General features: G+C 58.7%; 98 protein-coding genes and 1 other RNA gene (1 of these 99 running past the window's edge). 46 read left to right on the plus strand and 53 right to left on the minus strand.

Going from position 1 to position 115343, the window contains the following annotated elements:
- Positions 1 to 389 precede the first annotated feature (389 nt).
- A complete protein-coding gene (locus BXY39_RS00910; protein ID WP_170163524.1) occupies positions 390 to 1751 on the minus strand; it encodes an ATP-binding protein in 1362 nt (453 codons plus the stop codon).
- Between the two features lie 2 nt (positions 1752 to 1753).
- The gene (locus tag BXY39_RS00915) at positions 1754 to 2473 is read right to left on the minus strand and encodes a response regulator (RefSeq protein WP_121937672.1); all 720 of its coding nucleotides are present in this window, start codon (positions 2471 to 2473) and stop codon (positions 1754 to 1756) included.
- A gap of 287 nt (positions 2474 to 2760) precedes the next feature.
- Here BXY39_RS00915 and BXY39_RS00925 point away from each other — a divergent pair, with 287 nt between their 5' ends.
- A complete protein-coding gene (locus BXY39_RS00925; RefSeq protein WP_121936967.1) occupies positions 2761 to 3579 on the plus strand; it encodes a DUF2306 domain-containing protein in 819 nt (272 codons plus the stop codon).
- A gap of 77 nt (positions 3580 to 3656) precedes the next feature.
- On the opposite strand, the gene BXY39_RS00930 is transcribed toward BXY39_RS00925, so the two are convergent.
- Positions 3657 to 4475 carry a hypothetical protein gene (locus BXY39_RS00930; RefSeq protein ID WP_147453417.1) on the minus strand — a complete coding sequence of 273 codons (819 nt, stop codon included), beginning with the start codon at positions 4473 to 4475 and terminating at the stop codon, positions 3657 to 3659.
- Between the two features lie 126 nt (positions 4476 to 4601).
- On the opposite strand from BXY39_RS00930, the gene BXY39_RS00935 reads away from it, so the two are divergent.
- The 8 genes from BXY39_RS00935 to BXY39_RS00970 all read left to right on the plus strand — a co-directional run bounded on the left by BXY39_RS00935 (position 4602) and on the right by BXY39_RS00970 (position 10824).
- Positions 4602 to 5174, plus strand: a complete 573-nt coding sequence (locus BXY39_RS00935; RefSeq protein ID WP_121936969.1) for a DUF2975 domain-containing protein — start codon at positions 4602 to 4604, stop codon at positions 5172 to 5174.
- Between the two features lie 5 nt (positions 5175 to 5179).
- Complete coding sequence (locus BXY39_RS00940; protein WP_121936970.1) at positions 5180 to 5392, plus strand: helix-turn-helix domain-containing protein; 213 nt, start codon at positions 5180 to 5182, stop codon at positions 5390 to 5392.
- 96 nt (positions 5393 to 5488) lie between these two features.
- Complete coding sequence (locus tag BXY39_RS00945; RefSeq protein ID WP_211332025.1) at positions 5489 to 6607, plus strand: patatin-like phospholipase family protein; 1119 nt, start codon at positions 5489 to 5491, stop codon at positions 6605 to 6607.
- A gap of 58 nt (positions 6608 to 6665) precedes the next feature.
- Positions 6666 to 7961: a glycosyltransferase family 4 protein gene (locus tag BXY39_RS00950; RefSeq protein WP_121936971.1), complete on the plus strand. Its 1296-nt coding sequence runs from the start codon at positions 6666 to 6668 to the stop codon at positions 7959 to 7961.
- Between the two features lie 203 nt (positions 7962 to 8164).
- Positions 8165 to 8923, plus strand: a complete 759-nt coding sequence (locus BXY39_RS00955; protein ID WP_170163525.1) for a DUF1499 domain-containing protein — start codon at positions 8165 to 8167, stop codon at positions 8921 to 8923.
- Positions 8920 to 9237: a hypothetical protein gene (locus tag BXY39_RS00960; protein ID WP_121936973.1), complete on the plus strand. Its 318-nt coding sequence runs from the start codon at positions 8920 to 8922 to the stop codon at positions 9235 to 9237. Before BXY39_RS00955 ends, BXY39_RS00960 begins: the two co-directional genes overlap by 4 nt.
- Positions 9234 to 10406: a mechanosensitive ion channel family protein gene (locus BXY39_RS00965; protein ID WP_121936974.1), complete on the plus strand. Its 1173-nt coding sequence runs from the start codon at positions 9234 to 9236 to the stop codon at positions 10404 to 10406. Before BXY39_RS00960 ends, BXY39_RS00965 begins: the two co-directional genes overlap by 4 nt.
- A gap of 4 nt (positions 10407 to 10410) precedes the next feature.
- Positions 10411 to 10824 carry an acyl-CoA thioesterase gene (locus BXY39_RS00970; RefSeq protein ID WP_121936975.1) on the plus strand — a complete coding sequence of 138 codons (414 nt, stop codon included), beginning with the start codon at positions 10411 to 10413 and terminating at the stop codon, positions 10822 to 10824.
- Between the two features lie 34 nt (positions 10825 to 10858).
- Here the strand turns inward: BXY39_RS00970 and BXY39_RS00975 are convergent, their stop codons facing one another.
- Together BXY39_RS00975 and BXY39_RS00980 are read right to left on the minus strand one after the other, a co-directional pair.
- Positions 10859 to 11212 carry a hypothetical protein gene (locus BXY39_RS00975; protein ID WP_121936976.1) on the minus strand — a complete coding sequence of 118 codons (354 nt, stop codon included), beginning with the start codon at positions 11210 to 11212 and terminating at the stop codon, positions 10859 to 10861.
- A 77-nt stretch (positions 11213 to 11289) separates the two neighbouring features.
- On the minus strand, positions 11290 to 11760 hold the full coding sequence (locus tag BXY39_RS00980) for a transcriptional repressor (protein WP_121936977.1): 471 nt from the start codon (positions 11758 to 11760) through the stop codon (positions 11290 to 11292).
- Positions 11761 to 11908: 148 nt separating this feature from the next.
- On the opposite strand from BXY39_RS00980, the gene BXY39_RS00985 reads away from it, so the two are divergent.
- The gene (locus BXY39_RS00985) at positions 11909 to 14062 is read left to right on the plus strand and encodes a TonB-dependent receptor domain-containing protein (protein WP_121936978.1); all 2154 of its coding nucleotides are present in this window, start codon (positions 11909 to 11911) and stop codon (positions 14060 to 14062) included.
- Positions 14063 to 14183: 121 nt separating this feature from the next.
- Here the strand turns inward: BXY39_RS00985 and BXY39_RS00990 are convergent, their stop codons facing one another.
- From BXY39_RS00990 to miaA, 13 genes are all read right to left on the minus strand, one after another.
- Positions 14184 to 15089: an acyl-homoserine-lactone synthase gene (locus BXY39_RS00990; RefSeq protein WP_147453418.1), complete on the minus strand. Its 906-nt coding sequence runs from the start codon at positions 15087 to 15089 to the stop codon at positions 14184 to 14186.
- A 316-nt stretch (positions 15090 to 15405) separates the two neighbouring features.
- Entirely contained in the window at positions 15406 to 16128 is a 723-nt protein-coding gene (locus tag BXY39_RS00995) for a LuxR family transcriptional regulator (protein ID WP_121936980.1), read from the minus strand.
- A 224-nt stretch (positions 16129 to 16352) separates the two neighbouring features.
- Positions 16353 to 17507, minus strand: a complete 1155-nt coding sequence (gene rodA, locus BXY39_RS01000; RefSeq protein WP_121936981.1) for a rod shape-determining protein RodA — start codon at positions 17505 to 17507, stop codon at positions 16353 to 16355.
- Positions 17507 to 19423, minus strand: coding sequence for a penicillin-binding protein 2 (gene mrdA, locus BXY39_RS01005; RefSeq protein WP_121936982.1), 1917 nt, complete (start codon positions 19421 to 19423; stop codon positions 17507 to 17509). The genes rodA and mrdA overlap by 1 nt, the downstream gene beginning before the upstream one ends.
- Positions 19424 to 19429: 6 nt before the next feature.
- Entirely contained in the window at positions 19430 to 19939 is a 510-nt protein-coding gene (mreD, locus tag BXY39_RS01010) for a rod shape-determining protein MreD (RefSeq protein WP_121936983.1), read from the minus strand.
- On the minus strand, positions 19936 to 20829 hold the full coding sequence (gene mreC / locus BXY39_RS01015) for a rod shape-determining protein MreC (protein ID WP_170163526.1): 894 nt from the start codon (positions 20827 to 20829) through the stop codon (positions 19936 to 19938). The genes mreD and mreC overlap by 4 nt, the downstream gene beginning before the upstream one ends.
- Positions 20830 to 21016: 187 nt before the next feature.
- Positions 21017 to 22051, minus strand: coding sequence for a rod shape-determining protein (locus tag BXY39_RS01020; RefSeq protein ID WP_121937674.1), 1035 nt, complete (start codon positions 22049 to 22051; stop codon positions 21017 to 21019).
- Positions 22052 to 22367: 316 nt separating this feature from the next.
- Complete coding sequence (locus BXY39_RS01025; RefSeq protein WP_121936985.1) at positions 22368 to 23966, minus strand: 2-isopropylmalate synthase; 1599 nt, start codon at positions 23964 to 23966, stop codon at positions 22368 to 22370.
- Positions 23967 to 24121: 155 nt separating this feature from the next.
- The gene (locus tag BXY39_RS19245; RefSeq protein WP_170163527.1) at positions 24122 to 24277 is read right to left on the minus strand and encodes a hypothetical protein; all 156 of its coding nucleotides are present in this window, start codon (positions 24275 to 24277) and stop codon (positions 24122 to 24124) included.
- Between the two features lie 116 nt (positions 24278 to 24393).
- Complete coding sequence (gene ilvC, locus BXY39_RS01030; RefSeq protein WP_121936986.1) at positions 24394 to 25413, minus strand: ketol-acid reductoisomerase; 1020 nt, start codon at positions 25411 to 25413, stop codon at positions 24394 to 24396.
- Between the two features lie 54 nt (positions 25414 to 25467).
- Positions 25468 to 25998, minus strand: a complete 531-nt coding sequence (gene ilvN, locus BXY39_RS01035; protein ID WP_121936987.1) for an acetolactate synthase small subunit — start codon at positions 25996 to 25998, stop codon at positions 25468 to 25470.
- A gap of 108 nt (positions 25999 to 26106) precedes the next feature.
- Positions 26107 to 27933 carry a biosynthetic-type acetolactate synthase large subunit gene (gene ilvB, locus BXY39_RS01040; RefSeq protein ID WP_121937675.1) on the minus strand — a complete coding sequence of 609 codons (1827 nt, stop codon included), beginning with the start codon at positions 27931 to 27933 and terminating at the stop codon, positions 26107 to 26109.
- 144 nt (positions 27934 to 28077) lie between these two features.
- Positions 28078 to 29022 (minus strand): tRNA (adenosine(37)-N6)-dimethylallyltransferase MiaA, encoded by a 945-nt coding sequence (miaA, locus tag BXY39_RS01045; protein ID WP_121936988.1) that lies wholly within the window; start codon positions 29020 to 29022, stop codon positions 28078 to 28080.
- A 30-nt stretch (positions 29023 to 29052) separates the two neighbouring features.
- Between miaA and serB the strand changes: the two genes are divergently transcribed.
- Entirely contained in the window at positions 29053 to 29964 is a 912-nt protein-coding gene (gene serB, locus BXY39_RS01050; RefSeq protein WP_121936989.1) for a phosphoserine phosphatase SerB, read from the plus strand.
- Positions 29965 to 30139: 175 nt separating this feature from the next.
- Here the strand turns inward: serB and BXY39_RS01055 are convergent, their stop codons facing one another.
- The 3 genes from BXY39_RS01055 to hflK form a co-directional block, all read right to left on the minus strand.
- Positions 30140 to 31678, minus strand: coding sequence for a DegQ family serine endoprotease (locus tag BXY39_RS01055; protein ID WP_211332026.1), 1539 nt, complete (start codon positions 31676 to 31678; stop codon positions 30140 to 30142).
- Between the two features lie 315 nt (positions 31679 to 31993).
- Complete coding sequence (gene hflC / locus BXY39_RS01060; protein WP_121936991.1) at positions 31994 to 32866, minus strand: protease modulator HflC; 873 nt, start codon at positions 32864 to 32866, stop codon at positions 31994 to 31996.
- 5 nt (positions 32867 to 32871) lie between these two features.
- Positions 32872 to 33978: an FtsH protease activity modulator HflK gene (gene hflK, locus BXY39_RS01065; RefSeq protein ID WP_121937676.1), complete on the minus strand. Its 1107-nt coding sequence runs from the start codon at positions 33976 to 33978 to the stop codon at positions 32872 to 32874.
- A gap of 212 nt (positions 33979 to 34190) precedes the next feature.
- Here hflK and BXY39_RS01070 point away from each other — a divergent pair, with 212 nt between their 5' ends.
- Positions 34191 to 35348 (plus strand): Mrp/NBP35 family ATP-binding protein, encoded by a 1158-nt coding sequence (locus BXY39_RS01070; RefSeq protein ID WP_121936992.1) that lies wholly within the window; start codon positions 34191 to 34193, stop codon positions 35346 to 35348.
- A gap of 48 nt (positions 35349 to 35396) precedes the next feature.
- Here the strand turns inward: BXY39_RS01070 and folA are convergent, their stop codons facing one another.
- The 4 genes from folA to BXY39_RS01090 all read right to left on the minus strand — a co-directional run bounded on the left by folA (position 35397) and on the right by BXY39_RS01090 (position 39447).
- On the minus strand, positions 35397 to 35879 hold the full coding sequence (folA, locus tag BXY39_RS01075; RefSeq protein ID WP_121936993.1) for a type 3 dihydrofolate reductase: 483 nt from the start codon (positions 35877 to 35879) through the stop codon (positions 35397 to 35399).
- Complete coding sequence (locus BXY39_RS01080) at positions 35879 to 37843, minus strand: ATP-binding protein (protein WP_121936994.1); 1965 nt, start codon at positions 37841 to 37843, stop codon at positions 35879 to 35881. The genes folA and BXY39_RS01080 overlap by 1 nt, the downstream gene beginning before the upstream one ends.
- Complete coding sequence (locus BXY39_RS01085) at positions 37840 to 38634, minus strand: thymidylate synthase (protein WP_121936995.1); 795 nt, start codon at positions 38632 to 38634, stop codon at positions 37840 to 37842. The genes BXY39_RS01080 and BXY39_RS01085 overlap by 4 nt, the downstream gene beginning before the upstream one ends.
- A gap of 207 nt (positions 38635 to 38841) precedes the next feature.
- Positions 38842 to 39447, minus strand: a complete 606-nt coding sequence (locus BXY39_RS01090; RefSeq protein WP_121936996.1) for a fatty acid desaturase family protein — start codon at positions 39445 to 39447, stop codon at positions 38842 to 38844.
- 182 nt (positions 39448 to 39629) lie between these two features.
- Between BXY39_RS01090 and ssrA the strand changes: the two genes are divergently transcribed.
- Positions 39630 to 40004, plus strand: a transfer-messenger RNA (tmRNA) gene (ssrA, locus tag BXY39_RS01095).
- A gap of 25 nt (positions 40005 to 40029) precedes the next feature.
- Here the strand turns inward: ssrA and BXY39_RS01100 are convergent.
- The gene (locus tag BXY39_RS01100) at positions 40030 to 41148 is read right to left on the minus strand and encodes an NAD(P)/FAD-dependent oxidoreductase (protein ID WP_121937677.1); all 1119 of its coding nucleotides are present in this window, start codon (positions 41146 to 41148) and stop codon (positions 40030 to 40032) included.
- 106 nt (positions 41149 to 41254) lie between these two features.
- Between BXY39_RS01100 and BXY39_RS01105 the strand changes: the two genes are divergently transcribed.
- The 3 genes from BXY39_RS01105 (at position 41255) to BXY39_RS01115 (ending at position 43937) form a co-directional block, all read left to right on the plus strand.
- The gene (locus BXY39_RS01105; protein ID WP_121936997.1) at positions 41255 to 41878 is read left to right on the plus strand and encodes an SspB family protein; all 624 of its coding nucleotides are present in this window, start codon (positions 41255 to 41257) and stop codon (positions 41876 to 41878) included.
- A gap of 100 nt (positions 41879 to 41978) precedes the next feature.
- On the plus strand, positions 41979 to 43625 hold the full coding sequence (locus BXY39_RS01110; RefSeq protein ID WP_121936998.1) for a fumarate hydratase: 1647 nt from the start codon (positions 41979 to 41981) through the stop codon (positions 43623 to 43625).
- Positions 43626 to 43652: 27 nt separating this feature from the next.
- Positions 43653 to 43937 (plus strand): ribbon-helix-helix domain-containing protein, encoded by a 285-nt coding sequence (locus BXY39_RS01115; RefSeq protein ID WP_245998934.1) that lies wholly within the window; start codon positions 43653 to 43655, stop codon positions 43935 to 43937.
- On the opposite strand, the gene BXY39_RS01120 is transcribed toward BXY39_RS01115, so the two are convergent.
- Complete coding sequence (locus BXY39_RS01120) at positions 43934 to 47644, minus strand: AsmA family protein (RefSeq protein WP_121937000.1); 3711 nt, start codon at positions 47642 to 47644, stop codon at positions 43934 to 43936. The genes BXY39_RS01115 and BXY39_RS01120 overlap by 4 nt on opposite strands.
- Positions 47645 to 47940: 296 nt before the next feature.
- Here BXY39_RS01120 and BXY39_RS01125 point away from each other — a divergent pair, with 296 nt between their 5' ends.
- The 3 genes from BXY39_RS01125 to BXY39_RS01135 all read left to right on the plus strand — a co-directional run bounded on the left by BXY39_RS01125 (position 47941) and on the right by BXY39_RS01135 (position 53229).
- Positions 47941 to 49734, plus strand: a complete 1794-nt coding sequence (locus BXY39_RS01125; protein WP_121937001.1) for a chloride channel protein — start codon at positions 47941 to 47943, stop codon at positions 49732 to 49734.
- 130 nt (positions 49735 to 49864) lie between these two features.
- Entirely contained in the window at positions 49865 to 52276 is a 2412-nt protein-coding gene (locus tag BXY39_RS01130; protein ID WP_121937002.1) for an ATP-dependent helicase, read from the plus strand.
- A gap of 35 nt (positions 52277 to 52311) precedes the next feature.
- Complete coding sequence (locus BXY39_RS01135; RefSeq protein ID WP_121937003.1) at positions 52312 to 53229, plus strand: 50S ribosomal protein L11 methyltransferase; 918 nt, start codon at positions 52312 to 52314, stop codon at positions 53227 to 53229.
- A gap of 47 nt (positions 53230 to 53276) precedes the next feature.
- Here BXY39_RS01135 and BXY39_RS01140 read toward each other — a convergent pair whose 3' ends face one another.
- From BXY39_RS01140 to BXY39_RS01155, 4 genes are all read right to left on the minus strand, one after another.
- The gene (locus BXY39_RS01140) at positions 53277 to 53477 is read right to left on the minus strand and encodes a hypothetical protein (protein WP_121937004.1); all 201 of its coding nucleotides are present in this window, start codon (positions 53475 to 53477) and stop codon (positions 53277 to 53279) included.
- A gap of 242 nt (positions 53478 to 53719) precedes the next feature.
- A complete protein-coding gene (ligA, locus tag BXY39_RS01145) occupies positions 53720 to 55810 on the minus strand; it encodes an NAD-dependent DNA ligase LigA (RefSeq protein ID WP_121937005.1) in 2091 nt (696 codons plus the stop codon).
- 4 nt (positions 55811 to 55814) lie between these two features.
- Entirely contained in the window at positions 55815 to 57509 is a 1695-nt protein-coding gene (gene recN / locus BXY39_RS01150; RefSeq protein ID WP_121937006.1) for a DNA repair protein RecN, read from the minus strand.
- Positions 57510 to 57648: 139 nt separating this feature from the next.
- A complete protein-coding gene (locus tag BXY39_RS01155; protein WP_245998935.1) occupies positions 57649 to 58440 on the minus strand; it encodes an outer membrane protein assembly factor BamD in 792 nt (263 codons plus the stop codon).
- A 273-nt stretch (positions 58441 to 58713) separates the two neighbouring features.
- Between BXY39_RS01155 and BXY39_RS01160 the strand changes: the two genes are divergently transcribed.
- Positions 58714 to 59121 carry a helix-turn-helix domain-containing protein gene (locus BXY39_RS01160; RefSeq protein ID WP_121937007.1) on the plus strand — a complete coding sequence of 136 codons (408 nt, stop codon included), beginning with the start codon at positions 58714 to 58716 and terminating at the stop codon, positions 59119 to 59121.
- Positions 59122 to 59189: 68 nt separating this feature from the next.
- Here the strand turns inward: BXY39_RS01160 and BXY39_RS01165 are convergent, their stop codons facing one another.
- Positions 59190 to 60068 (minus strand): branched-chain amino acid aminotransferase, encoded by an 879-nt coding sequence (locus BXY39_RS01165; protein WP_121937008.1) that lies wholly within the window; start codon positions 60066 to 60068, stop codon positions 59190 to 59192.
- Positions 60069 to 60181: 113 nt separating this feature from the next.
- On the opposite strand from BXY39_RS01165, the gene BXY39_RS01170 reads away from it, so the two are divergent.
- The 3 genes from BXY39_RS01170 to BXY39_RS01180 all read left to right on the plus strand — a co-directional run bounded on the left by BXY39_RS01170 (position 60182) and on the right by BXY39_RS01180 (position 61801).
- Positions 60182 to 60670, plus strand: coding sequence for a MarR family winged helix-turn-helix transcriptional regulator (locus BXY39_RS01170; RefSeq protein WP_121937009.1), 489 nt, complete (start codon positions 60182 to 60184; stop codon positions 60668 to 60670).
- 141 nt (positions 60671 to 60811) lie between these two features.
- Positions 60812 to 61399 (plus strand): PAS domain-containing protein, encoded by a 588-nt coding sequence (locus BXY39_RS01175; RefSeq protein ID WP_121937010.1) that lies wholly within the window; start codon positions 60812 to 60814, stop codon positions 61397 to 61399.
- A gap of 96 nt (positions 61400 to 61495) precedes the next feature.
- Complete coding sequence (locus BXY39_RS01180; RefSeq protein ID WP_121937011.1) at positions 61496 to 61801, plus strand: nucleoside triphosphate pyrophosphohydrolase family protein; 306 nt, start codon at positions 61496 to 61498, stop codon at positions 61799 to 61801.
- A gap of 135 nt (positions 61802 to 61936) precedes the next feature.
- Here the strand turns inward: BXY39_RS01180 and BXY39_RS01185 are convergent, their stop codons facing one another.
- Genes BXY39_RS01185 through petA form a run of 3 tightly spaced genes read right to left on the minus strand, consistent with a single transcriptional unit; the run spans position 61937 to position 64616 of the window.
- The gene (locus BXY39_RS01185; RefSeq protein WP_121937012.1) at positions 61937 to 62743 is read right to left on the minus strand and encodes a cytochrome c1; all 807 of its coding nucleotides are present in this window, start codon (positions 62741 to 62743) and stop codon (positions 61937 to 61939) included.
- A gap of 11 nt (positions 62744 to 62754) precedes the next feature.
- Positions 62755 to 64035 carry a cytochrome b gene (locus BXY39_RS01190; protein WP_121937013.1) on the minus strand — a complete coding sequence of 427 codons (1281 nt, stop codon included), beginning with the start codon at positions 64033 to 64035 and terminating at the stop codon, positions 62755 to 62757.
- An 11-nt stretch (positions 64036 to 64046) separates the two neighbouring features.
- Positions 64047 to 64616 (minus strand): ubiquinol-cytochrome c reductase iron-sulfur subunit, encoded by a 570-nt coding sequence (gene petA, locus BXY39_RS01195; RefSeq protein ID WP_121937014.1) that lies wholly within the window; start codon positions 64614 to 64616, stop codon positions 64047 to 64049.
- A 357-nt stretch (positions 64617 to 64973) separates the two neighbouring features.
- On the opposite strand from petA, the gene BXY39_RS01200 reads away from it, so the two are divergent.
- From BXY39_RS01200 to BXY39_RS01210, 3 genes are all read left to right on the plus strand, one after another.
- Complete coding sequence (locus BXY39_RS01200; protein WP_121937679.1) at positions 64974 to 65450, plus strand: TrmH family RNA methyltransferase; 477 nt, start codon at positions 64974 to 64976, stop codon at positions 65448 to 65450.
- Between the two features lie 2 nt (positions 65451 to 65452).
- Complete coding sequence (gene hemF, locus BXY39_RS01205; protein WP_121937015.1) at positions 65453 to 66337, plus strand: oxygen-dependent coproporphyrinogen oxidase; 885 nt, start codon at positions 65453 to 65455, stop codon at positions 66335 to 66337.
- Between the two features lie 83 nt (positions 66338 to 66420).
- On the plus strand, positions 66421 to 67338 hold the full coding sequence (locus tag BXY39_RS01210; protein ID WP_121937016.1) for an NAD(P)H-dependent flavin oxidoreductase: 918 nt from the start codon (positions 66421 to 66423) through the stop codon (positions 67336 to 67338).
- On the opposite strand, the gene BXY39_RS01215 is transcribed toward BXY39_RS01210, so the two are convergent.
- The 11 genes from BXY39_RS01215 to BXY39_RS01265 form a co-directional block, all read right to left on the minus strand.
- Complete coding sequence (locus BXY39_RS01215) at positions 67302 to 68678, minus strand: globin-coupled sensor protein (protein WP_170163530.1); 1377 nt, start codon at positions 68676 to 68678, stop codon at positions 67302 to 67304. The genes BXY39_RS01210 and BXY39_RS01215 overlap by 37 nt on opposite strands.
- A 119-nt stretch (positions 68679 to 68797) precedes the next feature.
- On the minus strand, positions 68798 to 69967 hold the full coding sequence (locus BXY39_RS01220) for a CCA tRNA nucleotidyltransferase (protein WP_170163531.1): 1170 nt from the start codon (positions 69965 to 69967) through the stop codon (positions 68798 to 68800).
- A gap of 46 nt (positions 69968 to 70013) precedes the next feature.
- The gene (locus tag BXY39_RS01225; RefSeq protein WP_147453419.1) at positions 70014 to 70376 is read right to left on the minus strand and encodes a hypothetical protein; all 363 of its coding nucleotides are present in this window, start codon (positions 70374 to 70376) and stop codon (positions 70014 to 70016) included.
- 5 nt (positions 70377 to 70381) lie between these two features.
- Positions 70382 to 71062: a CoA pyrophosphatase gene (locus BXY39_RS01230; RefSeq protein WP_121937020.1), complete on the minus strand. Its 681-nt coding sequence runs from the start codon at positions 71060 to 71062 to the stop codon at positions 70382 to 70384.
- Positions 71059 to 71640 carry a DUF1285 domain-containing protein gene (locus BXY39_RS01235; RefSeq protein WP_342779406.1) on the minus strand — a complete coding sequence of 194 codons (582 nt, stop codon included), beginning with the start codon at positions 71638 to 71640 and terminating at the stop codon, positions 71059 to 71061. The genes BXY39_RS01230 and BXY39_RS01235 overlap by 4 nt, the downstream gene beginning before the upstream one ends.
- 191 nt (positions 71641 to 71831) lie before the next feature.
- Positions 71832 to 72389, minus strand: a complete 558-nt coding sequence (locus BXY39_RS01240; RefSeq protein WP_121937021.1) for a GNAT family N-acetyltransferase — start codon at positions 72387 to 72389, stop codon at positions 71832 to 71834.
- A gap of 460 nt (positions 72390 to 72849) precedes the next feature.
- Positions 72850 to 74034: a tetratricopeptide repeat protein gene (locus BXY39_RS01245; protein WP_121937022.1), complete on the minus strand. Its 1185-nt coding sequence runs from the start codon at positions 74032 to 74034 to the stop codon at positions 72850 to 72852.
- Between the two features lie 222 nt (positions 74035 to 74256).
- On the minus strand, positions 74257 to 75903 hold the full coding sequence (gene groL, locus BXY39_RS01250) for a chaperonin GroEL (RefSeq protein ID WP_121937023.1): 1647 nt from the start codon (positions 75901 to 75903) through the stop codon (positions 74257 to 74259).
- Between the two features lie 66 nt (positions 75904 to 75969).
- Entirely contained in the window at positions 75970 to 76257 is a 288-nt protein-coding gene (groES, locus tag BXY39_RS01255; RefSeq protein WP_121937024.1) for a co-chaperone GroES, read from the minus strand.
- A gap of 240 nt (positions 76258 to 76497) precedes the next feature.
- A complete protein-coding gene (locus BXY39_RS01260; RefSeq protein WP_121937025.1) occupies positions 76498 to 78684 on the minus strand; it encodes a PAS domain-containing hybrid sensor histidine kinase/response regulator in 2187 nt (728 codons plus the stop codon).
- Positions 78685 to 78966: 282 nt separating this feature from the next.
- Positions 78967 to 81498 carry a TonB-dependent receptor plug domain-containing protein gene (locus BXY39_RS01265; protein ID WP_211332028.1) on the minus strand — a complete coding sequence of 844 codons (2532 nt, stop codon included), beginning with the start codon at positions 81496 to 81498 and terminating at the stop codon, positions 78967 to 78969.
- A gap of 390 nt (positions 81499 to 81888) precedes the next feature.
- On the opposite strand from BXY39_RS01265, the gene BXY39_RS01270 reads away from it, so the two are divergent.
- Positions 81889 to 83265, plus strand: a complete 1377-nt coding sequence (locus BXY39_RS01270) for an FAD-dependent oxidoreductase (protein ID WP_121937027.1) — start codon at positions 81889 to 81891, stop codon at positions 83263 to 83265.
- Between the two features lie 117 nt (positions 83266 to 83382).
- On the opposite strand, the gene BXY39_RS01275 is transcribed toward BXY39_RS01270, so the two are convergent.
- Genes BXY39_RS01275 through BXY39_RS01285 form a run of 3 tightly spaced genes read right to left on the minus strand, consistent with a single transcriptional unit; the run spans position 83383 to position 85772 of the window.
- Positions 83383 to 83712, minus strand: coding sequence for a hypothetical protein (locus tag BXY39_RS01275; protein ID WP_121937028.1), 330 nt, complete (start codon positions 83710 to 83712; stop codon positions 83383 to 83385).
- A complete protein-coding gene (locus BXY39_RS01280; protein WP_121937029.1) occupies positions 83705 to 84877 on the minus strand; it encodes a sialidase family protein in 1173 nt (390 codons plus the stop codon). Before BXY39_RS01280 ends, BXY39_RS01275 begins: the two co-directional genes overlap by 8 nt.
- 43 nt (positions 84878 to 84920) lie before the next feature.
- The gene (locus BXY39_RS01285; protein WP_121937030.1) at positions 84921 to 85772 is read right to left on the minus strand and encodes a TIGR00266 family protein; all 852 of its coding nucleotides are present in this window, start codon (positions 85770 to 85772) and stop codon (positions 84921 to 84923) included.
- 186 nt (positions 85773 to 85958) lie between these two features.
- On the opposite strand from BXY39_RS01285, the gene sppA reads away from it, so the two are divergent.
- The 3 genes from sppA (at position 85959) to BXY39_RS01300 (ending at position 89071) form a co-directional block, all read left to right on the plus strand.
- A complete protein-coding gene (gene sppA, locus BXY39_RS01290; RefSeq protein ID WP_147453420.1) occupies positions 85959 to 87848 on the plus strand; it encodes a signal peptide peptidase SppA in 1890 nt (629 codons plus the stop codon).
- An 11-nt stretch (positions 87849 to 87859) separates the two neighbouring features.
- Positions 87860 to 88291: a peptide-methionine (R)-S-oxide reductase MsrB gene (gene msrB / locus BXY39_RS01295; protein ID WP_121937681.1), complete on the plus strand. Its 432-nt coding sequence runs from the start codon at positions 87860 to 87862 to the stop codon at positions 88289 to 88291.
- A 123-nt stretch (positions 88292 to 88414) separates the two neighbouring features.
- Positions 88415 to 89071, plus strand: coding sequence for an FMN-dependent NADH-azoreductase (locus BXY39_RS01300; RefSeq protein ID WP_121937682.1), 657 nt, complete (start codon positions 88415 to 88417; stop codon positions 89069 to 89071).
- A gap of 111 nt (positions 89072 to 89182) precedes the next feature.
- Here BXY39_RS01300 and BXY39_RS01305 read toward each other — a convergent pair whose 3' ends face one another.
- The 3 genes from BXY39_RS01305 to BXY39_RS01315 all read right to left on the minus strand — a co-directional run bounded on the left by BXY39_RS01305 (position 89183) and on the right by BXY39_RS01315 (position 92610).
- Complete coding sequence (locus tag BXY39_RS01305; RefSeq protein WP_121937032.1) at positions 89183 to 90256, minus strand: NAD(P)H-dependent flavin oxidoreductase; 1074 nt, start codon at positions 90254 to 90256, stop codon at positions 89183 to 89185.
- 167 nt (positions 90257 to 90423) lie between these two features.
- Positions 90424 to 91851 carry a DUF3667 domain-containing protein gene (locus tag BXY39_RS01310; RefSeq protein WP_170163532.1) on the minus strand — a complete coding sequence of 476 codons (1428 nt, stop codon included), beginning with the start codon at positions 91849 to 91851 and terminating at the stop codon, positions 90424 to 90426.
- Positions 91852 to 91953: 102 nt separating this feature from the next.
- Positions 91954 to 92610, minus strand: a complete 657-nt coding sequence (locus BXY39_RS01315) for an MBL fold metallo-hydrolase (RefSeq protein ID WP_121937034.1) — start codon at positions 92608 to 92610, stop codon at positions 91954 to 91956.
- A 543-nt stretch (positions 92611 to 93153) separates the two neighbouring features.
- Here BXY39_RS01315 and BXY39_RS01320 point away from each other — a divergent pair.
- From BXY39_RS01320 to BXY39_RS01390, 15 genes are all read left to right on the plus strand, one after another.
- On the plus strand, positions 93154 to 95976 hold the full coding sequence (locus BXY39_RS01320) for a hypothetical protein (RefSeq protein ID WP_170163533.1): 2823 nt from the start codon (positions 93154 to 93156) through the stop codon (positions 95974 to 95976).
- Positions 95977 to 96072: 96 nt separating this feature from the next.
- Entirely contained in the window at positions 96073 to 98697 is a 2625-nt protein-coding gene (locus BXY39_RS01325) for a TonB-dependent receptor domain-containing protein (RefSeq protein WP_170163534.1), read from the plus strand.
- A gap of 512 nt (positions 98698 to 99209) precedes the next feature.
- Entirely contained in the window at positions 99210 to 100088 is an 879-nt protein-coding gene (locus tag BXY39_RS01330) for a type II secretion system protein N (protein ID WP_170163535.1), read from the plus strand.
- Positions 100089 to 100140: 52 nt separating this feature from the next.
- Entirely contained in the window at positions 100141 to 102114 is a 1974-nt protein-coding gene (gspD, locus tag BXY39_RS01335; RefSeq protein WP_170163536.1) for a type II secretion system secretin GspD, read from the plus strand.
- A gap of 88 nt (positions 102115 to 102202) precedes the next feature.
- Entirely contained in the window at positions 102203 to 103693 is a 1491-nt protein-coding gene (gene gspE / locus BXY39_RS01340; protein WP_121937039.1) for a type II secretion system ATPase GspE, read from the plus strand.
- A 5-nt stretch (positions 103694 to 103698) separates the two neighbouring features.
- Positions 103699 to 104916, plus strand: coding sequence for a type II secretion system inner membrane protein GspF (gene gspF / locus BXY39_RS01345; protein ID WP_121937040.1), 1218 nt, complete (start codon positions 103699 to 103701; stop codon positions 104914 to 104916).
- Positions 104917 to 104999: 83 nt separating this feature from the next.
- Positions 105000 to 105467: a type II secretion system major pseudopilin GspG gene (gene gspG, locus BXY39_RS01350; protein ID WP_121937683.1), complete on the plus strand. Its 468-nt coding sequence runs from the start codon at positions 105000 to 105002 to the stop codon at positions 105465 to 105467.
- The gene (locus BXY39_RS01355) at positions 105448 to 105999 is read left to right on the plus strand and encodes a GspH/FimT family pseudopilin (protein WP_281269989.1); all 552 of its coding nucleotides are present in this window, start codon (positions 105448 to 105450) and stop codon (positions 105997 to 105999) included. Before gspG ends, BXY39_RS01355 begins: the two co-directional genes overlap by 20 nt.
- A gap of 11 nt (positions 106000 to 106010) precedes the next feature.
- The gene (gene gspI / locus BXY39_RS01360) at positions 106011 to 106397 is read left to right on the plus strand and encodes a type II secretion system minor pseudopilin GspI (protein WP_170163537.1); all 387 of its coding nucleotides are present in this window, start codon (positions 106011 to 106013) and stop codon (positions 106395 to 106397) included.
- The gene (gene gspJ, locus BXY39_RS01365; RefSeq protein ID WP_121937043.1) at positions 106394 to 107035 is read left to right on the plus strand and encodes a type II secretion system minor pseudopilin GspJ; all 642 of its coding nucleotides are present in this window, start codon (positions 106394 to 106396) and stop codon (positions 107033 to 107035) included. The genes gspI and gspJ overlap by 4 nt, the downstream gene beginning before the upstream one ends.
- Entirely contained in the window at positions 107032 to 108030 is a 999-nt protein-coding gene (gene gspK / locus BXY39_RS01370) for a type II secretion system minor pseudopilin GspK (protein WP_121937044.1), read from the plus strand. Before gspJ ends, gspK begins: the two co-directional genes overlap by 4 nt.
- Before the next feature lie 5 nt (positions 108031 to 108035).
- Positions 108036 to 109238 (plus strand): type II secretion system protein GspL, encoded by a 1203-nt coding sequence (gspL, locus tag BXY39_RS01375; protein ID WP_121937045.1) that lies wholly within the window; start codon positions 108036 to 108038, stop codon positions 109236 to 109238.
- Complete coding sequence (gene gspM / locus BXY39_RS01380; protein ID WP_121937046.1) at positions 109235 to 109744, plus strand: type II secretion system protein GspM; 510 nt, start codon at positions 109235 to 109237, stop codon at positions 109742 to 109744. The genes gspL and gspM overlap by 4 nt, the downstream gene beginning before the upstream one ends.
- Positions 109741 to 110490 (plus strand): type II secretion system protein N, encoded by a 750-nt coding sequence (gene gspN / locus BXY39_RS01385; RefSeq protein ID WP_121937047.1) that lies wholly within the window; start codon positions 109741 to 109743, stop codon positions 110488 to 110490. The genes gspM and gspN overlap by 4 nt, the downstream gene beginning before the upstream one ends.
- A gap of 9 nt (positions 110491 to 110499) precedes the next feature.
- Positions 110500 to 111021: a hypothetical protein gene (locus BXY39_RS01390; RefSeq protein ID WP_121937048.1), complete on the plus strand. Its 522-nt coding sequence runs from the start codon at positions 110500 to 110502 to the stop codon at positions 111019 to 111021.
- A 37-nt stretch (positions 111022 to 111058) separates the two neighbouring features.
- Here BXY39_RS01390 and BXY39_RS01395 read toward each other — a convergent pair whose 3' ends face one another.
- Positions 111059 to 112042, minus strand: a complete 984-nt coding sequence (locus BXY39_RS01395) for an NAD-dependent epimerase/dehydratase family protein (RefSeq protein ID WP_121937049.1) — start codon at positions 112040 to 112042, stop codon at positions 111059 to 111061.
- Between the two features lie 568 nt (positions 112043 to 112610).
- Here BXY39_RS01395 and BXY39_RS01405 point away from each other — a divergent pair.
- A protein-coding gene (locus BXY39_RS01405) for a CheR family methyltransferase (RefSeq protein WP_121937051.1) crosses the window boundary here: on the plus strand, positions 112611 to 115343 show its 5' portion. Its footprint extends 1026 nt past the window's final position; the window shows 2733 of its 3759 coding nt (coding positions 1–2733); the start codon lies at positions 112611 to 112613; its stop codon lies beyond the right edge, outside the window.

Consider the following 115343-nt stretch of genomic DNA (forward strand, 5'->3'; position numbering starts at 1 on the left):
GTCTGCTTGCTTCTCTTAAGAGATCCGAAAACAATGATCATAAACAGACCACCGTCCTCATCTCCCTTCCCATCAAACTATGTCAAAGAACAAAACGGAGCCCGGAGGCTCCTGCCGTTGCCGTGTCGAAGCGCTTGGCTGCGTCGCGGCGACGGAGGCGGGTTATATGGGTCATCCACGCCCCTGTCAAACGTCTTTTTGCACTTTTATGAAAAAAACGCCCCCAAGCATTGATTGATCGCAAAGTCGTGCGGAAACAGCCTGTTTTTGTCACAATCGGTACCCTTGGCGCATGATCTGAAAAGCCAGTGCTCAAATGCCGTTTTTGAGGCCCGCATATCCATGCTGAAAGCCATCGGAACCGCCGGAATCACACCGCCAAAAGGATATCAAACAGCGGGAAAGCGGATCGCGGCAATCAGGCCGGTCGGCGTGTTGGCGGCAAGGCGCAGCGTGCCGTCATGCCCTTCGGCCACCGCCATCGCGATAGCAAGGCCGAGACCATGGCCGCCGAGGCCGCTTTCCCGCGCCGGGGACAGGCGCTCGAACGGCTGCACCACCCTTTGCCGGTCCTCCGCCGAGATGCCGGGACCGGAATCAGCGACGGCGATGTCGACCGTGCCGTCCACGCATGTCACGGTGACCTCGGCGCTTCCTGCATATTTGACGGCGTTCTCGACAAGGTTTCTGACCGCCCGCGCCAAGGCGTCGGGCCGGCAGCCCTGGCGGACGGGGTGCGGGCAGCGACAGGTGACGCGGGCACCCATCTCGGCAATGTCAGTGCATTCGCTGTCCACAAGCGCGCCGATATCGACCCGCCGCATGGGCTCGGTACGCGATTCCCCTTTCAGGAATGCCAGCGCGGAGGCGGTGATTCCCTCCATCTTGTCGACGCTGGCGATCAGGTCGGCGCGGACAGCGTCATCCCCGATCAATTCGGCCTTCAGGCGCAGGGCGGTCAACGGCGTGCGTACATCATGACTGATCGCCGCCAGTGTCTGGTCGCGCCGCGCCATCTCCGCCGTGATCTGCCGCTGCATGGCGTTGAAGGACCGCACCGCCTGCCTGACGTCCGGCGGGCCGCTCTCGCTGACCTCCGCAACCTTGAGCCCGGTGCCGAAACTGCGGGCGGCCCGTGTCAACTGACGCAATGGCTTGCTGATCTGCCGTATGAACACCAGTGCGATGCCGCCGACAATCAGGAATGCGGTGCCGGAGCGCACCAGCCAACTGGTCATGTCGGCGTCCCAGGCCCAGGGGTGGGGATGGATTTCGGCGTTCAGCCACCGCCCCTCGGCCAGACGCAGACTGACGACGATCCCCTCGACCGGGAAGTTTATTTCGGACGGTCCACACGTGCTGTAGGAAAAATCCTGCCTGTCCAATAGGGCGAAACCGGCACGCAGGTCTGTCGTATCCAGGGAGAGTTCAGTCCGCAGGCGTCCGGCCAGCCTTTCGGTGTCCTCGCTGGTGCGATCCACCGGATACGGCGCGGCGGACAGTGTGTATCCACTGTGACAGCCGGAAAAGCGATCGACAAAGCGCCTCAGCCGTCGTTCGGACAGGCGGCTGGCCCACCGGTTGACCCGCTTGAAACGGCGTAGGGTGCGGTCCGTTTCCGCGACTTCGACCACGCCGGGCTGGTCCAGGACCTCAAACACCGTCAGCGTGCCGAGCAGAACGCCGAAAGACAGGACAAGAATGGCCAGAATCCGGCCTTCGAGATTTTGCGGCATGAGACGCACACGCACGCCTAGCCGTCCCAGGACAGGCGTGCGGCGAACTGGTATCCACCGCCCCATTCCGTCAGGATGATACGGGGTTTTTTGGGGTCCTGCTCCAGTTTTCGGCGCAGACGGCTGATCTGATTGTCGATACTGCGGTCAAAAAGCTGAGCTTCCCGTCCGCGCGTCAGGTCCAGCAACTGATCGCGGGACAGCGTCAACCCGGCATGGTCGATCAGCGATGTCAGCAGCAGATGTTCGCCCGAACTGAGACGTATGACGGTGCCGTCGGGACCAACCACTTCCTTCTGGGCAAAATCGAAGCGCCAGCGGTCAAAGCGGACGACACCGCGCGCCATGCGCTGGCGCGGCGGCAGCATGCGGCTGCGCCGCAGGACGGACTTGATGCGCGCCAGCAGTTCCCGGGGATTAAACGGCTTGGTGACATAGTCGTCAGCCCCCAGTTCCAGGCCGACGATACGGTCGGTTTCATCCGACAGGGCGGTCAGAAGAATGATGGGAATACGGGCGGATTGCTGCAGCCGTCGGCAGATGGAAAAACCGTCTTCATCCGGCAGCATGATATCCAGCACAATCAGGTCAACCCCAGTGCTCGCAAGCTGCCGGTCCATTTCACGGCCATTGGCGGCAACACTGCAGCGCAGACCGTTCCGGCCAAGATACTTTGCCAGCGGCAGACGGATGTCATTGTCGTCATCAATCAGCAGAATGTGCGCTTTGTCAGACATCTCGCCCAATCAATAGTGCCGCCCTTGCATCGGTTCAAAGCCATTCTGCCGCGCTCCACGCCGTATGCGGGTGTAAAAAATGTAACAAAGTGTGCCAAAGGGCCGCTTTGACGCATCCGGATACACTTTCAGCCCGCCGGCGATGAGACCCCGTTGAAACGCAATGATAAAACCATGCCGCATCCCCGCGCGTGCGCGGCAATGGCGCAGAAACGGTGTCGCCCGGCGGGGCATACCGTTGGCGATGTGTCAGCGCACAATAAAAACGACAGATGAGGAGAGGCCCCATGACAGATACAATATTTTCCAGCCAGCCGGCACCGGCCGCATTGGCAAGAAATGCCCTGAAAGCGGCGGCCCAGCTTTGGTTTGTGGTCGCGACCGCCGGCTTGTGGATGTTCACCTTTTACATCATAGCCTATTTCATCGTGCCGATTATACAGAACGGTCTTGGCAGTCTGGCGAACACGCATCTGCCCAAAGGATTTGTGCCGGGCGACGGCGTCGGCAATCTGGCGGTGGGCGTTCATGTTTTCCTCGCCGCCCTTGTCATCGGTGGCGGACCGCTGCAACTGATACCGCAAATCCGCGACCGGTTTCCACGCATCCACCGCTGGTACGGGCGGATATATATGGTGACAGCCGTGCTGATCAGTCTGGCCGGATTGTATATGATCTGGATGCGGGGCGGCGCATTCGGCAATACGGTCCAGCATATCGGCACCAGCGTGGACGGTGTGCTGATCATCCTGTTCGGTGCCATGGCGTGGCGTACCGCGATGGCCCGCAATTTCACCGCACACCGGCGCTGGGCCCTGCGCCTGTTCATGGCGGTGAACGCCGTCTGGTTTCTGCGGCTGGGATACCGTTTCTGGGCCTTCGTCAATGACGGCAGCCTTGGCAATATGGAAGTCCTCTTCAATATCCTGAGTTATGCCCAGTATCTGGTGCCGCTGGCGATCCTTGAACTGTATTTCATCGCGCAGACGCGCGGCGGCGTGGGCGGCCGGTTTGCAATGGCGGGTGGCCTAGTCGCCGTCACCATGGTCATGGCCATCGGCATTTATTCCGCGACCACGGGCATGTGGCTGCCCCGGCTTTCCTAAATGATAAAGGCCGGACTTTTGAAATACAGCCGCCGACATGCCGCATGGCGGCGGTCAGACCGATACCGGTCAAGGCCTTACTTATCCTGTTCCCACGGCTTGGGAAGCTCTGCCTGGTCATAGAACAGGCTTTGGAAGCGTGCGTCCTGAACATGGACTTCGAGTGATTCCGTGAGCGGTCTGCGGGCAAACCCCGGTGTCATGCCATCCGCCACACTGACGGAGGCGGAGGCAAGCTGCGTCCCGTCCGGGGCCTTGATCTGGCTGGCATGGGTAAAATAGGCGTCGAGGAAGTCGATGAGGAAAAAGCGTGGCGGCAGCGCCTTCGGCGTCACGGCGGTCGGACGGGGGACCGGGCGGCGGTCCACCATGCCCTCGTCCAACCCCGCCATGGCGCGGGCCACCTGCCCCAGAAACAGACGGTTGTCATAATCGCCCATGTCCGCGCCGATATTTTTATTCAGCGCGCCCAAGACCCAGTCGGCCATGGACACGACAGAACCGTCATCCATAACGATGTAGCTGTCTTTCAACGCAGCCGCCCCTTCCGGCAGCTTGCTGCCACGCGGGAAAACCGGCACCACCAGCGGCTGACCGTCGCCACCGCCGGCTCCCCCTGCATCCGCCGCGACGGGCTGGATAGCGGGTGGAATGTCCAGAGGCGGCAATGTATCGGCTGAAACTGTGTCGATCATCACGGGTACGGGGCTTGGGACAGCCTCTTGCGCACCGGTATCCTGGGCACCGTCCTGCCCAAGGGCCGCCTTGACCATTACAAAAAACAACATGACCGCCGCCAAAACGATCAGCAGCCCTGACAGTACAGGTCTGCCGGCACCGCGGCCGGGTGTGGGACCTTGGCTCAAAGGCTTGGCGATGAGAGGCTGTCGTGACACGGGCTTGATCCTGTATCGTCGTGGGGAAGTTTTTTTAAAAGAGGATGATTTTGTTCTCCATCTTGCAAGCCACTATAAGCCAGCGTATTCTTTCTGTAAAACAATAATTTTTAGGATTTTGAAATCATGTCTTCCGAACAGAGTTCCACGGCTGGCGACACGCCGGCATCCAAGGTCCGGCACAGCCGGCTGTATTATCTGTGCCACGGGCTGCTGTGGCTTTTCATGGGATTGCAGCCGGTCGGCCTGCTGTGGCTGTTGCTTTTCCCGGACAGTTTGTCGGATGTATCGTCCGACCCCCTTTGGGGAATCCGGGACCTCGCGGAACTGAGCCTCTGGCAACGGATCACGATGACAGCGGTCGGAAGCGCCACGGTTGCCATGATGATGCTGGCGGCCTGGAATATGCGCACGGTGGCAATGCAATTTGCGCGCGGGCTGTTTTTCTCGGCCCTGTCCGTGCAGGCCACGCGGCGCATGGCTTTGCTGCTGGCATTTTTCCCGCTGGTCAAAATGGTTGAGCAGGCCATCCTGTCGGTGGTTATGACGATCGACCGGGGCCCCGGTGAAAAGATGCTGGTCATCAATACCTCGAACCATGATTTGGCCGCCCTGTTGGTCGGTATCATGATGCTGCTGTTTGCCGAGGCTCTGGCCCATGCAAAAGCGCAGCGTGAGGAACTGGAAGAGATTGTCTGAGCCCGATGCCGATTCGCGTCACACTGGACCGCATACTGGAAGACAGGGGGGTGAAATCGAAGGATCTCGCCGCCCATGTGGGCATAACCGAGGCAAATCTGAGCCTGTTGAAACAGGGCAAGGTCAAGGGGGTGCGCTTTGCAACGCTTGCGGCGATCTGCCGCTATCTCAACTGCCAGCCGGGCGATATCCTGATATTCGAGGACGATGAGGTGTAATGCCGTGCCTGACGCACGGCTTGATCCGAACGCTGAATTGCCGTGAGATGCCTCCCCACAAGGACTGAGGCAAAACATTAAGGGCCCCGGACACCCATGTTTGAAAGCATCCGCAAGAAAGACGGCAGGCAGCGGCCGTCGCAAGCCGGCAAGGATGGCGATATCCCGCCCAGCACACCGGCAGATCCAGCCCCCAAAAGCATGGATGCGGGCAAGGAAACGGGGCGCATACCCCCAGATTCCAAAGACGGAAGCGATGACATCGTCGCCCTGCCCCCCGGCGTGCGACGCCCAAAGATCGGCCTGGCGCTCGGTGCCGGTGTCGCACGGGGCTGGGCGCATATCGGCGTGATCCGCCGCCTGCACGAAGAAGGCGTGCCCGTCGACATGGTGGCCGGCACATCCATCGGTGCGGTTGTCGGCGGCGCCCTGGCCGCCGGGCAGTTGGATACGCTGGAAGACTGGGCTCGGTCCCTGAAAGAATATAACTTTTTCCGGTTCCTTGACATCGGCCTAAAAGGCGGCCTATTCGGTGGAGACCGCCTGAACCGGCTGATGATGGAGAATTTCGGCGGCGCGACCTTCGACAATCTGACCATCCCGTTCACCGCGGTCGCCTGTGAGCTGAAAACAGGACATGAAGTCTGGCTGTCGGAAGGCGACATGGCCGATGCCATACAGGCCAGCTTCGCCCTGCCCGGCGTCTTCGAGCCAAAACGGATCAAACGGCGGTGGCTGGCCGACGGCGCCCTGGTCAACCCTGTTCCGGTGTCCGTTTGCCGAGCCGCCGGATGCGAAATCGTGATCGCCGTCAATCTGGCGGAGGATCTGTACGGACGGCGCAAAGCTACCAAAGCCGGCGCCATGGAAGATAGTGATTACGGCGTTTTTTCCAGCATCATGAAAGATCCCGCAGCATTGGGCAGTCAGTCGCGCAGCAGTTTCCTGCGCCGTATTTTCGGCAAGAAAGAAGACTCCCCCAGTATGTTCACAAGCATGGTGGCCAGTCTGAACATTCTACAGAACCGTCTGTCGCGGTCGCGTTTGGCCGGCGATCCGCCGGATATCACCATCAATCCGCGTGTCGGGCATCTGGGTCTGATGGATTTTCACCGTGCGCCGGAGCTGATTGAGGAAGGCGTGCGGGCCTTTGACGAAACGCTGCCGCTGATGAAGGATGCGATCGCCATTATCAGTCACAGGCTGAACAGTTGAGACACCCGGCCGTGATTGCCCCACCGACGGTCAAAACATTCCGGAACGGTGATCAGCCATGAGCCGGTCGCTGACCATCCTGTATCATTACCGCGTGGCCGCGCTGGACGGACAGTCCGTGCATATACAGGCCATTATCTCCGCTCTTGAAGTACAGGGACACACCGTCATCCCGGTCGGGCCGCGCCACGGCATCGCCAGAACATCGCAAAATGCCGCACAGACAGGCAACGGTGGCTTGCTGGCGGCCGTCCGCGCCCGCCTGCCCCGCTGGATGGCAGAATTACTGGAACTGGCTTACGCGCTGCGTGCATACGGCAAACTGAAAACAGCCGTTGCCCGCCACAAACCCGACCTGATCTATGAAAGATACAATCTGTTCCTGCCGGCGGGTGCCTGGCTGGCCCGGAAAACCGGCCTGCCCCTGGTGGTGGAAGTCAACGCCCCCCTGTCCGAGGAGCGCGCAGCCCATGGCGGACTGGCCTGGCATCGTCTGGCCAGGCGCATTGAACGGTTCACCTGGATATCCGCAGACCGTGTGATCGCCGTCAGTACCGTACTGGCCGACCGCGTCGCCGCGGCCGGGGTTGCACGGGACAGGATCCTGGTTCTGCACAATGGTATCAATACCGCCCCGTTCGATGCCGCACGGGCCCAGCGCAAACAGACACGGGACCGTTTGGGACTGACGGACACGGACATTGTGCTTGGCTTTGTGGGGTATGTGCGGACCTGGCATGGGCTGGACCAGATTGTCCGCCTGATTGCCGCGCAGCGGGATATCCAACTCAAACTGCTGGTCATCGGCACCGGCCCCGCACTGGAGGCATGCCGGACACTGGCCGATGATCTGGATGTGTCTGACAGATTGACCTGCCTTGGACCACAACCGCATGAGGATATCCCCATATTGACGACAGCGATGGATATCGCCTTGCAACCCTCCGCCACAGCCTATGCCAGTCCGCTGAAACTATTCGATTATATGGGAGCAGCGGTAGCCATTGTTGCCCCCGATCAACCCAATATCCGGGAGATTTTGACCCATGGGCGGGATGCATTGCTGTTCACACCGCCCACGGACGGCCTAACAGATAATGGCAGCCTAAAAGATACTGATAACACGAAAGATACTGGCGATATGCAAGATACCGGTTCGGATGCGGCACACGCCCCCTGCCATCATGGCGCACGTCCCGATACCCCGGCTCTGTCCATGCGTGACGCCGTGGCAACACTGGCGGGTGATCCGGACCTGCGCAGGCGGCTGGGCCAAACAGCACGCCAAACCATAGACGACAGACGTTTTCGCTGGGTGGATAACGCCATGCGGGCTATTGCGGATTTATGCTGACAGGCGTGGCCGGCGCATCATACAGGGGTCGCCATCACCGACGCGGCGTATGATCGGAAGACGACCCTTTTCATGCCCCTCATAAGCCAGTAAAAGGAATTCAACCGGTTTGAAAGGGGCGCTAAACAACCGCTATGTCTAGGATTTTCTTTAAAAAAGACGAAAAAAAATCATCGCTTTTCATTACATTGGCGTTTTTGCTTGTGATGCTGACCGCCATCGGCGCGGTGCTGGCCGGCCCTGTCCACACCAGCAATCTGTTAAACCTGCTGCCGGTTGATACGGGGGCCTTCAGGGCAGAACTCATAACGCTGACCCGTCTTGCAGTGGCGGGGGCCGTAATCCTGCTTCTGGTGGGCATTGTTCATGTACTGGCAAGCCGCAGCAGCCGTTTCGGTTGGCGCGGTTTACTGAGCCTGGTTGCCGTACCGGGACTGGCTGCCCTGTTTTTTCTGTATGGACCACCGCTGCAGCCGGCCCCTTACCTGCACGAACTGACAACCGACCTTGCCACCCCGCCGCGTTTCCACATTATCCCCGAGCGTGTGTATGACCCGCTGCTCGCCCGCGATGTGGCCGGCAGCCCCTTGATGGATGATTATGCGGCCCGTCACGATACCTATTTCGCCGATCTGACGACGGCATATTTCGACCAGGCACCGGCGATCCTGCGGCCCCGGATTCTGCTGACTGTCCGCAGTCTTGGCTGGACACTGGTCAGCGAAGGGGCCGGCAATGGTCCGGTTGAAGCTTATACCGTCACCCCCTGGTTCGGCGACCGGTCGAATTTCGCCATTCGTATCCGTGAGAACGGTGACGGGAGCCTTCTCGACATCCGCGCCGTCTCCAGCGAGACAGGGACGGAAGCCGTCAGAAATGTCGAACGCATCAGGAAATTCCTTGCAGCGCTGAGAAGCAGCGCCACCGGGACCGAAAGTGCGGGTTCGGAGAACAACCGATGATCAAACGCGTTATTCTCGGTCTTGTCCTGCTTGCCATTCTCGGTGCGATCACCTTCTGGGGCGTGCGCATGGCAGGCAGCATGGAAGGCGTGGAAATCAGCGGCCACGGTACGGCCGCCCTGATCATCGGCGTGGTGTTGACCGTTGCCGTGGGCTTCGCACTGATGGGACTGTTATTCCTGAGCAACCGTAGCGGCCATGACGACAGTGTCTACGGGCACGGTGTACTGGACTCCGAACCGCGATCGTTTGAAACCAGCCGCGAAGACAAAAACGGGACTGTTCAGAACACTCCTGAGGCCGACAAAGAATGACCGAGGCTGAGTTACGGGATTTCTGGGCTCTGGTTACCGACGTCTGGAACAACGGCCTGTACGGTATCGATATCGGTCATATCCTGCTGGCTCTTCTTATCCTCGCCGGGTTTCTGCTGACACGGGATATCATCACGCGGTTCATCCTGAACCGCGTTCGCGCCTGGGCCGAGCGTACGGAAACCACTATCGACGACGCGATCATTGACTCCCTGCATGGTCCCATACGCCTCGTTCCCGTCATCATGGGCGTTTTTTTCGCAACTTCGACATTGCAACTGGATGATACGGCTTATGATTTCGCCAACCGGATCAACCGGTCGCTGATCGCTTTTGCCATTTTCTGGAGTCTGTATCGTGCATCCGACCCCGTCGGCCAGTTGCTGCAAAAAGCCGAACGATTCCTGACGACGGCGATCATTCAGTGGCTGACCAAAGCGCTGAAAGTCGCTTTCATCCTCATCGGTGCCGCCACCATTCTGGAGATATGGGGCATACAGGTGGGACCGCTGGTCGCCGGCCTAGGCCTGTTTGGTGTGGCTGTCGCGCTTGGGGCGCAGGACCTTTTCAAGAATCTGATCGCCGGTCTGTTTTTACTGGGCGAACGGCGTTTTCACCCCGGTGACTGGATTCTTGTAGCCGGCGTCGTAGAAGGCACGGTGGAACATATCGGTTTCCGCACGACAAAGGTACGGCGCTTCGACAAGGCACCGGTTTATGTGCCGAATGCAGCGCTGGCGGATGCCGCGGTGACCAATTTTTCCCGAATGACATACCGTCGCATCAAATGGATGATCGGTCTGCGTTACGACAGCACCGCCGAACAATTGGAGACCGTCAGGACGGCCATTGAAGACTATATTTTCGGGTCACAGGATTTCGTATCGCCCGAGGACACGACCACGATGGTGCGCATTGACCGTTTCGGTGCCAGCTCCATCGATATCCTGATCTATTGTTTTACCCGTACGACCAACTGGCTGGAATGGCTGGCGATCAAGGAAACATTGCTTCTGGCCATCAAGAGGATCGTCGAAGAGGCTGGGACCGATTTTGCCTTTCCCAGCCAGTCGCTTTATGTGGAAGCTCTTGGGACCGATTTTCAGCCGGCGCCGCTTTCTCCCCGGACAGGTGGCACGCAACCGGCACCCGAGACTGTAGAGAGTTGAAACCATGCCCTCAAAAAATCAACAGGAGCCCTGCGGTGAACCGGCGGGACCTGTAACCATCCGCACCGTACCGCAGCAACGCGACCTGAATATTAACGGGAATATTTTCGGGGGCTGGGTGCTGAGCCAGATGGATATTGCCGGAGCCCTGATCGCAGGTGAACATGCTGCGGGCCGGGTGGCGACAGTGGCCGTGGAAGCGATGAAATTTTATCAGCCCGTCAATCTGGGCGATACGGTCTCGGTCTATGCGGAACTGGAAAAAGTGGGCCGGACCTCGCTCACCGTGGCCATCAATGTCTTTGCCGAGCGTCCCGGAAAATCGGACCGTCGCCGCGTGACAGAGGGGCGTTTCGTTTTCGTCGCCATCGATGAAAACGGGCAACCGCGCCCGGTTATTCAAACCCATCCGGCATGACAGGCATCCGCCATCCTCAACAGGGGCAAATCCATCAACGGTCAGAGGTGCCGGGCGCGGCTCCTGCATTATCCGGTAGCGCTTTATCCGCGCAGTATTTTGCAATGGTGTCAAGCAACTGGCGGTTCTGGGCACCAACCTGCGTACTGGCCAGTTCACTCCGCAACGACAGATATTGATCAAAATTCAGCCGCTTTTTGAATTCGGCCACGGTACATGTGCACAGCGGTGTACAGGTTTCCTCACCATATCCGGGGGTGCAGCTCTGCATGCAGCGCTGAAAATCCACCTGAAGCAAATCTTCAGGAATTTCCTGGGCTGCAAGCGGCACGGTCATGCCCATAAAAATCCCCACAATCCGGAAGATGCTCTGCCGCGGTGCCTTCATATCCTGTCTCCCCGATTGTTTGCCCGGATCCCTGAGGGGCGCTGCTTTTAGGCGTTAAAAGGCGATTACGGCCCTTTTCAGGCAGACACGCCCGCATGACAATCGCTACATATCCCCCGTAATTCAATCGTACGACCAAGGACCTGAAAGCCCACCTTGGCTGCGGCTTGTTCAATCGCATCGTCCAGTATGGTGGAATTCGTTTCCTCAATACCGGCACATCGTTCACAGATGAGAAACTGGCTGACATGAGGCCGACCGGGATGCGGGCACCCGACATAGGCATTGAGGCTTTCAATCTTGTGAACAAAGCCTTCCGCAATCAGGAATTCAAGCGCACGATAAACGGTGGGGGGCTTGGCCGATCCGCCTTCCTCGGCCAGCTGGTCCAGCAGATCATAGGCCTTGACCGCCTTATGGCCCTGCCAAACCATTTCCAATATACGCCGCCTGAGAGAGGTAAAACGCACACCTCTCGCCGTGCACAGGTCGTCCGCCTTGCGCAGCGCATCTTCAATACAATGCTGATGATTATGTTGTGCGGTCATACCGCCGCGTCTCCTTTTGTTTTTTGTAACGTGACCGTCGGATCACCGCCAGCCCAAATGAAAGCTCCGACTATCGATTGACGGAAATGATATAATATAACATTATGCCGGCCAAATTTAATCGCGCGCAGTTTTCAGGGAGAATATCATGCAATTGACCGCGGTTCGTTTAGCGACGCTTCTAGGCGGCATAAGCCTACCCGTCGTTGCCAGTCATGCTGCCATATCGCAGAATGAAGGGGCCGAAGACACACATGTCGAGGAAATCATTGTTTCCAGCCGACCGTTCCAAGAACAGTCAACCGATGTGGCCCAGGCGATCAGTATTGTCGCGGACGAAGCCCTGGACCGGTTACGCACCCGCACACTCGGTGAAACGCTGGATAGTCTGCCAGGCATATCGCAGACCTATTTCGGGCCGGCCGTATCGCGTCCAATCATCCGGGGCCTGGGCGGAGACCGCATCCGTGTTCTGATCGGCGGCATCGGTTCGATCGATGCCTCCAGCACAAGTGTGGATCATGCCGTGGCCATCGATCCGGAAACGGCCGATAAAATCGAAATTCTACGCGGCCCCGCGACACTGCTTTTCGGTAACAATGCCGTGGGCGGTGCGGTCAACGTCTTTGACGGCCGCATCCCGTCAACAGCGCCGGAAGACGGTTTTGAAGGCCGCCTGCATGCGCATTATGGCACCAATGGCGATGAATTGAATGGATCCGCCGGCTTTACCGCCATGGTGACGGACACAATCGCCTTTCATGCCGATTTCAATGCTCTCGACCGTGGTGACCTGGAAATCCCGGGCTTTGCCGAGTCCGATGCGCTCCGCGCCCTGGAAGACGACCATGACCACGACCATGATGATCATGACGATGACCACGGTCATGACGAAGAGCATGGGGACGAGGAAATGGAAGGCACGGTGGAAAACACCGACTTGCGCCGTCTGTCGGGCGCCGGCGGTTTCTCCTGGATCGGCGAGAATGGATTTCTCGGTTTCTCCGTCAGTTTTTTCGACACGGAATATGGACTGCCCGGTCATGACCACGATCACGGCCATGACGAGGAAGGCGAGGATCATGACGACGATCATGATGAGGATCATGGTCATGATCACGAAGGCGAAGAAGAGGTCATGATCGACCTGGAACAGATTCGCTTTGATCTGATGGGTGAATTTCGTGGTGATTTTGGCATTTTCGAAAAAACCAAGATCCGTTTCGGCTATGCTGATTATGAGCACAGTGAGCTGGAAGGCGGCGAAATCGGTACCACCTTTACCAATGAAGGTTGGGAAGGCCGTATAGAGATGGTCCAGAAAACCTATGGCGGGCTGAACGGCGCCATCGGTGTGCAAGTCCGCAACAGGGATTTTTCGGCTCTTGGCGAAGAAGCCTTCGTGCCGCCCAACGATACGACCCAGTACGGCGTGTTCGCACTGGAGACCTATGAAACCGGCATGTGGCGGTTTGAGGCCGGTGCGCGTCTGGAGCTTCAGGACATTTCATCGGACGAATTGGCTTTCGATGAAAGTTACACCGGCATTTCCCTTTCCGCCGCCACCATCGCCCGCCTGGGCAATGGCTGGCAGGTGGCCGTCAATGGCTACCGCACGGAAAGAGCACCGAATGCCGAGGAATTGCTGTCCAACGGGCCGCACCTTGCAACAGGCCTGTTTGAACTCGGCGATCCCACACTGGAAGAGGAAACCGCTCTTGGCTTTGATATCAGGCTTGCCAAAACGGAAGGGCCTGTCACGGGCTCGGTTTCCTTTTTCTATACGGATTATGAGGACTTCATCTTCCAGAATCTGACGGGAGAAGAGGATGACGATCTGCCGATTGCGGCTTTCCAGGCGACGGATGCCCGTTTCTGGGGGGTTGAAGTGGAGATGGGGTGGCGTACCTGGCAGGACGGCGATCGCAGCTTTGACGTAACGGCAACGGCAGACTGGGTTCGGGCAGAAGACACTGACAACGACCTGGATTTGCCGCGCATCCCTCCGTTAAGCGCGACGGTTGGAGGTATTTTCCAGTCGCGTCTGATCGATGCCCATGTGGAACTGACCTATACCGACGAACAGGACAGGGTCGCACCGTTTGAGCTGATAACAGACGATTTCTTCGCGCTTGCCGCCGGCATCACCGTTCATCCCATGGGACCGAACGGTCCGCTGCATCTCTTTGCCGAAGGCCGCAACCTGCTGGATGAGGAAATCCGCTTCCACACCAGTTTCCTGAAGGATCAAGTACCGGCCCCCGGCCTCGATGTAAGGTTTGGCGCCCGCTACACCTTCTGATGCCACATAAAAAACGGTGGCTTCCGAGAGGAGGCCACCGAGTGTCATGAGAGAGTAGTGTGGGTCGTTCAAGAAACCAGGGGACGGATAACTGCCATCCCCTGCCATCGGTGCCCTAACGTCAGTTGAGGACCGATATGTTTGGCTGCTCATATTGCGGTGTGCGGACAGGTGTGGTGCGCACTTTTTCCAGCATCTGATGGACATGAAGTGTCAGATGATCCAGTTCCGCTTCAACAGCCTTAATGCTTGTTTCATCGGCATCGCCGAGACGCTTGACCAAGTCAAGGAAAACCAGGCCGACATTCCGTTCTCCCATCTGAGCGGCCAAATCCAGAAGCTGTTCCGCTTCGGCCTGCTTGATTGGGGAATCCTGACTCAGATGGTGCAAAGGATACGGCATTTCATACTCCTCTATGATGGGATGCTTGACGGCGAACAATTCACGGACTTTGTGGATGGCGTTGCGTTCGACAGGCATGCTCACGGCAACCACGTCTTCCTCACCGATCTGGCGCGGCAATCCGAGGGGCTTGACCCCCAACGGCAACGCCAGAAGACGAGGCAGGAATGTCATGTCACAGACCATGGTTAAGAGTTTCGCCCCCATGGAAGATGCGTAATCGAGCAAGCCAACAAGAATCTCGCCTTTAATCAGCGTGCCCCTGGGGGTCGTCCGGATAGGTGCATCGACAAAGAAGCGGGAGATTTCGAATATGCCCTTGCCGCGGGGCAGCTTTCCCTCTTTGGACAGACTGGGAAACAGCTTATCCAGCAGAATGGGACGGTCCGTGGGCAACAACCGCAATCCACCCTGTACCTCACGGCCGATATCATCAAGCGCCATCAGATAAATGGCGTCTTCACCGTCGAACTCATCAACATCACGGCCATCGGCCCGGCGCAGATCTTCCCACCCCATATGGTCGACAAAAACCCTATGGCGTTTTTCGAACATTTTTTCCATCTGGGGCCGATAAAGAGCACGGTTAAGCTTGTGTACAGCGTGGATCATGGTCGTCTCCAATTCCTATGGAGAGACCTTATTCGGGAAAACCCTAGGCGCGCACTGGATCAATCAGTCCATTGACCATCTAGCACATTGAAAAATATGAATTTTATTCCCAAGCCGCACATTACTTCAAACATGCGTTTGCAATCATGCGTAATGATCGCCACACGCGAAAAGTGAATACGGCGTCACATATGGCGACGAAATCGCATTTTGCAAAGCTGTAGGCAGGATGACTGAAAGGAATATCCGAGACAGTCGCACAGCCGACCGCGCTGCGCATGAGCGATTTAAACCGAAATCGAATGAAAATGAAGAAAGATCGGGATCTTCACTGGAGAATGATCAGACGATCCCAAACGGCTTTCGCCACGGCCTGTTGACGGGTCTGAACGCCAAGACGGGTTTTCGCCGCCTCTATATGTTTGTGAACCGTACCCTCGGCAAGTCCCATGATTTCACCGATAGCCCAATTCGATTTTCCTTCAGCCGCCCATTGCAGGCACTCAAGCTGCCGGTCGGACAGTTCGGCAGGGTCTTCTTTTGGAATCTGGACAGCCTGTTCGTGCAGTTCCAGCATGCGCATAACAAAGAAGTTGGTCGCCAGACGCAGGGCACCGATATGATCTTCGTCCTCGGAGACCTTTTCCCCGGCAAGTGTAAGCATGACCAAGCCGCCACTTGGCACATCCATGGGGATCACCAGGCCCTCATTCAGTTTGAATTCGCTGGCCTCATCGAGGATCCTGCGTGCCGTCCCCATCAACTTGCGGCCATTGAGCACGTCGATCCAACGAAAGGGCTTCTGCCGACGCAGGCCAATCCGCACGATGGGATCAAATCTGTAATAATTGTTCTCGACATAGTGACGGCACCAATCGTGGCCACCAGAGGCCAGAACGAGCCTTTGCTGACGATGGCGGGGCAATATGACCTCACCGCCCAGGAAACAGTCATATCCGTATTTAAGTGTGAAGTCCTGAAACAGGCTTAAAGCCTCGTCAGCTGACTCGACCTTAGCCAATTTCTCCACGAAGGAGCCTACTTCCGTCACTGGTCACCCCACAACCGCTTGAGACGCTGCCTGATTTGCACCGTTCGCACCAGCACACCCCCAGACCGTAGCACTCGCTTGAACATTTACAACAGGCTAGAGTGGAAAATGATTCCGTCAACAAGGCAGTTATAATAGTAGTTTTAGGCCAAACGGCAAGGTAAAGCAGCATTTTACCCTGCACACAGTAGCATTCTGCGAATATTGATTTTCTTTTTCCACTATTAAGCGAGACCACTGCCGCGTGGCGCCAGACTGACATCACGGTTTGTGGCCACACATAAAATCAGGCCAAAGGCCACCATCCATGTCAGCATGGCTGATCCGCCATAAGACACAAGCGGAAGCGGGACCCCGACCACGGGAACGACACCCATAACCATGGCAACATTGATACAGATATAAAGAAACAGGGAGACAGCCAAGCCTGACGCCAGAAGCCTGCCGAACTGACTTCTGCATCCAAGTCCCATAAGCAGGGCCCATGTCAAGGCGACACCGTAAAGCAGCAAAAGGACAAAGGCACCAATCAGACCGAATTCTTCCGCAAGAACAGTAAAAATAAAGTCTGTCTTCATTTCAGGCAGGAAATTAAGCTGGCTTTGCGTTCCTTCCAGAAACCCTTTGCCGGTCCAGCCGCCGGATCCGATCGCGATCTTGGATTGTGTAATCTGATAGCCCGCGCCGAGAGGGTCGGATTCAGGATTGAGAAACGTCAGCACCCTTTCCCGCTGATAATCCCTGAGTTGCCGCCACACCAAAGGGACGGCCGCCATCACGGCCACCACCCCGACAATAAAGACTCGCGCCCGCACTCCGGCGAGGAAAAGAACCGCGGCTCCGCCGGCAACGATCATCAGTCCGGTGCCCAGATCCGGTTGTCTGATAACGAGAACCACAGGCAGTATTATCATCAGGACGGGCGGTATCATGGTGAAAATCTGCCGTGCCTGCATTTCGTCGCGACTGTGATAGTAACGCGCCAGTGCCAGCACCACCGCAATTTTCATCAGTTCGGACGGTTGCAGCCGCATGATGCCGAGGTCCAGCCAGCGCTGTCCGCCCATACCGGTTGCCCCGACGAATTCAACCGCCACCAAAAGCACAAGCCCCAACAGCCACATAGGATATGCAAGCGCCATCCAAACGCGGAAATCGGTGACGGCGATGCCCAGCATGAGCAATAACATCAGCAGAAAACGCAAAGCCTGGCGGGACGCCCATGGGTCCCACTGCCCCCCTGACACCGAGTAGAGGAGAGCAAACCCTATCCCGGCAATTACACAAACCACAAGAATGACCAGCCAGTTCAGTCCCATGAGACGCTGCACGGCCGATTTGTCAATCCGGCGCGGACCAAAGATGCGTGTGGCAACCATCACGCCTCTCCCATATCCGGAGCCATGGCATCCCCTTCCGGTGATGCATCATCGCGGTCACCCTTTTCGTCCTTAAGGGCTGTTCTGTCATCGGCCGCCAGAATATCCAGCGCCCTGTCCAGAAGACGGCGCCCTATGGGCGCCGCCGCTCTTGAACCGCCACCGCCGTGCTGAACCAGAATGGATACGGCAACACGCGGCGCCTCCGCCGGTGCATATCCGACAAAAAGCGCATGGTCCCGCGCATTCCAGGGAAGTTCGTTGTTGTCCAAAACCCCTTGCTGGCGTTCCTGTTCGGTAATGCGGCGCACCTGTGCCGTACCGGTCTTACCGGCCTGCTTGGGCGCCGATTTGCGGCGACTGTAATCATGGGCCGTGCCGCCCCGTTCCATCACCATTTCCATGGATCGCCGCATAAGAGCCAGATGAACGGGGTTCACATCCATGGGGTCAAAGTCGGGGCCGCCTCTGTAACTGCCGAAAACATCATCTTCGAGCGGACGGACAATGCGCGGTTTCAGACGTCGACCGGTGGCGACCCGACCGGTCATGATCGCCAATTGCAGCGGTGTCGCCAGCATTGCCCCCTGACCGATTGATGCAATCAAGGTCTCTCCGCCCTGCCAGGGCTCATTCATCACAGCCTGCTTCCAGGCCCTGTCGGGTACAAGCCCCTGCTTCTCGCCGTCCAGCGCCAGACCATGCGTTTCACCAAAGCCGAAACGGCGGGCCATATCGGCAATAACGTCAATATCGATCCGTTCGGCAAGTTTGTAGAAATAGACATCGCAGCTTTGCGCGATGCCCCGAACCAGATCGAGGCGACCATGCCCGCGCCGCTTCCAGCAATGAAAAGTGTGATTGCCGAGACGATGTTTGCCGTTGCAATAAAATTCCGTCTCGGGGCTGATCGCTCCCTGTTCAAGGGCCGCCAGTGCGACGATCATCTTTATGGTGGACCCTGGCGGAAACTGGCCGCTTAGACATTTATTGAGCAAGGGCTTGCGCGGATCCTGAAGAAGGGCGTTCCAGTTTTCCTCGCTCATACCGAAGGTGAATTCGTTTGGGTCGAACGCAGGCGTCGAGGCCAGGGCCAAAAGGTCACCGCGTTCCAGGTCCAGGACAACGGCACCGGCGGCTGTTTCACCCAATTGGCTGGCCGCATAGCGCTGCAGATCCAGATCAACGGTCAGAGCCAGATCATTGCCGCGAAGAGCGTCACGGCGCGGGGGCAACTCGCGGATTTCGCGACCGACAGCATTAACCTCAACCCGGCGCGTGCCCGGACTGCCACGCAAGATATCCTCAAAACGGCTTTCCAGCCCCTCTCGTCCGACTTTTACCCCCGGCAACTGATAGAGAGGGCTGTTTTCGATGACATCTTCGCCCGGGCTGCCCAAATAACCGACCAAATGCGCCACAAGATTCCCGTCCGGATAATAGCGGGAAAGTCCTGAGTCCGGCAGCACACCGGGCAGTTCGGGAATAGAGACATTGATGCGGGCGAATGTTTCCCAATCCAGACCTTCCGCCACGGTGACAGGCACGAATTGTCGCTGGCGTTCCATACGGCGCTGAATACGCATCAGGCGCTGATCACTCAAGGCAACCATGTCTCCCAGATGACGCAGGGTCCCGACCGGGTCGCTTGCCTGTTCAGGGATCAGAAAAACGCGGAAATCCTGGCGGTTTGTCGCCAGCTTGCGGCCCTTTCTATCAAGAATTTCACCACGTTGCGGAGCGATGAGACGCAGGGATATACGATTTTTTTCCGCGCGCAGACGGTATTGCTCACCCTGTATAACCGAAAGGTAATAGAGACGGGCTCCAAGACCTGTCAAAACGAGGCCCTGCCCCCCGGCAAGCAGGAAGGCACGGCGGGAAAAAGTCTGATATCGGGCGCTTTCACGGGCCATGACGTATTACACCATAACGCGACGCAAGCGGCCAATCACAAGCGCGACCGGTGCATAGGACAATGTTGTTACAAGCCACTGGGTAAACAGCGGCTCAACCGGCAGCCAGTCACGCTTCGCCAAAGCGACCGCAAACCAGCTTAGAGTATAAAGAATCAAGGTAAAAAGTGCGAAAACCAACCATTGCACAAGCCGGGTCTGACCCCGCAGATACTTGATCTGACTTAGAATGAAGAGACGGGTGGACAACAGCATCAGCATGTTCAGACCGAGAGGTACATCCAGCCACAAATCCAGTAGAAATCCGATGGCCGCGCACGCGCCATAGGGCATCAGTACCGGCCGGCGCAGCAGCCAGTAAAATGTCGCAATGAGCACGAAATGCGGCATCATCACATTGGCGACGCCGGTGCCGACCGGCAACAGCATGACCAAAGCCAGAAAAACCGTCGCAGCCAAAGGTGCAAAATTGGCAATGCCGTTTTCGACTGATCCACCACCCCGCGCAGCGTTCATCGGCCGTCTCCCTCAGGCGGCAAGGCCGGGCCATCAACCATTTCCGGCACCGGTATCTCATATGCCATGACACGCACATAATCGATGCGGTCGACAAGCGCCGCCGCATCCAGAAAAACACGGTCATCGTCAACTTCGACCACGCGTCCCACCGGGAGGTCAGGCGGGAACACACCGCCATGACCGGAGGTCAGAATACGGTCTCCCACACGCACTTCACTGCCTTGGGGAATATAGGTCAGGGCTATTCGCTCACTATTCTGGCCCTCGGCGATTGCAAGGGCTCCGGTCCGTTCCACTCTCACAGGGATACGACTGTTCAGGTCACTGACAAGGAGAACACGGCTGCTCCATTGGCCGACCTGGATGACCCGGCCGACAACGCCCGCCTCGTCAACCACGGGCCATTGCCGGCGTACACCGTCGCCCGCCCCCACATTGATGATGACGCTGCGCTCAAAAGCGCCGCCCCCGACCCCCACAACGCGGCCTGTGGCGGCTGTCGGCACCTCACGCCCCGGCACCTTCATCATCTGGCGCAGGCGCTCATTCTCGCGGGCCAACTGCAATGCGGCTTCCCGCCATTGGCGCAGGCGATCATTTTCAGAACGAAGATCCTGATTTTCCACATAAATATCGGACACGCCGGCAATACGTTCAAGGCCGTTCTGCGCCCCCCGGATCGGCCTTTCCAGAACCGAGAGGACCGGCGCCACCAGGTCGTTTGCATGGGCGCGCACACGCTGCGGCAAATCACTGCCCGCCACCTCGAGAAGAAAAAGTGCGGCCGCGGCAGCAAAATAAAGCCAAAAAGCCAGACTTCCGCGGGATGCGCGCCGTGGGCTCAATCCGCCCGCAAGGGCACCGGCGCTGCGCAACCCCTGACTCACACGCCACCTCTTTCGCGCCATTCCGGACTTTTTGCACCGCCCATGCCGCTCATGGTTCCGCCTTGCTCCCGGCCACCGTCGCAATGGCCAAGTTTTTCTGAATCATCCTGGCTATGGTCTATGGCATACCGCAGAGAGAAATCCCGTAGGTTTCCGAAAAACCATCAGGCAGCGCACCCAACGGCAATCAATAGCTTTCGGTCAGAACCAGGCGCAGGGATTCATCTTCCAGTGCGCGCCCGGTACCAAGTGCCACGCATGTCAATGACTCTTCCGCAACCGAAACCGGCAGCCCGGTCGCACGGCGGATCACAGTGTCCAGATCTCCGAGAAGCGCCCCACCGCCCGTCAGTACAATACCGCGATCAACGATATCGGCCGCCAGTTCGGGCGCCGTCCGCTCCAGTGCGACCTTGACACCTTCGACGATGGCACTGACCGGTTCGGAGAGCGCTTCGGCAACCTGTGCCTGGTTCACCTCGAGTTCCTTGGGAACACCGTTCATCAGATCACGTCCTTTGATGATCATCGACTTGCCGATGCCGTCTTCGGGGACCATGGCCGTCCCGATCTCTTTCTTGATCCGTTCGGCGGTTGCCTCACCGATAAGCAGATTGTGGTTACGGCGGATATAGCCGATGATGGCTTCATCCATCTTATCGCCGCCGACACGCACGGATGTGGCATAGACGATCCCGCCCAGTGAAAGAACCGCCACTTCCGTGGTACCGCCCCCAATGTCCACCACCATGGACCCCTGGGGTTCCGTGACAGGCAGGCCGGCACCAATAGCCGCCGCCATGGGTTCGTCAATCAGATATACCTTGCGGGCACCGGCCTGTTCCGCCGATTCCTGAATGGCTTTCCGCTCAACCGCCGTCGATCCGGACGGCACGCAAACCACCACCTGCGGGCTGGCAAAGGAACGATTGTGAACTTTCTGGATGAAGTGCTTGATCATCTGTTCAGCGACATGAAAATCGGCGATCACGCCATCCCGCAAAGGGCGAATGGCCTGAATGCCGCTAGGCGTACGTCCCAGCATCAACTTGGCCTCGTCGCCGACTGCCAGCACACGGTCCCGGCCATGTTCGCTTTGAATGGCAACCACCGAGGGTTCGTTGAGGACAATGCCACGCCCTTTTACATAAACCAGAGTGTTTGCGGTCCCCAGATCGATAGCCATGTCCGACGAGAACATGCCGAGCAACTTGGAAAGCATGGACGATTGATCCTTTAATTTAACATACCCGGCCATACTGCCGGGCTTCCCCTAGGGCGGTTATGGGGCAGTTATGCGCCCGAGACAAGAGGTCTCGCGCAGGATTGCGGCGGATTTAGGGAGGCGGAAGGGTAATTTGGTACCATTCGTGGCTTCAAACCCACACAGGACGGCGCTGTCTGTCCACGAGAGCAGACATTGCCCCTCCGCCGGCGTTTGGCAAACTGCAAACCTTACCGGTGGTTACCATTGCCGGACGTCTGCCGTACCGAATGCCTGCCGCCTGGTGATCGCACGCCGGTTTCCGAGTTTAGGGTCACCCGTCCCCCGCGGCCACATCCGGCGTAACCGAGGCCACCGGCTGCGGTGCGGTCTTCTCGCGTTTGACCATAAGCTTGTTCACTGCCGCCACATAAGCCCGCGCCGCCGCTGTCACCGTATCCTCATGCGCGCCCTGACCATTGGCGGTACGGCCGCTCTCCTCAAGGCGGACAGTGCACTCGGCCTGGGCATCCGTCCCTTGTGTCACGGCATGTACCTGGAAAAGCTGAAGATGCGGCCTGTACCCGATCAGATCCTTGATCGCATTGAAAGCCGCATCGACCGGGCCTTCACCGTAAACGACCGTTGATCTTTCCTCGCCGTCGATGTCCAGTGTCACGTCAGAAACAGCTTTGGCCCCCGACGAGGAATGGGTTGTCACACTGACAACACGGATCCGGTTGCTGGCGGTCGCCACCTCATCGTCCACCAGAGCAATGATGTCCTCGTCGTAAATATGCTTCTTGCGATCACCAAGTGCCTTGAACCGCTTGAAGCATTCCTGAAAGGCGTTTTCCCCCAGGGTATAACCCATTTCCCGGAGCTTCTCGGCAAAAGCATGCCGGCCGGAATGCTTGCCCATAACCAGGGAAGACCGGTTAAGGCCGACGCTTTCCGGTGTCATGATTTCATAGGTTTCCGCCGCTTTCAGGACCCCGTCCTGGTGAATACCGCTTTCATGAGCAAAAGCATTCGCGCCAACGATGGCCTTGTTGTTCTGCACGGCGAACCCGGTTACGGCGGAAACGAGACGGCTCGCCTTTGTGATTTCCGTTGTCTCAACCCGGGTCGTCACCGGCACGACATCGCCGCGCGTGCGGATCGCCATGACGATTTCTTCCATCGCGGCATTGCCCGCACGTTCGCCGATGCCGTTGATCGTGCATTCGACCTGCCGAGCCCCGGCTTTCACCGCAGCAAGCGAATTGGCCACCGCAAGACCAAGATCGTTATGGCAATGCGCGGACAGTATGACACCGTCCGCGCCCGGAACGCGGGCCAGAATATCGGCAAACATGGCCGAATATTCCTCCGGCGTGGCATAGCCCACCGTGTCCGGCAGATTAACGGTGGTTGCCCCGGCACGGATCGCCGCCTCCACCGCACGGCACAGAAAATCGGGATCGGACCGGGTGGCATCTTCCGCACTCCACTCGACATCGTCGACATGACCGCGGGCTTTCGAAACCGAAGCGTGAATCGCTTCCAGTACGGCCTCGGGCTGCATCTGCAGCTTGACCTTCATATGAAGGGGACTTGTGGCTATGAAGGTATGGATGCGCGGCCGGATCGCCGGCACGAGGGCCTCGGCCGCGCGTTCGATATCGCCGGGTGCCGCACGCGCCAGCGAGGCGACGGTGCACCCGCGCACCTGTTCGGCAACCGCTTTCACGCATGCGAAATCGCCTTCCGAGGCAATGGCGAAACCGGCTTCGATGACATCAACCTTTAACGCATCCAGCGTTTCGGCGATGCGCAGTTTTTCCTCCAGGGTCATGGAAGCGCCCGGTGACTGCTCGCCGTCCCGCAAGGTGGTGTCGAAAATATATAAATGATCCTGCCCGCTCCCGGTGGCAGTCTTTTCCTGAGACATGACCGTTACGTCCTTTGCAAAAATTATCGGCGCTAATTCCGTGAAACAGGCAGGGCGCAAAATGCGCACATGACGACTCTGCCATGTTTGCAACGGATGGAAACTCAAAAACCCTTAAGCGTCCGTCCTTGTCACTGTGTGGATAAAGACGGTGCTTAAGGGCCGATAAGTCGGCCCGCAGCGATAAGAAGCACCAGAAGAAGCAGTCCCCCACCTGTCAGGCCGGCAAGACGGGCATAAGCCCCCGTTTGCACGGACCGGGTGGTGGCAATGGCTTTGGCGCGGTGCGCCGTGCTTCTTCTTGGGGTCATTTTTCTGCCCTCTGGACGTCTATACTCATGGCAAAACTATGCAAGACAACATATTATGATATCAAGCGTTAATTTCCGGTAATTTTATTACTCGGCCATTTTGCCAACAGACTGGATCAGTTGCGCTCCCGGTCGATCATTTTGTCAGCCTGCATCCAGGGCATCAGGGCCCTCAGGCGTGCTCCGACCGGCTCAATGGGATGCTTGGCCGCCAGGCCGCGCTCTGCCTTCATTTCCGGATTGCCCGTCATATTGTCGGCGATGAAGTCGCGCACAAAACGGCCACGCTGGATATCGTCCAGAACCCGTTTCATTTCAGCCTTGGTTGCCTCGGTGATGATACGCGGCCCGGTTTTGTAATCGCCATATTCCGCAGTGTTGGAAATGGAGTAGCGCATGTCGGCAATGCCGCCTTCATATATCAGATCAACAATAAGCTTCACCTCGTGAAGGCATTCGAAATATGCCATTTCAGGCGCGTACCCGGCCTCGACCAGCGTTTCGAAACCGGCTTTGATCAATGCTGTCACACCGCCACACAAAACCGCCTGCTCTCCGAACAGATCGGTTTCGCATTCCTCACGGAAATTGGTTTCCAGAATACCGGATCGACCGCCCCCTATGGCGCCGGCATATGCAAGCGCCCTGTCCTTTGCCTGCCCGCTGGCATCCTGATGCACGGCGATCAGGCAGGGCACGCCGGCACCGCCCTCATAAAGCGCGCGCACCGTGTGACCCGGCCCTTTGGGCGCGACCATGATCACGTCCAGATCGGCACGGGCTTCGATCAGGCCAAAATGGATATTCAGGCCGTGGGCAAACATCAATGTGGCCCCATGCTTGAGGCTGTCTTTCAGATCGTGCTCATAAATGGCCGCCTGATGCTCATCGGGGGCCAGCATCATGACGATGTCGGCACGGGCGGCCGCCTCACCGGCGGTCATGACGGTAAAACCGGCGGCTTGTGCCTTTTGGCGGGTACGGGAGCCCTCTCTGAGGGCAACAATCACTTCGGCGACACCGGAATCCCGGAGATTGGCGGCGTGGGCATGGCCCTGGCTGCCATAACCGACAACCACGATTGTCTTGTCCTTGATAAGGGAAAAGTCGGTGTCCTTGTCCGTGTATACTTGCATGAAACAATCCTTTTGCGTTTGATCCGGATCATCCTGAACGGATGAGACAATGGTTCAAGGGTGGGGAGCATCCTCAAGTCCCTGCCCGCCCCGCGCCAAAGCGGCGGCACCGGTACGCGCCACCTCCACCAGACCCAGTTCGGACATGAGATCGATAAAGGCATTCAGCTTGTCAGCCGTGCCGGTCAGTTCGAAAACAAAACTGCTGCGCGTGGAGTCAACGACACGGGCCCGGAAGACATCGGCCAGGCGCAGTGCCTCAACCCGTTTTTCCCCTTCGCCCGCGACTTTCACCAATGCCAGATCGCGGGCGACAAAAGGTCCATCCATGGTCAGATCGGCCACCCGGTGAACCGGCACCAACCTGTCAAGCTGTGCCTTAATCTGTTCAATCACCATGCGTGTCCCGGATGTCACGACCGTCACGCGGGATCTCTTTCCGGAAACATCCATTTCCGCGACGGTCAGACTTTCAATATTATAGCCGCGTCCTGAAAACAGCCCAATCACACGGGCAAGGACGCCAGCCTCATTGTCAACGATGGCACTGATGGTATGCCGCTGGATAGGGCCCTGTTCCTTCATGGCAAATCCGCCCGCTTTCTGGTGATCAGCAAAGTTTGAGGTGTGAATGTCAGCGCGCCGGCTTACAAACCGGCCACACTGCCTGACAGGCCGATACTCACGGCAGGCTCATACAACGGCAAGGGCTTCCTCGTCCCTGGGTTCGGAGATATGATCGCCCGCCAACAGCATTTCGTTATGCGCGGCGCCCGCCGGGACCATCGGAAAACAGTTTTCCAGCTTGGCCACCTGACAATCCACCAGAACGGGGCCGTCATGAGCGATCATACCGGCCAGACCGGCCTCAAGATCGGCCGGATCTGAAATCCGCATCCCTTTTATACCGTAAGCCTCGGCGAGCGCGACAAAATCGGGCAATGCCTCGGAATAGCTTTCCGACCGGCGCCCGTCATAGCTGAGGTCCTGCCATTGACGGACCATTCCCATATACTCGTTGTTCAGGATCAGAATCTTCACCGGCAGACCGTACTGCTTCAGGGTTGCAAGTTCCTGAATGTTCATCTGGATAGAGGCCTCACCCGCCACGTCAATCACCAAGGCATCCGGGAAGGCAAGCTGCGCCCCGTAAGCCGCCGGCAAGCCGTATCCCATGGTACCGAGCCCACCGGACGTCAGCCAAAGATTGGGCTTTTCAAAGTCCAGATACTGGGCCGCCCACATCTGGTGCTGCCCGACCTCGGTACTGACGATGGCCTGCCGGTCGCGGATCAGGCCGTTGAGCGCCGTCAGGACATGTTGCGGCATGATCACGTCATCGCGCGCCTCAAAACCGAGGCAATCGCGCGCGCGCCACCGTCCGATCATGGCCCACCAATTATCCAGCGAGGGCCTATCACCGTCCGCGTACCGTGCAAGCCATCCATCCAGCAACTGGCGCAGCACCCGTCCGGCATCGCCGATAATAGGTACGTCGACCGCCACATTCTTATTGATGGATGACAAATCAATATCGATGTGAATTTTCTTGGATGCCGGCGAAAAGGCATCCAGCCGGCCCGTCACCCGGTCATCAAAGCGGGCGCCGACAGCCAGCATGACGTCGCAGTCATGCATGGCATGATTGGCTTCCCAAGTGCCGTGCATACCCAGCATGCCGAGAAATTGCGGGTCACTTGCGGGAAATGCGCCAAGCCCCATCAGGGTATTGGTCACCGGAAACCCGGTCTGCCGCGCAAAAGCCGTCAACACGGCAGACGCCTCAGGACCGGAATTGATAACACCGCCGCCGGCATAGATGATCGGCCTCTTTGCCTGCGCCAACAGGGACAGAGCTTCGTCCACCGCCGCCGCATCCCCTTCAATACGCGGACGATAGGTACGATGGCGCACTTCAGCGGCCGGCAGGTCCTTCGCGGGCGTGAAAGGAGCCTTTTCCACCTGAATATCCTTTGGCAGGTCGATAACGACGGGGCCCGGCCGGCCATTTGTTGCCACATAATGGGCTTCGCGCAGGATACGCGGGATATCAGCGGTTTCCTTGACCAGATAATTGTGTTTCGTACACGGGCGTGTAATGCCGACCGTATCCGCCTCCTGAAAAGCGTCATTTCCGATCAGGTGGCGTGCCACCTGCCCGGTCAGGCAAATAACGGGAATGGAATCAAGCATGGCATCCGTCAGACCGGTCACCACATTGGTTGCACCCGGCCCCGATGTCACCAATATGACCCCGGGCTTGCCTGTGGCACGGGCATAGCCTTCCGCAGCATGAGCGGCCGCCTGCTCATGGCGCACCAGAATGTGGCGGATGGATGACTGGCTGAAAAGCGCGTCATAAATGGGCAGGACAGCCCCACCGGGATAGCCGAAAATCAATTCGACACCCAGTTCCTCAAGGGTACGTACGATCATGTCCGCACCGCTTAGAAGATCGGCTTTTCCGCCGGGAGTTTTCCCATTGCCAGGTGTGCGAACCGCCGGCTTTGCCTTATCCATCAATGCCGTCATCGTCATTGTGTCCTGTTCCCGCTGCGCACCCCTTGTCCGAGAGGTCCACATCCTTTCCAAAGATACAGAGGCCGCGCCCAACTGATGTTGCGGCGCGGCATAAGACGACCATATGATAACAAAATTACTCAGTCAATTGATTTTTCTTGTCATAAATGATATTAAATCCGGTGTTTTTGTTTCCATATCTTGCGCATCAACAGCCTGCCAATCCGTGCACTGATGCCGGAACCACGTCAGCTGCCGTTTGGCAAAGCGTCTTGTCTGGACCTTGGCGCGTTCAATGGCCACGGACAAATCCCGATGCCCGGACAGGTAGTCCGACAGACTCGGAACACCCAGGGCGCGCATGACCGGCCTGTCGTCAGGCAGCCCGCGCGCCAGAAGCGCCTTGACCTCCTCCAGGGCCCCCTGGTTTATCATCATTTCGAACCGGGCATCACACCGTGCATAAAGGCCCGCCCGTGGCCAGTTCAGCACCCAGCGTGTCAACAGTCCCTGATCAAGGAGCGGCTTTAAAGGACCCGGCGCGGTTCTTTCCTGATAATGGGACAGAGATTTGCCGGTCGCCTCGATCACTTCGAGGGCACGGGCGATACGCTGGCTGTCGGCGGCGTGTAACTTTTCCGCCATGGCCGGATCCGCGACGCGCAAACGATTATACATGTGACCCACGCCATAGGCAGCCATATCGGCACGCACCTGCGCCCTTACATCCACGGGGATATCCGGGACCGTGGCGATCCCTTCGACAATTGTCCGGAAATAGAGCCCCGTGCCGCCAACGAGAATAGGCAAACGGCCCTCTTTCCAGGCCGCTTCAACCTCAATCATCGCATACTGACACCAGGCACCGGCGGAAAATGCCTCGTCACCGTCCACAGTCCCGTACAAGGCATGGGGAATACGAGCCGTTTCCGCCGGTCCGGGCCGCGCCGTGAGCACGGCAAGGTCACGGTAGACCTGCATACTGTCGGCGTTGATGACAACGCCGCCCAGCGCCTCGGCCACCCTCAGCGCCAGAGATGACTTGCCGCTGGCCGTCGGGCCTGCAATAAAAAGGGCGCTTTTTCTCAAATCAACACTCCATCAGGGATAATGGGTCTTATGAAGCGGGTGCTGAGCCTGATCGTCAACCCCGCGCATGGTCATGCATCGGATGCACTGCGGGCCGCCATGGAACGCGTCGGCACCTTGCTGGCAAAAGAGGGACATACCCCCGACTGGAAGACCCTGAGCACGGGAGAAGCGGTTGAAACCATATTTGAGACAAGCGAGGAAAACCTTGACCATGTCAGGGCACATCTGCCGCCACTGCTGCATGATCTGCCAGTAGACCGGGCTCTGCTGCCCCCGGACCAGCGCCGCAAGGCGCTGTTTCTGGCGGACATGGATTCGACCATGATCATGATCGAATGCATCGATGAACTGGCCGATTATGCCGGCGTCAAGGATCAGGTCGCGAAAGTCACGGAAGCCGCCATGCGCGGGGAGCTTGATTTCGCGGCTTCCCTGCGGGCCCGCGTCGCCCTGCTATCGGGCCTGAATGCAGATGTTCTGGAAGCCTGTTATACGGAGCGTGTCCGCATAACACCCGGCGCGGAAACCCTCGTAAAAACCATGACGGCGCATGGAACGCACACGGTTCTTGTATCGGGGGGATTTACATTTTTCACCGGCCGGGTTGCCGCACGGCTTGGTTTTGACGAACACATTGCCAACCGGCTGGATATCAGGGACGGGCGATTGACCGGAGAGGTCCTGCCGCCAATCAGCGATGCCAACACCAAACTGGCGACCCTGGAAGACAGACGCAGCAAAATGCAACTGACGAAACATCAGACGCTGGCGGTGGGAGACGGAGCCAATGACGTGCCGATGATCCATGCCGCGGGACTGGGTATTGCCTTCCGCGCCAAGGAAAAAGCGGTACAGGCCGCCGACGTTGCCCTGTCACACACGGACCTCGGGGCCGTGCTGTTCTTGCAAGGCTATTCCAGACCTGAGTTCGCGGCCTGAGCACGTCGCCTTGGGCTCGTCGGCCCTGAACATGCTGACAACGGCACGGTGCCCACGCTGGCAACATTGCCGGTCACCCGCATATCCCTTTCAGCCCCGTATCTCTTCGAAAAAAGCAAAAAGGGCCGGAAATCCAGCCCTTTTCGTAATTTTGAAAGACGCAGGCAGACAGCGGTCAGCGCTTACCGTCTCCAGTTTCATCCGCATCACCGTCGCTGACGAGCGGCAGCAAGATATGAACGGTGTTGCCCCGGAAATGGACAAGGAGCAAAGCGTTCTCACGACCGTCTTCCAAGGCTTCATCCAACAGCTGGACCACCTCGACAGGTTCGGAAACCGGGCGCTGGTTGACACGGATGATCACGGTACCGGGTCGTATACCATTACGGGCCGCAGGGCTGCGGCGTACGACGCGGGTAGCCACCACGCCGTCCACATCCTCGTCGATGCGGTAACGGCGGCGCAGGTCAGCGGTGATGGGAGACAGTTCCATGCCCTGGACAAGGGCACGATCCCCAAACGGGTTTTCCTCATCATCCTTCCGGCCTGCGGAATCCTCGTCATCCTCGAAATCGCTGTCATCCCGCTCGCCGGTTCTGACGCTCAGGGTTACACGCTCACCGGCTCGGATCAGGATCATATCGACATCGCGGTCAATCTCGGTCCGGCCGACCAGACGGGACAGCATGGCCGAGTCCTTGATCGGTTTGCCATCCCACTCGGTGATGACATCGCCGGGCTGCACACCCGCCGCCGCGGCAGGGCTATCCGGAAAAACACGGCTGACCAAAGCACCCTCATCCGTTTCAAGCCCCAGACTTTCAGCGTATTCCTTGGTCATGGCCTGGATGGATACACCCAGCCAACCGCGCCGCACGCGGCCGAATTCGCGAATCTGATCGATGATGTAACCGGCATAATTGGACGGAATGGCAAAGCCAATCCCCACATTGCCGCCCGATGGCGAGAAGATCAGCGTGTTCACACCGATGACCTCGCCCTCCATGTTGAACATCGGTCCACCGGAATTGCCCCTGTTGATGGGGGCATCCGTCTGTATGAATTCCACATTGGAATTGCCGATTTGACGGTTGCGCGCGGAGATGATCCCCGCTGTCACCGTACCGCCCAGACCATAAGGGTTTCCAATGGTCATCACCCAGTCACCAATACGGTCACCGTCACTGTTCCCCCACCCCACATTGGGCAAAGGCTCGTCGGCCTCGATCTTCAGCAGGGCCAGATCGGAACTTCTGTCACGGCCAACGATGTCAGCCTCATATTCGTCACCGTCAATGGTGATAACCGTGATTTCGTCGGCTTCCTCGATCACATGGTAGTTGGTCACCACATAGCCGTCCGCATCGATGATAAAACCGGACCCGAGAGAGCGGGCCTCGCGGGGTTCATCCCCTTCATCGAACTGTTCACGGAATTCCTCCCAGAGGTCGCCGAACGGCGTGCCTTCAGGCAGATCGGGTAAACGCCGTCCCCGGCGGGCCGGAATATTCTGCACGGTCGAGATATTGACCACCGCCGGCGAATATTTCTCCACCAGATCGGCAAAACTTTCCGGCGCACCCCGTGCTTCGGCAGAGCCTGTAAAAGTGAACAAAGCCGACAGGACAACGGCCAGTGCCAGGGCCAGAAGTCCCCATCGGCGGACATGGGCCATGTCACGCTGTCGATTTACAATATTGATGCGAGTGGTCACGCACACACTCCTTCTTTTAAAACAAGCGCCGCCTCTCAGAGGCAAAATCCTTATGACGGCGGTATCCCAAGTCAACCGGTCGATCACCATCTTTCAGTATCTGCAGGGTTTCATCGGTCTGCACTGATAACACGGTATCGCGGTTGCCGCCGTTACAGCATTTAGGTGCCGGTCAGTCGGTGCCAAGCCGCTTTGCGGTAGGATGTTTTGCGACTGCGACAAGCAGTCATGCAAAACACCCATACAGCATAGTTTACGCCTCTTATACCACCGGGATCACATAAACCCTGTGCGCAATCGCGTTACCCGGACCTGTTATCGGTTTTCGCTCTGCGCTTCCATGAACAGCTTGAAGAATTCACTGTCAGGCGAAAGAACCAGGGTGGTGTCATCCTTTCCAAGGGCTTTGCGATATGCCTGCATGGTCCGATAGAATTCGAAGAATTCCTTGTCCCGGCCAAAAGCCTCGGCAAATACGCGCACGGCGACGGCATCGGCCTCACCGCGGATCTTCTGGGCCTCTCTTTCAGCATTCGCCAGGGTTTCAGCCACTTCCCGGTCCGCGCCGGCACGGATCTTCAGAGCCTCTTCCTGCCCTTCAGCGCGCGCCTGAGCGGCCTCGCGCTGACGTTCCGTCTCCATGCGTTGGAAAATGGACTGGCTGTTTTGGGGCGGCAAATCAACGCGTTTGAGACGAACGTCGATCACTTCCAGACCAATGGACTGGGCACGCTCATTGGTCAGGTTTTCAATTTGCGCCATCAGCGCGCGCCGCTCGCCGGAGACAATGGCCGGCATTTCCTGGGTGGCCAGAATCTGACGCACCGCCGACTGCATGATCCGTTCCAAGAGATCGGCGGCTCTGAGTTCGGTCCGGGCCGCCTGGTACATCCGCAGGGGATCGACAATCCGGAACCGGGCAAAGCTGTCAACCAGGATCCGGCGCTGATCGCTGGCGAGCACTTCCTGAGGCGGCACATCAAGGCTGAGGATGCGCTTTTCCAGCAAAATCACCTGCTCGAAAATCGGCATCTTCAGATGAAGGCCGGACTCCGCGATGGTCCGTTTGGGCTCTCCGAACTGAACAACAATGGCCTGTTTGCGTTCATCAATAACGAAAAAAGCCCCGGCGGCCACGAATACGGCGATCACGGCCACGACAATGAGGGAAATCAATCTCGCATTCATGGCGCTTACTCCCCACCCTGGCTGCGTTTCTGCAGCTCGTTGAGCGGCAGATAAGGCACAACCCCGCCGCCTGCCTGACCGTCGAGAATGATCTTGTCCATACCGGACAGGATTTGTTCCATGGTTTCCAGATATATCCGTTGACGGGTTACATCCTTGGCCGCCTGATATTCGTTATAAACGGAAATAAAGCGCGCGGCTTCACCCTCGGCGCGGGCCACGGTTTCCGCGCGGTAGGCTTCGGCCTGCTGGATAAGACGCTGGGCATTCCCGCGCGCCTCCGGTAGGACACGGCGACGATAGGCATCGGCTTCATTCTTGAAACGCTGCTGATCCGCCTCGGCCCGTTGCACATCCAGAAAAGCGTCTTTCACTTCGGCCGGTGCCTCGGACTGGTTGATCTGAACCCGGACGATATCGATCCCGCTTTCATACTCGTCGAGAATGCTCTGGATGCTGGTCTCGGCGTCCTGTTCGATCTGACCGCGCGCTGTGGTGATGACGGGCGTGATCCGGTCTTTACCGACCAGTTCCCGCATCACGCTTTCTCCAACCGATTTCACAGTGGAATCGGGTTCACGCAGGTTGAACAGGAAATTGCCAAGATCGGAAATCCGCCAGACGATGTTGAACTTGATATCGACGATATTTTCGTCACCGGTCAGCATCAGACTTTCGTCGCGGGCTTCGACTGTCTGGCGACCACCCCGGCTGGCGCGGGACCGGCTGCCGATTTCAGTGGTGATTTCGTCCGTAACAGGGCGGACAATTGCTGTTTCTATGGGATACGGCAGATGCCAGTGCAGACCCGGTGCGGCGGATTCGGTCCAGCGTCCGAATTGCAGGACAACGCCCTGTTCGTTCGGTTCCACACGGTAAATGCCGCTGCCAAGCCAAATCACCAGGACCAGCAACAAAACAAGCCAGATACCATTCTGGCCACCCGGCAGCGCCTTGCGAAGCTGTTCCTGGCTTTTGCGGATGAATTCGTCGAACTGGGGGTCACCGCCCGGTCCGCGCCCTCCCGGACCACGCCCTCCGGAACCGCCGGACCGCGAACCGTCGCCCCAGGGGTTGGGACGGTCACCGCCGCCATTGCTTTGCCATGGCATAATATCTGTCTCCCAAATTGTCGGGTTTGTCGCGCAGACAAAACCGCGCTTTCCCAAGCGCATCGCCTTTTCCGGAATATACGCTACATCAGGCACGCTGAACCGTTTCATGCGTGAGAACAAAGCCCGTGTTCTTGGCATTCTATATATGTTAGGCACCCCGGCACTGCAACGGTTCCCGGCAACACGCCAAACAGGAGCGGCACTGGATTATGACATCACCGGACAAAGAGAGCCTGAAACAAGCGGTTAAGGATGCCTTGGCAACCATAACGGTGCCTGACGGAGAGGTTAAAAAAGCGGGCAGTCCGGCGCAGGATATCGTCGGCGCGGGACTGGTCAGCGCGGTTATCGTTGACGATGAGGCGCGTGCAGGCATCGTGCTGGATTTCGGGACATCGGCACCCGGCGATGTGGAAGCCTTGCGGACGGCGGCGGAAAACGCCGCCAGAAATGTCAATGGCATCACGCAGGCCAATGTGGTGCTGACCGCGGCAAAAACAGAAACGGCTGCCAAGACCGCGTCTGCCAGGCCACGGCCGAACCAGACAGGTCCCGCCCCTACCCTGAAGCGCACACCGCCGCCACCGCCGAGCCCGAAAGAAATCCCCGGTATCCGGCATATTATCGCGGTTGCCAGCGGCAAGGGCGGCGTGGGCAAATCAACGACATCCATCAATCTGGCGCTGGGCCTCAAGGAACAGGGCCTGAAGACCGGTATTCTGGACCTTGACATTTTCGGGCCGTCGCTGCCGATGTTGCTCGGACTGGATGCACGTCCCAACGCCGAAGACAAAAAAATCATCCCCCATGTGGCACACGGCCTGACGGCCATGTCGATCGGCTTTCTTCTGGATGTGGATCAACCCGTGGTCTGGCGCGGCCCCCGCGTGATGGGTGCCACCCAGCAATTGATTCATGAAGTCGCCTGGGGCGAACTGGACGTTCTGGTCATCGACATGCCGCCCGGCACCGGCGATGTACAGTTGACACTGGTGCAACAGGCACCGCTGTCAGGCGCGGTGATTGTCTCAACGCCGCAGGACCTGGCCCTGATAGACGCGCGCAAGGGACTGGCCATGTTCCGCAAGGTTGGAACACCGGTTTTCGGATTTATTGAGAATATGAGCTATCTGAACTGCCCCAGTTGCGGGCATGAAATCCATGTTTTCGGACATGGCGGCGCCGAAGCGGCTGCGCAGGAACTGAACACCCCGTTTCTGGGCCGTGTCCCTTTGCACATGCGTATCCGCGAAAGCGCGGATGCGGGCAACCCGATCATGGTGTCGGACCCCGATTGTCCCGAAGCTGCCGCATACAGAAGCATCGCCCGCAAAGTGGCACACAGCCTGGAAACCGCTGAAGGTTAGACCGGCGGTCTCTGCGGCAATTTCGAGAGACCCGGCGACGCAGCGCTCTCAACGGCGCTGCAAAATCCGGAAAGCCAATGCGGGACATCCAGCATCGGCTGGGACGTCACGACGCCCGATCTCATCCCAGTCGGTTTCGTCAAACTCCGGGAACACCGTGTCTCCGTCCACCTCCGCGTCAATCTCGGTGATATAGAGGCGATCAGCCAATGGCAGGGCTTGGGCGTAAATCTGTGCGCCGCCTATGACCATTGCTTCATCCGCGGCAGCGGTCCTGTCCAACGCAGCCTCAAGGCTGTGGACGGTGACGGTGCCGGCATGGCTCCAGTCCTCCTGGCGGGAAATCACGATATTGTCACGCCCAGGCAAAGGCCGTCCGATGGACTCAAAGGTACGGCGCCCCATGATGACCGGCTTTCCCATGGTGACCGCCTTGAAATACTTCAGGTCAGTCGGCAGATGCCACGGCATGCCGCCGTCACGGCCGATGACATTGCTCCGTGCGCGGGCAACGATCAGACTTGTGGTCATCAGAAAATCACATCGTCTTCGAGAACACCGTCGGATGGCATGATTTCCAACGGCAAATGAACCTGAAGCGTACTGCCGATAGTCAAGGTGCTCTCCACATGAATGAAACCGCCCATGCGCTCAACAAGTTCACGGCAAATGGCCAATCCCAGTCCGACGCCCCCATGCTGCCGCGAGTGGGCTGCATCCACCTGGGTAAACCGGTCGAAAAGCGAAGGCAATTTGGAACTGGGGATACCGATACCGGTGTCGGTAACCTGCATCACCCAGCCGGGCGCGCCGTTGTCCATGGGTTTGTGCGCCATCCGAATGGTCACACCGCCCTCTTCCGTGAATTTAATCGCATTTGACGACAGGTTGATCAGAATCTGCCGCAATCTGATCATGTCCCCCATCAGTTGCTCGGGCAAGGTTTCATCGACCGTAACGTTGAGGGTCAGGCCCTTGTCGGCCGCCTGTTTGCGTAACAGGGACCTGACACGATCGGCCAGGTCCCGCACCCGGAAAGGCGCCTTCTCGATGCGCATCTTGCCCGCTTCCAGCTTTGCCAGATCCAGAATGTCATTGATAAGACGCAAGAGGTGATTGCCGCTTTCATTGATATCAACGGCATAATCCACATAGCGCTTGTCACCGACCGGCCCCAGGGACTGATCCGCCAGGATTTGCGAAAAGCCCAGTATGGCGTTCAGCGGTGTGCGCAATTCGTGACTGACCGTGGCAAGAAACTCGGATTTGGCGCGGTTGGCCGTTTCAGCGGCCTTGCGGGCATCAACCAGCTCGTCATTCAGACTTTGCAGCAGTTTATTATGCTGTTCGAGTTCCTTATGAGCATTTTTCAGCGCCCGCGTACGCCGATAGACAATTTCCTGCACCCTGTTCGCCCGCATCGATTGGGTGCGCATGATGAACAGAACCAACCCGATCAGGACCAGACAAACACTGGCCGTAATGACGGCACGGCCATAATCGGCCGGAATAAGGCTCCTTGGTGCCGACGTACGCGCCTGCCAGATATTCGCGCCAAGCCGGATGGTTCGGCTGAAGCTGTATCGGTCATTGTCCCGATAGGGATCATCTGTACCGGCCGCTTCAACACCGTTGACACTGTAGGGCTGTGCTTCGCCAAATCCCCGAACCTGCGCGCCATCGGCGGAAGACGCGTAAAAAGCCATCGAAATACCGCCCACAGGTGCCGATAGACGCGCTTCCTCCAGCAGGGCATCAAGGTCTTCCAACTGGACGACGAATGCATCCATACCGTCAATCGGCCCGACGGGGGAAACCAGCAATATGGTCGCACTGCCGCCGACCTCGGCCACGGTCGGCGGCGCCGGCGTGGTCACGGACATGCCCTTCATACGTGCCTCGCGCAGTATGGCGGCAATATCCTCATAGGCGCTGATATCAATCCCTATCAGCTGCATATGCCCGACAAGATTTTCAGAGGCGTCGGCGAACCCGATCTCCGCCATGTAAATGACAAAGGCCTCCCCTTGCAGAGGTCCGCGCGGCGGCGCATCCTCAAAACGCCGGATCATGAAATCCGCCCGCCCGCCACGTCTGGCGCGGTCCACTATGGCGTCACTGTTTTCAGCGGGCGCGGCCAGTACCAGTGTCACCACCCGCGGCGTTGCGAAAAGCGTCGCATCGATCTCGAAAAAACGTTGCAGGTCCTCATCCGAAAGCGCGTCTGTCGTTGACGAGAAACGTTGTAGGCTCTCCGCCGTCTGCAAACGCTGGTCGATCTGCCGGGCGGCCCGGTCAATCATCAGATTGGCGGCTGCCTGAAACGTGGCGTAGGCTTCCCGTTCCGCCGAAAGGATGGATTCACGCGTGGCGGACCATGTGATGCCAAGCCCGATCAGCAGCACCAAAGCCATTAGAAACCGCTGGCGCATTCCACGGCTGTCATCGCGGCGGGTAACGGGAACCTGCGCCTGGCCTGGCGGTATTTTCATCATACGGCAACGGCCGCCTTGATATGGGGATGGGCCTCATAGTCTTCGATCCGTATATCGTCATAGGTGAAAGCGAACAGGTCTTTGACATCGGGGTTCAACCAAAGGCGTGGCAGCGGTTTTGGCGTGCGCGACAGTTGCAGGTCGGCCTGCTCGATGTGGTTGGAATAAAGATGCGCATCACCGAGGGTATGAACGAAATCTCCCGGTTTCAGTCCACAGACCTGCGCCACCATATGGGTCAGCAGCGCATAAGAAGCGATGTTGAAGGGAACGCCGAGGAAAACGTCGGCGCTGCGTTGGTATAACTGGCAGGACAAACGCCCATCCGCCACGTAAAACTGAAACAAACAGTGGCAAGGCGGCAAGGCCATATGGTCCACATCGGCAACGTTCCAGGCGGAAACAATCAGCCGCCTGCTGTTCGGGCTTTGCCGGATACCGGCCAGCACGTTGGTAATCTGATCGACGGTTCCGCCATCCGGTGTTGGCCAACTGCGCCACTGATGACCGTAGACAGGACCGAGATCCCCTTTGTCATCGGCCCATTCATCCCAAATGGAAACGCCGTTATCCTTTAAATAGCCGATGTTGGTATCGCCCGTGAGGAACCACAGCAATTCGTGGATGATCGATCTGAGATGCAGCTTCTTGGTGGTGACGAGCGGAAACCCCTTTTCAAGGTCGAAACGCATCTGATGACCGAAAACGCTATAGGTACCAGTACCTGTACGGTCACCACGGTACGTCCCGTCACGACGAATCCGGGCCATCAAATCATGATACTGACGCAAGATGTCCTCTCTCGGCTGGAGCAATAAACAAGAAAGACTAGCTATAGATTTCGCCATATATCAAGGCAAGCCCATGGCAAAATGGCAACCGGGAATAACACGGAAAAATTGCACAATAAAAACCTGGCACAGAACAATCTGCACAGCGCAATGCTTCCGAAGGTCCGGATTTCAGATTGTTGCGATCCCTGCCCGGATACGCCAGCGTCAATCGGCCGGGCCGTGCAAATGGACGTCTCGACCCGAGTGACGTTTCAGCACATCCACCGCGATGCGGTCTTGTAACCCGTTGCCTGTCCGCACCCATAGCAGATATCCGCCCAGCGCCCTTTCCTGTCGGTGGCGCTGATCCATCCTCTGCTTGAGCTGAGCGGCATACAAACCGCCCAGAATGGCGCCCGACAGACCAAACCAGATCGTCAACACCACGGATTGCCACGTTTCCAGGCCATTGGCCGAAGCAACGCCGATACCCGCCAGAAGAAGCACGTAAATCGGCAGAAAGATCAAAACTCCTAGCCCGCTCATCCGACTGGCTGCATCCACATGGGCGCGCCGGGGCACACTGGCGTCATCTTCCAGATCACGCATCGAGGTCACGTCCCGGCCCAGGATGCCGCTGATTTCACTGATGCTGCGCGGACGGGAAATCGCCGCCTGGTCAAACCCCCGGATTTCCAGATCGTAAATGGCGGCCTGCATGTCCCGTTCAGTATCGAAAAGGGCCACCGCCTCGCGGATATTACCGCGCGGACCGGTTTTCGCAGACCAGCGCCATGGTTGGGGTGTGATGACAGTCGCGTCGGTCATCATGGCCTTGTTCCTTCCCTGTCGGGCCGGCGCCATCGAGCGCCGACCAGGTTGCTGGAGCCACTCGAAACAGGATTTTCAGTCTGCCACAGACCGGTCCGCTGTGAGAAATCAACTGTGCGTCACTGCCTGCAAGCGCGGCGGGGTGGTCCGGCCGCATCGATCAAGGACCGTTTTTGCCGCTTTCTCTTTAAATGCCTGAAAGCTTTGCCTATATTAGGAGGGCTGGTTTGCCAGCTATGGCGATAAACGGCGCAGTCAGTATATATAGCGGACCCGGGGGCGGTACCCGGCGCCTCCACCATCAGCAGCCGCGCACAGCATGGATTATGGCGGCTGTTGATGATGGGGGCGAAACAGGATCGACGTGTGTAGAACGCTGTAAGCCTTTCGCCCGGCATGGTTCCGCCGTGATGGGCCACCTTTGATAAATGCCAACGACAACGACGTCGAGTTTGCTGTTGCCGCGTAAGCGGTTCCTGTAAACTGCATTTACTGAATTCCTGAAGATTGACATCTTCAGGTGGGGGCTGGCCCACCTAGCAACAGAACGGGCCACCTGACCTGATCGCTTCCCTACAGATTTCAGTCCCCCAGAAGCGCTGCGACATACTCGCCGATGGCAAGAGACGATGTCAGGCCGGGACTTTCGATACCGAAGAGGTGCACGACACCGCCTGCACCATGGTCCTCGGGACCAAGAATACAGAAATCGGCATTGGGCACGCCCTTGGGAACCAGCTTTGGGCGAATACCGGCGTAATCGGGCGACAGACGGTCCGGGTCCACTGCCGGCCAATAACGCCGGATTGAAACGGCAAACTTGTCCCGGAGACTATCGGGCACACTGTAATCAGGCGCGTCCACCCATTCGATATCGGGGCCGAAACGAATCTGGCCGGACATATCCAGACCGGCGTGCAGACCCAGACTGCCATCCACGGGCAAAGGGTATATCAGGCGGGAAAACGGACTTTTACCGGACAGGGAAAAATAATGCCCCTTGGCATAATATAAAGGCGGAATATCCAGATGCGGATGCCCGGTTATTACGCCCGCCAGGCCCTGTGCCCCGAGGCCCGCAGCATTCACAAACCGTTTTGCCTTGAGGCGCATGTCCGAGGCACCGCCAACCGTCAGTTCAATACCTTCGCCGGTCACCCGACCGTCAACAACCGGCGCACGCGGTACAATGATACCACCCCGATTTTCAAGCACACCTTCAATCGCCAGCATCAGTTCGTGCTGATCCACTATGCCGCTGGACGGTGAGAGGATCGCGGCCACCGCGGACACATCGGGCTCCAGGGCCCTGACCTGATGTGCATCCAGAATAGTCAGGTCTGTAACATCATTGTCCACCGCTTTGGCTTGCAGGGCCTCCAACGCGGTGATTTCGGACATTCCGGCCGCGACCACCAGTTTACCGCAGCGTCGATGCGCAACACCGTGCGCGGCACAGAAATCATATAGAAGATGCTTGCCCCGAACGCACAGACGGGCCTTCAAACTGCCCGTCGGATAATAAAGCCCAGCGTGGATCACGCCGGAATTGCGACTGGACGTGACACTGCCGGTACGTTCTTCCGCTTCCAGCAGCAGAACCTCGCGTCCATCTTCCGCCAAGGCTTTGGCAATGGCCAGGCCGACCACACCACCACCCGCGACAACCGTATCAACGGCCTCTTTTTCTCTTGTCCGCATGAGCGGCAGAATTCCCTCTTCACGGTCAAGGGTCAAGTCGATATAAGGGGGCGGCAAAGTGATTTTGATGGCCTGAACGGGCCGCTGCAACCGCCAACGGACAAGCATGACCGACACGCATATCGATTATGACAAGAAAGTTCAGGACGCCCTGAGACAGGTGGTTCGTTCCGTCCTGACGGAAGCAGCGCGCGACGGCCTGAAAGGCACGCATCATTTCTATATCGCTTTCAAAACCCAGGCTGACGGGGTATCGGTACCCAGTCACCTGATGCAGCGTTTCCCCGATGAAATGACCATCGTTCTGCAACACAAATTCTGGGGACTGAAAGTTCTGGAAGACCGGTTCGAGGTTGGCCTCTCCTTCAATCAGAAACCTGAACATCTAGTCATTCCCTTCGAAGCGATTGTCGGTTTTGTCGACCCGAGCGTACAGTTCGCCTTGCAGTTCCACGACGACGGCTCTGTAAATGGCGAAGAAGGAGAAGGCATCGACGGGACCGCCGCCGATTTGCAGGATGCTCCCGGCAGCGGCGTACATGATGCCTTTTTCCAGGCACAACCGGATACCGACGAACCACAGGACCGCGATGCCGCGCCTGACGAGGAACCGGACAATGCCATCACCGAACCCGAAGCCGGCTCGAAACCGGATGGGAATGGTGATGGCAGCGACGATGATACCGGCGGCAACAATGTTGTCGCACTGGATGCTTTCCGGAAGAAATAAGCTCTCCCCGGTCTTTGTAGTGCCACCCCTTTCCCAATGACGGATTAGGCCCTATAACGCTGGCATTTGACACCCAAACGCCAGCGTTAAGGAGTCCCCGATGCCTGATACCGCCAGCCCCACGCCCGCAGATGCCACACCGCAATGGTCATACAGCCCGCTGTTTCAGACAGGTGAAGACACCACATGCTACCGCAAGATCGCGGGCGATTTCGTTTCCACCATCGAAGTGGATGGCAGAACCATTTTGAAAGTGGCCGACGAGGGACTGGAATTGCTGACACGTGAGGCAATGTCGGATATCGCCCATCTGCTCAGACCCGGCCATTTGCAACAGTTACGCAACATTCTGGACGATCCGGAAGCCAGTGAAAACGACCATTTCGTGGCCTTGGAACTCCTGAAAAACGCCAATATTGCCGCAGGACGGGTGTTGCCAGGCTGCCAGGATACGGGCACAGCCATCATCATTGGTAAAAAGGGGCAGAATGTCTGGACAGACGGAGACGACGCAGCGCCTCTGACCAAAGGGGTGATGCGTACCTATACCGAAACCAATCTTCGTTACAGTCAGATGGCGCCCCTGAGCATGTTCCGGGAAAAGAACACCAAGAATAACACACCGGCACAGATCGACCTGTATGCCACCACAGGAAATGAATACCATTTTCTCTTCATTGCAAAAGGCGGCGGAAGCGCCAACAAATCTTTCCTCTATCAGGGAACCCCGGCCCTGCTGAGAGAAGACAAACTGCTGGCGTTTCTGGATGAAAAGATCAAAACGCTGGGAACTTCCGCCTGCCCGCCTTATCACCTGGCTGTGGTGATCGGCGGTCTTTCGGCAGAACAGAATCTGTCTGTCGTGAAAAAGGCATCCACGCGCGATCTGGATACGCTGCCCCGAGAGGGGGATGAAACAGGCCGTGCCTTTCGTGACGTCGAGATGGAAGCCAAAATCCATGACATGACACGCAATATGGGGATAGGAGCGCAATTCGGCGGCAAATATTTCTGCCACGATGTGAGGGTGATCCGACTGCCACGCCACGGTGCCAGTCTGCCCATCGGCATCGGCGTGTCATGCTCGGCAGATCGTCAGGCCAAGGCCAAGATCACGCCTGACGGCATTTTCCTGGAGCAACTGGAAACAGACCCGTCGAAATATCTGCCCGAGATTGCGGAAAACGATTTGTCGGATCACGTGGTGCCGGTCAATCTTGACCGGCCAATGAGCGAAATTCTGACGGAATTGAGCAAATACCCGATAAAGACGCGCCTTTCGCTGACCGGCACAATCGTAGTGGCACGGGATTTGGCGCACGCCCGCATCCAGCAACAAATCGAAGCCGGTGCCCCCATGCCGGATTATTTCAAAGACCATATCATCTATTACGCAGGCCCCGCCAAAACGCCGGAAGGATATGCGTCCGGTTCCTTCGGGCCGACAACAGCGGGCCGAATGGATGCTTATGTCGGGCCGTTTCAGGCGTTGGGCGGGTCAATGGTCACGCTTGCCAAAGGCAACCGCAGTCGTGACGTCACGAAAGCCTGCGCCGAACATGGCGGGTTTTACCTGGGGTCCATTGGCGGGCCAGCGGCTATCCTGGCACAGAATAATATCAAAAAGGTCGAAGTCCTGGATTTCGAGGAATTGGGAATGGAAGCCATATGGAAAATCGATGTGGTCGACTTCCCCGCCTTTATCGTGGTTGACAACAAAGGCAACGATTTCTTCAAAGACATCTGATCAGCTTTATCGGCCATGGGTATCGGAATGCTAAATCTGGATGAGGCACGACTGGAAAAGCATTCCGTTACCATTGCGGGACACCGCACATCGATCTCGCTGGAACGGGCTTTCTGGCGACATTTGCGCAGTTTGGCAGCAGATCGCGGGCTGTCGGTGAATGAACTGATCCGCCGGCTGGACGAGGCCCGTACGGGATCCCTGTCAGGGGCATTGCGCAGCTTCGTCCTGCAGGAACTGGAAGCCGCAGTCACAGACCGCCATGATACGATCAAAAATACCACGGACGGTCACGAGCCACCCATTGTCTAATTTGTGCCATCCCGGTCATCTTCCTTTGTATTGTTCTTTTGCTTCTGAGCCTTCTGCTGCTCCTGCAGCTTTTTCAGGACATCAAAAGCACGACCAAACACGGCTGCTCCCGGATTGGTCTCGGCGGGTGTCTGAGCGGCAGCATCCTGGGTCTCAAAACGGTTCAGCAAGGTCGCACGTAATTTGCGTTCAATTCCCGCCAGCACAAAACGTTCCAACAGACGGCTTTGCCATGTGACGGAAGGACCGGATAGCGGCCCTTGATAACGGACAGGAATAGCCGGTGCGTCCAACGGCCGCGACAGGGACAGTTGGCCGCGAATATCCATAAGAGCATCAGCCAAATTGACCTGTCCGTCCAAATTGAACTGACCCCAGTCACCTTCAGCACCAAAACGTTCAATAAGTGCCACCCCTTCATCCAGGGTGATGCGGGTCTCCATTGCAGTGAAACGACTTTCCCCGTCTTTGAGAAAACCACCGATACCGCCCAGAAAAGCACGTGGGGAATCAGCATTTTCAATACTCCGGACCAGTCCGGGAACACCCAGAAAATTCAGACTGCCGGCATACCCCGTGACCGTGACCTCACCGGTCAGTGCCGCAATCATGTCATTGACCGTATCCCCCCGGGCCCCAAGGTCCATCTGGGCCTGGGCCTGCCCGCTTAAGACCGGACGCAGGCCGCTGCCGGTTAACGCCGCCGCCAAGTCGATTCGGCTAGCGCTGAGATTGCCGGTAAAACCCGGCGTCGAACCGCCGGATACAACGACATCGCCCGTGAGTGTCCCATCATTCAATTGCGCCCCTTCCCCCAGCGAAAGGCGCACAGTCTGTCCCGTCAGTATCAGGGCGGCATTCGGCGCTGTTAAACGCTGCCCGTACAAGGTGATAGTCTGCAAAGTCAACGCCACTGTACCGCGCATGTCTTCAAGAGGTGACAGCGATGCGGACAGACGCGTTGGCTCCGCAGCGGCGTCACCGGTAACCGGTGCACCATCATGGCCGGCGGACAATGAGGAAACGTCCAGACCGGCCACGGCCAGCCGGCCCGACAGATTGCGGCCATCCCGCAAACCCAGCATACCCGATACGCTGCCCGCACCGTTGCGCAGGATGACATCCTGTAGCGACCAGTTTGCGACAGCCCCATCATCGTCGCCAGCCGCCGCGTCACCGATCAGACGCGCCTCAAGACTGAGCGGCGCCATTTCGTCTGCGAGCGGCATCAACGGCATCAGTTGGCTGGTAGCGTTCACAGCCGTGGGGTGAGTGTATGTCAATGCCAGGTCCGCACCGTCGTCGACCACACCGGATACCGTCATCTGCCCACCAGCCAATGCCCCACTGATACGCAATTGCACAGGCTGGCGGGGGGCACCCCCCGCAGGGCCGGTCGCCGGTTGAGGAGCACTGACAGCCGTGAACGTCACATCCACAGGCACGGACTGCACCATATCGGCCCCCATAAGACGGGCAAGAGGAGCCAAATCCGCATGATCCAGTTGGCCCTGCAGGTCAAACCCGGAAAGATTACCGGCTTCGGGCAGCATGGAAATATCACCGTTCAAGGCCAGACGCGCCGCTTCACCATCCTGTGCCTCGGGCAGCAGACTTGTCTCGACCGAGACACGCATTTGACGGGAATCCCCTTGCAAGGTCATGCCGCCACTGATGGCCTTCGCCCCCAGCGCGTCCAGATAAGGCAGGCTTTCCGGTAAATGGGCCCGCAAGAGGGGAAGAGTCCAACGCTCCACACTCAGATTGGCTGTCAGCCCCCAGTCCACACCGTTACTTTTTGGCGTGTTTTGTCTGTCTGCCCGCCGTGAAATGGACCCTCGCAGAGCAAGGCGGCCGTTCCCCTCTTCAAGGCTGACTGTTTCGATTTGGACTCCGTCCGGCAGCAATAACGCTTCAGCACGCAAACGGTCGTAACGGCGGCCCCGCCAATGTACCATATTGACATCAAACATTATGTCCGTACCGGTATCCTCGGCCCAGGGAAAGGCCAGATTCACAGTGCCCGGGGCATCGGCATGCAGCGTATCCGGGCGATCAGAGGATGCGCTCTCTTCACTTTCAGAAAGAGCGTCGCGAATCATATCGTCATCAAGATAAGCATCCAGATTAACGTCACTGACGGTCAGCTGTATCTGGCGGACAGTACCGTTCATACTGCCGATGGCACCGCCGGCAAAGCGGCTGGTATCAATCTGTCCCTTGATACCGGACAGCTGCCAGTCGTCATCCGTAATATCGACACCGGCGGCAAGTCGGGCTGTTGCCAGCCGACCGGGGCGGACATCGCCGGGAATGGACAGGCCGGCCCATTTTATAAGGTCCGGCAGATTGCCACTGTCCACATTTAATGTGCCGCTGAACAAACGCCCGGTGGACAAGAAAACATCACCGGCAAGCGACAGGCTGGTTCCGCCGGGCATAAGTGCCTGTCCGCGTGTCAGGGCGATCCGGTCATCCCTGAATGCAAATCCGGCATCAAGTTGCTGTACGACCCCGCCATAAAGCGCGATCCCCTCGACACTGACATCCAATGTACCGGCAAACGGCAAGACGATGTCACTTTCCCGAGCATCCTCGCCGGCCTGAGAATCCTCACCGGAACGTCCTGTCGTATTGTCCCGCGCTTCTTCAGTTCCCTGCAACCAAGGTCCAATATCCAGAATTCCCAAGGCCAGTGTTCCCGCGAGATGCAGTTTGTCGCGTTCGACAATGGTCAGATCCAGATTACCCGACGTCTCACCGAGGCTGAGCGTCCGGCTGACAAGGCGCGTGACATTTCCGCGCCGCTCCACCTGCATATCCAGCTTGTGGGGTATATTCGGCCCAAGAGGCTTTGATGGGGTTGTATCCTCATCTCCGGCCATCACCGCACTGGCGAGGCGTGTCCCGCGTGCCATGAGATCAGATAGGTTGTCGCCTTCGAGCACCATACGGCCATTCAAGCCACCATCGTCCAGCAGACGTCCCGAAATCGTCATAACAGTACCGCCAAGAACGATGTCGGTGCGAACGGACAGCTCGGTGCCGGCAGTGCGGCTATCCTCAGGCTGCGTATCAGATATGGGGACCGGTCGCAGGCGCCCGGACACAGCCACCTCTTCACCACCCACCGCGAATCCAACAGCCCAGTCCAATGGTCCTGTCGGCAATGTCCCGCTGAGCGTACCGCCGATAGTCTCCAGCAATATGGGCGCCGCGTCCGGCCTGATGACGGAAAGGCGCCCATTGCGCAATTTCAGGGCACCAATGCTGATCCCGTTGGCACCGGCGTCACTGCTCTGTGTCCCGTTCTGCGCCCCGTCTGCAACCGGCCAGCCGCGCACCTGCCATGCACCCGCCACCTGCTCAACCGTCAGGGAAACACCGTCCAGTTCAAGACTACCGATACTGACCTGTCCCTGGAGCAGATCAAAAAGATCAAGGTCAACGGCGATCCGGTCAGCCACCGCGACCGGTTCACCACTGAGAGGCGCGGAAATAGAGACAGCTTCAGCGGCAAAAGCCGGCCCCGGCAGCAAGGACAGGCGAATTTCGCCGCCCAGCCTTACCGCCAGACCCAGTTGGTCCGATACGGCCCTTGCGATACGGTCCCGGTAGCTGTTCCAGTCGACGAACGTCACTGCGATAGCAAGCGCCAGGACCAGCCCTACAAGACCAAGGACAATTCGGACAAACCAGCGTGTCATGGTCCTAACGCTCCTTTAAAATACCGGGTTTGATAAACTTTCCAAGGTGCCTGGATATATAAGAATATCAGACGGTGCCAACCATACCAGTTTACCGGAACACCCTCTTGCCAGAGACTTTACCCATGAATGCGGCAGGGGCATGACGCTTTTTCCTTAACGCGGCAATTTTCCTTGCTCTAAAATGGACGCAAAAGCTCAATGAGCCGGTACAAAAACCGATTGGGCATGGACAATGGGGGGATCATGCACGAAACCGGTCGTCAATATATCCATATGGATATGGGGATGATAGCGTGAATGGCCCACGCGACAGTTCGGTCACGGACCATTTGCGCAGGTTTGTCGCCGGTGGCAGGCGTACCCATGCGGTTTTTCTCATTCTCGCGGCCCTGACCGGATTGGCGGCAGGATATGCGGCCATCGGCTTCTATCTGGCGATCGATATTCTGCTCGGCGTGACATACGGCGTTGGAGAAGCCCAACTGGCAACAGGTGCACGTGGACTGGCATGGTGGCATTTGTTACTGGTTCCGACACTGGGCGGTCTGGTGATCGGGCAGGTTATCCGCTTCATCGACGGGAAAAGCGCACGCGGAGTACCGGACGTGATCGAGGCCGCGGCCCTGCGCGATGGCAGGGTCGACCTGAAAGACGGCCTGATGAGTGCCGCCGCCACTATAGCCAGTCTGGGTGTTGGCGCCTCCACAGGCCGGGAGGGACCTGTTGTGCATCTGGGTGCGACCTTGTCCAGCGCCCTGTCCGAACATCTGCATCTGAATCCCCCCATGCGCCGCACCCTGCTTGGCTGCGGCGTTGCCGCAGCGGTCGCGGCATCTTTCAACGCACCCATCGCAGGCGTATTTTTCGCACTGGAAGTCATTCTTGGTCATTATGCCTTGCATGCCTTTGCTCCCATAGTCGTATCCGCTATTGCCGGCACGCTGGTCAGCCGCGCCCATCTGGGGGATTATCCCGCTTTCGCCGTGGCTGAATACGCCTCCGCAAGCGTTCTTGAATTTCCGGCCTTTATACTGCTGGGACTGCTGAGCGCCGGCATCGCCATCATCTTCATGCGCAGCATCAGCATCACGGAAACGATGCGGGAAAGGTATTTGGCCTCTATCCCCGTCTGGCTTCTGCCGGGACTGGCCGGACTGCTGATCGGACTGATTTCTCTTGTCTTTCCCGAAATTCTCAGCGTCGGCTATGAGGCGACCAACCGCGCCATAAACGGTGCTTATGATTTAAGTCTTCTGATACCGCTGATCCTGGCGAAGATCGCCGCGACCACCATTTCCCTTGTCGGACGTTTCGCGGGCGGGGTGTTCAGCCCGTCACTTTTCATTGGCGCTATGGCCGGCGCCAGTTTCGGGTTGGCCGCGGCCAAGGTCTTTCCCGCCCTTGCCTCTGAACACGGACTGTATGCCATTGTCGGCATGGGGGCCGTGACATCCGCCGTGCTCGGCGCTCCCATCTCCACCAGCCTGATCGTATTCGAGATTACAGGCGACTATAAGGCGACCATTGCGGTCATGACGGCCGCCGCCGTCGCCAGCCTGTGCACGCGTCTTTTCAATCAGGATTCCTTCTTTCATTCCCAGCTTGTCAGACGGGGTGTTTATCTGGTGGGCGGACGCGCCAGTTATCTTCTCAGGTCCAGCCGGGTGGCGGATCATATGACACGGGACTTTGCGACATTACAGGAAAACACGCCATTGCATGAAGCCCGCGCCCGGCTTTTCCTGCAGGGTGGGTCGCTGTTGGTTATCACAGATACCGAAGGCCACATGACCGGTACGCTGTCATTGAGCGACCTGCCAACGGGCCGCGACAATGATGACGCCCTGAACCAACCGGTTTCCGCTTTCATGAGCAGCCGGCCAAATGTGAAAGCCAGCGACGCATTGGAAGTTGCACTGAAACTGTTCGATACAAGCGGTGAAGACATTCTGACTGTCACCAGTCCATCGCATAAAGGTGTCGTTGTCGGCCTGGTGCGTGACCGGGATGTCATGCGGGCCTACAATAGGGCCCTTTTGGAAAGCCAGGGAAATGACGACGGTGTTGACGGCACGACACGGCGCTGAGCCCTGCCCCGCCATGCCAAGGGCATTCTTACCATTCTATATCGTCGCGGAGCCGGCCGCTCCGCAGATATGCAACGGCCCCTAGTCTGACTGCTGGCGCCGGTCGCGGCCACCTGTTATAGACGCCTTCATGACGCATGATCCCGCCGAGCATCACAACAATCCATCCCCGCGGCAAACGGCGCCAAAGGCAGACGCCGAGCGGGGACAACCGCTCTATCTGGAGGGGCTCAACCCACCGCAACGCGAAGCTGTTCTGAAGGTGGAGGGTCCGCTTCTGGTGCTGGCCGGCGCCGGCACCGGCAAAACACGGGTGCTGACAACCCGGATAGGCCATTTGATCGCATCAGGACACGTCCGCCACCCATCGCAAATTCTGGCCGTTACCTTCACAAACAAGGCGGCACGGGAGATGCAGGAAAGGACATCGCGTCTGCTTGGACATCCGGTGGAGGGGCTTTGGATCGGGACCTTTCATGCCATATGCGTGCGAATATTGCGGCGCAATGCAGAACTGGCGGGTCTCAATTCAAATTTCACCATACTGGATACAGACGACCAGATTCGTCTGCTGAAGCAGCTTCTGGCAGCGGAAAATATCGACGACAAACGCTGGCCGGCCCGAATCCTAGCCAGCCTGATCGACCGGTGGAAAAACCGCGCTCTCAGTCCTGAACAGTTGCCGGGAGATGAAACGCAGGCTTTTGCCAACGGGCTGGGGGGCAAGCTGTATGCAGCCTATCAGGCCCGCCTGCAGACGCTGAATGCCTGCGATTTCGGCGACCTGCTGCTACATGTCATCCGTCTGTTCCAAAAACACCCCGACATACTGGCGCAGTATCACCGCCAGTTCCGGTATATTCTGGTGGACGAGTATCAGGACACCAATGTGGCACAATATCTGTGGCTGCGGTTACTGGCACAGAACACCGGCGGCGCCCAACCGGCAAAACACAATATTTGCTGCGTCGGAGATGACGACCAGTCGATCTATGGCTGGCGCGGCGCGGAAGTCGGCAACATCCTGCGCTTCAGTCAGGACTTTCCCGGGGCCGAAGTGGTGCGCCTGGAACAGAATTACCGCTCCACAGGACATATATTGGGAGCCGCATCCGCCCTGATCGCCGCCAATGAAGGCCGGTTGGGCAAGACCCTTTGGACCGATGCCGGCAATGGCGAACCGGTCAGGGTCAGCGGGGTCTGGGATGCCCCGGAAGAAGCACGCGCCATCGGGGACGAAATCGAATCCCTACAGACAAAAGGCCATGGCCTGAATGATATCGCCATACTGGTGCGCGCCGGTTTCCAGACCCGGGAATTTGAGGAAAGGCTTATCACCCTTGGCCTGCCCTACCGCGTTGTCGGAGGACCGCGGTTTTACGAACGGGCGGAAATCCGCGATGCGATGGCTTATTTGCGTGTGATTGCACAGCCCAGCGATGATCTTGCCTTTGAACGGATCATAAATGTACCGAAACGCGGCCTTGGCAGCGCGGCGTTACAAAAACTGCATGGGGTGGCCAGACAACACAGCCTGCCTCTGACACGTGCGGCGCGGCATCCGGACCTGATGGATCAGTTGCGGCCGCAGGCACGCCGGTCTCTGACCGGACTGATGGATGATTTCGACCGCTGGCGGGAAGCCCTGGCCACGGAAAATCATGCCCACGTCACTGAAATGGTGCTGGAGGAATCCGGCTATACGGGAATGTGGCAACAGGATAAATCACCGGATGCGCCGGGGCGGCTGGACAACCTGAAAGAGCTTGTCACAGCCATCGGCGAATTCGAGAATCTTGCCGGGTTTCTGGAACATATCGCCCTGGTCATGGACAATGACGAAAATGACGAAAGAGAAAAAGTCTCCGTCATGACGCTGCACTCGGCCAAGGGGCTGGAATTTGACACTGTTTTCCTGCCCGGATGGGAGGAAGGTATTTTTCCGAACCAGCGCAGTCTTGATGAAGCCGGCCTAAAAGCGCTAGAGGAAGAGCGGCGCCTTGCCTATGTCGGCCTGACACGGGCCAGGCAACGGGCACATATTTTCTTTGCCGGCAACCGGCAGGTTTTCGGCCAGTGGCAGGCCAGTCTTCCCAGCCGCTTTCTGGACGATTTACCTGTCACGCATGTGGAAACGGATACAGCGCAGGGATTGTATGGCAACAGCAACCGCGCGGCACGGGGCGGCTGGGGCTCGGGCAGCTGGGGCGATGCGGATGACAGTTTCGCCGATATGGCGAATACGGCACCCTACGAGGCCAAACAGGATGTTTCTTACGGGGACGATAAATACGGCCCCGGCTGGAAGCGCGCGCAGAGCCAATTGCAGAAAACACACAAACGTCGAGCGCCGGTTCTGACACAGAAAGCCGAGACGACGCGCACGGTCAGCCCCTTCGCGGTGGGAGAACGGGTTTTCCATGACAAATTCGGCTATGGCACCGTAGAGGATGTTGAAGGCACCAAGCTTCTTATCCGCTTTGACAAGGCAGGGGACAAGCGGGTCATGGACCAGTTTGTCAAATCCGCCGATACCGTCTAGGAAAAGGACCCGCCTGGAATGAAGGATCAGAACCGGTGATCGATCAGGTATGGCAGATATCCGGCGATATGGCGGAAGACACCGTCATCCACTTGGATGAAACAGTGTCATTTCTAGCCGACCGCGAAGGGATCGAACCGCCGGTCATATCCGCCTTCGAACAGGAAGGCAGCCCCTTGTGGCGGGTCGATCTGTTTTTTGCCGAAAAGCCGGACAGCGGCTTTCTTGAACGCATTGTGAAAGCACTGGCACTGGAAAACTGGCCGCACGACGCCGGATACATAGAAAAAAGAGACTGGGTGGCTGAAAGTCAAAGGCAACAGCCCCCCATCCGGGCCGGGCGTTTCTTCGTCCACGGTGCACACGACGCGGATAAAATACCGGGTGGAACGGACCCGATCCAGATCGATGCCGGTCAGGCCTTTGGTACCGGGCGACATGAAACCACCTGGGCCTGTCTCACGGTGCTGGATGCCCTGTCTGAAACGCTGAGACCGGATTGTATCCTTGATCTCGGCACCGGGTCCGGCTTGCTGGCGATTGCAGCGCATCGCCTTTGGCCAAAGGCCCATATCCTGGCAAGCGATATCGATGCCACTTCGATTGATGTGGCCTGTGAAAATTTCATCCTGAACCGTGCCAAAACCCGTCTATCCAGAGAAAGATCAGGCAGTATCGACGCCATCGTGGCGGATGGGCTGGAGGATACGATTTTCGGGCAGGAAGGCCCTTTTGATCTGATCGTGGCCAACATACTGGCAGGGCCACTGATCAAATTGTCCGGAGATATTGAGCGGCACCTGCGCACAGGTGGGACACTGATCCTTTCCGGATTGATGACTTTTCAGACCGATGACGTGCTTGATGCCTACAAAAAAACCAGCCTGCAACCGGTCGACCGACTGGTAAAAGGGGAGTGGCTGGCTCTTACCCTTCAAAAGCCAGCCAAATAGGATTTGCAGGACCGTTGCATGATTTACAAGCGGCCCTTTTGGGCCGCTTATGCAGCTGCCGCCTGAGCGTCACGAACGGTACCAAGGGCATTCAACGTGCCCTGAAACCGGCGATCTGCGGGTATGCTGTTACCCTCGCCCTTCAGCGGAGCACTGACCGCGTTAGGGATTTGACCTTCCGCAGCCAAGAGCCCCATGAAACTGTAGGCCTCCAAAACCTCGACATTCGTCTGAACGGCATCTTGCATTTTCTATCTCCTCGCGTCTTATGCCAAACCTGTTGCCTATATGAGTCGGGCACCGTTTTTTGAGAAGATGAAGAAATCGCAAATAAGGCATGCAAAAAATGCATGCCATTATACAAAACACCCTTCGATAACGAATGAGTGAGAAGATATCGGTTTATATGAGACTTTCGTGATACCCATACGAGCGTATGGGCGGACTGGTCTTTCGGCGTTCATCGGTACCGCCCGCCCAACACCGGCTGTCAGGCTCCAATCATCGACAGCCAGTCTTGTTCGCTGAGAACCGTTACACCCAAAGATTGCGCCTTGGTCAATTTCGATCCCGCCTTGGGGCCCGCCACCACATAATCGGTCCGTGCCGACACGGACCCCGATACCTTCGCCCCCAGACTTTCGGCCCGTGCCTTGGCCTCGGCCCGCGTCATGGTTTCCAGATTGCCTGTGAAGACGACAACCCTGCCCGCTACGGCACTATCCTCGGATACGACTTCCAATGGTTTCACCGTCACCACGGCAAGAAGGTGACCGATGCTTTCACGGTTATGGCTTTCGGCAAAAAACTGGATAAAGGCATCGGCCATCTTGCCGCCGATCCCATCGATGGCGAGCAGGTCGGCATGTGCGGCTTCATCGCCACCAACGATACCATCCATCGCAGCCACCAGTGCGTCCATCGTGCCATAGGTCCTGGCAAGGGTTTTGGCCGTCTGCTGACCAATGTGGCGGATGCCCAGAGCAAATAAAAAGCGATCAAAATCAATGGTGCGACGCGCATCAATGGCCGCAAACAAATTATGCGCACTTTGATCGCCCCAGCCCTCCCAACCGTTGAGAGGCGTATCGGAAGCATCGCTCCTGGCCTTAAGGGCAAAAATATCGGCCGGCTCCGCCAACCAGCCCTTCTCAAAAAACAGTTCAATCTGTTTCTGGCCCATGCCTTCAATGTCAAAGGCATCGCGGGAAACAAAATGTTTCAGCCTTTCCACTCTTTGCGCGGGACAGATAAGTCCCCCTGTGCACCGTACGACAATGTCATCGCCCTCGGCCGTGGCGTGCGAACCGCAGGCCGGACACGTCTCGGGAAACTGGAAAGGCCTGGCGGTTTCCGGTCGTTTTTCGGTCATGACCCGCACGATCTGGGGAATCACATCGCCGGCACGCTGCACAATCACCGTGTCACCGATGCGGGCGTCCAGACGGGCAATTTCATCGGCATTGTGCAATGTGGCGTTCGAGACCACCACCCCACCCACCGTGACCGGCGTCAGTTTCGCAACCGGTGTCAGTGCCCCTGTACGCCCCACTTGAATATCGATGTTTTCAAGCACGGTCTGCGCCTGCTCAGCGGGGAATTTATGCGCCGTTGCCCAGCGCGGTGCCCGTGCAACGAAACCAAGCCGGGATTGCCAGTCCAGCCGATTGACCTTATAGACGACACCGTCAATATCGTAATCAAGTGCGGCCCGCGCCGTCTCGATCGTCCGGTACTGTTCCAGTACGGCCTCAACACTCTCGCACAGACGCAAGAGAGGATCGGTCTGAAACCCCCATGCGGCAATGGTTTCCATGACACCGAACTGGGTATCGGCCGGCAGTTCGGAGACCTCCCCCCAGCCATAGGCGAAAAACCGCAAGGGGCGGGCAGCCGTGATCGATACATCCAACTGCCTGAGAGACCCGGCCGCGGCATTGCGTGGATTGGCGAACACCTTGGCGGCTTTTGCTTCCTGTTCGTCATTCAGCTTCAAAAAATCGCTTTTCGCCATATAGACTTCGCCGCGTACTTCAAAAACGGATGGCACATCGCCAGCAAGTCTCTCGGGAATATCGGCAATAGTGCGGGCGTTGACCGTGACATTCTCGCCTTCCGTACCGTCCCCCCGCGTGGCCGCCTGAACGAGGGCTCCCTTTTCATATCGTAAGGACAGAGACAATCCGTCGATTTTCGGTTCGGCCGTCAGGGCTACGATTTCCGTCTCCTCCAGCCCCAGAAACCGGCGGACACGGGCGACAAAATCGGCCACATCAGCTGTATCAAACACATTATCCAATGACAGCATGGCCCGGGCGTGCTGTACCTTGGAAAATCTGGACTGCACCGGTGTTCCGACCCGCACGGACGGGCTGTCCTGACGCATCAGGGCGGGAAAGCGGTTTTCAATCGCCGTGTTACGGGCTCTGAGAACATCGTAGGCGGCATCGGTGATAACAGGAGCGTCTTCACCATAATAGGCATGATCATGCAGGCGGATTTCCATGGCGAGCCGGGCGAGTTCTCTCCGCGCGTCCTCTTCCGTCAAACGGTCCACCGCAATCTTACTGGTATCCTGCATTGCCCTATCCTGCCTGCGCGCGCCCTGTCTCGCCCTTCAACAGCCTATCGGCCGCAGCACGGGCTTCCCTGCTGATTTCCGCACCCGACAGCATGCGTGCAATTTCTTCCTTCCGTTCCGGGAGGGATAAAAGACTGACGTCTGTATGGGTCGTTCCGGACCGGTCGGTTTTGGCGATTCTGAAATGACTGTCACCGCGGGCCGCCACCTGCGGGCTGTGGGTCACAATCAGCACCTGGGCACGGGCCGCCAGACGGCTCAGGCGTTCTCCCACGGCATCAGCCGTGGCACCGCCAATCCCGCGATCCACTTCATCAAACACCATGACCGGAGCCCCGGCCCCCTGCGCCAGAACGATCTTCAACGCCAGAATAAACCTGGCCAGTTCCCCGCCCGAGGCGATCTTGACAAGCGGACCGAAGGGCGTTGATGGATTTGTCTGGACAACAAATTCCACCCGGTCACCGCCGGACGCGCCCCAATCCGCCGGATCCAACGGCTCGACACGGGTCCGGAAAACCGCCTTATCCAGTTTCAGAGGGGCCAGTTCGGCCGTCACCGCCGCATCCAGTTGTTTCGCGGCCTCATGGCGCAAGGTACGTAAGACCATGACCTTATCGCGCATATCCGCATCGGCGGCGGCAACGGCTTCAGCTGCGGCTCGGACGGCATCGTCCCCTGCTTCAAGCCGGGCCAGGCGTTCCTTCAAGCCATCCAGCAGGGATGCCAAGGCATCAGCCTCGCAATCGTGCTTGCGCGCCAGGCGCCTGACTTCAAACAGCCTTTCCTCCGCCATTTCCAACACTGCGGGATCGAACTCCAGATCCCCGGTCACGGTATCCAGTGCGCCGATGGCCTCATCCAATTCGATTGCGGCACGGTCAAGCGCAGCAATGACAGGTGCCAGGCGGTCCTGCGCTCCCTGATCCAGTCGCTCCATACGGCGCAGAATCCCACGGACAGTGGCATCCACACCGCCATCGGCGCCGCCGGTCAATATTTCCGAGAAAGACTGTAAATCGCCGGCCAGTTGCTGTCCCTGCATCATGGCCGCACGGTTGTCAGCGAGTTTTTTTTCCTCGCCCGTTTCCGGTGCCAGTGCGGCCAGTTCGTCGACGGCGTGGCGCAGATAATCCTCATCATGCCGGGCCGCAGCAAGATCTGCCTCCGCCTCGGCTTGCGCATGGCGGGCGGCACTCAAACGCCGCCAGCAGTACGCCACATCACGAACGGCAGGCTCAAGCTGTCCGAAAGCGTCCAACAATGCCCGGTGCGCTGCCGCATCCAGCAGACCGCGATCATCATGCTGCCCGTGGACTTCCAGAAGCAGATCGCCGATATCGCGTAAAAGGCTCTGGCTGACGGGCTGATCATTGATCCATGCCCGGCTGCGCCCTTCACGTGTCACCTGGCGGCGCAGAATGATCTGTCCCGCACTACTGTCGAGGCCCTGTTCTTCAATAAAACGGCAGGCGGCGTGCCCCCGTCCAATGGTGAATTCAGCAGTCACCACCCCCTGGTCGGCTCCCTGGCGCACAAGCGCCCTGTCCGCGCGCCGCCCTGTTGCCAGCGCCAGGGAGTCCAGAAGGATGGACTTCCCCGCCCCGGTTTCGCCCGTCAGTACGGTCAAACCGTCGGACAACTCAAGATCAAGACGGTCAATGAGGACAATGTCACGGATACTGAGCGACGCCAGCATGATACTTTCCTAACCGCCGGCCATGCCGGACAGCCGGACAGTCCCAGGATAAATGCCCCCGTTGCATCGAGCGGTTCGCACCAGCCACCAAATATCAGTCACCAGATCATTGCCCCAATTGCAGGGTTCCAGGCGGGGTTCAACCGCTTCTGGGTTTCAGCCCCTTGTCCGTCAGCAGTTCGTAACTGTAGCGGTACCATTTGCTGCCGCTGAAATTATGGCCCAGAACGGCGGCCGTCATCTGCGCTTCGGAATACATACCCATTGAAAGATACGATTCGACAAGGCGATGGAGCGCTTCCGGAGTATGGCTGGTAGTCTGATAGTTGTCGACGACACTGCGGAAACGATTGATCGCAGCCAGATATTCCTGCCGCCGCAGATAAAAGCGCCCGACCTCCATATCCTTGCCGGCAAGGTGATCATTCGTCAAATCCAGCTTCAGGGCAGCGTCACGGGCATATTCGGATTCCGGAAAACGGCGGATGACCTCGATCAACCCGTCCCGCGCCAAATTCGTCTTATCCTGATCCCGGCCGACATCGACGATTTGTTCATAATGGCAAATGGCTATCAGATAATAGGCATAAGAGGCCGATGCATTGCCCGGATGCAGTTGCAGAAACCGTTCAGCCGCAAGAACGGCGTCATCGTAATTATTGCTCATATAATTGGCGTAGGCCGCCATGAGCTGTGCCCGGCGGGCCCACACGGAATAGGGATGCTGACGTTCAACCTCATCGAAGGCGGCCGCTGCAATACGGTAACGGCGACGCTCAAGGTTATCTTGGGCAAGATTGTATAAAACTTCCACATCGCGGGCAACGTAACGGTCTTCGTTGTCGCCACCGCCACAAGCGGCCACCCCCAGTCCCAGAACGACAAGAAGGCCAAATCGCACTGTTTTCAGGGCAGCTGTTTGCATTTTCATAAACACATTATTCCTCGACTGCGAACTCGCTTGAAATCCTAAGTTATCGAATTATGGTTAGCGAATAACAACTATGGGTATAATCAGTGACCGGCTCAAATGATCGACACTCAGAATTCAGGCCGGCATCCGATGCTGTACCATATGTTCCATTGCCTCGCCAATGTCCAAAAAAGACCGCACTGTGCCCCTTTTGGGCACGCAAGAAGGTCAGTGGCACCATACGGGCAAGCGTTTGGAACGGCATCATACCAGTGAACCAAAGTGGGGCATATGTCGCAAACAAGCTTAACAAATGAATCTTCACAAACCTCACCGTCATCAGCACGAAAAGCAGATGAAATCGACAGGTTTATCGGTACACAGGTGCGCAGGCGGCGCAGGCAGTTGGGGCTGTCGCAGCAACAGGTCGCCGAACGCCTGGGGATCAGCTATCAGCAGGTTCAGAAATACGAGACGGGCGTCAACCGTCTGACCGCAGGGCGGCTGTATCTATTGTCGCAAATCTTCGGCAGCCCGATCGAAACCTTTTTTGTCGGCCTGCCGCCCATAGACCGTATGCAGAATGGCGGCCAGGACCTGCCCTTCATCGGTGATATGGACGCGCTTGGCCCCAGCGATGTAAGGGATGCCCTGATCGGCCTTGTCGAGGCAATTCGGGACTCAAAACTTCTGAAATAAGACCGGACATCCTTCCGTGGGGTGGGAAACCCCACGGAACAGCCTGTTGGAAAAGTCGATCAAAACCGTCAGTCAGAACGGCGAACCAGGCGGTCATACTCTTCCATCAGGGTTTTGGTAATGGCGCCGGGCCGGAAACTGTGCGGCCCAATTTCCGCCACCGGACTGACCTCCGCGGCAGTGCCTGTGAGGAAAGCTTCCTCAAAATGCGGCATTTCATCCGGCATAATGGCCCGTTCCATTACCTCGATGCCGTGTTGCCCGGCCAGATCAATCACGCTCTTGCGCGTTATACCGTCAAGAAAACAGTCTGCGACAGGCGTGTGCAGCCGCCCATCGGACACAAAAAAGATATTCGCCCCTGTCGCTTCGGCGATCTGTCCACGGTAATCATACATCAGGGCATCGTCGCAGCCTTTGGCTTCGGCAACATGACGGGACAATGTACATATCATGTAAAGACCGGCGGCCTTGGCATGGACAGGCGCCATGTCGGGACCGGGACGGCGCCATTTGGATATGTCCAGCTTCAATCCTTTCAGGCGTTGCTCCGGCGTAAAGTAAGAAGGCCATTCCCACACTGCAATGGCGCCATGAATGCGCGTTCCAGTTGCAGAAACCCCCATGGTTTCTGATCCACGCCACAAAATCGGGCGGCAGTAGGCATCCTTAAGGCCATTCTTTTGCAGGAGTGTATTGCAGGCACTGTTGATGTCTTCACGGGAAAAAGGAACATCCATATCCAGCGCGGCAGCAGACGCAAAAAGCCGCTCCGTATGCTCTTCAAGCTTGAAAATCCGACCGTTGTAAGCCCGCTGCCCCTCGAAAACGGCACTGCCGTAATGCATGGCGTGGCTGAGGATATGAAGTGTCGCCTCGGCCCACGGAATGATCTGTCCGTCCATCCAGATCCATCCCTCTCGCTGATCGAAGGCCGCAGATGCCATGAAATATCTCCAACTCTCTGAAAAAGAAGAAAATGTTAAATTTATATTGATTCTGGTAACATTGTGTCTCATATATGTCAACAACTCTGACATATATAGCGGCGCGAAAATCTATGTCCTATAAATTGCCTCAATCCAATCTTTATCTGAGGGAAGAGGAAATACGGCGCGGAATCGAGCTTTTGTATTTCGCGTACCGGGATTTCACCAAAGACCCTGACGACATGTTGGCGGAACGCGGCTTTGGCCGGGCCCACCACCGGGTGCTGTATTTCATAGGCCGCAATCCGGGCACCCCAGTCACAGGGCTCTTGACCATCCTGCGTATCACCAAACAGTCCCTTTCCCGTGTTCTGGGACAGCTTGTGGAAGAAGGCTACGTCCGGCAGGAAACCGGAACGCGGGATCGTCGCCAGCGCCTTCTGTATCTGACGGATGCCGGCGCCAAACTGGAACAGCAGCTTTTTGAAAAGCAGCGTGCACGTGTCGCCCAAGCCTACAAGGCAGCCGGTCCAGACTCAGTCGCGGGTTTCTGGGATGTACTGCTGAACATCATTGATCCGGAAGAACGTGAAAGGGTTCTCAGGGAAATCGGACGATAAGCGGGTATAGCGAACCACCCGGCAAAACCTGCACCACCAGGGGTGTATTTTCAAGTCATCCCGCCACGCCTTTGGCCAATTCATCCTTTATTGTCTTGCACTTGATATACAACCATGCTGCCATAGCCCTTTGAGGGAGGCATGGACGCAAACAAGGATAAAAGGTTTGGCGCCTTTTGGGACCTGTGGAACAGGCTGCCCCGTCGCGACCATGCCTTCCTGCCATGCCGACAGGATCTGTCCTCTGCCGAGATGGCGCCCTTCCTGCCCCGCATGGGGATCGCAGAATGGCACGGAACCATGAATCTGTTCATGACTTTCTTCGGCAGCGAGATTGAAAAAATGTCGGGGGCCAACCTACACCAACGCAATTTCTACGACTTTCTCGACCCGAATCTGCGGGACCCGATGAAACGCTTTCACAATGTTATTTTCAACACCCCATGCGGCGCATATGTGGGTGAGGTTCTGACGGTCGATAACGGCCAGAACTATCTTTTCGAAAATATTCAGGTACCGGTGATCGGTAAATCGGGCCAGCCTGATGTCCTGCTTATTTATGCACATGCACGCACCACGATCCCCCATGGCCCATTGAGGAAGCAGGCCAGCAGCACCGCTTCCACCATCAGGGATTTCCACTATATCGACCTGGGTGGCGGGGCACCGGATTTCGCCATGGAAAACCACAAACCCACCCGTATCGTCAGGGGCGAAGATAGGCCATAGGCCTGTCAGAAAGCGCTATCTGTCCCTTGGTCGCCCTTGTGACACCGTGGGAGGCAGGCTAGCGTGCCCTGCCCTCAGACCAGACAGGAGAGACACATGACGGAGACACAGGAAAGTTTAACCCGCTGGGGTGATGAAACCTTCGGCCCTGTAAAAGACCCGGCTGCCCTGATGCAGCGCATACAGCTTGAAGTGAACGAACTGGTCGACGCTGTACATCGCGGCCATGCACCGGATGTCGGAGCGGAAGCCGCGGATGTCGTCATCATGATGTATCGACTGTTAAGCCTGTTCGGGCGGGATTTGCACAGCGACGTGGATGCCAAGATGGCCGTCAACAGGGCCCGTCAGTGGTCTCTGAACGGTGATGGCACCGGTCGTCACATCCCCGTTTCTCCCTGACAGCAGATAGATGCTTGCTGACATGGGACCCTGGAAACGCGGCGGGGCCAAGGTATCGGAGCTACACATCATACAAAAAGGGCTGCGGCAATGCCGCAGCCCAATGGGAATTGAGTGGGACACTACGGAATTGGCCTATAGGTCCTCATACACATTCTTGCCCTGTTTAACCGGCTTCCATACCTGCTTTTTCGAGAAATAAAGCAGAACGGCCAACAGTAAAAGGAACAACATGGTACTGATGCCCATCTGATGACGGGATTGCAGATTGGGCTCTGCCACATAGATCAGAAAATTAACAAGGTCACGTGCCATCTGATCACTGCTCGCCTCGGTTCCATCTTCATATTCGAGCAGATCATCCGTCAGGGGCGGAGCCATGGAAATCTGGCCGCCCTTGAAATAGGGATTGTAATATCTGCCCGCGCTCAGCTCCACATCGGCGGGGGCGGACTCATATCCGGTCAACAGGCTGTAGACATAATTGGCACCATCATGACGTGCCTTGACGATCAGTGACAGGTCAGGCGGCAATGCGCCCCCATTCGCGGCACGGGCTGCATTCTCATTGGCAAAAGGTGACGGGAAAGGGTCCTGCGGCAGGCCGGGACGCGTCGTCGGGTCGCCGAAATCGTCAGGCTCGCCTGCCACTTCATACTCGGCGGCGAATGCCTTGATCATATTTTCCTCATATCCGATGTCAGCCAGATTGCGGAACCGGAAATAGTCAAGGCTGTGACACGCCGCACAAACCTCGCGGAAGACCTGCCAGCCACGCTGCACCGCGGGTATATCGAAATGACCGAACGGGCCTTCGGTTTCCCATTCAACATGCTTGGGATGCTTGGCCGATCCGGCTGCATCCGCACCCGGTGCAACAGCCAGTGCGGCGGCCACGGACAGACCAAGAGAGAGCGAAAATCCTTTAAACGTCAGTGTCATCGTTCGTTCCCTCATTCAGCCGGAGCCGGGTTCATGACCGGATCGGCGATCGACTGGGGCAAAGGCAGGGTTTTCTCGACTTTGCCGAGAATAGGTAGAATCACCAGAAAATGCAGGAAATAGTAGCCGGTCCCGATCAATCCCACGAGCGGCCAGATACCCTCGGGGTTTTTGCCGCCAACAATGGTTAGAACCACCATATCGATGACGAGAAACCAGAAAAAGATACGGAAAGTCGGACGAAACTGGCCCGAACGCACCTTGCTGGTATCCAACCAGGGCAGAAAGAACAGAATGATGATAGAGCCGAACATGGCCAGCACACCCAACAGCTTTGCGTCGATCAGCACAATATCCGTGAAAGGAATGGACAGATCGAAGGTGATCGACCGCAGAATGGCGTAGAAGGGCAGGAAATACCATTCAGGCACGATACTGCTGGGCGTCACCAACGGGTCGGCCTTGATATAGTTATCCGGATGGCCAAGCGCATTGGGCATGAAAAACACGAAAGCACAGAAGATCAAGAGGAAGACGGCAATACCGAACAGATCTTTCACCGTGTAATAGGGGTGAAAGGGAATCTGGTCCTGCGGACCCTTGACATCAATGCCAAGCGGGTTGTTGGAACCGGGGATATGCAGTGCCCAGATATGCAGGATGACAACCCCCGCAATCACAAAGGGCAGCAGGTAGTGCAGGCTGAAGAAGCGGTTCAACGTCGGGTTATCAACTGAAAACCCACCCCACAGCAGGGTGACGATGCTGTCGCCAACCACGGGAATGGCCGAAAACAGATTGGTGATCACCGTCGCACCCCAGAAGGACATCTGCCCCCAGGGCAATACATATCCCATGAAGGCCGTCGCCATCATAAGCAGCATGATAACAAGGCCCAGCATCCACAGAATTTCGCGCGGGGCCTTGTAAGAGCCGTAATAAAGGCCACGGAAAATATGGATATAAACAGCAATGAAGAAGAAGGAGGCGCCGTTGGCGTGCATATACCGGATCAGCCAGCCGTAATTGACATCGCGCATGATGCGTTCGACGCTGTCAAAGGCCAAATCGGTATGCGGTGTGTAATGCATGGCCAGCACAATACCGGTCACGATCTGAATGACGAGACACAGCCCGGCCAGTGAGCCGAAGTTCCAGAGATAACTGAGATTGCGCGGGCTCGGATAACCGGCACCCAGCGAATTATACAATAACGAAACAATGGGCAGGCGGTCGTCAAACCACTTCAATGCCTTGCTTTTCGGTTCAAAAGCCGGTCCATGATGGGCCATCTGATTTCTCCCTACCCGATGCGAATGGTGGTGTCGGAGATGAAGCTGTAGGTCGGCACTTCAAGATTCTTGGGTGCCGGCCCCTTACGGATACGACCGGACGTATCATAGTGCGATCCATGACAAGGACAGAACCATCCGCCATATTCGCCCTGATCGTCACCCGACTTGGTGCCAAGCGGAACACAGCCCAAATGCGTGCAAACACCCAAAACGACCAGCCATTTTTCACGCCCCTCGACGACACGCTCAGCGTCGCTCTGTCTATCGGGCAATGCCGATACATCGACCGCACGGGCCTCGTCGATTTCAACCTGGGTGCGGTTGCGGATAAAAACCGGCTTACCGCGCCAAGTTATAACGATGCCTTCGCCCTCACCGATTGAAGAAAGATCAACCTCGACAGATGCCAGCGCCAAAGTATCGGCTGCCGGGTTCATCTGATCAATGAAAGGCCAGACGGCCAATCCGGTCCCGATAGCCCCGACACCCGCGGCTGCGATATGCAGGAAATCGCGGCGGCTCGCGTCCTCGTCACTCGTCGGCGTTTTGCCGTCAATGGTCTGTTCAGCTGTGCTCATGGTACTGATCCTGGATTCTGTCTTGAGAGGTGGCGCAAATACACCCGCCGGACATGCCGGCTTAAATATCCCAAGCTTGCCTCGTCCAACCCTTTTCCAGTCGTTATTTAAACCGATTGGCCTTTTCCGCGTAGCCTATGCGGCAACAGGCCGCAGCGCCACCGTTCAGGTCCATCGACTGGATCCGCGCGGGCGCCATCTGCGGCTTTGCGAATGGGCACTGGTTTAGTCGGGCCGTGGCGACGTGGCAAGAATTTATCGTATCATCCCGTGGAAAAAGCACTTTACGCCGAATATTCGGAACACATCAAAACGTCTCTTGCCAAAATGACCAGCACGTTCCTACCGTCCGCGCCCATGGATATCGCACTGTATCAACCCGACATGCCGCCCAATACGGGGACCCTGCTGCGCCTCGGTGCGTGTATGGGATGCCCGGTTCATGTGATCGAGCCCTGCGGCTTTCCTTTTTCCCAACGGGCGCTCCGTCGGTATGCGATGGATTATGGCGATCAAGTGCAGTTGAGACGTCATGACGACTGGATCGCATTTGAACGATGGCGCACCGGGGCTGCAAAACGGCTGGTCCTGCTGACGACCAAGGCACCCCTATCTTACGGACATTTCTCCTATCAAACCGATGACGTCCTGATGGTGGGACGTGAAAGCGCCGGTGTGCCGGAGGACGTTCACGCAGCAGCGGACGCCCGGGTGCGCATACCGATGATACCGGCAGTACGATCCTTGAATGTGGCTATTTCCCTTGCCATGGTGCTTGGCGAGGCCCTGCGCCAGACAGGCGAATTTCCCAACGACCAGGAGACGCAATCGTGAGCATGTCCCCCTCCCCGTCCCTTTCGCTGGACGACAAGAAGAAACGGGCCGAAGACTGGTTCAGAACACTGCGCGACGATATCTGCACCGCCTTCGAGGCCATTGAAGACGATTGCAGCGGTCCGCTGTCTGATCGTACCCCGGGCCGCTTCAGCCGTAAAAACTGGAACCGTACAAATCAGGCGGACAATGCACCGGGCGGAGGCGGTACCATGTCGATCATGACGGGTGGACGGGCCTTCGAAAAAGTGGGAGTGAACATCTCCACCGTTTTCGGCACTTTTTCAGAAGATTTTGCCGCTAATATCCCCGGCGCGGCGGAAGACCCGCGTTTCTTCGCAACCGGTATTTCCCTTGTTGCCCATATGAACAGTCCGCACGTGCCGGCTGTCCATATGAATACGCGTTTCATCGTTACGACGAAATCCTGGTTCGGCGGAGGAGCGGATTTGAACGCCCCCATTCCCGATGAGGAGGAAACAGCGCGTTTCCACGCGGCTTTCAAGTCCTGCTGTGATAGGCACGGCGATGAGTATTATGACAAGTATAAAAAATGGTGCGATGAGTATTTCTATATCAAACACAGAAACCGTGCGCGCGGCGAAGGCGGGATTTTTTACGACTATCTGGACAGTGGAGACTGGCAGGCGGATTTCGCCTTTACACGCGATGTCGGCAGCACCTTCCATAACATCTATCCGACCCTGGTTCGTGACAAGATGAACCAGGACTGGACGGCGGAAGAACGCGAAAGGCAATTACGCTATCGTGGACATTACGCCGAATTCAATCTGGTGTACGATCGGGGAACACTGTTCGGCCTGAAAACCGGAGGCAACATCGAAGCCATCCTTATGTCTCTACCGCCGGAAGCCAAATGGCCATGACAGATACATCAAAGCCAAACCCCATGGGTAAACGGCAAATCCGGACCCTCCAGTAGACACACCTAGACAGTGGGAGAATGAAAATGGCGATACCGGCAGGCCTCAGGACCGGACTGAAACTACCCGTGATCGCCGCCCCGATGTTCCTGATTTCGGAACCGGGCCTTGTCACGGCCTGCTGCCGCGCCGGGGTGATCGGAACGTTTCCCACATTAAACGCCCGCACAACCGGCATTCTGGACGAATGGATGACCGAAATCAGCCAGTTCTGTACCTCAGGCGATGCACCGTGGGGTGTCAATCTCATAGTACACAAATCAAATGCACGTCTGGATGATGACTTAGCACTTGTCCTGAAACACAAACCGCCACTGGTGATCACCTCCGTCGGCCATCCGGGGAATATTGCCGAGAAAGTGCATGCGTATGGCGGTGTCGTCTTTCACGATGTGATCCATATGCGCCATGCCGCCAAAGCGGCGGAAGCCGGGGTGGACGGTATCATCGCCGTCTGTGCCGGCGCAGGCGGACATGCCGGCACACTCAACCCCTTTGCCTTCATCCCACAATTGAAGCAGACCTTCGACAAAACGATTATCCTGGCAGGAACCATATCCGATGGCCGTTCCGTCCGCGCGGCAGAAGTGCTTGGCGCCGATATGGCCTATCTGGGCACCCGTTTCATCGCCAGCCGGGAAGCGAGGGTCGCCGACGGTTACAAACGCATGATCGAAGACGACAGCAGCAGCGACATTGTCTATACGAACAAGATTTCAGGGATATGGGGCAACTTCCTGAACCGAAGCCTGCATGACGCGGGCGTTGATCCGGAAACAGGAAAGGTTACGCCGCCCGAAGGCGGCGCAAAAACGCCCTGGAAGGAAATATGGAGCGCCGGCCAAGGCATAGGAACCATTGACGACAGCCCTCCCGTCGCCGACATCATTGACCGTCTCAAGCGTGACTATTCGGCAGCCAGAGATGAAACCGTCAGTTTCTGAGAAGCGGCGGCCGAAGATTTTTCCGCTTTCAACCGTGTAATCAGATTGCCGATCCGCTCTTTCAGTTCCTGGGCAGTTGCTTCCGCCTCATCGGCAACACCGCTGATGTGCGTGGCGGAACTGCTGGCTTCGGACGTTTGACGTGCCACATCATTGATATGAGATGAGACGTCCTTCGTGCCAACGGCGGCTTCCTGAACATTACGGCTTATCTCGCTCGTCACGCTCATCTGTTCGTTCACAGCGTCGGCAATCCCGTCGGCATTGCTCTTAACTTCGCCAATCACATCGCGAATTCCACTGATCACGCTAACGGCGTTTTCAGCCGCTTCCTGAATATTGCTGATCTGGGCCGCAATGGTCTCGGTAGCTTTTGCGGTCTCACCGGCAAGGCTTTTCACCTCGCTCGCAACGACGGCGAAACCTCTGCCGGCGGTGCCTGCCCTTGCCGCTTCAATCGTGGCATTCAAAGCCAGAAGATTGGTTTGCTTGGCAATGTCGGTGATCAGCTTGAGAACCTGCCCGATTTCCTGTGCGGTGCCGGACAGACCTTCGATCGCGTCGCTTGCACGGTCCGCTTCCTCAACGGCGCGGTCACTGATCTCCTTGGATGTATCAGCCTGACGGCCAATTTCACGCACGGAAGCATCCATCTCTTCCGTCGCGGACGCAACAGCACCCACATTCATACTGGCCTGTTCCGAACCCGACGCCACCGTAGCTGAGCCCTGATTGATATCATCGATGGAACGGCCCAAAGCGCCGACCGACTGTTTCAGGGACTGAGAATGCCCCGCGACACGGTCAGCGATACCTTTGACTTCATCCTCAAGCTGGCGGCCGAGTTCATGCAAAGCCTGACTGCGCATGGCGTCCCCCGCGCCCATCTGTGCGCCGGCGGCAAAATCCAGATCCAGCATCAATGCCGTCTGAACCGCCTTGATCAAAGGCGTCACATCCTCAGGCGTGGCAATTTCTATGAGGCGCGGTACCAGACTGCTCATGGCGAGAGAGTACCCCCCCACATAGAGAGACATCGGCAGGCCGATCCGCATATGAGCCTCGCCGGTTTTTTTGACACGTTCGAGATACTCATCATCGAAACGGCCGGACAGCAAACTGTCCCAGTGGATCAGTTGCGCCTGTTTCAAACCCGGTATCCTGTGGCGTTCCCCAATGATGCGCCGACTGTCCTCAAACGCCCAGAGATGGTCGTAAAAGGCATCAAGAACGGGCTTCATTTCATCCAGAATACGTTCGCGGTAACGGTCCAGAATTCGACGGTAGTCATCATTCATCCCGAAAAAAGCCAAACGGGACTGGACATCTTCGGATCTCATAGTGTCGGTCAGGGTCATCGGACAGGACTTTCGACTATATGCAGGCAGCACAACTCATCTGAGAGATTTTACACTCGCTTCCCCAAGTGGTGAACCTTATGCCGAAACCAGTCCAAGGATCAATCAATTCCCTTCAAGAGTGCAAGAAGCCTATCCCGCGAAAACTTAAATCCGCTGGATATCCAGGCACGCTCGGCCCTTGCCACCAGATCGCCCACAGCCGGACCGGGCACTGCCAGACCGGCCGCGATCACATCGCGTCCCCTGACCGGGCAGCTCCGTGGCCGCCAGCGATCCACCTGCGCCAGCCACTCACGCACAGGGATTTTCGTATCGCAGGCAAGGATCATGACAGCCTCGGCGGTGGCACGAGGTCCGCTGCGATAGAGGCTTTCGCCCAAACCGTTTTCACCAGCGGCCAGATACTTAAAGGCCGCCTGTATAGCCGCCAGTGTCTTCCCGTCAGCCCCGGACAGACGCAAGCTGGCCTTCAGAGCACACGGGTCGGCATCTTGCCCGCCCGCCAATGCCATAAGACGCCCGAGCGTATCGGGAGGCCGCTGCCCAATCCGCTCACAGTCAAGCAGACGGGAAAAAAGGGCAATATCAACCACCCCGCTTCCGGGAGGCAGAACATAGGGCCAAAGACCGGCATCCGCCATCGCCGCGACGGCCGCGTCGGGCTTTGCAGCGGCAAGCAGCTTGAGAGTTTCATCCCGAACCCGTTCACGCGACAGAGTGGCCAATTGATGAGCTCTGACCGTACAGGCAGTTAAGGCTTCCTCATCCATGGGGGGTGTGCCATGCGTCGCAAAGAAACGGAAAAAGCGGAGAATTCTGAGAGCATCCTCATCGATACGGCATCCGGCATCACCGATAAAACGGACGCGCCCGGTCTTTATGTCGGCAAGACCGCCAACAGGGTCATGAAGCGTTCCATCGGGCGATAGATAGAGGGCATTCATCGTGAAATCGCGGCGCCCGGCATCCTCTGCCCAATTCCGGGTGAAAGCGACGCGGGCATGACGTCCATCCGTTTTCACATCATGGCGCAGTGTTGTGATTTCAATCTGTCCGCCATGTGCCACCGCCGTCACTGTACCGTGGTCAATACCGGTCGGCACAGCCCCTATACCGGCGGCGCGCAGCCGCTCAACCACAAGGTCGGGGGTCAGACGTGTGGCGGCATCAAAATCGGTAACAGGCCGTCCAATCAGACTGTCTCTTACGGCCCCGCCGACAAAACGAATATTATCCCTGCCGAGGGCATCGATAACCGCGACCACCACGGGACGCGACATCCAGTCGGGCTTTAGAACGCCAGCTCCGCCAGTGTCAGAATCCCGGCGGGTCATTATCTGCCGGCGGCTCTTCTTCATCTGGCGGGCTTATCGGGTCGTCATTTGGTTCACCATCCGGTACGGCAGGCTCAACCGGTACGAAGCGGCCAGGCACCAATCGGCCGTCTTCAATGTGTGGCGGTACATAGCGGGTATGGGCATGGCCGCGGTCATCCTTGTCGAAATAAAGCATCAGCACCGCAGCAAACATTGCGATAAGAGCGGCAAGCAGTATCCGGCGCCCTCTGGTGATTTCACGGTCCAAATCGGCGTCCTGCCGGTTATGCGCAGTACGGTAGCGTAACCAGACAATCAACAGAACAACAGGCGCAGCCAGCAGTATCAGGCGGGCGATCAATGCTGTCATACGCCGCCATCCGTCGCAAAAGGGCGCGGATTTCGTTCCGTCCGGATTTCCCGCGTTGCACCCGCGGCTTCCATCACATCAACCAGATTGACGATCATCGCGGCGGTCGCCCCCCAAATGAAGTGCCCATCATAAGGCATGGCAAAATAACGACGCTCCCGACCACGCCATTCGGCACTCTGTTTCTGATGGTTCCTGCGATCCATCAGAAAATCAAGAGGAACCTCAAAAACAACCGAGACTTCGTCCGGGGCCGGCACAGGGTCGAAATCAGCCGGAACAATCCCCACAACAGGAGTTATCTCGAACCCTGTGACAGTGCGATATGTATCCAGCTGACCCACCACATCCACACTGGCAGGCGGCAGCCCGACCTCTTCCTCCGCTTCGCGCAGGGCTGCGGCCACGGCATCCGTATCAGCCGGATCAACCTTGCCTCCCGGAAAGCTCACCTGCCCGGCATGTTTGGCCAAATGATCGGTTCTGCGTGTCAAAAGCAGGGTCGGGTCAGCCGCTCGCTGGACAATAGGCACCAATACGGCCGCCGGACGAATGGTGGCCGGATCCATCAATGCCTTGTCAGGGTTCAGGTCAAAATCACTACGTGTTCCACGTGCGGCCGGATTGCCCGCCGCCAGTGCCTGCGCCAACCGGGATTTAATCTTGGCATCGGTCATACCGGGATGTCCGCAGCCGCATCCGTCAGTGCGGCACCGAGGGCGAACCACTGTTCCCGGCTATAAACGGCGAGGCTGGGTTTACCGTCGATCAAACGTTCCTCAGCCATTTCCACCAGTTCATAAAAAGGAGGACGGGCGATACGGGCTTCCAAGCGCCCGCGTACCAAAATATATGGTCTGGGCTCGCCTGTCACAGGATCTTCAGCGACCCGGACCGGATGGTCCGCATCCGCCAAAATCTCATCGCCGACATTGGTGGCAAAATGCAGGGCGGACTGCGCACCGGTTCCGATACGATCCACACGCACTGCCATGAAGGGTACATCCTCCACCTGGATGCCAACCTTTTCCACCGGGGTAACCAGATAATATTTTCCATCCATGTCACGGCGCAGTATGGTTGAGAACAGCCTGACCAGACGTTCGCGGCCAATCGGTGTCCCCATATAGTACCAACGTCCGTTTCGGTCGATGCGCATATCAATATCCCCGCAGAAATCAGGGTTCCAGCGATCCACCGGAGGGTGCGACTGACCCTCGACCTGTGCGATGATGTCTTCCAGTTTCACTGTCAAACGCTGCCTCCAGAAATGGCGTGGAACTCGGGCTTTATACCGGGATATAGCGGAATATACCGGGATATGGCGAAACAGCCCGGCTTATAATGTAGGTGCGGGAGGCAGGACTGCCAAGCGCACAAGCCAGAGGGGTCTGTGGACATGGCAGTCTGCCGCATAGCCTGAAGGGCCCAGAACGACCGGCTCCATTAGCGCACAGCGGTCAGGTGGTCGGAAGTAGCGGCGGATCGGGCCGTGTAATCGATGCATGGCACCACCTGTCCGACGGAAGGCAGCGACTGGCTCAGGCCGGAAGACCGGATCATAAGGCGGTCGGCGTCTACTCCGCCCGGCATGGTGATATACCGGGGCAAGGCCGGATGAAAACCGAAGCCTTTGAAATAAGCGGGGTCGCCAACCAGGATCACATGCGCAACCCCGGCGGAATCCACAGCCGCAAGACTGCGGCGCACCAGGGTCTGCCCCAGTTTGCGGCCCCGTTTGCCGGGATGGACACCGAGAGGGCCCAGCAGCAGCGCGTCGGTCTGCGTGCCGGTCAGCATATCGCGGATAATCACTGGCCAGTACCGCACAGTTGCCAAGAGCTGCGCGCCCTCACGGGCAACCTGGGAAAACTCGGCAAGGGGCGGCCGCGCTTCCCTCAAGCGGTATGAGGATTTCCGTACCCTGTCAGGACCGAAAACCGTATCCAAGAGGGTTTCAATAAACGGCCCGTCCTGAGGCCGTTCGCATTCAAAAAGGATCATAATTGCCGTCCATATCAGATGCCGCGCGACCCCCGTCCCTTCCTGTGCGTGAAGCTGTGTTCACTGGGGTGGCGACGCGATGAGAAAAAAGTTCAGAAAGTCTGACCTTTTCGTCGTCGCAGTCCGGTCATATTGCATGCCGGTTTCTTGGTATGGGCGGTCTGTATCATGGCGTCCGTGACAGTTTCGTGGAACGGGTGAGACCCTAATGTGACGAATAGGGTGAGTTCAAGCGAAATTTCGTCTCGGTCCATATATCGCCAGCCCGGGCTCGGATTATGACGGCGGTCACCGCAAGGCGTCGACACATCGGAACTGGCCGCCCTGACGTCAGCAACGCTGGCGCAAGACTTCAGCAGGGCCGAAATCGAAAAATCATGGGCGGCAATATGATATGGGTTCTATGCACCGCCCTTCGGGACTGACCGTTCAATACACCGCCATCCATAGCGGCGACACATCAGGCCGGGTTGGACAGGGCTTTTTCAGACTGCTTTTCAAGAACGGCCAGGAGGTCCCTCGCGACACCATTGCGCGGGTTCAAGGCCAAGCCCTGTTCGGCATAACGTCGTGCCATGGGGATATCGCCCAGCGCCTGAAATGCCCGCGCGCCGGCAATATGGGCCGTGATGTGTTCCGGGTTCAGCTGAATGGCTTTTTCAAAGCAGCTTAGCGCCAGTTCGGGAAGATTATGGCGCATGTAGACACTGCCCTTTTCTTTTTCCGACAAGGCGACGGCCACCGGGTCGCGCTGCTGGTTCACGGTGGCGTGCGCCGCCCATATGGGCGCGTATTTTGGAGCCTCCGCCCCGCGCAGGGTCAGCTCAAGTTTCGCGGCGTCGATCACATTGCGTCCCACCATGAAGCTGGCCAGGGCCTCATAGGCCGGCGGAACGGCATCACGGTCATGGCTTTCCTGACGCAAACGCCGCTGGTTTTCCGAGAAAAGAGACGCATCGAAAGCAAGCGGATTATCCTCTGTCCGGCCGTTCAGCCTGTCGACGATCAGCCGGTAGAGGCGCATATCCATCCGGAAATGCTCATAGATGTCATCAGCGTGAAGCCCGCCCAGATCAATCTGCCCTTGCGAGACCCGTTCGCGCCGTGTCACCGGCCCGACGCCCAGGCGCTGTGTCAGCGTGGTCAGGTCCGTGGCCAGACGCTCCGTCACACAGAGGAATTCAAACTGGCTGAGAACCCGGCATGCGGCGTCAAAGGAAAAACGGTCTTCCATCGCAAGGCGCCGGAACAGTCTGTACAGGGCTCTCACAACCCTGTTGGGCGGCAGGGATTTCAAATAGGCACGCGCATCCACCTGCTGGCCGGTTTGCGCCAGATAACCGGAATGGTGGCGGTATTGGGATATGAAATGGTCATACGGGTCCCGCCACACGCAAAAAAGGCCGATCACATCATCGGCGGGAATAGTCGGGATAAGACGGTCGCTGACCTGATGTCCCAGGAGAACCCTTGCCTGTCTTTTCTCGGCATCCGGCAGTTCTTCCCACAAGGGCTGCCCGTTGAAAAAACGCTCCATCCCAGGATGCAGGCCGTATGCGACACAGGCATCTTTCCCCAGTTCATCGCGGAGATGATGCAAAAGCGTTGTGCCGCCGGTTTTGGCAATGTGATAGGCGAGAATCATGTGTTCCGTGCCATGCCCGAGAAATCCGCAGAGGTCAATAAATACGTCATGGCGTCCGGCAGGTCTGCCCCAGACGGTTACCGGCAGCCCGTATAGGCATGCCGCAAACGAAAGCCCCGCCGGATATGGTATCCGGCGGGGCCTCCAACTCGGTACAGGGTACTCGAAACAGGAATAGTCGGTAAAGCTATGACTATGCCATGGACGTTTGGGCTGGCGTCCTTAGAAGCCCATGCCGCCCATGCCGCCCATGTCGCCGCCCGGCATGGCCGGAGCAGCCGGCTTTTCTTCTGGAATTTCGGCAACCATGGCTTCGGTCGTGACCATCAGGCCGGCAACGGATGCAGCATCCTGCAGGGCCGTACGGACCACCTTGGTCGGGTCGATGATGCCTTTGGAAACCAGATCGGTGTATTCTTCCGTCTGGGCATCGAAGCCGAAGTTGGCGTCGTTCTTCTCCAGCAGTTTTCCGACGACGACGGAACCGTCCACACCGGCATTGTCCGCAATGGTGCGTACCGGCGACTGAAGCGCGCGGCGAACGATGTCGACACCGCGGGTCTGATCGTCATTGTCGCCGGTCAGGCCTTCCAGAATATGGGTTGCAAAAAGAAGGGCGCTGCCGCCGCCGGCGACGATACCTTCTTCAACCGCGGCACGGGTGGCATGCAGGGCGTCATCGACACGGTCCTTACGCTCCTTCACTTCCACTTCCGTCGCGCCACCGACCTTGATCACGGCCACACCGCCGGACAGCTTGGCAAGGCGCTCCTGCAGCTTCTCCTTGTCATAGTCGGAGGACGTGGTTTCGATCTGGGCCTTGATCTGCTCGCAGCGGGCCTTGATGTCATCCTCGGCACCGATGCCGTCAACGATGGTGGTGTCGTCCTTGGTGATGGTCACACGCTTGGCCGAACCCAGCATGTCAAGGGTGACATTTTCCAGCTTGATCCCGAGATCCTCGGAAATCACCTGACCGCCGGTCAGAATGGCGATGTCTTCCAGCATGGCCTTGCGGCGGTCGCCGAAGCCCGGTGCCTTGACGGCGGCAATTTTCAGGCCGCCACGCAGTTTGTTGACCACCAGGGTCGCCAGCGCTTCACCTTCGATATCTTCGGCAATGATCAGCAGCGGCTTGCCGGACTGAACCACGCTTTCCAGAAGCGGCAGCATGGACTGCAGGTTGGACAGCTTCTTCTCGTGCAGGAGGATCAGCGGGGTTTCCAGCTCGGTCGTCATTTTTTCCGCATTGGTGATGAAGTAAGGCGACAGGTACCCACGGTCGAACTGCATGCCTTCAACGACGTCCAGTTCGCTTTCCAGACCCTTTGCTTCCTCAACCGTGATCACGCCTTCCTTGCCGACTTTTTCCATGGCTTCGGAGATCATGCGGCCGACTTCGGTTTCACCATTGGCCGAGATCGTACCGACCTGGGAGATTTCGTCATTGGTCGTGACGGTCTTGCTGCGGGACTGAAGATCCTCGACAACCTTGGAGGTTGCCAGATCGATACCGCGCTTCAGGTCCATCGGGTTCATGCCGGCGGCAACCGACTTCATGCCTTCGCGAACAATGCTTTGCGCCAGAACGGTGGCGGTGGTGGTGCCGTCACCGGCAATGTCATTGGTACGGCTGGCCACTTCCTTGACCATTTGCGCACCCATGTTTTCGAACTTGTCCTTCAGTTCGATTTCCTTGGCGACGGACACACCGTCCTTGGTGATGCGCGGCGCACCGAAGGATTTCTCCAGAACCACGTTGCGACCTTTCGGGCCCAGGGTGGTTTTGACGGCGTTGGCCAGGGTGTCTACACCGCGCAGGATCTTGCCGCGGGCATCTTCGTGGAATTTAACGTCTTTGGCTGCCATGATCGGCCTCCTCGAATGTCAGGGAAATAAATACAAACAAAGGGTTCAACTGAGACGGCGGACGCCTTACTCGATGATCCCCATGATATCGGATTCCTTCATGATCAGCAGGTCTTCACCGTCCAGCTTGACTTCGGTGCCGGACCATTTGCCGAACAGAATTTTGTCGCCGACCTTGACGTCAAGGGTGATGCGATCACCGTCATCGTCTTTCGCACCGGCGCCAACGGCGATGATCTCGCCTTCGGACGGTTTTTCCTGTGCCGTGTCCGGCAGAATGATACCGCCAGCGGTTTTTTCTTCGCTTTCCAGACGCTTGACCAGAACCCGGTCGTGCAGCGGACGAAATGCCATGGATTTTCTCCCAAAAGCCAATGCATGGAGGACCCCATGCGAATTGAACTGCGCTGCTAGCACTCACAGGATATGAGTGCTAGCACGCGGTCTATCTATGGGAGGACATGAGCGGCTTCAAGAGCTTTGGCGAATTTTTTTTAAAATTGCCGGGCGAGAAGACCCGGATATTCACACCATCCCTGTACTAGGGCGGCATAATATAGACAGACAATGACCGCATGGACAGTGACAAGCCGTTCAAGCCTGATGGCGCCGGGCGGTGAGATCCGCCAACGAGTCCAGGTCCTGCAGAAGCGCCTGCAGTTCGGTCCAGTCAACCGGCTTGGTGATACAATAGTCCAAACCGGAGATCAGATATTCCTTCACATGCTCTCCGAGCGCGTTGGCGGTCACAGCGATGATGGGCATACCGCTGTGCTGTGGCATTTCCGCACGGATTTTCCGCGTTGCCGTCACGCCGTCCATGACCGGCATCTGGATATCCATCAGCACCGCATCGAAATGCCGCTCTTTGAGAAGGTTGACGGCTTCCTCGCCATTATCGACAAATGTCACATCCTGGCCCCAACGTGCGACCAGCACTTTTTCCAGCAGTTGCTGGTTGACGGAAACGTCTTCCGCGACAAGCAGAGAACGGCGCGGAATTGTTGTCTCGGTACCGTTTGTATGGCCGTTTGCATGTCCGTTGCGAACGGTTTCTTCCCGACCGTCGGAATCGGTCCAGTGATCCGCGACCGGAACATCGACGCTGAATGTGAAGGCGCTGCCCTCGCCCGGCCGGGAGTCGCAGCGCAAATCCCCGCCCATGGCCTCGGCAATGTATTTGGCGATGGACAGTCCCAGACCAAGACCGCCATGGCGACGGCTGAGCGTATTGTCGGCAGCCATGAAGGGGGTGAAAAGATGACGCTGATCGTCCTGACTGATGCCGATACCGGTATCGGTCACCTTGACCGTCATGCCCACCGACCCTGTCGCGGCACGAAAATGGTTGAAATCCGCCTTGACCGTCACGGTCCCTTCTTCCGTGAACTTGATCGCATTGCCGACGAGACACCCGATGACCTGGCGCAGACGGTGACGGTCCGCCACGATCGCCGGCGGCATATGCGGGTCCGTTTTCAAAGACAGGGTCAGGCCTTTCTGCTCAGCCAGCGGCTGGAACAGGGCCATGGCTTCGTCGAGCAAACCGGCCGGATTGAAACTGACGGGCGCCAGTTTCATCCGGTCCGCCTCGATCGCCGCCATATCCAGGAGATCGCTGACATGTGTCAGCAGCAGACGACCGCTGTGTTCCGCCGTATCCACCAGCCCCAGAAGGTCCTCGCTGCCCGTCTGGCGCTTCATCAGTTGCAGGTTGCCGAGAATGCCGTTCAGCGGTGTGCGCAGTTCATGGCTGATGACGGCGAGAAAATCGGACTTTGCCTGACTGGCCTGCTCGGCCGCCTTCAACGCCGCCTGCAAACGCTGTTCAGTATCGGCGGCATCCGTCACATCCACATTCAGCCCCACCATCCTCAGCGGCAGGCCGTTTTTATCCCGCTGGATGACCGCGCACCCCTTGATCCAGCGCTGAGACCCGTCATCCCTGACGATGCGGAAGCGCGTATTGTAGAGACCCGCCTCATCAACCAGGGCGGATTGAAGCCTGTGATTGGCCTGTTCAGAATCCTCGGGATGCAGGCGGCCCAGAAAATCCTCATACCGGCCGCCGAAATCCTGTCTGGAAAAGCCGTAAATCTCGAACATGGCATCATCCCAGACCAATTCATCCCGTCCGATATCATAGTCGAATACACCCATGGGCATGGATGTCTGCGCCATGGCGAAGCGTTCCTGCATCGTCACCAGATCCTGTTCGCGGCGCACGCGGTCGCTGACATCCTGGAAAACGCCGTAAAGAAGATCACGCCCGTTCAATTTCGTGAAACTGGCAATGGATAAAACATGTTTTTCCTGCCCGTCATCGGCGATGAGACGCAGCCGAAACCGGAATCCCGCCTTTTCCTTCACGGCACGCTGTAAATGCCGCCGCACCATCATGCGGTCTTCGGGGTGATAATAGGCGATCGCCTCTTCCATACCCGGCGGCGGGGCGGAGGGATCACGGGCATGAATGGCATACACACCCTGTGACCAGACCACATGATTGGTCGCGGGATCAACATACCAGTAACCGATACCGAGCATATCCTGCGCTAGGCCCAGAACGGTTTCCGGCATGATGTTTTTCTGAGCCTGCGCCCGGATGGAATGCAGCGTCAGGCCCACGGCAGCGGCACTGGCAATCAGGCCGGCGGCCACGCGGACCGCCAGATCATGGCCCGGCCAAACAAGGCACAGCAAAACAGTGCTCAGGACCGCGCCGACACACACGATGGGAATGATGGTCCGGGTCCGGTACCTGAAGGGCGGTTCAGCCATGTAAAATCCATACGCTTATCTTTGGTATTTGGAAGCAATACCCTAATGACCGCGGCCCCACCGTCCATCGAAGTCGGACAGACCGGGTCCAAAGGTGAACAGGCAGAACGATTTTGCAAAAGAGACCCGACCCAAGGGTGTATGCGGACGATCGAAGGATGTAAAAATACCCTCCCCCATCCATGAAAAAGGCCGGACGGCAAAACCGTCCGGCCGAGTCAATCATGGTTTCCACCCCGGCTCTTCAGCTTGAGAGAGCCGGACCGGACATTAACGTCGCGCCTAAAAGGTGAGTTCCATCCGCGCGTACACGAACCGGCCGTTAAACCCGAAAGGCGAAAACCCGGAATACGGCAACACCCTGTCGAAGGTGGATGTTCCCACACCGTTGATCTGATTGATCTCTTCCGCCGTGTCCGGATAAACGTCGAAAATATTCGTGCCGCCAACCGACAAGGCAACCGTATCCGTGAGCTGGTACTGCACTTCCAGATCCGTGATGAATTTGGCGTCCAGCACTTCATCCTCGGCCGGATTGGTTTGCGGGTCCACGGTTTCACCGAAACGTGTTGTCCGTGCCGTTACCCGCAACCTGTCGACATTCCATGTCGCCCCCAGATTCAGCGTCGTTTCCGGCGCACCACGTTCAAACCGGCGTACCTCGCGGTCGTCGAACAGGTCCTGGGCATCGACCAGATCATCGATCCGGTCCAGCGGCTGATTTCGGTTGGTGACCTCGTTATCGGTGTAGTTGAAGCCCGCATTCAGGTCGAGCAGACCGTAATCCCCCAGATCCCAGTTATAGGTGGCGACGATATCGATCCCCTGGGTCCGGCTGTCGATCCCGTTCAGGAAGAAACGGCCCGACTGGGCGTCAATGCCGGCATTGTCAAGAAACTCTTCAATCGCATCGCCCGCGAAATTGGACGACAGCACGATCCGGTCATCGATCTCGATATAGAAATAATCCACCGTCAGGCTCAGGCCATTGGCCGGCGTGAAGGTGAAACCACCCGACAGGTTGATCGATTTCTCCTCTTCAAGACCGGGCGAACCCAGCGCCACGGCAAAATCGCTGTCCGGGCGGAAAGTGCCAATCTGGACCAGTTCATCGTCATCCAGAATGGTGGCGATCGACGTGAAAAACTGCTGCCCCACGGACGGTGCCCTGAAACCGGTGGACACGGCACCGCGGATGGCAAAGCTGTCGGTGATGGCGTAACGGGCCGCGATCTTGCCGTTGATGGTGGAGCCGAAGTCCGAATAATCCTCGAACCGTCCGGCCACGGCCACATTCAGCTTATCGGTCAGATCGGCGTCAATTTCGGCGTAAAGACCGATACTGTCACGGCCACGATCAACCTCGGAAGCCGGCTGAAAGCCTGGAAAAACCTGGCTGCCGGCGGCACCTGGAAACGGCCCCTGGATGTAGGAAGCCGGCTCGCCAGCCTCGATTTCATAGCCTTCATCACGGTATTCGGCCCCAAAGGCCACATTGACCGATTTGCCGCCGATCTCGAGCAGTTTGGACACATCCAGATTGACGACGGTCTGTTCATTGATCAGGGCGCCGGCATCAAATTCCGTTGGGCTTGTAGGTCCGAGTGACGTGTTGAGCGTATTGACCACGCCGAAGTTCAGATCGTTCTTGCCGTAGACGATGGACAGGTCACTGTCCCAGCCGGCGATCTGGCCGCGCACACCGCCCGCGAAGGAATAATCGACAAAATCAACCTCGATCAACGGCAGGAAGCCGTCCGGATAGATTTCCGGCACATTGCGGCTGTCCGTGGAACGGCGATAAAAACCGGCCGAAAAGCTCTCGCGCGTGGCATAGCTGCCGAAGGAATAAATCTCAAATTCCCCCACAGGCAGGGCGGAATTGTAGAAGAGCGAGATATCCTCCAGTTCCGGATTGCCGAAACGGAAGCTGAAGCGGTCAAACGTGGTCTCACGGATATCCAGCGTTCCGTCCGCCTGGTTCGGATATTGCTGACGGGGGTCATAACCGCCACGGTCCGTGGGGTTGCGGTCGCGGTATTCGCCGGACAGGTTGAAGAAGCCCTCACCCAGCGGCAGGCCGATGTTGCCGCGGATGGTCAATTCCTCGCCGTCACGGCGGGTGCGGTCGTCGCCTTCCTGGATATTCAGGGTGCCGTCATCATTGAAGCTGACGGAAGAGATATCAGGCACACCGTCAAGGGTGGTGACATGCTGGCCGTACTGGGCACTGAGGGACACCCCCTCGGCACTGTCATTCAGACGGAAGTTGATCACCCCGGCAATGGCATCAGAGCCGTATTGCGCCGCAGCACCGTCTCGCAGCACTTCAATCTGACGGATGGCATTGGCCGGGATAAGGTTGATGTCAACCGCCATGGAACCGCGCCCGACGGAGCCGTTCAAATTGACCAGCGAGGACGTATGACGGCGCTTGCCATTGACCAGAACCAGGGTGTGATCGGGGGCCAGGCCACGCAACTGCGCCGGGCGCACACTGTCCGTCCCGTCGGTCAGGGACGGCAGGGGAAAGTTGAAACTGGGGACAAGACGGTTGAGAAGCTGGCTGGTCTCCGTCAAACCGGAAGACAGCAGGGCTTCACCGCCAATGACATCGATCGGCACCGCGCTGTCCGCGACCGAACGGCCCTTGCGGCGGGACCCGATGACGACCACTTCTTCCAGTGCGGTGCCTTCGGCCCCACCTGTCTGGCCCCCCGTCTGGGCGGAAACCTGCGGGTGGCCTAGCGCGATGGCCGACACGCCGGCCAAGGCAAAAAGCGCGGTGCGCGAAACGATATTGCGATCGATCATATATCCGATCCTTTCCATTTATTACTCAAAGTCCCCCGTTTGCGAATATTTCAAATATATTTTTATTCACTGGGCTAACGGTATTGCGATGCAACATGCCTGCGAGGAGAAAGTGACATCGATACGGGTCCATCCACGCCACTTTCCCCACCTGTGTTGCAGAAATAACGCAGTCACCCTTTGTGACAGGTCCCTACGGTGTCTCAATGGTTTACAAGTCGTCATTGGATCATGACTTCCGTTTGTGGCGGGCTGTGTTCGGCGACAGCTTGTGATACACATAGCCGATGTTCTTCCGACTGGAGGAACGGCAGAAGCTCGGACGAGTGACCAGCCGGCGGCCGGAAGAGACAGACGCACAAAGCGGTGGGGAGCGGAGGGAGAGAGCCGATGAACCGTCCCACACTATCGGTGGCCGTGATCGGCGCCGGGCCGGCTGGCTATTATACGGCTGAAGCGCTGACAAAGACGCCCGCGGACAAAGGGGGCGGTGGCCGGCCGTATGATGTTCGCGTCGATATCATCGACCGCCTGCCGACGCCTTACGGCCTGATCCGCGCCGGCGTAGCCCCGGATCATCAGTCCATTAAAGGGGTATCCCGGCGTTTTCAGAACGTCAATGAACAGTCCGACGTCCGTTTTGTCGGCAATCTGGCGCTGGGCCGCGATATCACCCTGGCGGAGCTGCGGCAGCTTTACGATGCGGTGGTGCTGGCCACCGGTGCACCGAAGGACCGGCCGCTGGGCATCGAAGGCGAGGGGCTGGACGGTGTTATCGGCTCCAGCGCCTTTGTCGGCTGGTATAACGCGCACCCCGATTTCGCCGACCTGGAACCGGATCTGAACGTGCCTGGCGTCGCGGTCATCGGCAACGGGAATGTGGCGGTGGACGTGGCACGCGTGCTGGCGAAAACGGCGGCCGAAATGGCGGGCTCGGACCTGGCGGACCACGCCGCCCGGCATATCCATACCAGCGCGATCCGCGATATTTACGTCCTGGGCCGACGCGGACCGGTGCAGGCCAGTTTCACGCCAAAGGAACTGGGAGAGCTGAACCGGCTGGAAAACTGTGTCGCGCTTGTGGACGGGAAACAGTTGCCGGATGCAGCCGATGACGACGCCCTCACGGGGCTGCCGCGCAAAACCATGCCGATCCTGCGCGCCATGGCGGACAACACCCAGGCTGACAAGCCTGTGCGCCTGCATCTGATGTTTTACCGGCGCCCCATGGCGGTTCTGGGGGACGGCAAAGTGAAAGGGGTGCGGCTGGAGGAAACACGCCTTGAGAAAACACATCTGGAGGAAACGCCTACAGGCAGCCTGCGCGCCGTTGGCACGGGCAGGACGGAAACCCTGAAGGTCGGGCTGATTGTGCCCTGCATCGGCTACCGCACCAGCCCGATTGAGGATGTTCCCTATGATGAGAACCGAGGCTGCTTTACCAACAGGCAAGGCGTGATCGATGCGGGGCTTTACTGTGTCGGATGGGCACGGCGCGGCCCCACGGGCACGATCGGCACCAACAAACCGGACGGTATGGACGTGGCGGCCAAGATACTGGCCGGTATCGCACCGGGCGGCAAACCGGGCCGCAGCGGGCTGAATGCCATTGCCGAGGCACGGCAGCTGGACCTTGTCACCTTCCGCGACTGGCGCCGTATTGAAGCGGCGGAGGAAAATGCGGCCAAAGGCGCGCACCCCAACCCGCGCCCCAGGGCCAAACTGACGGATGTGGCGGAAATGATCCGCGTCGCCAAGGACGCGTGAAAAGCCGGACGGGTGACTGGAATAAGGAGCGGCTGAACCGGTCCGGCAGCGGCGGCACCGGCCCGCTCAGGCAAGGGATAGGCCATTCCGCCGCACGCGGGGATGCCGTGCCCGACCTTACTCCTTGGCGCCGCGCCGCTTCATCACAGCGGAAAATGAAACCAGCGTCCCACCGTCACCGGTCAGGACACCGCGCAGGAACAGCATGGACCCTGTCCGCCGTATTTTTTCCACACGGGCTTCGACACTTTGGCCCGTGCACGGGGCGGCACTGAATTCGACATTGACCATCAAGGGGACAGGGTCAATCCCTGCCCCGCCTGCCTCGACAAGCGCCCGCACGACCCGGCCGGTCAAGGCATCGGCGCGCGCCAGATTGTCCGGCCCACACTCTTCCGCCGTGATTACTGCGGCTTGCCTGTAAAGAACCCGATCCGGATCAAACATGTACCACCACCCCGTCAATACCGCGAACCCCGGCCCCGTCCGCGGCATAGAATGCCACCAGAACACGGCCATCCTCCAGCCGTTCGGCCCAAGGATAACCGCAATCGTAGCCGGGGCAGTGCTCGTGCAAAATATACTCCCGCGCCGTGTCGAAGGGCTGGCCGGGCTCCAGCAGCCGGGCGCGCACACCGGCCCCCCGGTGACGGTATCCATAGACCAGCAGTAACCGGCCGTCCGGCAGCACCAGACCATCCGCCGGGTGGCCGACAATGCCCGTCAAGGTGACAGCGGCGCCGGCCAGGGACGACGGCAGGCCGGAACCGGTTAAACCGGCAGCGGCCAGACGGTCACCGGGATCGTTTGTCCGCATGAACAGGCTCAGACGGTTGTCCGGCCAGGCGGCAAGCGCCGGCTCCATCAGGGCGAGCGGCCCGCGTGACGCCGATGATCCCGCCGATGGTTCCGGGCCGTCCGGACCGGTCAGGTCTGCAAGACAATCCCAGGACAGTCCCCTGTCCGTGGAGGCAAAAATCTGTACGGCGGTGCCGGGCCCCACCAGCCCGTGGGTGTAGCCGGCCAGCACTAGCCCCCCGTCGTCCCGTTCCACCATGCGTCCGCGCAGGGCCGTTGTGTTGGGGCAGTCGGGGTGGATGCCTTCTCCCAGGCGCGGGTCGCGGGGCAGGAAGCGCCTGTCGCTCCACGTTTCGCCATTGTCATCGCTGTGGCGTACATAGGCACCCCAGAACATGAAATGGCCGCCGCCGTCGCGTCCCATGCGCAGCGACCTGCCCTCAGCCTTGAGACGCCAGGCGATATCCTGTGTGACCGGCAACCACAAAAAGCCGTATTGCAGCAGGCGGCCATCCCTCAACGTGAAAAGATTGGCATCCTGATCGGCCGCCAGGGAGTCCACCGGCAGAACCGCAGGCTGCCCCTGCCGAATGTGGCCGTCCAGAGACACAAGGGCAATGTGCGAACGGGCATGCAGATGGTCCACATGGTCAAAATCGGCCGGCGCCGCCCCGCGCAGCAGGGCCCGGTGGTCGGGCGCCCGGCGAAAGGCCAGCATCATCCCGCCGTCCCGCGTCCGCGCAAGCGTGGGAAAGGCACTGTAATAGCGCGGATCGCGGTACAGGACACAGGGCGGTTCAACGGTCAGGGACATGTCAGCGCCCGCGGAGATAGGTCTGAAACATATCGCACGGCCTTCAGAAGGAATTATTCCCGCCCAGCACGCGCCCGACCCCGCCCAGAACAGAGCCTTCGCCGCGATCCTTGCCGCCCGTTTGCGGCGCCGACGCCCAGATGCGCCCGGCCAGGCGGGAAAACGGCAGGCTTTGCAGCCAGACGGTGCCGGGCCCGGTCAAACGGGCATAGAACACCCCTTCCCCGCCAAAAATCATCGATTTGATCCCGCCGACGCGTTCCACATCCATATCGATATCGGCGGTCATGGCGGCCAGACAGCCGGTGTCCACATGCAAAACCTCGCCCGCGGCCAGCCGGCGTTCCACAACCGTGCCGCCGATATGGACGAAGGTCCAGCCGTCGCCCTCCAGGCTTTGCATGATGAACCCCTCACCGCCGAATAGGCCGGTCATAATACGACGCTGGAAATGGATGCCGATCTGCACCCCGCGCGCGGCGGCCAGAAAACTGTCCTTCTGACACACCAGCCGGCCACCGAATTCATCCAGCTTCAAGGCCAGGATATTGCCCGGATAGGGGGCGGCAAAGGCGATCCTGGCCTTGCCCGTGCCCTCATGGGTGAAAACGGTGGTGAACAGGCTTTCCCCCGTCAGCAGCCGTTTGCCCGCACCGAGCAGCTTGCCCATGAAGCCGCCGGACTGGCCGGACCCGTCGCCGAAGACCGCGTTCATGGTGATCGCCCGGTCCTTGAACATCATGGCGCCGGCCTCGGCCACGGCGGACTCACCGGGGTCCAGCTCCACTTCGACAAACTGCATCTCCGCGCCCCTGATCTCATAGTCCACATCGTCGGCAATGCTGTTGTTGCGCTGGTGGGCCCGGGCGGGAACCTCCGGTATGTGGTGCGTCATAAAATCCCTTCTCCATGGTGTTGCGGTTCGCCGTGTACCGGCACTGAGCGGCCCACCGGGCTGCCGACACGGCCCGCGGGCGGGGTGTGCCGCGTTGGCGACTTGACGTCGGACGTCCAAGAGCACACTTTCACCTGACATGGAACCCGTCTTTCGGGACAATTGCAAGTGTGGGAGCAGCGGCTGATGAAAAGCCTTCTGGCAACGGTATGGGGCGGTGTCAAAGCAACCGTGAAAGTCATCCAGGGGTTTGGAACGGCCATGCTTGGCCTGTTTGCCATTATCGCCCTCATCGCCTTGTGGACCGCCAGCAGGAACCAGCAGGCCGCACCCAATGTGCCCAAGGGGGCCGTCATGGTGCTGTGGCCAAACGGGGCCATCGTCGAACAGGCCGAAATGGCCGATCCGTTCGAGGCGGTCTTTGCGCGCTTCAATGACAAAAGGCCGGAAACCGGCATTCATGACCTGCTGGACGCCGTGCGGCGGGCGAAGACGGATGACCGGATCGCCGCCATGGCGCTGTTTACCGATACCATGTGGAGTGCCCGGCCGAGCCATCTGCACACACTGGCCGGGGCCATACAGGACTTCCGCGAGAGCGGCAAGAAAGTCTATGCGATTTCAACAAGCTATTCGCAAACGGACTTCCTGCTGGCCGCCCAGGCCGACAAGATTTTCCTGAACCCCGCCGGCAATGTGTTCCTGACGGGATATGGACAGTATAATCCCTATTTCAAAAGCCTTCTGGACAAGTTGGGCGTGTCCGTCAACGTGTTCCGGGTCGGCACCTACAAATCGGCGGTCGAGCCCTTTACCCGCGATGACATGTCGGAAGACGCACGGGAAGCCAACCGGGGCTATCTGGAAACGCTGTGGCGTTTGTACGGCGACGCGGTGGGCGCGCCGCGCGGTATGACGGCGGCACAGATCACCCAGGGCATCAATGACGCGCCGGCCCTCCTGCGCGAGGCGGGCGGCGATATGGCGCAAATGGCCCTGAACAAGGGCCTGGTGGATGCCATCGCCACGCGGGCCGACTGGCGCCAAGAACTGATGGACACATACGGTACCTCGCCCGACGGCAATACCTTCAACCAGATACACTGGCAGGCCTATCTTCAGGCCACCGATCCGGGCACAAGCGGCGGCAACACCATCGCCGTGATCACGGCGCAAGGGGAAATCATCGCCGGGGAAGGACCGGTCACCGTTACCGCCGCGGAAACCCTGATCCGCTATATCCGCGAGGCCAGAACAGCCGAGGATGTCTCGGCCATCGTGCTGCGGGTGGACAGTCCCGGCGGATCCGGTTTCGCATCGGAACTGATCCGCCAGGAACTGGCCACGGCACAGGCCGACGGCATTCCGGTTGTTGCCTCCTTCGGGCCGCTGGCGGCCTCGGGCGGGTACTGGATTTCCGCCACGGCGGATGAAATCTGGTCCGCGCCCAGCACCATCACCGGGTCCATCGGCATTTTCGCCATCGTGCCCACTTTCGAAAACACGCTGGACAAGGTGGGTATCCATACGGACGGCGTGGGCACCACGGCGTTTGCAGGGGCACTGGATACGTCCCGCCCGCTGTCGGACAGGGTGAAAGATGTGGTGCAGCAATCCATCGATGCCGGCTACCGGGATTTTCTGGAACTGGTGGCACGCGGACGCGGCCTGTCGGTGGATGAAGTCAACGCCATTGCCCAGGGACGCGTGTGGAGCGGTATCAAAGCACAGGAAATCGGTCTTGTGGATCATCTGGGCGGCCTGGATGAGGCCGTCGCGGCCGCGGCCAGGCTGGCAGGGGTCGAGACCTATGAGACGGTTTTCTACCGCGAGCAGCCGGATCCCTTCGACGCCTTCCTGGCCGACCTGTTCAGTTCTTTCACTATGACGGCGCCGGTGTCCGGCGGACCGCTGGAGACGGGATACGGCCTGATCGGCACGCTGGATGCGACCGCGATACCGCCGTCCGCAACGCTGAAAAGCCTGTATGACCTGCAGGCCGACGCGGAACAGATATTGCGGCTGAACGATCCGCACGGGCGATATTTCCTGTGTCTGGAATGCGCGGTCCGCTGAAGGAAATCATCATGACGGAGAAACCGGCCGCACCGCGCAAGGTGCGGAAAACCGATGCCGAATGGCGGGACAGTCTGAGCCCGGATCAATATGCCGTTTGCCGGCAGGGTGCAACGGAACCGCCCTTTTCCGGGCTTTATGTCAACACCAAGACAGCCGGCGTCTACAACTGCGCGGCCTGCCACACCCCTTTGTTCAAAAGTACCGAGAAATTCGATTCCGGGTCCGGGTGGCCCAGTTTTTTCGCGCCGGTGACGAAGGATGCCATTCAGGAAAAACGTGATCTCTCGCACGGTATGGTCCGTACGGAAATTCTTTGCGCGGCCTGCGGCAGTCATTTGGGACATGTCTTCCCCGATGGGCCGGCACCGACGGGACTGCGCTACTGTGTGAATTCACTGTCCCTTGATCTTGCGGAACAGGAACCGGACACGTCGGAGTAAGGGTTTCAGAAAACGCAACACGGGGTCTGGAAAGAACCCGGTACCGTGTTCGCACGGGAAACGTATCTTCATCACTGAACGGGCCGCCACGGGGCGCCCGACAGGATGATGAGGATGACGACCATGAGCACCACAAGCATCAACAGCACCACAGCCCCGCCTAAAACCATTCTGCGCGTGGACGCCAGCGCCCGCAAGACCGGCTCCGTCTCGCGCGATTTGACCGACAGGCTGATCGCCGATCTCAGTGCACGCAGCCCCGGCGCCCGTGTGATCACCCGCGATGTCAGCAACGGCCTGCCCTTCGTCACCGAAACATGGATCGGCGCCAATTTCACCGATGACGCCGAGCGTACGGATGCACAGCGCGATACCCTGGCCCTGTCGGACACGCTGATCTCCGAAATCGAAGCCGCCGACATTCTCGTCATCGGCGTGCCGGTCTATAATTTCGGCATCCCCGCCAGTCTGAAAGCCTGGGTCGATCAGATCGCCCGTGCCCGCAAAACCTTCCAATATACGGAAAACGGCCCTGTCGGCCTGTTGAAGGGTAAGAAAGCCGTTCTGGTCGTGGCATCCGGCGGCACGGCCATGGGCAGCGATGTCGATTTCGCCACCGGCTACATGCGGCATGTGCTGGGCTTTATCGGTATCGACGATGTCAGCATCATTGCCGCCGATCAGCTGATGATGCGCGGCGAGGACGCTTTGACAGGCGCGGAAGCCCAGCGTCAGAGCGTGGGCGACAATCTGGCCGTATCCTTCAGCAAAGCGGCCTGACCGGATTTCGGCCCGCACCGCCCGGTGCGCGTGCGGGCCGCCCAAAGGCCTGAAAAAGTGCCCGGAACAGGGCCGGCCGGACACCTGATCCCATCCGGGTATCCTTGAACGTCAGTTCAGAATATCCTGGGCACCCTGCCAAAGCTCACTGACAATATTCTTTGCCGATGCAGTCCGGGCCAGTCTGCCTGACTGACCGGCCCAGGCCTGCATCCCATCCAGGGTGCCGGACTTCACGGCGTCGCCCCGCATTGCTTGGGTGAGATGGCGCTGGACTGGATAGGGTGCGGGTTCGGGCGCCTGGCGCGCATTCGCGGCGACCGCATATTTGGTCCGTATACTGCGACCCAACCGGCCGGAAAAGGCACGGGTCGCAACCGTACCCTCAGGATTGGACGCACCGATTGCATCGGCCCACACCGCCGACAGTTTCGCTTCGGGCGTCCGCAGAAATCCGGTGCCGATCTGAACGGCCGAGGCGCCGAGGATAAGCGCGGCGGCCACACCCCGCGCATCCGCGACCCCGCCGGCCGCGATAACAGGTATGGCAACGGCGTCTTTTACCGCGGGAAGAAGGGAAAACAGACCGACCATTTTTTCGCTTGCCGCATCAGCGCGAAAGGCGCCCCGGTGGCCCCCGGCCTCCATCCCCTGGGCAATGACTGCATCAGCCCCGGCCTGTTCCGCCCGAACGGCCTCCGCGACGGTCGTGACCGTCGCGAACCATTTGATCCGTTTCGCCTTCATCCGGGAGACGAACGCCGGCGGGTAAAGCCCCATGATCGACGATATGACGGCCGGGCCGGCCGCCAACATGGCCTCACACTGGCCGGAAAAATCCGGAGGCCGGGCGTCACCGCCGGTTTCCGGCACCTCAGGCCCCCACTGGGCGAGAAACCGGCGGATCTCCGCCTCATGATGGCGGTCACGCACCGGATCGCGGTCAGGGATCCATGTGTTCAATTGAAACGGTCCTCTGGACAGGGCGCGAAATTCACGCACCCATTCGGTGATCTGACCCGCGCTCATCAACAGAGCCCCGCATGCCCCCATCCCGCCGCCATCGGCCACGGCAACCGATAGGGCAACCGGACAGGCCCCGGCCATCGGCGCCAGCAGAATTGGGGTCCGCAGGCCAAAGCGTTCGGCAAAGGCCTGCGCGCGGACGCGGGCATCTTGGGACATGGGCACGGTGCTCCCGCCTTGGTTCAGTTTCGGTCACGGTAGCCCAAAATGCCGGCTCATGGCATCAGTGCCTGAATATACTGTGTGCGTAGTGCGCGGAAGACGGAGAACTGATTGCAGAAGGTCCGATCATTGGGCACTGCCGGCCGGCTTATGACGCCCGGCACCTAAAGCTCGCGCAGGCCCTCAACCACCGCATAACCGAGAACCGTCATCATCACGCTGAAATAGGCCATCCAGATGAAACCGGCTTTCACAAAGGCCCGGACCCAGCCCTGCTGCTGACCGACCTTGAGGGCAATGATCAGATAAAGGGATGTGCCCCACCAGAACAACTGTATGCCCAGTTCGCCCCCATATGCCGGAATGATCAGCACCATCGCCGTCATCAGCAGAAACAGAAAACTGTGAAAATGCAGGGAAAAAATAAGCTGGTTCACATAGTAGCGTTTCCCGCCCCAATGAAACAGCCGCAGGATCAGCGCGAAAAAGGGAACCAGGACAAACAGGGCGCGGGGCAGCCACTTGTTGAACAGATCGTTGAAACGCTGCGGCTCCTTCAGGGCACGGGTGAACCCCCGCGTGGCTTCCTTGACATAGTCCGATATGTCAGGGTCCAGAAGAACAGCGTCGATATCCTCCTGGCTGAGGCCCTGCCGCGTCTCATCCGTGAGACGAACGAACATGCCGACATTGATATCGTAGGGAAACCCGTCCAACAGCCCGACCGTGTCCCCCTTGTCGGCCTTCGCGGCCGCCAGAACGGCCGTATCAAGGACCGGCGGCAGATCGGTGTTCACAAAGGCTTCGATTTCGGCGCGTTCTTCCGCCGTCAAACCATCGGAAGCGGCCAGTTCATCCAGCAGCCTTTGGCGAATGTCCTCCGGCGTCACCGTTCCCTCCGTCTCGATATCAAGGGACAGGGACAGGCTGCCGTCTTCATTGCGGGTCAGAATATCATTCAGAATACCGGGGGACGTGCCCCTTTCGGACGATACCGGAACAGAGGTCCCCGGGACCGCCGTGTCCCCGCCCTGCTGGTCCACCTCCAACGGCACCACACCCTCACGGCCCGGCTGTGCCTGATCCGGCTGTTCCGCCGGTACGGCCCCAGGCACCTGCGGGGCCGCTTCCGCCTCCGCCCTTGTGCCGGGTATGTGTTCCGGCATGGTGCCGGAGGTGGACGGAACAGGGGCCTTGGGCTCGATGGCGATATCCAGAATGGCCACATTGGCGATGGACAACACCAAGAAAAACAGGATGGACACCAGAACATACAGCCGGACCGGCGGGACAAAGCGGGCGCGGTGGCCGGCCATGAAGCGCCGCGTCAAGCCGCCCGGCATGACGATCAGCAGCAACAGGGTGTTGAGAGACCGGCTGTCGGCGGCAAAGGTATTTTCCAGAAATTGCAGCAGAAACGTCCAGACCGGCCGGCGAATGTCGTCGTCTTTCTGACCGCAGGCATGGCAATAGGGACCGGCCAACACCGCCCCGCAGTTCATGCAGGTATGGCCCAAAGTCGCCCCTGCCGGCTGCGTTTCCGTCCGCCCCGCTTCCCGGTCCTCTTCCTGCAATGCACCGCTTTCCGACATCACCCCACCTCCGACCATATGGCGGGACCGCGCCGTCCATATCCGGGATCGGCGCATATCCTTAAGTCGCCGGCCGGCGGTGCCGTCCCGGATAGATCGGATTTAGGCAGCGCCCGAGAGAACCTTGTCGGCCACATAAGGGTTGCTTTCCCGCTCCGCGCCAAACGTGGACAAAGGCCCATGTCCGGGCACAAAGGTCACATCCGGTCCCAGCGGCCACAATTTGCCGGTGATCGAACCGATAAGCTGCTGTTGATCGCCCTTGGGAAAATCGGTCCGTCCCACCGACCCCTTGAACAGGACATCGCCGACAAAGGCCACTTTGTGCCGCGGGTCGAAAAAGATGACATGTCCCGGCGTATGGCCCGGACAATGATGCACCTGCAGCGTCACATTGCCGAAGGACACACTGTCGCCGTCTTCAAGCCACTGGTCCGGCGTACAGGTGCGCAGGCCCGGAATGCCGTATTGCCTGGCATGGGTCTCGATATCGTCCAGCCAGAATTTATCGTCCCGGTGCGGGCCGATAATCGGCAGATCGAAGACTTCCTTGATCTGGGCCGCCCCGCCCGCATGGTCCATATGACCATGGGTCAGCAAAATCTTTTTCGGCGTGACGCCAAGCTTCGCGATTTTGTCCAGAATGATATCCACATCACCGCCGGGATCGACCAGGGCCCCTTCCATGGTCTCGTCGCACCAGAGAATGCTGCAGTTCTGGGCGAAGGCGGTAACGGGCACAATCTGCGCCTTGAGCATAAAACACCTCTTGAAATGCATTCGGCCGCCATTTTTTTCGCCCGTGATAACTCGCCGGGATGCGCGGCGGCATTCCTCCCATTAAAGAAGACCGCAGAAAACTGCAATCCCGCCGCACCCTATCGACAGCTCCTGCCCGTTTCAAGCCGGTGGCATTTTAAAGACTCGGGTATGCGTCAGGACGTATGACGGGGGAAAAGGCTGAAAGTGCTTTTTATTTCATAAAATATATAAAAAAACGGAATTCCGTCCCAGACCTGTTGCGCTGTCGCAACAGTCGGACGGCATGGGCCCCTATATCCCTGATCCCATGGTTTTCCCAAAGGCTTCAAGGAGAAAAGCCCCCATTTCACAGGCACCGGATACCGCGAAAACCTGTGGACAACCCTGCCCTCAGCCACGGAAACAAAAGTGTCATTCACCCAAAGCAAAACTGTAACACGGCGTCCGTATTGCCCTCTGCTGAGTTTGGCGGCTCGGGCAGCCGCCGGGCTTCCTATGGAACGAAATGTTTCTGTTTCTGCCAATTTTGCGGGGAAAATCATGACATCCAAGTCTTTGAAGTCTGTGCTTCTGGCGGCCGGCACGGCGCTGGCGCTGGTGGCCTGCGGTGACAGCTCGACCGAGCTTCAATCGCCGGGAACTGAAGGCCCGAACCCGGGCGTACCTGGCCCCGGCGGACCAGGCGATCCTGGTGGACCTGGCGGCCCCGGCGGTCCCAGCACCGGCGAATGCGTTGCCGGCACCACCGAAATCACCGTTGGCGGCGATAGGCAATGTCAGCTGTCGGGCACCATCACCAGCGACATCACACTGAACGATGACAATGTTTATCAGCTCAGCGGCGCTGTCTTTGTCGGTGTTGACGTCGGTGCGGACGGCAATGCCGCAGACGGCGACCCCGCCGTTCTGACCATCGAGCCGGGCGTGACCATCTATGGCGCGACCGAGAGCGATATTCTGGTGATTTCGCGCGGATCGCAGATCGTTGCAGAGGGCAGCGTCAACAATCCGATCACCTTCACCTCGGCCTTCGACCTGGGCGTGGCAGACGAACTGGGCCTGACAAGACAGCGCCAAGCCTACAGCGGCCCGGTCCTGGAAGAGCCCTTCACATCCGAGTGGGGCGGTCTGGTCATCAATGGCCGCGCCGTTGTCAACAACTGCGGCGATGCCCAACCTATCTGCACGAACGAGGGGGAAGGCGACAGCGGTGAGTATGGCGGCGACGATGACACCGACAACAGCGGTGTGCTGCGTTATGTCGTTGTCAAATATGCCGGCAACCCGCTCACGGCGGATGACGAATTGAACGGTGTTGCCTTCCAGGGCGTCGGCAGCGGCACGGAAGTGGACTTCCTGCACGTGCACAACGGTGCCGACGACGGGATTGAGTTCTTCGGCGGCACGGTCGACGCCAAACACATTATCGTAACCGGCTCGGACGATGACAGCATCGACTGGACCTTCGGCTGGCGCGGCAAGATACAATATGCCATCGTCATCCAAAATCCGAACCAGCCCAATGGTGACCGCGGGATCGAGGCCGACAATTTCGAATTCGGCTTTGACTTCGCACCGCGGTCCGCGCCTGACATCTCCAACATCACCCTGATCGGTGCCGCCCCGACCTTCGGCGACACCGCGATCGTTCTGCGCCGCGGCACCGCAGCCCGCCTTTGGAACGTGGTCGCCGATCAGTGGCGCGACGCCTGCTTCGACCTTGACGATGACGCCACCTTCGCGGTTTCCGGTCCGTCCGCCACCAACCGGACCGGCGATCTGATCCTGCAATCGACCCTGTTCGGCTGCACGGATGCCATCGACGATGAAGAAGGCGATCCGTTCGATCTGAACGTCTGGTATGCGGATCAGCCGAACAATGTCATCGGTTCAACGTCCCTTTCCAACCGCTTCATCAACGGCTCCGCCGAAGGGGCTGTGACGGCAACCGATCCGTCCACGGTGGACCCCTTCTTTGACAGTGTCGACTTCATCGGCGCGGTTCGGTCCGCCGATCCGTCCGACAACTGGACACTGGGCTGGTCCTTCGGTCTGAACCCGACACCGTCCTGTCCGTCCGGCACGACGGATAACGGCAGCGGTGGCTGTATTCTGGAAGGCACCATCACCGAAGACGTCCGTCTGGTCGCCGGTCTGGACTATTTCCTGCGCGGTCCGGTCTTTATCGGTCGCGATATGGGCCCCGATCCGGAAAACCCGCTGGCTGACGGCGATCCGGCTGTTCTGACCATCGATGCCGGCGTTGAAATTGCCGGCGAAGATCCGGAAACCATTCTGGTGATTTCCCGCGGCAGCCAGATCCGCGCCAACGGTACGCGCAATGCCCCGGTCGTCCTCACGGCGACAAACCGCAGCACGCGCAACTTCGACACCGACACCTCGCTGTGGGGCGGTCTGGTCATCAATGGCCGCGCCGTTGTCAACAACTGCGGCGATGCCCAACCTATCTGCACGAACGAGGGTGAAGGCGACAGCGGTGAATATGGCGGCAATGACGACAGTGATGACAGCGGTCAGCTGTTCTTCGTCCGCGTCGAGTTCGCCGGAAACCCGATCACGGCGGATGACGAACTGAACGGCGTTGCCTTCCAGGGCGTCGGCAGCGGGACCGAGGTGGACTATCTGCAGGTGCACAACGGTGCCGATGATGGTGTCGAGTTCTTCGGCGGTTCGGTGAATGCCCGTCACGTGGTTGTCACCGGCTCCGACGATGACAGCGTTGACTGGACCTTCGGCTGGCGCGGCAAGCTGCAATATGTGCTTGTCATCCAGAACCCGAACCAGCCCAACGGTGACCGTGGGATCGAGGCCGACAACTTCGAATTCGGCTTTGACTTCCAGCCCCGGTCCGCGCCGGACATCACCAACATAACCCTGATCGGTGCTGATCCGACCTTCGGCGATACCGCGATCGTTCTGCGCCGCGGCACGGCCGCCCGCCTGTGGAACGTGGTCGCCACGTCCTGGCGGGATGCCTGTTTCGACCTGGACGATGATGCCACCTTCGCGGTTTCGGGTACCTCCGCCACCGACCTCACCGGCGATCTGATCCTGCAATCGACCCTGTTTGATTGCACGGACGCGATTGACGATGAAGAAGGCGATCCGTTCGATCTGAATGCCTGGTACGCGGGTCAGCCGAACAATGTGATCGGCACCAACTCGCTGACGGCAAACGGTCGCTTCGCCTATATCAGCGGCACGAATGAAGCTGCGGTGACCTCCACCGACCCGACCGCTGTCGACAGCTTCTTCGAGAATGCCGGCTTCATTGGCGCCGTCGGCCCCGATGACAACTGGACCGCGGGTTGGACCGTCTGGATCGACGGCAACAACCGCTAAGAGCGATTTGGACGCCGCGGTGGGGTGTGCTGACCTGTCAGCAGCTTCGCCGCGGCGTCCGGCTCAAACGCATTTTTAAGTTGGATGGTGGCTGACATGAAATCTTTCCATAAGACACTGAAGGGGGCCCTTCTGGCTTCGACCGTGATGGTCCTGCCGGCCGCGGCTTTCGCTCAAGAGTCTGAGGATACCGCCGGCCCGCAGGATGACATCGAGGAAGTCGTCGTGCAGGGCCAGTACATTCCGGACGAAAAGCGCGCCACTTCAGAAATCTCCAACGTTCTGGATGCGACGGAACTGGCACGTACGGGGGACTCGGATATTGCCGTCGCCCTGCAACGCGTCACCGGCCTGTCGCTCGTTGGTGAGAAATATGTTTACGTACGGGGGCTGGGTGAACGATATTCCAGCGTCCTTCTGAACGGATCCGTCCTGCCGGGCACGGATCCGACACGCCGGGTCGTTCCGCTGGATATCTTCCCGACCGCGCTTCTTGAGGAAGCTCTGGTCCAAAAAACCTATTCACCGGAATTTCCGGCCGAATTCGGCGGCGGTGTGATCAATCTGCGCACCAAGGCCGTCCCGGATGAAGGGTTTTTCCGTTTTGGTTTGGGCGGTGCCTACAACACCGTTTCGACCGACGACGGTCTGAGCTATGACGGCCCGGACAGCGAAGCCTTCGGCTTTGCCGGCGGGCGGCGCAATATTCCGGACGAGGTTCTGCGGGACATCACACTTGAAAGCCTGACGCCGGATGAGTTGGAAGCCGCAGGTGAAGCCGTCGCGGCCCCCGCCCAGTGGTCCATCGACGGTGAACCCAACCTGCCCGATTTCAATTTTGAATTGGCCGCCGGCGACAATTTCACCATCGGCGATACAAAGGTGGGCTTTGTCACTGCCGTGACCTACACCAATCAGTACACGAACAAGTTCGGCGTCCGTCGGAACTTCGCGCTGGTCGGCGACGGTCAATTGGTGCCGAACGAAAACTTCTCACCCGATGCCTGTCAGGGGGTTGAAGGGATAGACCCCGCGGACTGCGGCCTGCGATCGACCGAACAGGATATCAGTCTGAACGGTGTCGTCTCCCTGGGGATCGAACTGGACCCGAACAATGTTCTGAAACTGACGTCCACCATTCTCAGGCAGTCAACCAAGGAAGCCACGATCGAGCAAGGCGATTTCGCCTTCGATCCCGGTACGGTGCGTACGCGCAGCCGGACGGACTGGGTGGAGCGCCAGGTCTGGGCCAACCAGGTGGAAGGCGCGCACACTTTCGCCCTGTTCGGCGACAGCGATACTTTCTTCGATACGCAGCTTGACTGGCGTTTCAACTATTCCCGCACCGACCGGGATGCGCCGCTGCGCCGGGAAACCGTATACGAGTATGAGGATTTCGACCAAATCTTCCGCTTCGATCCCAGCCCGCAGTCCGGACGGACAACCTGGGGGGCCCTGGATGACGAGCAGTATGAGGTCGGCTTCAACCTGACGCAGCCCATGTCGGTGGGCACGACGCCAGTGGATATCAAGGCCGGTTTCACCTATTTCGACAAACAACGGAGTTCGGGTTTCGTCCGCTATATCTTCGATTTCCCGGGCGGCGATACCAACGCCTTGCGCGAGCGGGTTCCGGAAACCATCTTCGGCCCGGTCAATATCGATCCGAACGGTATCGTTCTTGAAGAACAGTTCGACCCCTCGGATGCGTTCGACGCCAGCCTGGAAAACTGGCAGGGGTATCTGGCCGCCGATATCCAGGTGACGCCCAAATTGCGGGCGGCCCTGGGTGCACGGTATGAAGACTCCGAGCAGGTTGCCGATACGGTCAACCGTTTGACCGACGAACCGATTGTGGTGATCCAGAACAATTCGCAGTGGCTGCCGGCGGCGACACTGACCTACGAGTTCACCGACAATGTTCAGCTTCGCGCCGGTTACAGCAAAACCCTGTCACGCCCCGACTTACGGGAACTGACCAGCGCCCCCTTCCTCGATAACGAGCTTGACCAGCTTCGTCGCGGTAATCCCTTCCTGGAAATCACCGAAATCGATAACTTCGATGCCCGTTTCGAATGGTATTTCGGCATCGGTGAATCCGCCACGATCGGAGCTTTCTACAAGGACTTCACAAATCCGATCGAGGAAACCTTCTCGTTCCAGGGGGAGCAGCCCTTCCTGACATACCAGAACGCCCTCGGTGCCGAGGTTTATGGAATCGAAGCCGAAATCGTCAAAAATCTCGACTTCCAAGACTGGTTCGGTTGGAAATGGCTTGGCGGGCGCGACTTCTACGTCAATGCCAACGGCTCATGGATCGATTCCGAGGTTAGTCTGCCCGACCCGAACGATGTGCCCATAGATGTCCGGAACACCAATCTGGTGCGTCCGCTGCAAGGCCAGTCGGACTTGCTGGCCAACTTCCAGTTCGGGTTCGAGGATTTTGAAAGCGGCGAACAGGCGGCGATCATCCTCAATTATACCAGCGACCGGATTTTCCTTGTGGGTATTCAGGGCCGGCCGGATGTGATTGAAGAACCGCCGATCATGCTGAATTTCGTCTATCGTCGGAATTTCGAAACCTGGGGACGGCCGCTGCAAGTCAGCTTCCGGGCGGAAAACCTGCTGGATGACGATTTCCGTCTGTTGCAGGGCGACCAGCTGTTCCAGCAGTATGATATCGGTGTCACCCTGTCGATCGGGCTGAACTATACCTTCTAGCAGGCTTTGCTGGCAAACCGGCGCACGGTTTATCCGCCGCGCCAAAACCCTCCCGGTTCCGACCGGGAGGGTTTCCTGATCCGAAGACAAGGCGGCTGCCAGGCTGGCGAAGACGGATCTGATGGAATTGTCGTCCCCGGCAAGGCATGGGCAAACGCAGCCTGGGGGTGAAGAGAAGGCACTGTCACACAGCTTGGGGTGTAGGGGCTACACCAAGACTGGCACTTGACAATCGGGCTGACAGTCCGGAAGAAATTGTGATGGGCGGCGAAACGGAACATATGGCGGACGATGCCTCGCACCATAAGCGGCATCGCCACCGGGTTCACGACGGAAGGGCTGACATGGACGGCGGTTTATCCGCGATGTCATCGGGGAAAGAGACAGCATCCGGGCGAAAACCTTTTGATGCCCTGAAACGGTATGCACCGTCTCTGACCGCGCGCGAAGGGCACGGCCCGGCATCCGCGAGGATTTTGTCACAAGGCTTTGTCTCAAAAACACGCGGTCTGATGGACGGTGGACTTATTCTTGTGCTTGCCTGGATGATTGCCGGACTTTTCTGGGATATGACGGGCCTGAACACACCGGACGCACTGACCGGCTCAGCCACATTTCCGAGAGGAACTGGCAGCGGCCAGCCGCTTGCCGTGGCGCCGGAAACCCTGCGCGGTTTCAATCCTTTCAGCAGACAGATACAAAGCGGGCCTGCCACCGCAACCGGCAGTTCCGGCAGCGGTGAGGCGACTGTCACCGCCGCGCCCGAAACCATGCTGGACCTGACCCTTTACGGCATCCGGCGGGCCACGGCCCCCTACAGGCGCGACGGTCATGCCGGCGGCAGTGCCATTGTCCGCACCCCCGACGGCAAGGAAAAAGCCTATACCATCGGTGAGGAGCTGATTGACGGCGTCACCCTGGCGGCGATCTATGGCAACCATGTGGAAATCAGCCGTCAGGGCACACGGGAAAGCCTGTTTTTTGAGAACGCGGCCCGTGCCGGGGCCCCCCGCGTGATCCAGGCCGCCGGCCAGACACGCCGGCCCGCAGCCGGCAGCGCACGCGGCGACCAGACGAACCCGCCTCGGGCGGCCGCCAATGCGCTCAGCGCCAGGGACTTTGAAAGCCTGATGGCATCGGTCACCTTTACGCCCCGACGTGACGGACGCCGCATTACCGGCTGGATCATGCGGCCCACGGGACCTGACGGCTATTTCACCAGTCTTGGCTTCAGGGCCGGTGATATCCTCATCGCCGTCAACGGCGACCCCGTCAACACCGCCGAAATTCTGTCCGAGCTGACGGCGGAAATATCCGGCAAGTCAAATCTGATCATCCGCGTGGAGCGGGACGGAGTGGCGCAAAACCTCTCCTTCGAGTATTCAGGCTGATCCCTTGAAAGAGTCCAATACTATGGTGCGACGAATTCTTCGCAAAGGCCGCGTGGCTCTTCTATGTCTTTCCGTGCTTGCCCTGCATATGGCCGGCGCCGCCGCGCAGGCACAACAGCAGGAAAACCATCTGCTGAATTTCCGCGACGCGGACATCCGGGCCCTGATTGACGATATTTCGATGATGACGGGCAATACGTTCATTATCGACCCGCGTGTCAAAGGCAAGGTCACCGTTATCTCGCGCGAGCCCGTACCGGGCCCACAGGTATTCGACATTTTCCTGTCGACGCTGCGTGTATATGGATTTACCGCTGTCACCACATCATCGGGTGCATACAAGATCGTGCCCGACGAAGCCGCCATGCAGGATGGCAACGCGGCGGCGGGGGAAGCGGTTGACGATATCCTGGTGACGGAAATATTCCGCCTGCGCAATATCGACCCGATCACGGCGCTGAACAGTGTGAAACCCATCGTCCACCGTCAGGGACGGGCCATTGCCCACCGCAATCACGATTTTCTGCTGATTGTCGATTATGCCGGCAATATGGAAAGGATCCGCCGTGTCCTCAGGGACATAGACGCTGACCTGCAGATCACGCGGATTGTCAGTCTTGAAAACACGGGTGCCGAAGAAATGGCCGACATGCTGGTCCGCCTGCGCGGTGCAAGCGGCGGCGAGGACGGGGGCGATGCCGCCTTCAGCGCCCTGCCCATGACCTCCAGCAACACCCTGGTGCTGAGGGGGGCGGATGATGTGATTGCCCGTCTGATCCCGTTGATTGAGGATCTGGACGCCCGCAATGCCAACAAAGGCGACATTCGGGTCATCTATCTGAAGCACGCGGATGCGGAAAAGCTGGTTCCCGTGCTTGAGGGCGTCAGCAAATCGATGGGCCAGCGTGGGGGCGGTGACGGCGGGCCGGCAAATGCCGAAGTCAGCATCGTTTTCGAAAAGGGCACCAACGTCCTTCTGATCAGTGCAAGCCCGGATATGCAGAATGCCCTGGAGCGGGTGATCAAACAGTTGGATGTACCGCGCGCGCAGGTCCTGGTTGAAGCCATTATCGTCGACGTCTCCGACACGGCTGCGCGGGAGCTTGGCCTGCAATATATTCTGTCCGGCGGCGATGGCAGTACCATTCCCTTTACCGCAACCAATTTCTCCAGCAGGGCCCCCAATATTCTGGCGGCGACAGGGGCACTTCTGGGCGACCGGCTGGACCTGAGCGACGATGCCCTGGACAACCTGCAACAGGCGGCCGTTGATTCCCTTATCGGCCTGAACGGCTTTACCGGCGGCTTCGCAGGCCAGACCTCGGACGGGACCATTTTCGGTGTCATTCTGAATGCGGTGCAACGGGACATCGCGTCCAACGTGCTGTCGACCCCGTCGGTCATGACCATGGACAATGAAACCGCGAAAATCCTTGTGGGGCAGGAAATCCCGATCACCACGGGCGAGGCGCTTGGCGCCAACAACGCCAACCCGTTCCGGACCGTGAACCGGCAGGATGTGGGAATCGAACTGGAAGTCCAGCCCCAGATCAACGAAGGCGACGACATTCTTCTCTATATCCGGCAGGAAGTTTCCAGCGTGTTGGGGTCGGTGGTGGAGGACTCACCGGACCTGATCACCCAGAAACGCGAAATCGAGACAACCGTGATGGTCAAGAACGGAGAAATTCTGGTTCTGGGCGGCCTGATACAAAGCGATGAATCCATCACGGTGGAAAAGGTGCCGCTGCTGGGCGATATTCCCCTGCTGGGCAATCTGTTCAAATCCAACAGCCGCAGACTCCAGAAAACCAATCTGATGGTTTTCATCCGGCCGACGATCGTCCGCAACGCCGAGGATATGCGCGCCGTGACCGAGCGGAAATACAATGTGATGCGCGGTGAACAGATTTTGCGCAAGGGTTCGACGGAAGGTACGCTGGACTATATGGTGCGTGAGGTCATCGGTACGGCAAACGATATTCCGCAGTTGCCGATCGCCCCCGCCGATAGCGGCGGGAACTGATATTGGCGGGGGGCGCACACCCTGCCCCGCAAGGTGACGGCGACCGTCCGCGGCGAGCATCAACACCGTTTTTGGTCATGGAAAGTCAATGACAGAGCGTCCGAATCCCCTTCTTCATTACAGCTTTGCCAAGGAACACGGCATTCTGCTGCTGGAGATGGACGAGACATCGGAGCAGGCGCGTCTGGGTGTGCGCGACGGCGTCAAACCGAACGCCCTGCTGGAGGCGCGCCGCCGCCTTGGCCGGCCCCTGGTACTGGAAACGCTGGATGCCGCCGCCTTCGACCGGCAGCTTTCGGAAAGCTATGCCGTGGACGGGATCGCTTCCGGGCAACTTGCCGACGATATCGACAAGTCCGACAGCCTGGACAGCCTCGTGGACGATATCCCGAAAACGGCTGACCTTCTGGACTCGGATGATGACGCGCCGGTGATCCGCCTGATCAACGGCCTGATCGCCGAAGCCGTCAAAAAGCGCGGGTCCGATATCCATATCGAACCCTTTGAGGATGCCCTGTCCGTCCGGTTGCGGATCGACGGCGTCCTGGTGGAGATTCTGAGACTGCCCCCCAGGGTCACATCCATGTTCGTATCCCGGATCAAGGTGATGGCCAGGCTGGATATCGCGGAAAAGCGGATTCCCCAGGATGGGCGTATCTCTTTGACCATCGGCGGTAAAAGCATTGATGTCCGGGTTTCCACCCTGCCCTCGCAACACGGGGAAAGGGTTGTCATGCGTCTTCTCGACCGGGACAGCGCCCGGCTGGAAATCACCGATCTGGGCATGAACAAAAAGACGCTGAAACGGCTGAACAGCGCCCTGAACGAACCGAACGGGATTATCCTCGTCACCGGGCCGACAGGATCGGGTAAAACCACTACGCTTTATGCCGGCCTGTCCATGCTGAACGACCGCACACGCAACATCCTGACGGTCGAAGACCCGGTGGAATACGCACTGGACGGCGTCGGCCAGACACAGGTCAATGCGAAGGTGGGCATGACCTTTGCTGCGGGCCTGCGGGCGATCCTGCGCCAGGACCCCGATGTGGTGATGGTCGGCGAAATCCGTGATACGGAAACCGCTGAAATCGCCGTCCAAGCCTCGCTAACAGGCCACCTTGTCCTGTCCACGGTCCACACGAACAGCGCAATCGCCGCCGTCACGCGCCTGCGCGACATGGGATTGGAGCCCTTCCTGCTGGCCAGCACGCTGAAAGCCATTCTGGCCCAGCGGCTGGTGCGCCGTCTGTGCACCATATGCAAGACGCCGTACGAGCCTGACGATGCGACCCGCGCCATTCTGGACATCCGGAAGAAGGATAAAGCCACCCTTTACCAGCCGAAGGGATGCGAGGCCTGCGGCCATACCGGCTATTCAGGGCGTGTCGGTCTGTATGAACTGGTGCTGATCGACGACACGATGCGTGAACTGATCCATGACGACGCCCGTGAAAGCCGGTTGGCCGAGCACGCCTTCCAGAATGCCGACACACTTGCCAAGAACGGCTACCGCCAGGTGGTCGCCGGCACGACCACCCTTGAGGAAGTGCTGCGCGTCGTCCGGCGCGAGGAGTAGCGTCCATGCGCACATTCGAATATGAGGCGCTGGACAGAAACGGGCGAACCCGCAAGGGTGTCGTATCGGCCGATACCGCCCGCGCCGCGCGCCGGGAGCTGCGCCGCAAACAACTGATGCCCGTCCGCGTTGACGCGACGGATACCAATACCGGCGCCGGGGCCGGCCTGTCACTGCAACGGGATCATATCAGCGGCAAGGATGTCAGCCTGGTCACCCGCCAAATGGCCACCCTGATCGGCGCGGCCGCCCCGGTGGAGGAGGCCATCAACACCGTCGCCGCCCAGGCGGAAAAACCGTCCGTCAAACGCACGCTGATGGCCGTCCGCACCAGCATCATGGAAGGGCACCGGCTGTCCGACGCATTGAGCCAGCATCCCAAAAGCTTTGACCGACTGTATTGTGCCATGGTTGCGGCCGGGGAAAGTTCCGGCCATCTGGGCGCCGTGCTCGACCGCCTGTCGGATCATCTGGAACGGAGTCAGAAACTGCGCTCCAAGGTTCGCACGGCCATGATCTACCCCACGGCCCTGGCCCTGACCGCCATTGGCGTGGTGATCGCCCTGATGACGTTCGTTGTGCCCAAGGTGGTCGACCAGTTCGATACCATGGGGCAAACACTGCCGGCGCTGACACGCCTGATGATCATCCTGTCGGACGGCATGCGCGATTATGGACTGATCATCGCCGCAGGTCTGGCGGTCGCGGTTTTTGCCTTCAGCCGGGCCCTCAAGCTGCCGGCCTTTCGCTTTGCCGTGGACAGGCTGCTGCTGCGCCTGCCGCTGGTGGGCAAGCTGGTCCGCGGCCTGAATGCCGCACGGCTGGCCCGCACGCTAAGCACACTGATCGCCAGCGGCGCGCCCGTCCTGGACGGATTGCGGGCCGCCGCCCGCACCGTAACCAACACCGTCCTGAAAAGCAGCATAGAAACCGTTGTCACCATGGTCGAGGAAGGCGCCAGCCTGTCGACGGCCCTGAAACGGGTGGAGGGCTTTCCGCCCATGGTGGGATACATGGCCGCCGCCGGCGAAAACAGCGGCCGCCTGGACGATATGCTGGCCAAGGCCGCAAGCTATATGGAAGATGAGTTTGAAAATATCACCTCGGCCGCCGTCAGCCTTCTGGAACCGGCGATCATCATCGTGATGGGCGGTGTGGTGGCCACCATTGTTCTGTCCATTTTGCTGCCCATAATGCAGTTGAACACCCTTGCCCTGGGCTAAACCGCCCGGCAGGCGATAGAAACCCCAAGGAGACAGCCATGCCGTACAGTCCCCTGATCCAACGCGCACGGAAGCATTTGGCGATGCCGCGAACAAAGGACTCGCCCCCCCGCAGGACAATGCGGTCCCCCAGCGAGCGGGGCTTCACCCTGATCGAACTGATGGTGGTGATCGTCATCATCGGCCTGCTCGCCACCGTCGTGGTGCTGAATGTCCTGCCCAGCCAGGACCGCGCCATGGTGGAAAAAGCCCGCGCCGATGTGTCGCGTCTGGAAACGGCCATGGAACTCTACCGGCTGCATCTGGGCACCTATCCGACAACGGATCAGGGGCTGAATGCCCTGGTGGAAGCGCCGGCGAACCTGTCACGGCGCGACCGCTACCAGCCCGGCGGATATGTGAAGAATCTGCCGGAAGACCCCTGGGGCAATCCATACCGGTATATTTATCCGGGCGAACGCAACCCCAACAGCTTCGATCTGTTTTCGCTGGGGGCGGACGGACGGCTGGGCGGCGAGGGCCTGAATGCCGATGTGGGCAACTGGAACTGACCCCGGGACATGTTCCGGCGCGGGCCGGCGACACACAGGCGGCTTCACCATGGTGGAACTGCTGGTGGTGATTGTCATCGTCGCGCTGATGAGCAGCCTCGTCTTTCTCAATCTGCCGGACAGCAAACCGGATGAAGTGGCCGTCAGCGATGCCGTGGCCGCGCGTATGCGCCTGGCCAATGAACGCGCAATCCTCAACGGCCTGCCCCTTGGTGTGGTGATGAACCAGACCGGCTATCGTTTTCTGGAGCGCCGTCTCGGGATCTGGTCCGCCGTAACCGTCGGACCGCTGGCCGGCGACCACCCATGGCCGGAAGGGGCTCTGATCAGCCTGACCCTTGAAGGGGAAAAGATCGATCTGTCCGAACAAGCCGAGGCCAGCGCCCTGGAAACCGTCCGGCCGCATCTGACCTTTGGTCCGACGGGGGACATGGCCCCGTTCAGGCTGATAATCGACGGGCGGCGCGGCAGCCGTGTCATCGGCATGGACAGCCATGGCGCCATACGTATTCTGGAAGGGGGCGGGGCTTGATGATTGGCTTCATGGCAACCCGCACCCGGTGGTGGAAGCACCGTGACGGCTTTTCCCTGATCGAAGTGCTGGTGGCCCTGGCCGTGTTTTCCATGGCCGTCATTGCCCTGATGAGCGCCGAGGCCGAGGCGGTGCGGACCACGGCCATATTGCAGGATATCGTTTATGCCGAGATTGTCGCCGAAAACCGCATGGTGGAAACGGTGACGGCACCGGCCACACCGCAGCTGGGTTTTACCAGCGGGACGGAAACCGTGGCCGGTACAGCCCTTGAGTGGACGCGCAATATCCGCGAATCCGGTCAGCCGGATGTGGTTATGATCGATATTGCCGTAAGACGCCCGGACAGCCCGCAGACACTTTACAGCCTGACAGGATTCCGCAGGATCGGCCCATGACGGCAAGTCCCCCCTTTATCAAACCGGCACACACAGCCGAAGGTTTTACCCTGGTGGAAATGCTGGTGGCGATCGCCGTCTTTTCGCTGGTGGCCGCCGCGGGCGCGGGGGTGCTGAACGGTGCCCTCAACGCCCGCGACGGCGTCGGTGAAGCCGACGACATCATGCGGCAGGTATCCCTGGCCCGCAGTATTCTCAAATCCGACAGCCTGCAAATCGTGGCGCGGCCCGTCCGCGACGTCTTCGGCGGACAGACCCTGGTCTCTTTCGAGGGCGGCACGGTGGAAGAGGATGCCCCGTTTCTGCGCTTTGCCCGCCGGGGGTGGAGCAACCCCGGCCTGATCGCCCGGCGCGGGACTGTACAATATGTGGAATACCTGCTGGAAGGAGACCGGCTCGTCCGGCGGACACGCCTGCGCCCGGACCCCACATCGGAAACCGGCAACAGCGACCGGGTCCTGCTGGACGGTGTCCGGTCCGTCGGGATTGAATTTCTGACCAACGGCAACTGGCAACAGGCCTTCCAGACCGGGGGATTTGACCGGCACGACCTGCCGTCCGCCATGGCCCTGACACTGGATCATGAGCGGCTCGGCCGGTTGCGGCAACTGTTTCTGATCACGGGCGAGCATCCATGACAGCGCCCGCGCACAGGGCGGCGCATGAACGCGGTGCGGTGTTGATCACCGTTATGTTGCTGGTAGCAGTGATGGCCACTGTCGCCGTCGCCCTTCTGGACGATGTTCGTTTCAGTGTGCGCCGCACGGCCAACAGTGGCCTGACCGACCAGACACGGTGGTATGCCCTGGGCGCGGAAACCATGGCCATGCGTTTGCTGGATGAAAGCACACGGCAAAACCCGCAACGCACCACCCTGTCGCAACCCTGGGCGCAGCAAAGCGGGCAGTTTCCCATACCGGGCGGACTGATCGACGGCGTGCTGAGCGATGCGGGCAACTGTTTCAACATCAACAGCCTGGTCGAACAGGTTGACGGGGTCCCGGCCAGACCCAGTGACATCAGCCACGCCCAGTTCCGGGTTCTGATGACCGCACTCGGCGTGCCGGATACCGATGCCGAGGCCCTGACCGCCCGCATCACGGACTGGATCGATGCGGACGGACAGACCAGCCCGCGTGGGGCGGAGGATTTTGACTATATGGACTTTACCCCGCCCTACCGCACCGCCAATGCGCTTATCACCGACATTACGGAATTGCGGGCCATAGACGGCGTCACCCCCGAGCTTTACGGCCTGATATCGCCGTTTCTGTGCGCCCTGCCCATGAGTGACCGGGCCATCATGAACGTGAACACCCTGCGCGAGGATCAGGCCCCTCTGCTCATCATGCTGGCCGGCCCGGACCTCGCCGTGTCGGACGCGGCGGGCATTCTGGCGGCCACCCCCAGCGGCGGATATACCGACGTTCAGGAATTTCTGGCCAATCCCGGTTTCAGCGGCCTGTCCCTGAGCGAAGAGGCCCAGGACCAGCTGGACATAAAAACCGGATTTTTTGCCCTGAACACCACAGTGGTTTATGGAGAGGCCTATATACGGCTTGAAACCCTGTTCGATGCCCGCACGGCGGGGGCGGTGGAGCGGGTGACGCGCAAACTGGGAGAAGATGTGTGAGCCGAATGCTGCTGATCGCCTGCGACGCCGACAGCGGGCAGGATGCGGGCTGGGGCGTCTGGGACAATGCCCAGCAGCGCTTTCTGGAACAGGGGCGCGGCGGCCTGGGCACACTGGCCGTCAAAGGCGCGGACAGCGTGATCCTGATCCTGCCGGGCGAGAGCGTCCTGACCCGCATGATCGACCTTCCGGCGCGCACGGAAGCCCAGGCCCGTGCCGCCGTCCCCTATCTGCTGGAAGACGATCTCAGTGAAGATCCGGAAGATCTGCATTTCGCCCTTGGCACGGAGCAACCGGCCGCCGGCGACGCTGCGGCTAAACGCCTAGTCGCCATTGTCGACAGGGCCCTGATGGAGCGGACCACCGATAGACTGCGTCAAGCCGGCCTGACGCCGACACTGGCGGTTGCCGATTACATGCTGATCGCCCGCCATGACGAACCCGCCGTCATCGCCGAAGATGGCAGCCGGATACTCATGGCATTGCCCGGCGGCAACGGCGCGGCAGTGGACCGTGACCTTTTCCCCATTGTCGCCCCAAGCCTGCTGGAGGGGCTGGAAACACCCCTGCGGCTGCTGGGTACGGAAGACTTGCACCATACGCTTGCCGCACTATGGCAGGGCCCGATAGACCATACACCTGTGCCGGACGATATGGCCCTGACCACCCGGGCCGCCCGGGCCGCGGCCGCTTACACGGGCCTGAACCTCCTTCAGGGCGATTTCCGTCCGCGCAAATCCCTCAACGATATATGGCTTGTGTGGTGGCGCAGTGCAGCACTCGCGGGCGCGATCATTCTCCTGGCGGGCATGGGGCTGCTGGCAGACGGCTGGCGGATGCACCGGGCGGCGGACAGTCTGGATGCGCAGGCCGATGCCGCTGTACAGGCCGCATGGCCGGGCTTGCGCGGCGTCAGCCATATGCGCGCCAAACTGCGTGAACTGCAGGCCGGGCGCACGGATCATTTCCTGGCACTGAGCAGCCTGCTGTTCGCCAGCATACGGGATGTACAGGATGTCAGCCTCGATTCCATGCGGTTCGACGCGGACCGGGGTGAACTGACGGCCAGCCTGGCCGCCCGTGCCTTCAGCGACATGGAGGCGGTGAAAACCGCCGTGAACCGGCGCGGCGGCATTCTGGTGGAGGGGGCGTCGCGTCAGTCCGGCGGGCGCATTCTCAGCGAAGTCGTCGTAAGGACAGCACCATGACCGTCAGCGACTGGACGAAAGGATGGCGGCGACTCAGCCTGCGGGAACAACGTCTGATCATGGCGGCCGGTGTTCTGATCCTGCTTCTGGCCGGGTATCAGTTTCTGTATCGCCCGCTGATCGATTACCGGGCAAATGCCCTCAGCGACCTGGAGGCGGCCCGAACACAGACCGCGGTTACCCTGGCGGCGGCCAGCGAACTGGCCGCCCTGAGAGATGCGGCCAAAGGCCGGGAAGCCCGGCGGAACGATGTGGATATCCGCCAGGCCGTCAGCCAGACGGCACAACGCCTGGGCGTCACCATCACCCGGATCCAGCCCGACCCGTCAGACGGGCTGAATGTATGGATCGACGATGTGGGCTCGGAACTGCTGTTTGACTGGCTGCTTCTTCTTCAGGACGAACACGGCGTGCATGCCGCCAAGGCATCGGTGCAGAAAAACGAACGGGCGGATACGCCCACCCTGCGTGCACAGCTTTTGCTGAGACCGGGGGCACCGTCATGACCATGCGGATGCTGATCCTTCTTTTCATCGCATCTCTCATCGTGTTTCTCACCGTGCGCATGCCTGCGGGTCTTGCGGTCAGCGCCGCAGGCCTGACAGGCGACAATACCACCATACAGACGCGCGGAACCGTATGGCAGGGACAGGCCAGTATTGCACCGGGACCCGGCAGCGGGATGGCCGGCACAATGGGCGGTACGGTGTATTTCACTACCCGTATCCTGCCCCTGCTGACCCTGACATGGTCGGCGGACTGGCGGTACGAAGGCATGACGGTGACCGGCGACGGGCGCCTGTCCCGCGAGATCGACGGCGCCCTGTCCCTGAAGGATACCCGGATCCGTCTGACGCTCGACCGGCTGCAAACGGGCCTTCCCCTGACGGGCGTTGTCGACATGGCAGTCCGGCATCTGCGTCTTGATGCCGATGGACGCTGCGTCACCGCCGAAGGAGATGCCCGCACAGATGCCCTTGCCCGCAGTTTCGAGGATATCGGCTGGCGGGCGCCCGTTCTGACCGGCCCGCTGGACTGTGTGGACGGACGGCCGGTCGCGCGGCTGACAGGACGGGACGGCATGGGGGATATCAGCGCGGAATGGACCCTTCCAGTCCCGGCAGGCGGCGGGCTGGCGGGCCGGGTTGACATGCGTGTCAATACGGACGCACCGACCATGGAATTCGCACTGCCGCGCCTGGGTTTCCGCCAAAGCGGCGATGGATATATATTGCGCCTGGAACAGGGCTAGGATAGGGGCATGAAAATGCGCGATCCGTTTTTTTGTCTTTTCATCCTTCTGGTCTTGTTGACGGGTGCCTGCTCAACGACAACGGGCCAGGGCGGCCCGTCTGATACCGGCCAAAACCGTCCCTCCGTCCCCACACCGCCCATAAGCCCGGACGAGACCCTTCTAAACCGTCTGGGCACACTGCCGCCCCAGCCGCTGGCCCGCGGACAATGCGGCCTGTTTCTGTGGGCACGGCGCCCTCAGCGCAGTCTCGTTCTGTTTATCAACGGATCGGAACAGCATGCACGCCTGCGCCTGGACGGCGCATTGGTCAATGCCCGGCGCACGGCCGCCGCCGGCGACCAGGTTTACGGCCTGTTTCCGGAACAGATTTTTGTAATCGAGGACCTGACGATCCGCCTGCATTTCGAGGCAGAAAGACGGGACGGTTTCACCGATGGTGCCGTTATCCCCCGCGCCACCCTGTCGGTCGAGGATGCCACGAACTGGGAAGTGATCATGCCGGCGGCAGGTCTGATCGGCTGTCAGTAAGCCCCGGTTCTGCTATCGCGCAGTCCGGTCTGCAACTTCAACTGCCGGACTGCCTGTTGTGATGGCGGTCGATTTCACCCTTGATCCAGCGATACGTGGTTTCCATCCCTTCCAGCAAAGGCCGTGACGGCGTCCAGCCAAGTTTTTCACCGATCAGCCTGTTGTCCGAGTTCCGGCCGCGTACACCCAAAGGGCCCGGAACATTCCTGATAGCGACATTTTTACCCGAAATATCGATCACCATCCGCGCCAACTGGTTGATGGTCACCATTTCCTCGGAACCGATATTGACCGGCCCGGCAAAATCGGAACGGGTCAGGCGCAGTGTCCCTTCGATACATTCATCGATGTAAAGGAAAGAGCGGGTCTGCTGACCGTCGCCCCAAACCTCTATGTCGCCGCCGTCACCGGCCAGCGCAACCTTGCGGCACATGGCCGCGGGGGCTTTTTCCTTGCCCCCGTCCCAAGTGCCTTCCGGGCCGAAAATATTATGATAACGCGCCACCCGGCACTGCATGCCGTAATTCCGGTTATAAGCAAGATACAGACGCTCGGAAAAAAGCTTTTCCCAACCATACTCACTGTCCGGGTTGGCCGGGTAGGCGGAATCTTCGGCACAGTTCGGGTTGTCAGGATCTTCCTGATTATGTTCCGGATACATGCAGGCCGACGAGGAATAGAAAATCCGCTTTATGTTACGCTTGTGACAGGCGTCCAGCACATTCAGATTGATCGTTGCGGAATTGTGCATGACATTGGCATCATTCTCGCCAGTGAAAATATACCCTGCCCCGCCCATGTCGGCCGCCAGTTGATAGACTTCATCAAAGCGGCGGTCGATCACAGTGCGCACGATGGTCTGATCCCGCAGATCACCGATGACAAAATCGTCGGCTTCGGTCTCGGCGTGTTCGTTGAACTTAAGATCGACCCCGCGCACCCAGAAGCCTTCGCGCTTCAGCCGTTTGACAAGATGACCGCCGATAAAACCACCGGCACCGCATACCAACGCAGTTTTCATGATCCCCCCAATCGCCGTTTACGGACTGCAAATGCCCCGATGATTCCGGATATAAGCCTGGGCAATGTCCTCATGAGAAACCACGCCCGGACACAGATAAACATCAAATTTTCGTTCAATAAAATGATAACTATGCCGATTTGAAAGACTTCGCCAGCCAAGCACGCATTTAATGACACCGGATTTGCGAAAAGGAAAACCGGTAGACCGCATACCGGAAAGAAGAGCAGAGAACCGGCGCCATGCCATCCGCTTCAAGGGACCGAACAGCCTGTCATAATATAGAAGATGCGCACTCCCGCAGGGAAAACATGACCGAATACTCACATAAAAATCCCTGGTGACGGTGTAATGATCCGATTTCAGGGCAACACGTGGCTCCGAAAAAACCCGGTGATTTTCAGACATAGCTTTCGCCATTTTGCAAAATATTGGACAAAATTGCCCATATATACGGCACAGGCTGATGTTATGATCAGTCAACCCCGCCTATAATACTGTCCTCTTATTGAATGCACAGTGGGGCATAGTGCGTTGTTATACCCCCAGGCAGCCAGTGGAAGTGCATATGGGTCTTGTCGTTGCCGGTATCGGTGCCTCGGCCGGTGGTCTGGAAGCGCTGCGGACATTCGTGGCCAACCTTGCCCCGACAGGCCGTATTGCCTATGTGGTGGCGCAGCATCTGAGCCCGAACCATAACAGCATATTGACCAAACTGCTGGCAGGCGAATGCGCCCTGCCGGTTATCGAGGCCGAAGATGGCCTAAAACTGCAGCCGGATGTCATCCATGTCACCCCACCCAATGTGGATGTCTTCATGGACGAGGACGAAACCCTGATGCTGCGCCCGACGGACCATGGCCGGCCACCGCATCCCAGTATCGATCATTTCTTTTCATCCCTGTCGGAACTCAAGAAGACGGAGGCCATCGGCATTATCCTGTCCGGCACCGGCAGCGATGGGACGTTCGGCTGCGAGTGCATCAAGAAATTCGGCGGTATCACATTGGCCCAGGATGACATGTCAGCCAAATACAACGCCATGCCTCACGCGGCGGTGACGGCGGGTGTCATCGATACCGTCTGCGGGCCGGGGGAAATGTTCGAAGCCCTGTGCCAAAAAATGAACATCGACCGGCCGTCGGACACCGCCTTACCGGATATCGATGAAGATATCGTGCAGGAGATCATCGCCCTCCTCGCCGACAATATGCTGATTGATGTCAGCCAGTATAAGACGGGCACCATCTACCGGCGGCTCAGCATGCGGGTCAAACAGACAAAATCATCGGATGCGCGCGCCTATCTTGCCATGCTGAAACAAAACAAGGCGGAACTGGAGAAACTGCGGGACGCACTCCTGATTGCGGTAACATCTTTTTTTCGGGACCGGGAGGTCTGGCAGGCCTTTGAAAGCCAGCTTAGCAATTATCTGACCCGTCAGGGGGCGCTCACCTCTTTTCGCGCCTGGGTGCCCGGATGCGCAACCGGCGAAGAAGCCTATACATTGGCCATCATCCTGCTGGAAATGCTGGGGGACTCGGCACGATCCATCGTCATTCAGATTTTTGCGACGGACCTTGACGGAAGTTCCATCGAAACCGCGCGCAGCGGACTTTACGGCGAAGAGGCCATCGCCAATATCCCACCCTGCCTCATCGAGAAATACTTTGTGCGCGAAAGGGATATGTACCGGGTCAACAACCGGTTGAGGGAACTGTGTATCTTTGCACGGCATGATCTGGTCCGCAGCCCGCCCTTCATGCACATTGATGTCGTCACGTGCCGTAACCTGCTGATCTATTTTGATGACGATCTCCAGAAAACAGCCTTTAAAATCTTCCACGCGGCGCTCAGGCATAATGGTCTGCTGATGCTGGGCAAGGCAGAAACGGCGACACGCGGGAAAGACCTGTTTCGCGAAGTGGACCGGAAACATCATGTCTATGCCGCCCGTGACGTGGCAGCGGGCAGACCGCCTTTCGTCTTTGGGCGGCCTGTTGTTCAAACAGCCGCCCAGCCCAGCCGGAAAACGGCAAAGCAGCAAAAGCCAAGTGATATCCTTCACAAGGCCCTGGCCGAACATTGCGCGCCTCCAGCCGCCCTTGTGGATGAAAACTTCAACCTGCTGGCCACGTCGGGCCGCATAGCCGATTTTCTGAAGTTTGCAACCGGCGAAACCACGATGGATCTGATCGCCCTGCTGCCGCGGGAAACCGCCCCGCGCATTCGGGCCCTGCTTCACAAAGCGACAAGCAGCGTGACACGCTGCTCAACCCGCTTCCGCAATATCGAACTGTGGCAACACGGGGAAACCCTCGTCGATGCCATTCCCCTTGCCAGTGCGCCGGGCCTGCCTGTCAGAGTTATGATCGTCTTCCATCCGGTTCATGCCGAAGATACCGCGCACGGCGGCGATGGACACAGTTCTGATCCAACCGGCACGGACGGCGGCCGGCATATCGATATCGCCCACGTCAGTGAGCTTGAGAAAGACCTGGCACTGACGCAGGAACACCTCCAGACCGTGGTCGAGGAATTGGAGATTTCCAACGAAGAACTTCAAACGATGAATGAAGAGCTGCAATCCGCCAATGAGGAATTGCAGGCCTCCAACGAACAGTTGGAAACATCCAATGAAGAACTGCAGTCCTCGAACGAGGAACTTGTCACCGTCAATGATGAACTGGAACGCAAATCGGAAGACCTGTCCGCCGCCCTGAATGAACATGAAGCCATCCTGGAAACGGTGGGAGCACCGATGCTGTTGCTGGATGGAAGGCGTGCGCTCATACGTGCCAACAGTGAGGCCATCGCCATCATGGAAGGCGGTAGTGACAACCTGAAACGCTATATCGACGAAGTTGATTTCATGCTGCCCATGCCGGATCTCAGCGCCATGCTGATGAAAGCCGGCAGCGCGGGCGAAGCCCCTTACGACATGGTGATGCACCCTGACGGCGCCCATTATCTGCTACGGGTAAAACATATCGCGAAATCATCGTCCGGCGCCGCCTATCTGATCGCATTCCAGAACCAAACGGAACTGGTCGCCATTCAGGACGAATTGCGGCGTAAACAGAAAATGCTTCGGGTATCGAACCAGCGGCTGAATGCGGTCATCAACAGCCTGGCGGCCCATATTGCCGTAATCGACAGTGACGGCACCATCATTCAGGTGAATGAGCGCTGGCGCCAGTTTGGCGAACTGAACGGGTATGCAGGCGGTGATTTCGGGATTGGACGCAATTATCTGAATTTATGCAATGAAGCGACCGGGGCCTGCTCCGAGGAAGCCGAT

This window comes from Eilatimonas milleporae, assembly GCF_003688555.1.
Taxonomy (GTDB): domain Bacteria; phylum Pseudomonadota; class Alphaproteobacteria; order Sphingomonadales; family Kordiimonadaceae; genus Eilatimonas; species Eilatimonas milleporae.

Coding starts and splice junctions, on each gene's coding strand:
- BXY39_RS01305 (WP_121937032.1), bottom strand. CDS start 90,256: ATGTCCCAAGATGCCCGCGTCCGCGCGCAGGCCTTTGCCGAACGCTTT.
- mrdA (WP_121936982.1), bottom strand. CDS start 19,423: ATGGCCCGTGAAAGCGCCCGATATCAGACTTTTTCCCGCCGTGCCTTC.
- BXY39_RS01115 (WP_245998934.1), top strand. CDS start 43,653: ATGCTAAATCTGGATGAGGCACGACTGGAAAAGCATTCCGTTACCATT.
- BXY39_RS01090 (WP_121936996.1), bottom strand. CDS start 39,447: ATGATGACCGACGCGACTGTCATCACACCCCAACCATGGCGCTGGTCT.
- BXY39_RS01020 (WP_121937674.1), bottom strand. CDS start 22,051: ATGCTTTCCAAGTTGCTCGGCATGTTCTCGTCGGACATGGCTATCGAT.
- gspL (WP_121937045.1), top strand. CDS start 108,036: ATGCTGCTGATCGCCTGCGACGCCGACAGCGGGCAGGATGCGGGCTGG.
- BXY39_RS00980 (WP_121936977.1), bottom strand. CDS start 11,760: ATGACCGCACAACATAATCATCAGCATTGTATTGAAGATGCGCTGCGC.
- folA (WP_121936993.1), bottom strand. CDS start 35,879: ATGACCACAAGTCTGATCGTTGCCCGCGCACGGAGCAATGTCATCGGC.
- BXY39_RS01080 (WP_121936994.1), bottom strand. CDS start 37,843: ATGATGAAAATACCGCCAGGCCAGGCGCAGGTTCCCGTTACCCGCCGC.
- gspJ (WP_121937043.1), top strand. CDS start 106,394: ATGACGGCAAGTCCCCCCTTTATCAAACCGGCACACACAGCCGAAGGT.
- recN (WP_121937006.1), bottom strand. CDS start 57,509: ATGCTGGCGTCGCTCAGTATCCGTGACATTGTCCTCATTGACCGTCTT.
- BXY39_RS00915 (WP_121937672.1), bottom strand. CDS start 2,473: ATGTCTGACAAAGCGCACATTCTGCTGATTGATGACGACAATGACATC.
- BXY39_RS01300 (WP_121937682.1), top strand. CDS start 88,415: ATGAGCACCACAAGCATCAACAGCACCACAGCCCCGCCTAAAACCATT.
- BXY39_RS01390 (WP_121937048.1), top strand. CDS start 110,500: ATGAAAATGCGCGATCCGTTTTTTTGTCTTTTCATCCTTCTGGTCTTG.
- BXY39_RS01190 (WP_121937013.1), bottom strand. CDS start 64,035: ATGGCCCATCATGGACCGGCTTTTGAACCGAAAAGCAAGGCATTGAAG.
- BXY39_RS00965 (WP_121936974.1), top strand. CDS start 9,234: ATGACCGAGGCTGAGTTACGGGATTTCTGGGCTCTGGTTACCGACGTC.
- BXY39_RS01285 (WP_121937030.1), bottom strand. CDS start 85,772: ATGACGCACCACATACCGGAGGTTCCCGCCCGGGCCCACCAGCGCAAC.
- groL (WP_121937023.1), bottom strand. CDS start 75,903: ATGGCAGCCAAAGACGTTAAATTCCACGAAGATGCCCGCGGCAAGATC.
- BXY39_RS01110 (WP_121936998.1), top strand. CDS start 41,979: ATGCCTGATACCGCCAGCCCCACGCCCGCAGATGCCACACCGCAATGG.
- BXY39_RS00945 (WP_211332025.1), top strand. CDS start 5,489: ATGTTTGAAAGCATCCGCAAGAAAGACGGCAGGCAGCGGCCGTCGCAA.
- BXY39_RS01180 (WP_121937011.1), top strand. CDS start 61,496: ATGACGGAGACACAGGAAAGTTTAACCCGCTGGGGTGATGAAACCTTC.
- gspK (WP_121937044.1), top strand. CDS start 107,032: ATGACAGCGCCCGCGCACAGGGCGGCGCATGAACGCGGTGCGGTGTTG.
- BXY39_RS00975 (WP_121936976.1), bottom strand. CDS start 11,212: ATGAAGGCACCGCGGCAGAGCATCTTCCGGATTGTGGGGATTTTTATG.
- BXY39_RS00925 (WP_121936967.1), top strand. CDS start 2,761: ATGACAGATACAATATTTTCCAGCCAGCCGGCACCGGCCGCATTGGCA.
- gspI (WP_170163537.1), top strand. CDS start 106,011: ATGGCAACCCGCACCCGGTGGTGGAAGCACCGTGACGGCTTTTCCCTG.
- BXY39_RS01320 (WP_170163533.1), top strand. CDS start 93,154: ATGACATCCAAGTCTTTGAAGTCTGTGCTTCTGGCGGCCGGCACGGCG.
- BXY39_RS01025 (WP_121936985.1), bottom strand. CDS start 23,966: ATGTCTCAGGAAAAGACTGCCACCGGGAGCGGGCAGGATCATTTATAT.
- BXY39_RS01170 (WP_121937009.1), top strand. CDS start 60,182: ATGTCCTATAAATTGCCTCAATCCAATCTTTATCTGAGGGAAGAGGAA.
- ligA (WP_121937005.1), bottom strand. CDS start 55,810: ATGCAGGATACCAGTAAGATTGCGGTGGACCGTTTGACGGAAGAGGAC.
- BXY39_RS01245 (WP_121937022.1), bottom strand. CDS start 74,034: ATGATTCTCGCCTATCACATTGCCAAAACCGGCGGCACAACGCTTTTG.
- BXY39_RS00960 (WP_121936973.1), top strand. CDS start 8,920: ATGATCAAACGCGTTATTCTCGGTCTTGTCCTGCTTGCCATTCTCGGT.
- BXY39_RS01215 (WP_170163530.1), bottom strand. CDS start 68,678: ATGAGATCCGAAGATGTCCAGTCCCGTTTGGCTTTTTTCGGGATGAAT.
- BXY39_RS19245 (WP_170163527.1), bottom strand. CDS start 24,277: ATGACCCCAAGAAGAAGCACGGCGCACCGCGCCAAAGCCATTGCCACC.
- BXY39_RS01280 (WP_121937029.1), bottom strand. CDS start 84,877: ATGTCCCTGACCGTTGAACCGCCCTGTGTCCTGTACCGCGATCCGCGC.
- BXY39_RS01200 (WP_121937679.1), top strand. CDS start 64,974: ATGGATATCGCACTGTATCAACCCGACATGCCGCCCAATACGGGGACC.
- hflK (WP_121937676.1), bottom strand. CDS start 33,978: ATGCCATGGCAAAGCAATGGCGGCGGTGACCGTCCCAACCCCTGGGGC.
- BXY39_RS01315 (WP_121937034.1), bottom strand. CDS start 92,610: ATGCTCAAGGCGCAGATTGTGCCCGTTACCGCCTTCGCCCAGAACTGC.
- BXY39_RS00985 (WP_121936978.1), top strand. CDS start 11,909: ATGCAATTGACCGCGGTTCGTTTAGCGACGCTTCTAGGCGGCATAAGC.
- gspF (WP_121937040.1), top strand. CDS start 103,699: ATGCGCACATTCGAATATGAGGCGCTGGACAGAAACGGGCGAACCCGC.
- ilvB (WP_121937675.1), bottom strand. CDS start 27,933: ATGGATAAGGCAAAGCCGGCGGTTCGCACACCTGGCAATGGGAAAACT.
- BXY39_RS01160 (WP_121937007.1), top strand. CDS start 58,714: ATGTCGCAAACAAGCTTAACAAATGAATCTTCACAAACCTCACCGTCA.
- BXY39_RS01275 (WP_121937028.1), bottom strand. CDS start 83,712: ATGTTTGATCCGGATCGGGTTCTTTACAGGCAAGCCGCAGTAATCACG.
- petA (WP_121937014.1), bottom strand. CDS start 64,616: ATGAGCACAGCTGAACAGACCATTGACGGCAAAACGCCGACGAGTGAC.
- BXY39_RS01070 (WP_121936992.1), top strand. CDS start 34,191: ATGACATCACCGGACAAAGAGAGCCTGAAACAAGCGGTTAAGGATGCC.
- gspM (WP_121937046.1), top strand. CDS start 109,235: ATGACCGTCAGCGACTGGACGAAAGGATGGCGGCGACTCAGCCTGCGG.
- BXY39_RS01270 (WP_121937027.1), top strand. CDS start 81,889: ATGAACCGTCCCACACTATCGGTGGCCGTGATCGGCGCCGGGCCGGCT.
- BXY39_RS00940 (WP_121936970.1), top strand. CDS start 5,180: ATGCCGATTCGCGTCACACTGGACCGCATACTGGAAGACAGGGGGGTG.
- BXY39_RS01240 (WP_121937021.1), bottom strand. CDS start 72,389: ATGATCCTTTTTGAATGCGAACGGCCTCAGGACGGGCCGTTTATTGAA.
- BXY39_RS01325 (WP_170163534.1), top strand. CDS start 96,073: ATGAAATCTTTCCATAAGACACTGAAGGGGGCCCTTCTGGCTTCGACC.
- BXY39_RS01230 (WP_121937020.1), bottom strand. CDS start 71,062: ATGACCGATGCCAAGATTAAATCCCGGTTGGCGCAGGCACTGGCGGCG.
- BXY39_RS01155 (WP_245998935.1), bottom strand. CDS start 58,440: ATGAAAATGCAAACAGCTGCCCTGAAAACAGTGCGATTTGGCCTTCTT.
- groES (WP_121937024.1), bottom strand. CDS start 76,257: ATGGCATTTCGTCCGCTGCACGACCGGGTTCTGGTCAAGCGTCTGGAA.
- BXY39_RS01265 (WP_211332028.1), bottom strand. CDS start 81,498: ATGATCGATCGCAATATCGTTTCGCGCACCGCGCTTTTTGCCTTGGCC.
- BXY39_RS00970 (WP_121936975.1), top strand. CDS start 10,411: ATGCCCTCAAAAAATCAACAGGAGCCCTGCGGTGAACCGGCGGGACCT.
- BXY39_RS01260 (WP_121937025.1), bottom strand. CDS start 78,684: ATGGCTGAACCGCCCTTCAGGTACCGGACCCGGACCATCATTCCCATC.
- rodA (WP_121936981.1), bottom strand. CDS start 17,507: ATGGTTGCCACACGCATCTTTGGTCCGCGCCGGATTGACAAATCGGCC.
- BXY39_RS00935 (WP_121936969.1), top strand. CDS start 4,602: ATGTCTTCCGAACAGAGTTCCACGGCTGGCGACACGCCGGCATCCAAG.
- BXY39_RS01395 (WP_121937049.1), bottom strand. CDS start 112,042: ATGAAAACTGCGTTGGTATGCGGTGCCGGTGGTTTTATCGGCGGTCAT.
- serB (WP_121936989.1), top strand. CDS start 29,053: ATGAAGCGGGTGCTGAGCCTGATCGTCAACCCCGCGCATGGTCATGCA.
- msrB (WP_121937681.1), top strand. CDS start 87,860: ATGACGGAGAAACCGGCCGCACCGCGCAAGGTGCGGAAAACCGATGCC.
- BXY39_RS01165 (WP_121937008.1), bottom strand. CDS start 60,068: ATGGCATCTGCGGCCTTCGATCAGCGAGAGGGATGGATCTGGATGGAC.
- BXY39_RS01355 (WP_281269989.1), top strand. CDS start 105,448: ATGTGGGCAACTGGAACTGACCCCGGGACATGTTCCGGCGCGGGCCGG.
- BXY39_RS01310 (WP_170163532.1), bottom strand. CDS start 91,851: ATGTCGGAAAGCGGTGCATTGCAGGAAGAGGACCGGGAAGCGGGGCGG.
- BXY39_RS01105 (WP_121936997.1), top strand. CDS start 41,255: ATGACCGACACGCATATCGATTATGACAAGAAAGTTCAGGACGCCCTG.
- mreD (WP_121936983.1), bottom strand. CDS start 19,939: ATGAACGCTGCGCGGGGTGGTGGATCAGTCGAAAACGGCATTGCCAAT.
- BXY39_RS00950 (WP_121936971.1), top strand. CDS start 6,666: ATGAGCCGGTCGCTGACCATCCTGTATCATTACCGCGTGGCCGCGCTG.
- hemF (WP_121937015.1), top strand. CDS start 65,453: ATGTCCCCCTCCCCGTCCCTTTCGCTGGACGACAAGAAGAAACGGGCC.
- hflC (WP_121936991.1), bottom strand. CDS start 32,866: ATGAATGCGAGATTGATTTCCCTCATTGTCGTGGCCGTGATCGCCGTA.
- BXY39_RS01210 (WP_121937016.1), top strand. CDS start 66,421: ATGGCGATACCGGCAGGCCTCAGGACCGGACTGAAACTACCCGTGATC.
- BXY39_RS01175 (WP_121937010.1), top strand. CDS start 60,812: ATGGACGCAAACAAGGATAAAAGGTTTGGCGCCTTTTGGGACCTGTGG.
- BXY39_RS01130 (WP_121937002.1), top strand. CDS start 49,865: ATGACGCATGATCCCGCCGAGCATCACAACAATCCATCCCCGCGGCAA.
- BXY39_RS01140 (WP_121937004.1), bottom strand. CDS start 53,477: ATGCAAGATGCCGTTCAGACGAATGTCGAGGTTTTGGAGGCCTACAGT.
- ilvN (WP_121936987.1), bottom strand. CDS start 25,998: ATGAAGGAACAGGGCCCTATCCAGCGGCATACCATCAGTGCCATCGTT.
- BXY39_RS01330 (WP_170163535.1), top strand. CDS start 99,210: ATGGACGGTGGACTTATTCTTGTGCTTGCCTGGATGATTGCCGGACTT.
- ilvC (WP_121936986.1), bottom strand. CDS start 25,413: ATGCAAGTATACACGGACAAGGACACCGACTTTTCCCTTATCAAGGAC.
- sppA (WP_147453420.1), top strand. CDS start 85,959: ATGAAAAGCCTTCTGGCAACGGTATGGGGCGGTGTCAAAGCAACCGTG.
- BXY39_RS01185 (WP_121937012.1), bottom strand. CDS start 62,743: ATGACACTGACGTTTAAAGGATTTTCGCTCTCTCTTGGTCTGTCCGTG.
- BXY39_RS01100 (WP_121937677.1), bottom strand. CDS start 41,148: ATGCGGACAAGAGAAAAAGAGGCCGTTGATACGGTTGTCGCGGGTGGT.
- gspE (WP_121937039.1), top strand. CDS start 102,203: ATGACAGAGCGTCCGAATCCCCTTCTTCATTACAGCTTTGCCAAGGAA.
- gspN (WP_121937047.1), top strand. CDS start 109,741: ATGACCATGCGGATGCTGATCCTTCTTTTCATCGCATCTCTCATCGTG.
- gspG (WP_121937683.1), top strand. CDS start 105,000: ATGCCGCGAACAAAGGACTCGCCCCCCCGCAGGACAATGCGGTCCCCC.
- BXY39_RS01120 (WP_121937000.1), bottom strand. CDS start 47,644: ATGACACGCTGGTTTGTCCGAATTGTCCTTGGTCTTGTAGGGCTGGTC.